Source organism: Nocardia sp. NPDC058658, assembly GCF_042716665.1.
Taxonomy (GTDB): Bacteria; Actinomycetota; Actinomycetes; order Mycobacteriales; family Mycobacteriaceae; genus Nocardia.
Genome location: NZ_JBHXRR010000016.1, coordinates 1 through 115,343, shown reverse-complemented (window position 1 = coordinate 115,343; position 115,343 = coordinate 1). Strand labels below are relative to the sequence as shown.

At 66.4% G+C, this 115,343-nt stretch carries 93 protein-coding genes, 1 tRNA gene and 1 pseudogene (1 of these 95 running past the window's edge); 37 read left to right on the top strand and 58 right to left on the bottom strand.

Features of this window, described 5'->3' with window-relative positions; translation table 11 throughout:
• Together ACFWUP_RS21595 and ACFWUP_RS21590 are read left to right on the top strand one after the other, a co-directional pair.
• Positions 1 to 687: the 3' portion of an alpha/beta hydrolase gene (locus tag ACFWUP_RS21595; RefSeq protein WP_379236942.1), read on the top strand. The gene continues 279 nt to the left of window position 1, outside the view; only the last 687 of its 966 coding nucleotides appear in the window; its start codon lies off the left edge, out of view; it ends in the stop codon at positions 685 to 687.
• A 33-nt stretch (positions 688 to 720) separates the two neighbouring features.
• Positions 721 to 1,053: a TfoX/Sxy family protein gene (locus ACFWUP_RS21590; protein WP_379236940.1), complete on the top strand. Its 333-nt coding sequence runs from the start codon at positions 721 to 723 to the stop codon at positions 1,051 to 1,053.
• Between the two features lie 76 nt (positions 1,054 to 1,129).
• Here ACFWUP_RS21590 and ACFWUP_RS21585 read toward each other — a convergent pair whose 3' ends face one another.
• A complete protein-coding gene (locus tag ACFWUP_RS21585; protein WP_379236938.1) occupies positions 1,130 to 1,564 on the bottom strand; it encodes an Ig-like domain-containing protein in 435 nt (144 codons plus the stop codon).
• Positions 1,565 to 1,740: 176 nt separating this feature from the next.
• On the opposite strand from ACFWUP_RS21585, the gene ACFWUP_RS21580 reads away from it, so the two are divergent.
• From ACFWUP_RS21580 to ACFWUP_RS21560, 5 genes are all read left to right on the top strand, one after another.
• Entirely contained in the window at positions 1,741 to 1,962 is a 222-nt protein-coding gene (locus tag ACFWUP_RS21580) for a hypothetical protein (protein WP_379236936.1), read from the top strand.
• A 199-nt stretch (positions 1,963 to 2,161) separates the two neighbouring features.
• Complete coding sequence (locus ACFWUP_RS21575) at positions 2,162 to 4,690, top strand: LuxR C-terminal-related transcriptional regulator (protein WP_379236934.1); 2,529 nt, start codon at positions 2,162 to 2,164, stop codon at positions 4,688 to 4,690.
• Between the two features lie 107 nt (positions 4,691 to 4,797).
• A complete protein-coding gene (locus ACFWUP_RS21570; RefSeq protein WP_379236932.1) occupies positions 4,798 to 6,441 on the top strand; it encodes a class I adenylate-forming enzyme family protein in 1,644 nt (547 codons plus the stop codon).
• Between the two features lie 12 nt (positions 6,442 to 6,453).
• Entirely contained in the window at positions 6,454 to 8,193 is a 1,740-nt protein-coding gene (locus ACFWUP_RS21565; protein ID WP_379236930.1) for an amidohydrolase family protein, read from the top strand.
• A 174-nt stretch (positions 8,194 to 8,367) separates the two neighbouring features.
• The gene (locus ACFWUP_RS21560) at positions 8,368 to 8,715 is read left to right on the top strand and encodes a hypothetical protein (RefSeq protein ID WP_379236928.1); all 348 of its coding nucleotides are present in this window, start codon (positions 8,368 to 8,370) and stop codon (positions 8,713 to 8,715) included.
• Positions 8,716 to 8,778: 63 nt separating this feature from the next.
• Here the strand turns inward: ACFWUP_RS21560 and ACFWUP_RS21555 are convergent, their stop codons facing one another.
• The 5 genes from ACFWUP_RS21555 to ACFWUP_RS21535 form a co-directional block, all read right to left on the bottom strand.
• On the bottom strand, positions 8,779 to 9,408 hold the full coding sequence (locus ACFWUP_RS21555) for a maleylpyruvate isomerase family mycothiol-dependent enzyme (RefSeq protein ID WP_379236926.1): 630 nt from the start codon (positions 9,406 to 9,408) through the stop codon (positions 8,779 to 8,781).
• 318 nt (positions 9,409 to 9,726) lie between these two features.
• Positions 9,727 to 10,482, bottom strand: coding sequence for a respiratory nitrate reductase subunit gamma (narI, locus tag ACFWUP_RS21550; protein WP_379236924.1), 756 nt, complete (start codon positions 10,480 to 10,482; stop codon positions 9,727 to 9,729).
• Positions 10,479 to 11,159, bottom strand: coding sequence for a nitrate reductase molybdenum cofactor assembly chaperone (gene narJ, locus ACFWUP_RS21545; protein WP_379236922.1), 681 nt, complete (start codon positions 11,157 to 11,159; stop codon positions 10,479 to 10,481). The genes narI and narJ overlap by 4 nt, the downstream gene beginning before the upstream one ends.
• The gene (narH, locus tag ACFWUP_RS21540) at positions 11,156 to 12,832 is read right to left on the bottom strand and encodes a nitrate reductase subunit beta (protein WP_379236920.1); all 1,677 of its coding nucleotides are present in this window, start codon (positions 12,830 to 12,832) and stop codon (positions 11,156 to 11,158) included. The genes narJ and narH overlap by 4 nt, the downstream gene beginning before the upstream one ends.
• Before the next feature lie 11 nt (positions 12,833 to 12,843).
• Complete coding sequence (locus ACFWUP_RS21535; protein WP_379236918.1) at positions 12,844 to 16,551, bottom strand: nitrate reductase subunit alpha; 3,708 nt, start codon at positions 16,549 to 16,551, stop codon at positions 12,844 to 12,846.
• A gap of 666 nt (positions 16,552 to 17,217) precedes the next feature.
• Here ACFWUP_RS21535 and ACFWUP_RS21530 point away from each other — a divergent pair.
• Positions 17,218 to 18,030 carry a helix-turn-helix transcriptional regulator gene (locus tag ACFWUP_RS21530; protein ID WP_379236916.1) on the top strand — a complete coding sequence of 271 codons (813 nt, stop codon included), beginning with the start codon at positions 17,218 to 17,220 and terminating at the stop codon, positions 18,028 to 18,030.
• Here the strand turns inward: ACFWUP_RS21530 and ACFWUP_RS21525 are convergent.
• The gene (locus ACFWUP_RS21525) at positions 18,027 to 18,860 is read right to left on the bottom strand and encodes an alpha/beta fold hydrolase (RefSeq protein ID WP_379236914.1); all 834 of its coding nucleotides are present in this window, start codon (positions 18,858 to 18,860) and stop codon (positions 18,027 to 18,029) included. The two genes, ACFWUP_RS21530 and ACFWUP_RS21525, sit on opposite strands and share 4 nt — an antisense overlap.
• A gap of 216 nt (positions 18,861 to 19,076) precedes the next feature.
• Between ACFWUP_RS21525 and ACFWUP_RS21520 the strand changes: the two genes are divergently transcribed.
• Entirely contained in the window at positions 19,077 to 19,961 is an 885-nt protein-coding gene (locus ACFWUP_RS21520; protein WP_379236912.1) for a hypothetical protein, read from the top strand.
• Positions 19,962 to 20,074: 113 nt separating this feature from the next.
• Positions 20,075 to 21,613: an alanine/glycine:cation symporter family protein gene (locus tag ACFWUP_RS21515; RefSeq protein ID WP_379236910.1), complete on the top strand. Its 1,539-nt coding sequence runs from the start codon at positions 20,075 to 20,077 to the stop codon at positions 21,611 to 21,613.
• 50 nt (positions 21,614 to 21,663) lie between these two features.
• Here ACFWUP_RS21515 and mtnC read toward each other — a convergent pair whose 3' ends face one another.
• The 4 genes from mtnC to ACFWUP_RS21495 form a co-directional block, all read right to left on the bottom strand.
• The gene (mtnC, locus tag ACFWUP_RS21510; protein ID WP_379236908.1) at positions 21,664 to 22,344 is read right to left on the bottom strand and encodes an acireductone synthase; all 681 of its coding nucleotides are present in this window, start codon (positions 22,342 to 22,344) and stop codon (positions 21,664 to 21,666) included.
• The gene (locus tag ACFWUP_RS21505; RefSeq protein WP_379236906.1) at positions 22,341 to 22,910 is read right to left on the bottom strand and encodes an acireductone dioxygenase; all 570 of its coding nucleotides are present in this window, start codon (positions 22,908 to 22,910) and stop codon (positions 22,341 to 22,343) included. The genes mtnC and ACFWUP_RS21505 overlap by 4 nt, the downstream gene beginning before the upstream one ends.
• Entirely contained in the window at positions 22,907 to 24,865 is a 1,959-nt protein-coding gene (mtnA, locus tag ACFWUP_RS21500; RefSeq protein WP_379236904.1) for an S-methyl-5-thioribose-1-phosphate isomerase, read from the bottom strand. Before mtnA ends, ACFWUP_RS21505 begins: the two co-directional genes overlap by 4 nt.
• Before the next feature lie 233 nt (positions 24,866 to 25,098).
• Positions 25,099 to 27,504: an arylsulfatase gene (locus tag ACFWUP_RS21495; RefSeq protein ID WP_379236902.1), complete on the bottom strand. Its 2,406-nt coding sequence runs from the start codon at positions 27,502 to 27,504 to the stop codon at positions 25,099 to 25,101.
• 241 nt (positions 27,505 to 27,745) lie between these two features.
• Here ACFWUP_RS21495 and ACFWUP_RS21490 point away from each other — a divergent pair, with 241 nt between their 5' ends.
• From ACFWUP_RS21490 to ACFWUP_RS21470, 5 genes and pseudogenes are all read left to right on the top strand, one after another.
• Positions 27,746 to 29,323 (top strand): ABC transporter substrate-binding protein, encoded by a 1,578-nt coding sequence (locus ACFWUP_RS21490; RefSeq protein ID WP_379236900.1) that lies wholly within the window; start codon positions 27,746 to 27,748, stop codon positions 29,321 to 29,323.
• The gene (locus tag ACFWUP_RS21485; RefSeq protein WP_379236898.1) at positions 29,320 to 30,279 is read left to right on the top strand and encodes an ABC transporter permease; all 960 of its coding nucleotides are present in this window, start codon (positions 29,320 to 29,322) and stop codon (positions 30,277 to 30,279) included. The genes ACFWUP_RS21490 and ACFWUP_RS21485 overlap by 4 nt, the downstream gene beginning before the upstream one ends.
• The gene (locus tag ACFWUP_RS21480) at positions 30,276 to 31,121 is read left to right on the top strand and encodes an ABC transporter permease (RefSeq protein WP_379236896.1); all 846 of its coding nucleotides are present in this window, start codon (positions 30,276 to 30,278) and stop codon (positions 31,119 to 31,121) included. Before ACFWUP_RS21485 ends, ACFWUP_RS21480 begins: the two co-directional genes overlap by 4 nt.
• A pseudogene (locus ACFWUP_RS21475) lies at positions 31,118 to 31,891 on the top strand (ATP-binding cassette domain-containing protein); the annotation flags it as partial. The gene ACFWUP_RS21480 and the pseudogene ACFWUP_RS21475, both read left to right, overlap by 4 nt.
• Entirely contained in the window at positions 31,886 to 32,833 is a 948-nt protein-coding gene (locus ACFWUP_RS21470) for an ABC transporter ATP-binding protein (RefSeq protein ID WP_379236988.1), read from the top strand. The pseudogene ACFWUP_RS21475 and the gene ACFWUP_RS21470, both read left to right, overlap by 6 nt.
• Positions 32,834 to 32,883: 50 nt before the next feature.
• On the opposite strand, the gene ACFWUP_RS21465 is transcribed toward ACFWUP_RS21470, so the two are convergent.
• The 5 genes from ACFWUP_RS21465 to ACFWUP_RS21445 form a co-directional block, all read right to left on the bottom strand.
• Entirely contained in the window at positions 32,884 to 33,045 is a 162-nt protein-coding gene (locus tag ACFWUP_RS21465; protein ID WP_379236894.1) for a hypothetical protein, read from the bottom strand.
• Between the two features lie 209 nt (positions 33,046 to 33,254).
• The gene (locus ACFWUP_RS21460) at positions 33,255 to 34,328 is read right to left on the bottom strand and encodes an ATP-binding protein (protein ID WP_379236892.1); all 1,074 of its coding nucleotides are present in this window, start codon (positions 34,326 to 34,328) and stop codon (positions 33,255 to 33,257) included.
• A gap of 209 nt (positions 34,329 to 34,537) precedes the next feature.
• Positions 34,538 to 36,280 (bottom strand): NTP transferase domain-containing protein, encoded by a 1,743-nt coding sequence (locus tag ACFWUP_RS21455; RefSeq protein ID WP_379236890.1) that lies wholly within the window; start codon positions 36,278 to 36,280, stop codon positions 34,538 to 34,540.
• A 362-nt stretch (positions 36,281 to 36,642) separates the two neighbouring features.
• Positions 36,643 to 36,933, bottom strand: coding sequence for an MGMT family protein (locus ACFWUP_RS21450; RefSeq protein ID WP_379236888.1), 291 nt, complete (start codon positions 36,931 to 36,933; stop codon positions 36,643 to 36,645).
• 4 nt (positions 36,934 to 36,937) lie between these two features.
• A complete protein-coding gene (locus ACFWUP_RS21445) occupies positions 36,938 to 37,726 on the bottom strand; it encodes an alpha/beta fold hydrolase (protein ID WP_379236886.1) in 789 nt (262 codons plus the stop codon).
• Between the two features lie 115 nt (positions 37,727 to 37,841).
• Here ACFWUP_RS21445 and ACFWUP_RS21440 point away from each other — a divergent pair, with 115 nt between their 5' ends.
• From ACFWUP_RS21440 to nudC, 4 genes are all read left to right on the top strand, one after another.
• Entirely contained in the window at positions 37,842 to 41,633 is a 3,792-nt protein-coding gene (locus tag ACFWUP_RS21440) for an ATP-dependent helicase (RefSeq protein ID WP_379236986.1), read from the top strand.
• Complete coding sequence (locus ACFWUP_RS21435; protein ID WP_379236884.1) at positions 41,630 to 45,457, top strand: ATP-dependent helicase; 3,828 nt, start codon at positions 41,630 to 41,632, stop codon at positions 45,455 to 45,457. The genes ACFWUP_RS21440 and ACFWUP_RS21435 overlap by 4 nt, the downstream gene beginning before the upstream one ends.
• Before the next feature lie 316 nt (positions 45,458 to 45,773).
• A complete protein-coding gene (locus ACFWUP_RS21430; RefSeq protein WP_379236882.1) occupies positions 45,774 to 46,832 on the top strand; it encodes a potassium channel family protein in 1,059 nt (352 codons plus the stop codon).
• 54 nt (positions 46,833 to 46,886) lie between these two features.
• Complete coding sequence (gene nudC, locus ACFWUP_RS21425; RefSeq protein WP_379236880.1) at positions 46,887 to 47,777, top strand: NAD(+) diphosphatase; 891 nt, start codon at positions 46,887 to 46,889, stop codon at positions 47,775 to 47,777.
• Position 47,778: 1 nt separating this feature from the next.
• Here the strand turns inward: nudC and ACFWUP_RS21420 are convergent, their stop codons facing one another.
• On the bottom strand, positions 47,779 to 48,012 hold the full coding sequence (locus ACFWUP_RS21420) for a mycoredoxin (protein ID WP_379236984.1): 234 nt from the start codon (positions 48,010 to 48,012) through the stop codon (positions 47,779 to 47,781).
• Between the two features lie 97 nt (positions 48,013 to 48,109).
• Between ACFWUP_RS21420 and ACFWUP_RS21415 the strand changes: the two genes are divergently transcribed.
• The 3 genes from ACFWUP_RS21415 to ACFWUP_RS21405 all read left to right on the top strand — a co-directional run bounded on the left by ACFWUP_RS21415 (position 48,110) and on the right by ACFWUP_RS21405 (position 51,185).
• The gene (locus ACFWUP_RS21415) at positions 48,110 to 50,257 is read left to right on the top strand and encodes an ATP-dependent DNA helicase UvrD2 (protein WP_379236982.1); all 2,148 of its coding nucleotides are present in this window, start codon (positions 48,110 to 48,112) and stop codon (positions 50,255 to 50,257) included.
• A gap of 118 nt (positions 50,258 to 50,375) precedes the next feature.
• Positions 50,376 to 50,723: a hypothetical protein gene (locus ACFWUP_RS21410; RefSeq protein WP_379236878.1), complete on the top strand. Its 348-nt coding sequence runs from the start codon at positions 50,376 to 50,378 to the stop codon at positions 50,721 to 50,723.
• A 138-nt stretch (positions 50,724 to 50,861) separates the two neighbouring features.
• Positions 50,862 to 51,185 (top strand): WhiB family transcriptional regulator, encoded by a 324-nt coding sequence (locus tag ACFWUP_RS21405; protein ID WP_379236876.1) that lies wholly within the window; start codon positions 50,862 to 50,864, stop codon positions 51,183 to 51,185.
• Positions 51,186 to 51,342: 157 nt separating this feature from the next.
• Here the strand turns inward: ACFWUP_RS21405 and ACFWUP_RS21400 are convergent, their stop codons facing one another.
• From ACFWUP_RS21400 to ACFWUP_RS21390, 3 genes are all read right to left on the bottom strand, one after another.
• Positions 51,343 to 52,695, bottom strand: coding sequence for an ABC1 kinase family protein (locus tag ACFWUP_RS21400; RefSeq protein WP_379236874.1), 1,353 nt, complete (start codon positions 52,693 to 52,695; stop codon positions 51,343 to 51,345).
• Between the two features lie 58 nt (positions 52,696 to 52,753).
• Entirely contained in the window at positions 52,754 to 53,629 is an 876-nt protein-coding gene (locus ACFWUP_RS21395; RefSeq protein ID WP_379236872.1) for a TOMM precursor leader peptide-binding protein, read from the bottom strand.
• A gap of 209 nt (positions 53,630 to 53,838) precedes the next feature.
• Positions 53,839 to 55,266, bottom strand: a complete 1,428-nt coding sequence (locus tag ACFWUP_RS21390; protein WP_379236870.1) for a zinc-dependent metalloprotease — start codon at positions 55,264 to 55,266, stop codon at positions 53,839 to 53,841.
• Between the two features lie 128 nt (positions 55,267 to 55,394).
• On the opposite strand from ACFWUP_RS21390, the gene ACFWUP_RS21385 reads away from it, so the two are divergent.
• Complete coding sequence (locus ACFWUP_RS21385; protein WP_379236868.1) at positions 55,395 to 56,420, top strand: PDZ domain-containing protein; 1,026 nt, start codon at positions 55,395 to 55,397, stop codon at positions 56,418 to 56,420.
• Here the strand turns inward: ACFWUP_RS21385 and ACFWUP_RS21380 are convergent, their stop codons facing one another.
• Complete coding sequence (locus tag ACFWUP_RS21380; protein ID WP_379236866.1) at positions 56,421 to 56,999, bottom strand: PPA1309 family protein; 579 nt, start codon at positions 56,997 to 56,999, stop codon at positions 56,421 to 56,423.
• A 190-nt stretch (positions 57,000 to 57,189) separates the two neighbouring features.
• Here ACFWUP_RS21380 and ACFWUP_RS21375 point away from each other — a divergent pair, with 190 nt between their 5' ends.
• Positions 57,190 to 60,174 (top strand): UPF0182 family protein, encoded by a 2,985-nt coding sequence (locus ACFWUP_RS21375; RefSeq protein WP_379236864.1) that lies wholly within the window; start codon positions 57,190 to 57,192, stop codon positions 60,172 to 60,174.
• 64 nt (positions 60,175 to 60,238) lie between these two features.
• Here the strand turns inward: ACFWUP_RS21375 and ACFWUP_RS21370 are convergent, their stop codons facing one another.
• A complete protein-coding gene (locus ACFWUP_RS21370) occupies positions 60,239 to 60,784 on the bottom strand; it encodes a transglycosylase family protein (RefSeq protein WP_379236862.1) in 546 nt (181 codons plus the stop codon).
• Between the two features lie 356 nt (positions 60,785 to 61,140).
• Here ACFWUP_RS21370 and ACFWUP_RS21365 point away from each other — a divergent pair.
• Positions 61,141 to 61,214: transfer RNA gene (locus ACFWUP_RS21365), tRNA-Met, on the top strand.
• Between the two features lie 52 nt (positions 61,215 to 61,266).
• Here ACFWUP_RS21365 and ACFWUP_RS21360 read toward each other — a convergent pair.
• The 4 genes from ACFWUP_RS21360 to ACFWUP_RS21345 form a co-directional block, all read right to left on the bottom strand.
• Positions 61,267 to 61,524 (bottom strand): HPr family phosphocarrier protein, encoded by a 258-nt coding sequence (locus ACFWUP_RS21360; protein ID WP_379236860.1) that lies wholly within the window; start codon positions 61,522 to 61,524, stop codon positions 61,267 to 61,269.
• A gap of 25 nt (positions 61,525 to 61,549) precedes the next feature.
• Positions 61,550 to 63,742, bottom strand: a complete 2,193-nt coding sequence (locus tag ACFWUP_RS21355; protein ID WP_379236858.1) for a fructose-specific PTS transporter subunit EIIC — start codon at positions 63,740 to 63,742, stop codon at positions 61,550 to 61,552.
• A 144-nt stretch (positions 63,743 to 63,886) separates the two neighbouring features.
• Positions 63,887 to 64,867, bottom strand: a complete 981-nt coding sequence (locus ACFWUP_RS21350; protein ID WP_379236856.1) for a 1-phosphofructokinase family hexose kinase — start codon at positions 64,865 to 64,867, stop codon at positions 63,887 to 63,889.
• Positions 64,864 to 65,631 (bottom strand): DeoR/GlpR family DNA-binding transcription regulator, encoded by a 768-nt coding sequence (locus ACFWUP_RS21345; protein ID WP_379236854.1) that lies wholly within the window; start codon positions 65,629 to 65,631, stop codon positions 64,864 to 64,866. The genes ACFWUP_RS21350 and ACFWUP_RS21345 overlap by 4 nt, the downstream gene beginning before the upstream one ends.
• Before the next feature lie 263 nt (positions 65,632 to 65,894).
• On the opposite strand from ACFWUP_RS21345, the gene ACFWUP_RS21340 reads away from it, so the two are divergent.
• A complete protein-coding gene (locus tag ACFWUP_RS21340; RefSeq protein WP_379236852.1) occupies positions 65,895 to 66,713 on the top strand; it encodes an amino acid-binding protein in 819 nt (272 codons plus the stop codon).
• Positions 66,714 to 66,716: 3 nt separating this feature from the next.
• Here the strand turns inward: ACFWUP_RS21340 and ACFWUP_RS21335 are convergent, their stop codons facing one another.
• Positions 66,717 to 66,941, bottom strand: a complete 225-nt coding sequence (locus ACFWUP_RS21335) for a hypothetical protein (RefSeq protein ID WP_379236850.1) — start codon at positions 66,939 to 66,941, stop codon at positions 66,717 to 66,719.
• Between the two features lie 80 nt (positions 66,942 to 67,021).
• Between ACFWUP_RS21335 and ACFWUP_RS21330 the strand changes: the two genes are divergently transcribed.
• Positions 67,022 to 68,197, top strand: a complete 1,176-nt coding sequence (locus ACFWUP_RS21330; RefSeq protein WP_379236848.1) for an alpha-hydroxy-acid oxidizing protein — start codon at positions 67,022 to 67,024, stop codon at positions 68,195 to 68,197.
• Positions 68,198 to 68,330: 133 nt separating this feature from the next.
• A complete protein-coding gene (locus ACFWUP_RS21325; protein ID WP_379236846.1) occupies positions 68,331 to 69,086 on the top strand; it encodes a DUF6319 family protein in 756 nt (251 codons plus the stop codon).
• A gap of 17 nt (positions 69,087 to 69,103) precedes the next feature.
• On the opposite strand, the gene ACFWUP_RS21320 is transcribed toward ACFWUP_RS21325, so the two are convergent.
• A complete protein-coding gene (locus ACFWUP_RS21320; protein ID WP_379236844.1) occupies positions 69,104 to 70,612 on the bottom strand; it encodes a diguanylate cyclase in 1,509 nt (502 codons plus the stop codon).
• A gap of 293 nt (positions 70,613 to 70,905) precedes the next feature.
• Between ACFWUP_RS21320 and galK the strand changes: the two genes are divergently transcribed.
• The 3 genes from galK to ACFWUP_RS21305 all read left to right on the top strand — a co-directional run bounded on the left by galK (position 70,906) and on the right by ACFWUP_RS21305 (position 74,120).
• A complete protein-coding gene (gene galK / locus ACFWUP_RS21315) occupies positions 70,906 to 72,012 on the top strand; it encodes a galactokinase (RefSeq protein ID WP_379236843.1) in 1,107 nt (368 codons plus the stop codon).
• Between the two features lie 153 nt (positions 72,013 to 72,165).
• A complete protein-coding gene (locus ACFWUP_RS21310; protein WP_379236841.1) occupies positions 72,166 to 73,860 on the top strand; it encodes a sodium:solute symporter family protein in 1,695 nt (564 codons plus the stop codon).
• Positions 73,861 to 73,871: 11 nt separating this feature from the next.
• The gene (locus ACFWUP_RS21305) at positions 73,872 to 74,120 is read left to right on the top strand and encodes a hypothetical protein (RefSeq protein ID WP_379236839.1); all 249 of its coding nucleotides are present in this window, start codon (positions 73,872 to 73,874) and stop codon (positions 74,118 to 74,120) included.
• A gap of 4 nt (positions 74,121 to 74,124) precedes the next feature.
• Here ACFWUP_RS21305 and ACFWUP_RS21300 read toward each other — a convergent pair whose 3' ends face one another.
• The 12 genes from ACFWUP_RS21300 to ACFWUP_RS21245 all read right to left on the bottom strand — a co-directional run bounded on the left by ACFWUP_RS21300 (position 74,125) and on the right by ACFWUP_RS21245 (position 86,142).
• Positions 74,125 to 75,708, bottom strand: a complete 1,584-nt coding sequence (locus ACFWUP_RS21300; RefSeq protein WP_379236837.1) for an alkaline phosphatase D family protein — start codon at positions 75,706 to 75,708, stop codon at positions 74,125 to 74,127.
• A 47-nt stretch (positions 75,709 to 75,755) separates the two neighbouring features.
• Positions 75,756 to 76,088 carry a hypothetical protein gene (locus tag ACFWUP_RS21295; protein ID WP_379236835.1) on the bottom strand — a complete coding sequence of 111 codons (333 nt, stop codon included), beginning with the start codon at positions 76,086 to 76,088 and terminating at the stop codon, positions 75,756 to 75,758.
• Positions 76,089 to 76,153: 65 nt separating this feature from the next.
• Positions 76,154 to 77,590: a PepSY-associated TM helix domain-containing protein gene (locus tag ACFWUP_RS21290; protein WP_379236833.1), complete on the bottom strand. Its 1,437-nt coding sequence runs from the start codon at positions 77,588 to 77,590 to the stop codon at positions 76,154 to 76,156.
• 179 nt (positions 77,591 to 77,769) lie between these two features.
• On the bottom strand, positions 77,770 to 78,330 hold the full coding sequence (locus tag ACFWUP_RS21285; RefSeq protein WP_379236831.1) for a hypothetical protein: 561 nt from the start codon (positions 78,328 to 78,330) through the stop codon (positions 77,770 to 77,772).
• A 55-nt stretch (positions 78,331 to 78,385) separates the two neighbouring features.
• A complete protein-coding gene (locus tag ACFWUP_RS21280) occupies positions 78,386 to 80,035 on the bottom strand; it encodes an acyl-CoA synthetase (RefSeq protein ID WP_379236829.1) in 1,650 nt (549 codons plus the stop codon).
• A gap of 126 nt (positions 80,036 to 80,161) precedes the next feature.
• Positions 80,162 to 81,790, bottom strand: coding sequence for an acyl-CoA synthetase (locus tag ACFWUP_RS21275; protein WP_379236827.1), 1,629 nt, complete (start codon positions 81,788 to 81,790; stop codon positions 80,162 to 80,164).
• 136 nt (positions 81,791 to 81,926) lie between these two features.
• A complete protein-coding gene (locus ACFWUP_RS21270) occupies positions 81,927 to 82,418 on the bottom strand; it encodes an ArsR/SmtB family transcription factor (RefSeq protein ID WP_379236825.1) in 492 nt (163 codons plus the stop codon).
• Positions 82,419 to 82,502: 84 nt separating this feature from the next.
• Positions 82,503 to 83,432 carry a sphingomyelin phosphodiesterase gene (sph, locus tag ACFWUP_RS21265; RefSeq protein ID WP_379236823.1) on the bottom strand — a complete coding sequence of 310 codons (930 nt, stop codon included), beginning with the start codon at positions 83,430 to 83,432 and terminating at the stop codon, positions 82,503 to 82,505.
• A 199-nt stretch (positions 83,433 to 83,631) separates the two neighbouring features.
• On the bottom strand, positions 83,632 to 84,264 hold the full coding sequence (locus ACFWUP_RS21260) for a hypothetical protein (protein WP_379236821.1): 633 nt from the start codon (positions 84,262 to 84,264) through the stop codon (positions 83,632 to 83,634).
• A gap of 176 nt (positions 84,265 to 84,440) precedes the next feature.
• Positions 84,441 to 84,818: a hypothetical protein gene (locus ACFWUP_RS21255; RefSeq protein WP_379236819.1), complete on the bottom strand. Its 378-nt coding sequence runs from the start codon at positions 84,816 to 84,818 to the stop codon at positions 84,441 to 84,443.
• A complete protein-coding gene (locus ACFWUP_RS21250) occupies positions 84,815 to 85,117 on the bottom strand; it encodes a type II toxin-antitoxin system Phd/YefM family antitoxin (RefSeq protein ID WP_379236817.1) in 303 nt (100 codons plus the stop codon). The genes ACFWUP_RS21255 and ACFWUP_RS21250 overlap by 4 nt, the downstream gene beginning before the upstream one ends.
• Positions 85,118 to 85,158: 41 nt before the next feature.
• A complete protein-coding gene (locus ACFWUP_RS21245; protein WP_379236815.1) occupies positions 85,159 to 86,142 on the bottom strand; it encodes a diiron oxygenase in 984 nt (327 codons plus the stop codon).
• A gap of 164 nt (positions 86,143 to 86,306) precedes the next feature.
• Here ACFWUP_RS21245 and ACFWUP_RS21240 point away from each other — a divergent pair, with 164 nt between their 5' ends.
• On the top strand, positions 86,307 to 87,269 hold the full coding sequence (locus tag ACFWUP_RS21240; protein ID WP_379236813.1) for a DUF5996 family protein: 963 nt from the start codon (positions 86,307 to 86,309) through the stop codon (positions 87,267 to 87,269).
• A gap of 30 nt (positions 87,270 to 87,299) precedes the next feature.
• Here the strand turns inward: ACFWUP_RS21240 and ACFWUP_RS21235 are convergent, their stop codons facing one another.
• The 7 genes from ACFWUP_RS21235 to ACFWUP_RS21205 form a co-directional block, all read right to left on the bottom strand.
• Positions 87,300 to 88,067 carry a protein NO VEIN domain-containing protein gene (locus ACFWUP_RS21235; protein WP_379236811.1) on the bottom strand — a complete coding sequence of 256 codons (768 nt, stop codon included), beginning with the start codon at positions 88,065 to 88,067 and terminating at the stop codon, positions 87,300 to 87,302.
• 1,090 nt (positions 88,068 to 89,157) lie between these two features.
• Positions 89,158 to 90,441: an asparagine synthase-related protein gene (locus ACFWUP_RS21230; RefSeq protein ID WP_379236809.1), complete on the bottom strand. Its 1,284-nt coding sequence runs from the start codon at positions 90,439 to 90,441 to the stop codon at positions 89,158 to 89,160.
• Positions 90,438 to 91,652 (bottom strand): MFS transporter, encoded by a 1,215-nt coding sequence (locus tag ACFWUP_RS21225; protein ID WP_379236807.1) that lies wholly within the window; start codon positions 91,650 to 91,652, stop codon positions 90,438 to 90,440. The genes ACFWUP_RS21230 and ACFWUP_RS21225 overlap by 4 nt, the downstream gene beginning before the upstream one ends.
• A gap of 1 nt (position 91,653) precedes the next feature.
• On the bottom strand, positions 91,654 to 92,400 hold the full coding sequence (locus ACFWUP_RS21220) for a phytanoyl-CoA dioxygenase family protein (RefSeq protein WP_379236805.1): 747 nt from the start codon (positions 92,398 to 92,400) through the stop codon (positions 91,654 to 91,656).
• Positions 92,401 to 92,612: 212 nt separating this feature from the next.
• Complete coding sequence (locus tag ACFWUP_RS21215) at positions 92,613 to 93,878, bottom strand: DUF692 family multinuclear iron-containing protein (RefSeq protein ID WP_379236980.1); 1,266 nt, start codon at positions 93,876 to 93,878, stop codon at positions 92,613 to 92,615.
• A 1-nt stretch (position 93,879) separates the two neighbouring features.
• Positions 93,880 to 95,475 carry a glycosyltransferase gene (locus tag ACFWUP_RS21210; protein WP_379236804.1) on the bottom strand — a complete coding sequence of 532 codons (1,596 nt, stop codon included), beginning with the start codon at positions 95,473 to 95,475 and terminating at the stop codon, positions 93,880 to 93,882.
• A gap of 153 nt (positions 95,476 to 95,628) precedes the next feature.
• On the bottom strand, positions 95,629 to 96,549 hold the full coding sequence (locus ACFWUP_RS21205) for a LysR family transcriptional regulator (protein ID WP_379236803.1): 921 nt from the start codon (positions 96,547 to 96,549) through the stop codon (positions 95,629 to 95,631).
• Positions 96,550 to 96,924: 375 nt separating this feature from the next.
• On the opposite strand from ACFWUP_RS21205, the gene ACFWUP_RS21200 reads away from it, so the two are divergent.
• The gene (locus ACFWUP_RS21200; protein ID WP_379236978.1) at positions 96,925 to 97,395 is read left to right on the top strand and encodes an LLM class flavin-dependent oxidoreductase; all 471 of its coding nucleotides are present in this window, start codon (positions 96,925 to 96,927) and stop codon (positions 97,393 to 97,395) included.
• Here the strand turns inward: ACFWUP_RS21200 and ACFWUP_RS21195 are convergent.
• The 3 genes from ACFWUP_RS21195 to ACFWUP_RS21185 form a co-directional block, all read right to left on the bottom strand.
• On the bottom strand, positions 97,392 to 97,517 hold the full coding sequence (locus ACFWUP_RS21195; protein WP_379236802.1) for a hypothetical protein: 126 nt from the start codon (positions 97,515 to 97,517) through the stop codon (positions 97,392 to 97,394). The two genes, ACFWUP_RS21200 and ACFWUP_RS21195, sit on opposite strands and share 4 nt — an antisense overlap.
• A 774-nt stretch (positions 97,518 to 98,291) precedes the next feature.
• A complete protein-coding gene (locus ACFWUP_RS21190; RefSeq protein ID WP_379236801.1) occupies positions 98,292 to 99,506 on the bottom strand; it encodes an acyl-CoA dehydrogenase family protein in 1,215 nt (404 codons plus the stop codon).
• A gap of 30 nt (positions 99,507 to 99,536) precedes the next feature.
• Entirely contained in the window at positions 99,537 to 100,934 is a 1,398-nt protein-coding gene (locus tag ACFWUP_RS21185; RefSeq protein ID WP_379236800.1) for an acyl-CoA dehydrogenase family protein, read from the bottom strand.
• 126 nt (positions 100,935 to 101,060) lie between these two features.
• On the opposite strand from ACFWUP_RS21185, the gene ACFWUP_RS21180 reads away from it, so the two are divergent.
• Positions 101,061 to 102,467 (top strand): glycosyltransferase family 39 protein, encoded by a 1,407-nt coding sequence (locus ACFWUP_RS21180; RefSeq protein ID WP_379236799.1) that lies wholly within the window; start codon positions 101,061 to 101,063, stop codon positions 102,465 to 102,467.
• On the opposite strand, the gene ACFWUP_RS21175 is transcribed toward ACFWUP_RS21180, so the two are convergent.
• Positions 102,464 to 103,225, bottom strand: a complete 762-nt coding sequence (locus ACFWUP_RS21175) for an alpha/beta fold hydrolase (protein ID WP_379236797.1) — start codon at positions 103,223 to 103,225, stop codon at positions 102,464 to 102,466. The two genes, ACFWUP_RS21180 and ACFWUP_RS21175, sit on opposite strands and share 4 nt — an antisense overlap.
• A gap of 60 nt (positions 103,226 to 103,285) precedes the next feature.
• Here ACFWUP_RS21175 and ACFWUP_RS21170 point away from each other — a divergent pair, with 60 nt between their 5' ends.
• Entirely contained in the window at positions 103,286 to 103,666 is a 381-nt protein-coding gene (locus tag ACFWUP_RS21170) for a MerR family transcriptional regulator (protein WP_379236795.1), read from the top strand.
• 53 nt (positions 103,667 to 103,719) lie between these two features.
• Here the strand turns inward: ACFWUP_RS21170 and ftsX are convergent, their stop codons facing one another.
• The 6 genes from ftsX to ACFWUP_RS21140 form a co-directional block, all read right to left on the bottom strand.
• Entirely contained in the window at positions 103,720 to 104,622 is a 903-nt protein-coding gene (gene ftsX, locus ACFWUP_RS21165; protein ID WP_379236793.1) for a permease-like cell division protein FtsX, read from the bottom strand.
• Entirely contained in the window at positions 104,622 to 105,311 is a 690-nt protein-coding gene (gene ftsE, locus ACFWUP_RS21160) for a cell division ATP-binding protein FtsE (protein ID WP_379236791.1), read from the bottom strand. The genes ftsX and ftsE overlap by 1 nt, the downstream gene beginning before the upstream one ends.
• 54 nt (positions 105,312 to 105,365) lie before the next feature.
• Positions 105,366 to 105,521, bottom strand: coding sequence for a hypothetical protein (locus ACFWUP_RS21155; protein ID WP_379236789.1), 156 nt, complete (start codon positions 105,519 to 105,521; stop codon positions 105,366 to 105,368).
• A complete protein-coding gene (locus tag ACFWUP_RS21150; protein WP_379236787.1) occupies positions 105,508 to 106,365 on the bottom strand; it encodes a mechanosensitive ion channel family protein in 858 nt (285 codons plus the stop codon). The genes ACFWUP_RS21155 and ACFWUP_RS21150 overlap by 14 nt, the downstream gene beginning before the upstream one ends.
• Positions 106,366 to 106,493: 128 nt before the next feature.
• Positions 106,494 to 107,612, bottom strand: a complete 1,119-nt coding sequence (prfB, locus tag ACFWUP_RS21145) for a peptide chain release factor 2 (RefSeq protein ID WP_379236785.1) — start codon at positions 107,610 to 107,612, stop codon at positions 106,494 to 106,496.
• 44 nt (positions 107,613 to 107,656) lie between these two features.
• Positions 107,657 to 108,403: a helix-turn-helix transcriptional regulator gene (locus ACFWUP_RS21140; protein ID WP_379236783.1), complete on the bottom strand. Its 747-nt coding sequence runs from the start codon at positions 108,401 to 108,403 to the stop codon at positions 107,657 to 107,659.
• Positions 108,404 to 108,424: 21 nt separating this feature from the next.
• Here ACFWUP_RS21140 and ACFWUP_RS21135 point away from each other — a divergent pair, with 21 nt between their 5' ends.
• Entirely contained in the window at positions 108,425 to 110,164 is a 1,740-nt protein-coding gene (locus ACFWUP_RS21135) for a recombinase family protein (protein WP_379236781.1), read from the top strand.
• Positions 110,165 to 110,170: 6 nt separating this feature from the next.
• Here the strand turns inward: ACFWUP_RS21135 and ACFWUP_RS21130 are convergent, their stop codons facing one another.
• Entirely contained in the window at positions 110,171 to 110,554 is a 384-nt protein-coding gene (locus tag ACFWUP_RS21130) for a hypothetical protein (RefSeq protein WP_379236779.1), read from the bottom strand.
• 459 nt (positions 110,555 to 111,013) lie between these two features.
• Between ACFWUP_RS21130 and mobF the strand changes: the two genes are divergently transcribed.
• Positions 111,014 to 115,141: a MobF family relaxase gene (gene mobF / locus ACFWUP_RS21125; RefSeq protein WP_379236777.1), complete on the top strand. Its 4,128-nt coding sequence runs from the start codon at positions 111,014 to 111,016 to the stop codon at positions 115,139 to 115,141.
• Positions 115,142 to 115,343 lie beyond the last annotated feature (202 nt).

Below are 115,343 nucleotides of genomic sequence, written 5' to 3'. Positions count from 1 at the left end.
AAGCCGGTGAACGTGATCGTCCCGATCGGCGGCCGGGCCAGCATGTACACCGACTGGCAGCGTGACGACGGCGCGCTCGGCCGCAACAAATGGACCACCTTCCTGACCAACGAACTGCCCCCGCTGCTCAACGACCGGTTCGGCATGACGGGCGCCAATGGCATTGCGGGCCTGTCGATGTCGGCCACCTCGGCCTTGAACCTGGCGATCGCCGCACCCGGCCTGTACCGCGCGGTCGGCGCGTTCAGTGGCTGCACCCAGACCAGCAACCCGCTGGCCGAAACCCTGGTCCGCTCCCAGCTCGCCACTTTCGGCGCCGACGCGACCAACATGTGGGGCGGCCCCGGCGACCCGGCCTGGGCGGCCAACGACCCGACCCTGCACGCCGAGCGACTGCGCGGCACCGCCGTCTACCTGTCCTCTGGCAACGGCGCACCCGGCCCGCACGAGGCGTTCAACGACCCGAGCATCGGCGGCAACGTCGGCGTCCTGCTCGACCGCCTACTGGTCGGCGGCACCATGGAAGCCGTGGTCGGCAGCTGCTCGAGCCCCCTCGCGGGCCGCCTTGCCCAACTCGGCATCCCCGCCGACGTCCGCTTCCGCGCCGCGGGCACCCACGCCTGGCCCTACTGGCAGGACGACATCCACGATTCCTGGCCGATGTTCGCCGCCGCCCTCGGCGTCTGAGTTCTTGTCGGTGGGTCGGCGCACACTGAGCCGATGGCATACGACGAGGAACTCGCCGAGCGGATCCGGGAGATCGTCTACCCCCGGCCCGACCTCGCCGAGAAGAAGATGTTCGGCGGTCTCGCCTTCCTGATCGGCGGGAACATGGCCGTCGCCGCCAGCGGCAAGGGCGGCTTACTGGTCCGGGTCGCCCCGGCCGAAGGCGATGCCCTCCTCGACGGCGAGGCGATCACCCCGATGGTGATGGGCGGCCGCGAACTGAGCGGCTGGCTACGAGTAGCCCCCGCAACCGTCGACGACGACACCACCCTGCGGGAATGGGTCGAACGCGGGGTCGCCTTCGCCGCCACCCTGCCGCGCAAATAGCCACCGAACGGGCGGACCCTGACACGCGAAACGGCCGCCGCGGGGAGAGGTTCGCGGCGGCCGTCGGGCGGGTGGACTAGCCGGCTGAGCCGGACAGCAGACCACCCAGATCGGCGGAGCCGGAGCCCGCACCGTCGCCGGGGGCGGGGTTGGTCGGCTTCGGGACGACATTGATCGTGACGGTCTTCGAGCTGATGAGCTCCTGCACCGCCTTGATCTCGTGTGCACCGGTGGTCTTCGGGGTCCAGGTGATGGTGGCCTTGCCGTCGGCCACCGAGACCGGCTCGCCGATCTTGGTGCCGTTGTCGGTGAAGGTCACCTTGAACAGGAACGAGGTGGCCGTGACATCGGCGGTGACGGTGTAGGCGGTGTCGACGTAGTGCGTGCTGCCGCTCACCGCGATCCCCTGCACGAGCGCCGATGCCTGCGGTGCCGCCAGCACCACGGCCGCGGCCACCGCGGTGAAAGCGGTAAGTCCGAAACCGGCACGCCGCGTTTGGTAGATCTTCATGATGTTCTCCTGTTCGCGCTGATGTCGGTCGTGACATTAGCCAGCAGATCAGTCCACGTCCCGAAAACTGAAATAGTGATGTTTAAAAGTGGAAAAACAGATTGCGCCGCAGGTGGCGAGCGAATTCACCCGGAGCGGATGAGGTAATCCCGGTGACCGGCCGCGACACTGGAACCATGTCGAGGTCCGGTCCGGTCCGCTACCAGTTCGTCATCGAGGGCGAGCTGTCCGAGCGTGTTCTCGCGGCCTTCCCCGAACTGCGCCCCAGTTCGCATTCGCCCACCGGAACCACCATGCTGTTCGGTCTCGTCGACGACAGCACCGCCATGCGCGGCGTGATGGCCCGCATCGACACCCTCGGCCTCACCCTGCTGAGCATGTCGCAGTTGCCCGACTGAGCGTTCGCCGACGAGTCGACGTCGATCTGATAACGAGCGGGCCTACATTTCCTCGCCAGCAACCGAACAGTCGCTGTTTCGCCTAGCGTCTGTGTCGGCGGAGGTCGGCCGCCCAGCAGTAAAAGGCGTGTTCAGGAGGGTTGAGATGGCTTTGTCGTCGGTTTCTCTTGACATTCACAGTGGCGGCTCGGTGATAGCTGTGGCGGGCCCCCCTGAGCTGTCGTTCGCGCCCGTTCGCTGCAACGAGGCATTCACCCGCTTGGATCGCGCCAGGGCCGCCGCTGGACACACGGTGCTGCTGTGCGGACCGGCGGGCAGTGGGAAGACCGTCGTGCTGGTCGACTGGGTGCGCCACAGGTGCTCGGCCCACCTCGCGTGGCTGACCGTCGCCGACCGGCCCGGCACCGACCTGGTGGCCGAGATCGCGCGAAGCCTTTATCCCGCAATGGATTCCGTGCCGACCGGGGTGCTGTGCACGCCGATGGACCGCGCCGCGAGCCTCGTCGCCGCCATGGCCGATATCGAACCGACCGTGCTGGTGATCGACAACGCCCACCTGCTCTCCGACCCGCTGCAACTCGCCGGCCTGGAGTACCTGCTCACGCACCTGCCCGACCAGGTCACCGCGCTGATCGCGAGTCGCTTCGACCCCCCGCTGCGCTGGCACGCCCTCGACCTCGCGGGCAGGCTCACCCGGATCGGCGCCCCCGAACTCGCGCTGTCGAGGGAGCGGGTCGCCCAGCTGTTCGCCCAGCACGGTTGCCGACTCGACGACGCCGACCTCGCCGCGGTGCAGAGCCTCACTCGTGGTTGGGCCGCGCTGGTCCGGATCTCGGCAATCAGCCTGTCCGCCAACGTCACCGACCGCGACACCGCCCTCGCCGCCCTGGCTCGCCCGGCCCACGCGGTCGCCGACTTCCTGGTCGCGGAGCTGCTCGCCTCGCTGCCGCAGGCCACCCTCGAATTCCTGCTCGCCACAGCTGTTCCCGCGCAATTCTGCTTGCCGATGGCCGAGGACTTGGTAGGCGAGGATGCCGCCCGCATCCTCGACGAACTGTTGCGTGCCAACTTCCCCCTGCACACCGTCGCCCACGCGGGCGAACTCTGGCACACCTACCACCCGCTGCTGCGCGCCTACCTGCTCGCCGAGGCCGCCCACACCAGGCCGGAGCGTCTGCCCGACTGTCATCGCCGGGTGGCGGCCTGGTTCACCGCCGCCGCGATGCCGGGGCCCGCGCTCGCGCACGTTCTGGCCGAACCCGGCGCCCCGGGTTCGGTGGCATTCCTGCGGGACTGGGGATTGCGCATGGTCCTGGAAGGAAACGGTCACGACCTACTCGCCGCCGTCGAAAACCGTAGTGAGCCAGACGCGTTCGTTCGTCTGCTGCGCGCCGCCGTCGCGGTGGAGGCAGGCGATATCGCCGCCGCGGAGGTCTATCTCGAAGCGGCCCATGTCGGCCCGGATTCGGCGGCGGTGGTGCCCGCCGCATGGGTGGCCGCGCTCGACCACGCTGTGAGTGCGGGAGTCGCTGTGCTGGTGGGTGATTCGTCCTCGATCCGCTGGCCGCTGCCCCCGGCGACCGGCCAGCCCGACCTCGACTGCTACGCCGCGCTGCACTGCGGTATCGCCGAGATCTACGGTGGCGACGTCGACAGTGGCGCGACATCGGTGCGTCACGCGATCGTGCACGGCGAGCAGGCCGGGCTCGGTCGCGTCGCGGTGCGCGCCAGAACCGCCGCGGCGGTGGCGGCCGGGCTGGCGGGCCGGATCGGCGAGCAACGCGCCCTGGCGAACCAGGCGCTCGACTGCGCGCACCGCTACGAGCTGACCGGATCCTCGGATGCGGTGCCCGCCAGGGTGATCGCCGCTTTCGCCGCCTACCAGCAGGGCCAGGATTTCGAGCGGCCGTTGCCGAGCCTGCACTCGGTCGCGGCCGACGAGACCATGGTGCCCGCGCCGGTGCGGCAGGCCGCGATCATGACCGGCGTGCTGATGTTCGACACCGCCGCCGACCGCTCGGCCGCCGCAGTCGCACTCGGCAAGCAACTCCAGCGCCTGCTCGACGATTCGCCCACGCTGCACGGCACCGGCGAGCTGGTCACCGATGTGCTGTGGCTGCTGCTGCGCGTGCAGGCCAGAGCGGACGCCCGGCAGTTGATCGACCACGCGACGCGGGTGCTCGGGCGGACCTCGGAGATCGCTGTCGCCGAAGCGGGCCTCGCCCTCTACACCCATCGCCCAGCCGTCGTGCTGACCCTGCTGGAACCGGTGCTCGCGACAGCGCGACTGTCGTCGCGCTCGCAGGTCGCGGCCGCGCTGCTGGTCGCGGTCGCCGCCGATCGTCTCGACCGGCCCCGCAAAGTCGACGAGGCCTGCGAACAAGCTCTCGCGGCCGCGGCGACCGAACAGCTGACGCGTCCGTTCCTCGACGTGCCTGCGGCCGCCGAACTCCTCACCCGGACCGGCGCACGCTTCGGCCAGTACGCGGCGCTGCTCGACCGCATCCGCGCCTACCGCGGCGCCACCGCGGGCGCCCCGCAGCTCACCGACACCGAACTCGTTGTCCTGCGCCAACTTCCGTCCGGCATGACCGCGGCCAGTATCGCCGCCGACCTCGGCGTCTCGGTGAACACCGTCAAGACCCACCTGCGCGGCATCTACCAGAAGCTCGCCGTGAACGCCCGCGCCGACGCCATCGCCCAGGCCCGCGCGTTCGGTCTGTTCTGACATCGGTGCGGCGGTGAACCCGACGCCGTCGAACCGGACAGCCGCTATCCTGTGGTCCACGTCACTCGGTCTGGTCGCCGATGGCCGAGGTCGCTCAGGAGTTGTGCATGGATGTCGTAGACCCGCAGGAGTTCGTCGCCAAGGTCGCCGCGGGGCTCACCGCGCCCGGCGCACCGTTCGAGATGACGGTCGAACCCGTTCTCGGCGTGCCGATTCCGGTCTTCGCGCGCCGTCGCGCCAACCTTCGTGAACTGCTCGAACATTCCTTGAACTGGGGTGAGCGCGACTATCTCGTCACCGAGGATCGCCGGATCTCCTTCGCCGAGCATGCCGCTGCCGCAGGTGCTCTGGCCGCCGCGTTGGCCGCCAGGTACGGCGTGGGCAAGGGGGACCGGGTCGGCATCCTGGCCGCCAACGGTCCGGACTGGGTGATCGCGTTCTGGGCTGCGCAATGTCTCGGTGCGATCCCGGTCGGTTACAACGCGTGGTGGGCGCCCCCGGAGATCGCCTACGGGCTGAGGCACACCACGCCTACTGTGGTCGTCGCGGACGCGAAAAGGGCTGCGCTGCTAAGTGAAACGGATGTTCCGGTGCTCACCATGGAGGAAGATCTGCCCGCCCTCATCGCCGAATTCGGTGGCGGCGAGATCCCCAGCACGCCGCTCGCCGAAGACGATCCGGCCGTCATCCTCTACACCAGCGGCACCAGCGGAAAGCCGAAGGGCGTGGTCCATTCGCAGCGAAACATAGTGGCGATCAGCGACTATCACCGTTTCACCGACGCCATGCTCGCCGTGTTCATGGGCCAGGAGCCCGGCGACGCACCCAGCGATCGCCGCTACCTCGTCACCGCGCCACTGTTCCACATCGCCAGCCTGCACAACCTCGTCATCCCGCGCCTGCTGACCGGAGCGGCGGCGGTGTTCCCGCACGGCGCCTTCGAAGTCGACCGGGTGCTGAGCCTGGTCGAGCGCGAGAAGGTCACCAACTGGGCCGCGGTACCGACCATGGCGTCGCGGCTACTGGAACACGATGTGGCCCAACATGATCTGTCCTCGCTGACCGCCCTGTCGCTGAACTCCGCGCCGTCCTCGCCCGCGCTGCTCGCCGCCCTGCGCGCGAAGATCCCTGCGCTGCAGTTCTCGCTGACCACCAGCTACGGCCTCACCGAGAGCGGCACCGCGGCCACCGTCGCCACCCCACTCGACCTGGCCGCCGCCGATGCCTCGGTCGGCAGGCCGATCATCGGGGTCGCGGTGGAGATCCGCGATGCCGACGGTCACGTCGTCCCCGATGGCGACGAAGGTGAGATCTGTATCCGCAGCCCGTATGTGATGCTCGGCTACTGGAACGACGAGGCGGCGACCGCGGCGTCGATCGATGAGCAAAGATGGTTGCGCTCCGGTGATTTCGGCACCGTGCGCGACGGCAGATTGACCGTGTCGGGCAGGCGAACCGACCTGATCCTGCGCGGCGGCGAGAATGTGTATCCCACCGAGATCGAGAACGTCCTGGTCGAACACCCGGCCGTGCGCGACTGCGCGGTCTTCGGCGTCGACCACCCCGATCTCGGCCAGGAGGTGGCGGCGATCGTCGTCGCCGAACCCGGCACGGCGGACCCGGCGGAGTTGCGCGTCTTCCTCGCCGACCGCCTCGCCCATTTCAAGGTGCCCGCCCGCTGGCGGATCACTTCCGAAGCGCTGCCACGCAACGCGACCGGTAAAGTCACCAGGCGCGAGCTCGCGATCTAGAGGGGTCAGAAAATGTTCGACAGCATTATCAAGGGTGGCCGTTGGTTCGACGGCACCGGCGCCCCGTCCGCGGTCCGCCACCTCGGCATCATCGACGGCAAGGTGGCCGAGATCTCGGAGACCCCGCTCGACGAAACCGGTTGTGCCAAAGTCGTCGACGCGACCGGCAAATGGGTCATGCCCGGCATGATCGACATCCACACCCACTACGACGTGGAGGTCCTGCTCGACCCGTCGCTGTCGGAGTCGGTGCGCCACGGCGTCACCACCGTGCTGCTCGGTTCGTGCTCGCTGTCGACTGTGCACGTCGACGGTGAGGTCGCCGGTGACCTGTTCGGCCGGGTCGAGGCCATCCCGCGCCAGTACGTGGTCGGCGCGCTGAACGAGGTCAAGACCTGGAGTACCGCGGGCGAATACATGGATGCGCTGGAGCAGTTGCCGCTCGGGCCGAACCTGGCGGGCTTCATCGGTCACTCCGATATCCGGGCCTCGGTCATGGGTCTGGACCGTGCGACCCGTAACGAGGTGAAGCCGTCCAAGGCCGAACTCGCCGAGATCGAGCGCATGCTCGTCGACGCCCTCGATGCCGGCTTCGTCGGAATGTCCTCGCAGCAACTGATGTTCGACAAACTCGACGGTGTCACCTGCCGTTCGCGGACCCTGCCGTCCACCTACGCCAAGAGCAAAGAGCGCCACAGGCTCAACACGATCCTGCGCAAGCGTGGTCGCGCGCTGCAGGGTGGGCCCGACATCGCCAACCCGAAAAGCCTGGTGTCGATGGCAGTTTCGAGCACCGGCGTCGGGCGCAAGCCGCTCAAGGTCAGCCTGCTTTCGGCCGCCGATGTGAAGGCGGTGCCGGGCGCGTCCAAGATGTTCCCCGCCGTCGGCAAGATCATCAACGGACTCAACGGCAACTTCCGCTGGCAGCATCTGCCCGTGCCGTTCGAGGTGTACTCCGACGGCATCTCGCTGCCCGTGTTCGAGGAATTCGGTTCCGGCGCAGCGGCTTTGCACCTGTCCGATCACATCGACGAGCAGCGCCACCTCATGCAGGACGAGGAGTACCGCCGCGCGTTCCGCAAGGACTACGACAACAAGTACGGCCCCCGCGCCTGGCACCGCGACTTCTTCGACGCCGATATCGTCGAATGCCCTGACGACACCGTCATCGGCAAGACCTTCGGCGAGGTAGGTGTCGACCGCGGTGGCCTGCACCCAGTCGACGCGTTCCTCGACCTCGTCGTCGAGCACGGCGACAAATTGCGTTGGCGCACCACCATTTCCAACCACCGCCCCGAGGTGGCCGACATCCTCGCCGCCGACCCGTCGGTCCAGCTCGGCTTCTCCGACGCGGGCGCACACCTGCGCAACATGGCCTTCTACAACTTCGGCCTGCGCCTGCTCCGCCGTGTCAACGACGCCGCCGCCAACGAAAAGTCGTTCATGACAGTCGAACACGCGATCCACCGCCTCACCGGCGAACTCGCCGACTGGTACGGCCTCGACACCGGCCACCTACGCGTCGGCGACCGCGCCGACGCCGTCGTCATCGACCCCGCCCACCTCGACGACACCCTCGACGCCTACGCCGAGTCCCCCCTCGCCGTCTTCGGCAACCTCGCACGCATGGTCAACCGCAACGACGAAACCGTCACCGCGGTCTTCGTCAACGGGCGCTATGTCTTCGGCGAAGGTGAAGCCGATCCGGCACTGGGTACCGAACGCGTGGGAGCCTTCCTGCGCGCCGAGTAGGCCGATTGCACCCGGCCGCGCCGTCGGGAGCCCGTGAATCGGGCCCCGGGTGCGCGGTCGGGTTTCGGGGCCGACACGCAGCCCGTGCGCGCTCACCCCGCGCCGGTCTGCAACCCTCACTCGAGACCGGGCGACTCTCGTCACGCCGCCCGCCCATCAGCGAGAGGACTCGACATGTCGGACGCCAAGAAGATCACCTGGGGCAAACCTCGCCACCCCACTGATGCCGACCGCGCCGCCCTGCGCGACGACCTGCTCACCAGGGCGCGCGCCGTGCGGGCCAACGGCTGGGCCGACTACCGCACCGAGTGGCCGGCAGGCCAGGTCGCCGTAGTCGCCTACGTGCTGGGCGACGCCGAAGTGCTGGCCGAGTTCGACGAGAGCGAGGGCACGGTCCTGAGCCGCTACGCCGCCGACCTGTTCGGATTCATCAAGGGCCGCAAAGATATCGAGGCCGGGCTCGTCGGTACCCAGGCGTGGTTCGACACTGTTCGCAAGGCGCTGGGCAACCCATCCGAGTGAGAGGGCGGATTCGTCCGGCTCGCGTCCCACGGCCATCCGTGCGCGACCGTGGGAGCCGGGCTGTCAGGCAGTGCCGCCGCCGCTCAGTGCGAGGATGCGGTCGCGCAGGGTAGACGCGCCCGGACCAGCGAGGTCATCGCAATAGGCCTCCCGCCCCGCCATCGCCATGGTCAGCGCGAGTGTCGTGCCACTGACCAGCGGCCCGGTTCCGGAGACGAACGGCCCGTCGGTCGCTTCGAGGCGGAGGCCGTTGATGAGGGTTTTGCCGGGGACGGTGAAGTCGCGGCTCGCGAAGAACTCGGCGACGGCGGTGGTGGCTTCGATCGACGGTGTGTAACTCAGGCCGAGTGGGCGGCGGATGTCCTGTGCGTGGACGATCACCTCGCCGAGCCAGGCCACGGTGGGACCGGGCGCTGAGGTCGTGCTGGGGATGATGGCCCGGAACAGCGCGAGCGTCTCGGTCGGCGTGGTCCCGAGATGCTCGGCTTTGCGCCGTTCGTTGTGCTTGTCGAAGTCGAAGCGGGCGCCGAGCACGCTGGTCACCCAGCGCACCCGGCCGACGCTCGCCGCCGCCGTGAGATGAGCGAGCACATCCTCGACGGTCCAGGATTCGCACAGCGACTGCCGACTCCACCCCTCGGCTTCCAGGACGGCGAGATCATCGGCGAGCGCGGCGCGTTCGGCATGCGCCATCGCCCACAACGTCGCACGGTCCGGACTTACAAGCTGATCCTTCACGAGAACCTCGATTCGGGCACCACCCGGCCACCGGAACGCGACGGTGCCGCCTCCACGCTCCGCAATGAAGACGAGTCGGCCGCCGCGAATTCATCGGTAGCCAGCCGCACCCACCTGGACGGCCGATGGTTTTTCCTTCTCGGGCGATGCCGCCACCATGGCCTGGTGATCAACTGTCCAGGTGGGTGCGGAGTACGCATTCCGTCCGTGAGTAGATGGTCGGGACGCCGACGAGATAGGCGGGCCGTCGAAACGGGCGAGCGGGCAGTGGCGCTACCACTTGTCCGGTGTGACCGGGGCGTCCCAGGCTTTGGCGAAGCGGGTCTTGTCCTTGGTGTCCACTTCCTTGCGGCGGTAGACGATGTAGGGGCGGGTGAGGTAGCCGATGGGGGCGCTGAACATGTGGACAAGGCGGGTGTAGGGCCAGGCGAAGACCAGGGCGAGGACGACGAGGCCGTGGAGTTGGAAGGTCCAGGGGACCCCGACCATCAGGCCGGGTTCGGGGTTGATGGAGAAGAGGCTGCGGAACCAGGGGGAGACCGTGGTGCGGTAGTTGTAGGTGCCCCACAGGAGGTTCGAGCCCCAGGTGTTGAGCAGGCCCGTGACCAGGGCCAGAGTGAGCAGCGTGTACATCATGATGTCGTTGCGGCTGGTGTTCTTGCGCACGGCGGGGATGACGATGCGGCGGTAGCACAGGATCGCCACGCCCGCGACGACCATCAGCCCGGCGATCGAGCCCGCGCCGACCGCGACGAGGTGGTAGGCGTGCTCGGAGATACCGATTGCGGCAGTCCAGGATTCGGGGATCAGCAGACCCATCACGTGACCGCCGAACACTCCGAGCATGCCGAAGTGGAACAGTGGGCTGCCCAGTTGCAGCAGCTTGGACTCGTAGATCTGTGAGGACCGGGTGGTCCAGCCGAACTGGTCGAAGCGGTAGCGCCAGACATGGCCCAGCACAAAGGAAGTCGCCGCGATGTAGGGCAGGATCAGCCACAGGCCTTCGGGCAGGGGGATGGTTGCGTTCATCTGCGGCCTTCTGTTGCTTCGAAGAGGGCGGGGTCCATGGCGTACGGCTCGAGGCCGACTTCTTCCTCGGGCGGACCCTGGGCGGCGAGTTCGGCGATGCGACGGCGATCGGCGGTGGTCACCGGCGGCAGCGTGGTGAGCACCGCGGCCAGCACGCCGCTGTAGGGAGAGTTGTTGTCGCCCAGCGACAGTCGCAGCAGCTCCATCACTGGAACGTGCTCGCCGAGCAGGCGTTCGCCGCCGATCGGGTCGATGGTGGCGGCGAATTCCAGCAGGACCGGGAGGTGGTCGGGCAGTTCCTCGTCGCCGAGTTCGACGCCGGCCTGGCGGTAGGCGTGCTTGAACCGCAGTAGCGCCATGCCGCGTTTGCGGGTGTCGCCGAAGGCGTAGAACGTGAGGTGCAGACTGGCGCGGCGGCGCATGTCGAAGGTTTCGACGTAGCTCTGCGCCACCTCGATCGCAGGCTTGTCGCGCAGGTAGGCGAGGATCTCGGCGAAATGCGCCTGCACTTCTTCGGGCAATTGTGCTGCGGCGTCGGACAATTGGCCGAGCATGGCCAGGGTCTGCTCGCCGGGGTAGTCGAGCAGCAACGCCGCCAGCCGCCACACGACCAGGCGATCGTGCTCGGGCATCGCCGTAACCGGTTGGGGCCGTTTACGAATGGAGAGCAGGCTCATGGTGCGACACCGCTCACGGGTGTGTCGGTAACGGCAGCGCCGTTGCTGCCGTTGCCGTTACCGGCGCCGTTGCCGGTCTTCTCGCCGTTCGCGCTCGGCAAGAGTCCACTGGTGCTTCGCCCGTCCCAGTTGAGCAGGTTGATCCGGCCCGACTTCTCCTCGGGCGCAGCCTGATTCACATCCGAAAGCGAGAACTTCTCGACGACCTGATCGAACGCGGTCATGCCGGGCCCGCCGTCGGTATCGAGACTGCACCCGGTGGCCAGCGAATCCAGTTCGTGCGCTTTGGAAGTCGCGCCCATCGGGATCACGTAGCGGTGCTCGTACTTGGCGATGGCGAGCAGCCGGTACATCGCCTCGATCTCTTCGGGCTCGAGCCCGATCGACGGCGCGATGTGCGGCTCCGGCTCCTCACCCAGGTTGACCGAGCGCATGAACGAGCGCATCCCGGCCAGCCGCTGCAGCGACGAGCGCACCGGCCCGATCTCACCCGCCGTGAACAGCTCGGCCAGATATTCCAATGGAATACGTAGCGCGTCGATGGCGCCGAACAGGTTGCGCACGTCCTCGCCGTCATGACCGGTCTCGGTCAGTACATCCACCACCGGCGACAGCGGCGGCACGTACCAAACCATCGGCATCGTGCGGTATTCCGGGTGCAGCGGCAGCGCCAACTGGTAGTCGACGATCAGCTTGTAGACCGGTGAATCCTGGGCGGCCTGAATCCAATCCGACGAGATGCCCGCCTTCTCGGCCTCGGCGATCACTCGCTCGTCGTGCGGGTTGAGGAACACGCCGAGCTGCGAGGTGTAGAGGTCCTGCGGGTCGGTGACCTGGGCGGCTTCCTGCACCGCGTCGGCGTCGTAGAGCATCACGCCGATGTAGCGCAGACGCCCGACGCAGGTCTCCGAGCACACGGTCGGGATGCCGACCTCCACGCGCGGGTAGCAGAAAGTGCATTTCTCCGCCTTGCCCGTCTTGTGGTTGAAGTAGATCTTCTTGTACGGGCAGCCGGTGATGCACTGGCGCCAACCACGGCATTTGTCCTGGTCGACGAGCACGATGCCGTCTTCCTCGCGCTTGTAGATCGCGCCGGAGGGGCACGACGCGGCGCACGAGGGGTTCAGGCAGTGCTCGCAGATGCGCGGCAGGTAGAACATGAAGGTCTCTTCGAACTCCAGTTTCACCTTGGTCTCGAGCTTGCCGAGGATCGGGTCCTTGCCGACCTGCTCGGGGCCGGAACCCAGGTCGTCGTCCCAGTTCGCGCCCCAGGTGACCTTGGTGTCCTCACCGGTGATGAGCGACTTGGGTCGCGCGACAGGGGTGGTGTCCATGGGCGGCGACGACAGCAGGTTGTCGTAGTCGTAGCTCCACGGCTCGTAGTAGTCGTCGACCGTGGGCAGGTCGGGGTTGGCGAAGATGTTCATCAGGCGCTTGAACCGCGAGCCCGACTTGAGGGTCAGCTTGCCGCGCTTGTTGAGCGTCCAGCCACCCTTCCACTTCTCCTGGTCCTCGTACTGGCGTGGATACCCTTGTCCCGGACGGGTTTCCACGTTGTTGAACCAGACGTACTCGGTGCCACCGCGGTTGGTCCAGGCCTGCTTGCAGGTGACCGAGCAGGTGTGGCAGCCGATGCACTTGTCCAGGTTCATGACCATCGCAAGTTGAGCCATTACGCGCATGGTTAGTACTCCACGTTCTGGTTGCGGCGGCGAATGGTGGTGACCTCGTCACGCTGGTTACCGGTCGGGCCGTGGTAGTTGAGGGCGAAGGACTGCTGGGCGTAGCCGCCGATCAGGTGCGAGGGCTTGATCAGCACCCGGGTGAGCGCGTTGTGGATACCGCCGCGCTTGCCCTTGGCTTCGGGGGTGGTGTCCTCGGCGCCTTCGATGCGCGGCACGTCGACCGCGCGGTCCTGGGCGTGGTACATGAAGACCGTGCCCTCGGGCATGCGGTGCGAGACGATGGCACGGGCCACGACGACACCGTTGCGGTTGATCGCTTCGATCCAATCGTTGTCCGCCACACCGATCTTCTTCGCGTCGACATCGGACATCCAGATCGTCTGACCGCCGCGCGAGAGCGTGAGCATGTGCAGGTTGTCCTGGTAGGCCGAGTGGATCGACCACTTGGAGTGCGGGGTCAGGTAGCGCACGGTGAGCCCGTTGCCGCTCACATTGCCGATGCTCGGTTCCGCGAACAGCGCCGACATGTCGAGGGGCGGACGGAAGATCGGCAACTGCTCGCCGAGTTCGATCATCCAGTCGTGGTCGAGGTAGAAGTGCTGGCGACCGGTGAGGGTGTGCCAGGGCTTGAGCCGCTCGACATTGATGGTGAACGGCGAGTACCGTCGACCACCGGATTCCGAGCCCGACCATTCCGCCGAGGTGATCACCGGGACCGGTCGGGCCTGGGTGTCGGCGAACGTGATCCGTTTGCCTTCAGCCTCTTTCGCGAGGTCGACCAGCTCGGTGCCCGTGCGCCGTTCCAGCGCCTCGAACCCCTCGACCGCGAGACGGCCGTTGGTGGTGCCCGACAGCGACAGGATGGCCTCGGCGGCGTGGGTGTCCTTGGCCAGCGACGGCCGACCCGCGGCGATACCGGAGACGATGGTGCCGTTCTGGCCGGCCAGGTACTCGACCTCGGCCTCGGGGAAGGTGGTCACGCCCTTGGTCGTCAGACCGAGCTTCTCGACCAGCGGCCCGAGCGCGGCCAGCTTCTCCGCGATCTTGGTGTAGTCGCGTTCGATCTCCACGATCTTGGGCATGGTCTTGCCCGGAATCGGTTCGCACTCACCGGCTTTCCAGTCCAGGACCTTGCCGCCTGCCTGGGCCAAGGCATCAGGGGAGTCGTGCTGCAACGGCACTGCGACGATGTCTTTGCGTGTGCCCAAGTGCTTTTCGGCCAACCAGGAGAAGCCGCGCGCGATCCGGTGGAACGCCTCGAAGTCGGTCTTGGCTTCCCACGGCGGGGAGATGGCGGGGGAGAAGGCGTGCACGAACGGATGCATGTCGGTGGAGGACAGGTCGTGCTTCTCGTACCAGGTGGCGGCGGGGAGCACGATGTCGGCGAACAGCGTGGTGCTGGTCATCCGGAAGTCCAGTGCGAGAAGCAGATCCAGCTTGCCCTCGGCGCCTTCCTCACGCCATTCCAGTTCCTGCGGGCGCACGCCGGTTGCGTCGGTGGTCTGCAGGTTGGAGCCGCAGCCCAGTAGGTGCTTCTGGAAGTACTCGTTGCCCTTGCCCGAGGAACCGAGCAGGTTCGCGCGCCAGACAGTGAGTACGCGCGGGAAGTTCTCGGGGGCGTCGGGGTCTTCGCAGGCGAACCGCAGGCCACCGGACTTCAAACCGTCGACGACGTGCTCGGCTGGGGTCTTTCCGGCTTCGGCGGCCTCGTCGGCGAGGTCGAGGGGGTTGCGGTTGAACGTCGGGTAGCTCGGCATCCAGCCCAGTCGGCTGGCCAGGGCGATGTTGTCGGCGGCGGTGCGCCCGGCGAACTTGCCCTTACCGAGGGGCGACGCGAACGAGTCCGAGGTGAAGGGGTCGTAGCGCCACTGGTCGTTGGTGAGGTACCAGAACACGGTGCCCTGCATCTGACGCGGCGGCCGCTGCCAATCCGAAGCGGAAGCCAGTGTGGCCCAACCGGTTACAGGACGGCACTTCTCCTGCCCGACGTAGTGGGCCCAGCCGCCGCCGTTCTTGCCCTGGCAGCCGGTGAGCAGCGTGAGGGTGAAGAAGGCGCGGTAGATCTGATCGGAGTGGAACCAGTGGTTGGTGCCCGCGCCCATCAGGATCATCGAGCGGCCGCCGGAACGTTCCGCATTGTCGGCGAATTCGCGTCCGATGCGCGCGGCCTGTACGGCGGGAACGCCGGTGATGGCCTCCTGCCAGGCCGGGGTGTACGGCGACTCGGCGTCGTCGTAACCCTTTGCCCACTCGCCCGGAAGACCGTCGCGGCCGACGCCGTACTGCGCGAGCAGCAGATCGAAGACCGTAGTAACCCGCTTGCCCGCAACAGTTTTCGTCGGCACGCCACGAATGATCGACCCGGCGACATCGGTGTCGAAGCGGGGCAGCGCGATGGTGGCGGGCGCCTCGTCGGTATGACCGAGCAGCGTGAGCAGCGGGTCGACACCCTCGAGGTCGAGGTTCCACTTGCCCGCGTCGGCCTCGTTGAAGCGGTGACCCAGAGAGCCGTTGGGCACCACCGCATTACCGTCCTGATCGAGCAGAACAGGCTTGTGCTCGGCGTTTTCGTCGGTGTGGCCCAGATCGGCCGCGGTGAGGAACTTGCCGGGCAGGGCGCCGTCCTGATCCGCCGCCTCGTCGAGGCAGATCAGGTACGGCAGGTCGGTGAAAGACTTGATGTAGTCGGTGAACATCGGAGTCTGCTTCTCGATGAAGAACTCCTTGAGCACCACGTGCCCCATCGACATCGCCAGTGCCGCATCGGTTCCCGGCCGCGCGGCCACCCACTCGTCGGCGAACTTGGTGTTGTCGGCGTAGTCGGGGGAGACCACCACGACCTTCTGGCCGCGGTAGCGCGCCTCGGTCATGTAGTGCGCGTCGGGGGTTCGGGTCACCGGGACATTCGAGCCCCACATGATGAGGTAACCGGCATCGAACCAGTCGGCCGATTCCGGCACGTCGGTCTGGTCGCCGAACACCTGCGGCGAGGCCACCGGCAGGTCGGCGTACCAGTCGTAGAACGAGAGCATGTAGCCGCCGATCAGCGACACGAAGCGCGCGCCGGTGGCATGGCTGACCATCGACATCGCGGGGATCGGCGAGAACCCGGCCACGCGGTCGGGCCCGTACTGCTTGATCGTGTAAACATGTGCGGCAGCGGCGATTTCGGCGGCTTCCCACCATTCGGCGCGGACGAACCCGCCCTTGCCGCGCGCCATCTTGTAGGCCTTGGCCTTGACCGGATCCTCGACGATGGACCCCCACGCCAGCACCGGATCCTTGAGCTCGGCCTTGGCCTTGCGGTACAGATCCAGCAGCGTGCCACGCACATACGGGTAGCGCACGCGGGCGGGCGAGTAGGTGTACCAGGAGAAGGAGGCGCCACGCGGGCAGCCGCGCGGCTCGTACTCGGGCTTGTCCGAACCCACCGACGGGTAGTCGGTCTGCTGCGACTCCCAGGTGATCACGCCGTCCTTGACGTAGATCTTCCATGAGCACGAACCGGTGCAGTTCACGCCGTGGGTCGAGCGAACCACCTTGTCGTGTGACCAGCGGTCGCGGTAGAACTCGTCGGCATCCCGACCACCGACCTTGTAGACCGACCGGTTGTCGGGCGAGACCTCGCCCCGCTGGAAATACTTACCGAGGTTCAGCAATGTGTCGCCGAAATCGGGCGACGGACCTTGCGTGCGCGAATTAACCACGACGCCCCCTTCGAGTGCGTGAAATCGGGCTGTTGGGGAAAACTGTAAGGAGGCGGGCTCTTTCGGCAAAACGAACTTTTCACATCCGGATTCGGGCCGCGGTGAGCTGTGAGGTCGGCGAAATGTTGTGGTCACGGGCGAGGTGCGCGCGGACCCTCGCGATCGGGGGCCCACCAGGGGTGAATGGGTCGCGAGCTGGCCGAATGGGGCGACCGGGGGGTGCGTCGGAACGTCGGCGGTGATACTTCGGAAACGACTGGTTCTCCCGCGGTTTACATTTGTTTACACACCTGGTTTCCCGGCCGAACAGCCGGAATGTGACGCCACGCACAACGGCGCTGGGTACTGTTGCAGTCGGTGCGGTGCGCGGGGTCGGCTGCGCGTTCACCCGGGTGGACGAGAGGTTGGCCGGGTCGATGCCCCGGTCTCCTGTGCTGCCACGGACGGCAGGTAGGCGGGGCGGAATGGGATGGGGCGGCCGCGGCCGGTGGCATCAAAGAATGAAATTCGAGATCTGTCGATATCGGTTCGTATCAGTGCCTTTCGTGACCGAACGCACGTTTGCCGAAAGGTAGCCATCTGAATGGCGAGGCGCCAGTATAAAGAAACGGCATCTTTTCCGTTCGGTTGTTGGATCGTGGTTGAAGCGTCATCCAGGATGAGCCCATGCAGACAGGGAGGGTTGGGGTGCTACCGAAAACTTCGTCCGACGGGCCTGACGGCCCGCCGCGACCGCCGACACTGGGCGGTTTGCTTCGGCGACTACGTGACGATCGGCGGATTTCCCGAGAGAAGTTGGCCTTTGCGGCCGGGGTGAGTTCGAGTTACATCACGCACTTGGAGAGCGGGGACCGTGAGCGGCCGACGCGTGCGGTGATCGACGCACTGGTCCGTTATCTCGACCGTATTGCACCGGTCACCGACATCGAACGCAGGCATCTGTTCGACCTGGCGGGTTTACCGCCGGTCGACAATCCGACGGTCGAGGACCTGCGCGCCGAAATCAGCGCCGAGATGCGCCGCACACTGGCGCTGCAGGAGCCCGACCTCGCGGCCTATGTGGACACACGCTGGAATGTGCTCGCCGGCAACGAATCCTACGATCGCGCGTTTCCCGGCCTGGTCGACGATGTCAATATCCTGCGCTGGTTCTTCGGCAACCCGCTCTCACGGAAAGTGATGGTGGAGTGGGAGAAGGAGTCCACGCTCACCGTGCACTGGTTGCGCGGGCTCATCGGCCAGCAGGGCGGCGGACAGTGGGCCGCCGAGTTGCTCGACGAACTGGCGCACTATCGCGACTTCCGCCGCATCTGGGACGACGGCGACACCGCCTACGGTCGCGAGCACCCCGCCATGCGGCTGTGCGACCTGCACACCGGCGAACATTTCACCGTCGACGTGCAGCTGTTCCGGCTCGACTCCGTCGCCTATCCCGGCCGCATCCAGTACTACCTGGGGGTTCGCGGCCCTGGCCGCTAGATCCCGGCCGCTGCCGTCGGCTCCACGGTGTAGCTGGTGCCGGCCGTGACCACTGCGGCCAGCGCCGTAGCGACCTGCACGGGATGGGTCAGCGCGCAGCCGTGGCCCGCACCCGCCACCGTGTGCACACCGCTCGCGCCCGCCAGTGCGTGCGCCAGTCGCGCGCTCTTGTCCGCGGTGCTGGTGTGGTCGTGTTCGCCGCGCAGGACCAGTGCAGGCACGCTGATCTCGCCGAGTCGTCCGAGCACACTGTCGCGGCCGATCAGGCAATCGGCGGCCGGTCGGATCGCGGTGCGGTCGGCGGCGAGCCAGCGGGTGATCCAGCTCTGCCAGATCTGCGGATCGGTGCCGCCGATCAGTCGCGGCGCGAGGTCTTGCGCAAGGGCGTGCAAGTCGGCGGTGCCGCACCATTCGTCGAAGAAATTCTCGTAATAGGTTTCCTCGGCCCTGGTGCATGCGTCGGCCTCGGTATCGAGCAGTGCCAATCCGGTGACACGTTCGGGGGCGAGCAAAGCCATTCGCAGCGCCGCGTAACCACCCTGGCTCACGCCGCCGACGACAGCGTGCTCGATGCCGAGCGCGTCGAGTACCCGCAGGCCGTCGGTGGCCAGATCCCAGTAGTCGAAGCGGGGGTCCGCGCCGTACCCGGTGCGGCCGTGTCCGCGGGCATCCCAGGTGACGACATTGATATCGGTGTGTGCCAGGACATTCCGGACCGGATCGAACATGGATGTGTCCATGAGAAATCCGTGGGCGAGTAACAGTGTCGGGCCGTGGCGGGCATCGGTGCGGAAATGGACGTTCACGGAATCGGAGTGCACGAAGGGCATGGTCGAAACATACAAGCGAATCAGTCGATTTCGATGGTTGCGGGCTGAATGCGGTACCGACTGTTGGGTGTACCGACGGTTCTGTGAATTCACTGGCGAGTGTTTGTCCCTTACCGGGCGCACAATGTTCGCGCTCCCGGTGGACATGTCTGTTCGTGACCGTTTGGATAGAAGACGTAGCAAAATTCGGCTCGAGTCGGAAACGTGGGGGTTTTGATGAAAGTGACCGAGCAGGGGTCCGATACCCAGATTTGTCTGGCCGCCGCCGGCGACAGCGTGTCTGCCACCTTCGCGGTCTGCGACGCGGAAGGCAGGGCGATTTGGTACGGCCCGTTCATCGACGCCGACGCGGACCATCCGCGCGGTGACCAGCTCGCCGCTGTGATGGGTGCCGCGAACCGCGCGATCTGGCTCGCAGGACGGGCTCGCGAGGACACCGGGGCACAGAATGTGACCTTGCGGCTGTCGGTCAGCGAGTCCGGGCTCGACGCCGTCACGCTGGCTTGCGCTGCGTCGATGGCAGGTCTTGCCCTCGACCTTGTTGTCACCGAAGACAATCCGGCCCTTGACTGGTGCCAGGCGTTCGGCAGGCTCGACCCGACGTCGGGACTGTTGACCGATCTCGTGGATCCACAGGTGCAGCCGGCGCTTCGTTCGATCACAGGCGGCCTCGGCCGGGAGTCCGAATCACAGGAAAGGCTCGTCATGCACGAACTGGCACTCGATCCCTCGATGGAACTGCGCTCGGCGCTGGAAAGTCTGTTGTTGCACGATGCCGTCGGGATGACCGCGACGATGCGCCACGCGGTCACGGCCGTCGTCCACCTGACCGTGGACACACCGCACGGACCGCCTGCGGACGCGGAGGAATTCCTCGGTCGATTCGATGCCTCGTGGTTGGTGGCGTCATGGCTGGGGCACGACACCGAGTTGTCGCTGATCGCCACGCTGTGCGCGGGCGACATTCCGGCGCTGTCGTGGTGCGAGCTGATGTTCACCACGACCTTGGCGCCGTGGTCGACCAGCCCGGTCGCAGTGCACGCCCGGCGGGTATTTCGCGAGAGTGCGGGCTCGGTGGAATTGCGGACCGTCGGGCGCTGAGTCGCCGGGAACAATAGTTTCGCTAACAAGAACGTAACCGGTTCAGTTACTCGCCCGTTACTGGACGTGCGATCATGTCTCCCGACCGCGACATCGTTAGGGAGCATAATCAAGTGTCCGAGTTCTTGGCCACGATCAACGAGTACATCTGGAGTGACTCGCTGATCTACCTGTGTCTGGCCGCAGGTTTGTACTTCTCGATCCGGACCAGGTTCGTGCAGATCCGGGAGATCCCGGAGATGATCCGACTGCTGGTGAAGGGCGAGAAATCCGCATCGGGTGTCTCCTCGTTCCAGGCGCTGGCGATGTCGCTGTCCGGGCGCATCGGAACCGGCAATATCGCCGGCGTCGCGACCGCGATCGCCTTCGGTGGCCCCGGCGCGCTGTTCTGGATGTGGGTCGTCGCGTTCCTCGGCGCCTCCACCTCCTACGTCGAGTGCACCCTCGGCCAGATCTACAAGACCCGCGACAAGCTCACCGGTGAGTACCGCGGCGGCCCCGCGTACTACTTCAGCACAGCGATGGCCCACACCAAGGCCGCACCACTGTTCAAGGTGTACGGCGTGCTCTTCGCCGCGGTGACCGTGCTGGCCTGTGGCCTGCTGATGCCGAGCGTGCAGGCCAACTCGATGACCGCGGCCATGCATCAGGCGTGGGGCATCTCGGAGTGGGCGCTGGCGGTCGGCACGGTGATCGTGCTCGCGTTCGTGATCATCGGCGGCGTCAAGCGCATCGCCGCGTTCGCGACGGTGGTCGTGCCGTTCATGGCGATCGGCTACATCCTGATCTCGCTGATCATCGTCTTCGTCAACGCCGACCAGATCCCCGAGATCCTGTCGCTGATCTTCCGCAGCGCGCTCGGCCTCGACTCCGCGTTCGGCGCGATCGTCGGCTCCGCGGTGATGTGGGGCGTCAAGCGCGGCGTCTACTCCAACGAGGCAGGCCAGGGCACCGGCCCGCACTCGGCCGCCGCCGCTGAGGTCTCCCACCCGGCCAAGCAGGGTCTCGTGCAGGCGTTCGCCGTGTACATCGACACCCTGTTCGTCTGCACCGCGACCGGCTTCCTGATCCTGTCGACCGGCGCCTACCGCGTCTTCGAAGGTGAGTCGGCCGACGGCGCCGTCCTGCACGACGACGGCGCATTGCCATCGGACATCGCCGTTGGCCCCGCTTACGCGCAGACCGCGGTTGACACCCTCTGGGGTGGTTTCGGCTCCACGTTCGTCGCGATCTCGCTGGCGTTCTTCTGCCTGACCACGATCATCGCCTACTACTACATGGCGGATACGAACGTTCGGTTCCTGCTCGGTGACAAGGCCGCCACGCCGGTTCCGTTCCTCCGCGGCACCATCGGCAGCAACACCACGCTGGTCCTGCAGGCGCTGATCCTGGTGTCGGTCGCGGCAGGCGCGGTGTCGACTGCGACCGACGCGTGGGCGCTGGGCGACATCGGTGTCGGGCTGATGGCCTGGCTCAACATCGTCGGCATCCTGATCATCCAGCAGCCGGCGTTCAAGGCGTTGCGTGATTTCGAGCGGCAGAAGAAGGCGGGCAAGGACCCGGTCTTCGACCCGAAGGAGCTCGATATCCCCAACGCCACGTTCTGGGAGACCTACGAGCCCGATCGTGACAAGGTGTCCGTCAGCTCCTGATCGTTCATTCGTCGAGGTCCCGGTCCGGTCGGATCGGGACCTCGACGTTTCTATGGATCTACTTCGGTGAACGAGCTCACCCAGCGGTGGGGCGGGCGTGGGGGATGGGGTTCGCCGGGGCGGTGGACACCGATCGCCTGCCAGCCCGCGGCTGTCGCGGCGTCGAGTTCGTCGGGGTGGTCGGAGAGGAACAGGATTTGTTCCGGTGCGGTGGCGATGCGGTCGGCGATGACGTCGTAGGACTCGGTGTCGCGTTTGGGGCCCGCGGTGACCAGGTCGAAGTGGTCGGTGATGAGGGGCGAGAGGTTGCCGGGGGTGGCGTAGGTGAACCAATCTCGTTGGTTGCGTTCGGATCCCGAGGAATAGATGTAGAGGTGAAAGCCTGCGGCATGCCAGGCATTCATGGCGGGGACCACGTCGTCGAAGAAGCGGCCGTGGAGTTCGCCCGCGCGGAAACCCTGGGCACAGATCGCGCCCTGAGCCGCCTTGAGGGGTTCGGCCTTCACATCGGAATGTAGCCAGCCCGTGAGGATTTCAGCGATCCTGGGCGTCTCGGCGGTCGGCTCACCGGCCAGTTCGCGGGTTGTTGCGATCACGGATTCCGCTGCACCGGAGGCATTGTCGGCCAACCACTGTGGCAGGTGTTTTTCGGTGTAGCCGTAGAGATCGGTGCGGACCGAGTCGGTGGGGCTGGTGGTGCCCTCGATGTCGAGGACGATCGCGCGGGTCATGCGAGCAGTTCGTCGAGGGTGGGGAAACCGGCGCTGATCTTGTCGCCGGTGAAGTCGCCGACCCAGCCGTCGGCCTCCTCGAAGAAGCGGATGGCGATGAAGTCGGGGGTGGCGCCCATGTCGAACCAGTGCAGGGTGCCCGCGGGGACCGAGAGCAGATCGCCCGCTTCGCAGACGGTGGCGAGGACGGCGTCGTCGACGTGCAGGTAGAAGCAGCCGCGACCGGCCGCGAAGAAGCGGACCTCGTCCTCGGCGTGGCGGTGCTCATCGAGGAACTTCGCGCGGGCGCCTGCGGCGATGGTGGGCCACTCCGGGTTGTCGGCGTCGGGGTGGATGCGCGCGACATCGATGTGCTCGTAGCGGCCCGAGGCGTTGAGTTCGGCGATCTGCGGGCCGTAGTGGGCGAGCAGGGTGTCGGAGTCGGTGGTGGTCGCGTCGGCCAGGGTGTCCCAGTGGGAGTAGGCGATGCCGTGTTTCGCCAGCTCGGCGCCGATCTCGGTGGGGTCGGTGGTGCGCACGCGCACGTCGGCGGCGTTGTCCGCGGCCATCACTTGCAGCAGGGTCATGTCGGTCCGATCTCGAGAGACGTGGCGTCGGTACGACCGGTGCGGGCGATCAACTCGCACAGGGCTTCCAGGCATTCGGCACGGTCACGCGCCTGGGCCAGAGTGTCACCCCAGGTGGTGATGCCGTGGCCGGTAATGAACAGAATCGGTGGGGCATCAGGGTTTTCGCGCAGGTAGGTCTCGATGTCGGTGCCGATGCGCCGGACCTCCGGCCAGTTCGGGAACACCGGGACCGCCACCGTCGACGGGTCGGGCAGGCCGAAGCCTTTCAGCAGCTCGAAACCGGTGATGGGCAATGTAACTACATGACCCCCGGGCTGTGCGGCGTTCGTGGTCGGGGCGCTGCTGGGCAATGTAACTACATGACCCCCGGGCTGTGCGGCGTTCGTGGTCGGGGCGCTGCTGGGCAATGTAGATACATGATCCCCGGGCTGTGCGGCGTTCGTGGTCGGGGCGCTGCTGGGCAATGTGGTGACGGCATCGCCGGGTTGCGCGGCGGTGGTGGCCAGGGCGGTGGCGAAGGGGGAGTGCACGTGGACGACGGCGCGGGCGGGTCGTGTGCGGTAGACGGCGGTGTGAATGCTGGTCTCCGCGGACGGTTTCCGGCTCTGGCCCGGTCGCGCGACGGTGTCGGCGATCGCGACGAGGACCGTATCGTGTTCGCTCAGTTCGCCTTTGGACAAACCGCTGGCGGTGATCAGCGCATCGTCGTCCTGCGCGGGTTCGGTCGACGCGATCCGCACCGAGATATTGCCCGCCGTGCCCGGCATCCACCCCCGCTCATAGAGCTGGCGTGCGGTCGCGGCGATAGCCAGACCTTGTTCGGCACGATCCTGAGCGAGGGGCCCGGGAGTATTTTCGGTGTACGCGGTGTCGGAATTCGCCCTGCCCTGCGCATTGAAAGCATCCGAATTGCGGTAGACCACACCGTTTTCCGTGACGACTGCGGTGACCAGATCGGTGGGAGTCACGTCGAAGGCCGGGTTGAACACCGCGGTGCCGAGAGGAGCGGTATCGACTCCGCCGAATCCGGTGACCTCGACGCCGGCCCGCTGTTCGACCACGATCTCGGCGCCGGACGCCATCGTGGTGTCGCGGGTCGATTCCGGGGCGACCACGACGAACGGGATGCCGTGGTGGCGGGCGGCCAGTGCGAGAGCGAAGGTGCCGATCTTGTTGGCGACGTCGCCGTTGGCGGTGATCCGGTCCGCGCCGACCAGAACCGCGTCCACCTGACCGGTCGCCATCGCCCAGGCGGCGGCGGAATCGATGGTGAGCCGGTGCGGGATGCCTGCCTCGGCCAGTTCCCATGCGGTGAGTCGGGCGCCCTGCAACAGCGGGCGGGTCTCGTCGACCAGCACGTCCGCGACGGCACCGCGATCGTGCAGTACCCGGATCGCGCCGATCGCGGTGCCGACCGCGCTGGTGGCGAGGCGGCCGGTGTTGCAATGGGTGAGCAGGCGCAGCGGGCGGTCGCCGCACAGCCGTTGCACCAGGTCGGCGGCGTGGGTGGCGGCGGCGAGGTTGACTCGGCCGTCCTCGGCGAGCATGTCCAGGGTCTCGGCCAGCACCGCGTCGGCACCCTCGGCGATCCGGCCACGAACCCGATCGACCGCCCACGCCAGGTTGACCGCCGTCGGCCGTGCCGCGGCGATCCGATCAGCCTCCGCCTGCACTGCGGCCACATCGACCACGCCACCAGTTCCGCCCGCACTGTCGAGCTGGTCGGCGACGATGCCGCCGCTGACTCCGAGCGTGTGTGCCCTGGTCGCGATGACCACGCCGAACGCACCCGCGATCCCGATGGCCGGGGCGCCGCGGATGGCGAGGCTGGTGATCGCGTCGATGATCTCTTCGACGGAGCGCAGCCGCAGTTCCCGCACCTCGTGCGGCAGTCCGCGCTGGTCGATGGTGACGAGCGCACCGTCGTCCCAGGTCAGGGAACTGTCGTCCATCGGGGTGGGTCCTGTCTGCGTGGTAGATCCGGCCGGTAAACGGTATCCGACCTGGTCGTGGCGCCGTGCCGGGGGCTGTGCTGAGCACACACTGTTCGCGAGACGAGACGATGTGCGCGAGTTGCGTGACAACCGGCGTAATCGCGCAATTCGCGTGTTTTCAATCAGTTTTCTGACCGAAAGTCGTGCGTTTGCGTGATTACGCCGGTCGATGGCGGCCACCTCGTCGTCCGTTACTCCGCCGCGTACTCGGCCTCCCGTTCCACAGCGTCGATCGTGCGCTGCGGAACCTGGATCGGGCCGGGCGTGTAGGTGATCGCCCGCAACGCACCCGTGTAGCGGAACGGCCCGCGGCGCTCGCGCAGGTCCCACGAGACCGGCCCGCGCGCGTCGATGCCCACCGAGATCCCGGTCCACGGCGCCATGCCGACGAGCTGCACCTGGTCGGTGAGTTCGGCCAGCGCGGTGCCGTCGACTTCGACGGTGAAGTCCCAGCGCAGGTGTGGACGGACCACAGCGCGCACCGTGACCTCCCGCGTTCCGATCGGCAGCGGCACTCCCACCGAGGCGTATCGGCCGTAACTGTTCACGCCGAGCACCAGTTCGCCGTCTTCGATGTAGAGCAGGTATCCGCCGAGCGGATCACCGTGGGCTACGAGCACGCCTTGGTCGCCGAGTTGATAGCCGCGTCCATCCGCGTGGCCGGTCCCTTCCGCGGCAACTGGGGCCGCGGTGAGCGGTGACGGCGCCACCCGACCGGTGTCGGGGGATGGCCGGGTGCCGGTGAGGTCAGCGGTGATGGTGAAGTCGCGGTAGGCGATGAGTCGTTGGGAGCGGTAACGCTCCAAGGTCGGGGTGCCGGGTAGCAGCCGGACAGGGGCGGCGAAGCGCGCTTCCTCCGGGCGGCGGCGGAACAGGTCGGCGCGAGTGAGCAGCGGGAAAACGGTATTGGCCCAGGCCGATTCGTCCCAGGCGGCGGCGAGCTCGGCGGCCTTTTCCGGGTATTGCGCCGAAAGGTCGTGGAGCTCTGTGGGATCGGCGCGCACGTCGAACAGCTGCCAGTTCGGTGCGTCGAGGTCTTCGCCGTCTTCGTGCAGTGACAGCAGTTTCCAGCCGTCACGGTAGAAGCCGCGGTGGCCCGTCATCTCCGAGTACTGCTCGGTGTGCAGGGTCGGCGCGGCAGGATCGCGCAGCAGATGGGCCGCCGAGACACCGTCGAAGTCCTTGGCGGGCAGACCATTACGCACGGTCGGGCGTGCCAGCCCCGCGAGCTCGAGCAATGTGGGCGCGAGATCGGTGACGTAGGCGTATTCGTGCCGGATACCGGCGTCGGACTCGGTGCGCGGCAACCCCTTCGGCCACGACACGACCAGCGGCACCCGGACACCACCGGCGAAGGTCTGCCCCTTGTAGAACCGGAACGGCGTGTTGGAGGCCTGGCCCCAACCGCGCGGGTAGTGCACGCCCAGCTTCGCGGTGCCGATCAGGTCCTCGTCGTGCGGCACATCACTCACCCAGTCGGGATCGTCGACGTGCGGGAACTCGGCGAAATAGGTGCGGGTGCCCTCCGGTCCGCCCTCGGCGGTGCCGCCGTTGTCGGAGGTGAACACGATGATGGTGTTGTCGAGTTCGCCGAGGTCCTCGAGCAGATCGACGATGCGGCCCAGGCTCTGGTCGATGCTGTCGACCATGCCCGCGTACACCTCCATGTACTTGGCGTAGCGCCGCTGTTCGTCGGCTGACAGCGAATCCCATTCCGCCGCTTCGTAACCCGGCTCGGTATTGCGCGGCTTCTGCTCGGTCCCCGGCGGGAACAACCCCTGGGCCAGCTGCTCGGCGAAGCGTCGCCTGCGCAGTTCGTCCCAGCCCTCGGCGTAACGACCGCGATACTTGGCCTGGTCCTCGGCCTTGGCCTGCAACGGCCCGTGCATCGCGACGTGCGCGAAGTACAGGAAGAACGGCTTCTCCGCGTCGTGCGCGCGCAGGTCCTTGATGTAGGACAGCGCCTTGTCGGTGAGATCGTCGGTGAGGTAGTAGCCCTCGGGGTATTCCTCGACATCGACCACCGAGCTGTCCGACACCAGCTGATTGGGGTAGTAGAAGGAGTTCAGCCCCTCCAAAGACCCGTAGTAGCGGTCGAATCCACGCTGCGTCGGCCAGGAGTCCCGATGCGCCGACGGGTTCATCGTGGCATCGCGCACCAGATGCCATTTTCCCACCGCATAGGTGGCATATCCGTTGTCGCGCAGGATCTCCGGGAGTGTGAGCACATCGTCGGCCAGCTCGAGGCGCAGGCCGGGATAGCCTGGATCGGCATTGGCGACGAAGCCGAAACCCGCACGGTGGGAATTGATTCCGGTCAGCAGTGCCGCGCGCGAGGGCGAGCACAGCGGTGTCGTGTGGTAGTTCGACAGTCGAACGCCCTGAGCCGCGAGGCGATCCAGGGTCGGGGTCTCGATCTCCGAACCGAACGGGCCGATATCGCTGTAACCCATGTCGTCGACGAGCACGACGACGATATTGGGCGCACCGGCGGGCGCGGTGGGCGGATAGGTCCAATCTGGGGTCGAACCCGCTGACGTGCGAGCGGCCGAGCCGCCGAAGGATTCGTAACCGCGAGCATGGGGTGGAACAGGCATTCCCGCAGTAAAGACGACATATTCGCTGGTCACCAGGGTTAAGTGCACGGTGCGTCGAATCGGTGACCGGTGCGCCGCAACTTGTTAGCGTCACTGCCATGCTCACGAATCAGCCCCGCTGCTGTTCGTGTCGCGTCCTGCGCGGCTGACGAACTCCTGCGCCCGATGTGTTCCCCTTCCTGCGGTGCTGTGCACCCTCCTCGGCCCAGTGCGGGCCGATGCGTCCTCGAGGATCTTCACGATGAGCTCTACCCCAGGCGGCTTCGACCGTCGTAACTTCCTGCGCACCAGCGGTATCGCCGCGGCGGCCATCTTCGGCGGTGCGGCGCTGGCCGCCTGCACCTCGGCGGTCTCGGAACAGAAGGCGGGCGGCGACGACGCGACACCGGTGCGCGGCGGCACACTGAAGGTCGGCATCCGCGAGGATCTGGTCCCGGCGAACCTGCTCACCAACACCGCCGCGACCCCGGTCGTGATCGGCCTGGTCTACGAGTCGCTGATCCGCTACCCCAACGACAGCCTGGAACCGCAACCGCTGCTGGCGAAGTCGTGGCAGCTCGCCGCCGACGGCCGATCACTGAGCCTCGACCTGCGCGACGACGTGAAGTTCCATTCCGGCCGCCTCTTCACCGCCAAGGACGTGGAGTTCTCGCTGCGCACCTACGCCGACGCCAAATGGTCGGCGCAGCTGCGGAGTACGGCGGCCGCGGTCACCGGGTTCGACATCGTCTCCCCGACGCGGATCGTGCTGCAGCTGGCCCACCCGCTGAACAACATCTACGACCTGCTCGACACCGTCCCGATCCTGGACAGCGAAACCGCCGACAAGCTCGGCACCGGCGACACCTACATCGGCACAGGACCGTTCAAATATGTTCAGCGCGTCCCGAATTCACAGTTGATCTTCGAGAAGAACCCGAACTACTGGGTCCCTGAGCGCCCCTACCTGGACCGGGTCGAGGTCTCGATCATCCCGGACACGAACGCACTGCTCAACGCGTTGAAGTCCGGACAGATCGCCGCGGCGCGCGAGCTCACCTTCCGCGATGCCGAAAACCTCGGCAAGAGTGGTGGTTTCACCGTGCACAATCTCGACGGAGCCGAGCTGCAATCCTATGTCGGCGTCAACGTCACCGAGCCCTCGCTGGCCGACGTGCGGGTCCGGCAGGCGATCGCCTACTCCCTCGACCGTGAACGCATCATCGACGAGGTGTACCGCGGCGCGGGGTACCCGCTGAACGTACCGTGGCCGAAGACCTCGCCTGCCTTCGACGAATCCCGCAACACCAAATACACCCGTGACATCGCCAAGGCGAAGCAGCTGCTCGGCCAGGTCGCCAAGCCGCCGAAGCTGCCGCTGACCTTCGCTCCCGGCTTCGGCGAGGTCGCCCAGATCGTGCAGGCCAACCTCGCGGACGCGGGCATCGAGGTCGAACTCGACCCGGTCGACGCCGCCACCTTCGTCAAACAGCTCACCGGCCAGCAGTTCCGTGGGCTGTGGGTCACCGACCACTCCTGGGCGCAGTTCGTCCCGTCGACACTGACCGTGAGCGCCTACCCGTTCAACGCCCGCCGCAACGCCTCGCGCTACGAATCGACCGCCTACACCGCTGCCGCCGACACCGCTTGGCGGCTGCCGCAAGGCACCGGACCCGAGGCGGTGCGTGCGTACCAGGCCGTCACCGACCAGCTCCTCGACGGTCTGTTCCTGATCGAGATCGGCGTGCGTTTCCAGCAGTACACCACCGTCGACAAGGTGCACGATTTCGCCTGGACCAAGCGGCGCGAACCCGTACTCACCGACACCTTCCTGTCATGACGCGCTATCTGCTGCACCGTCTGCCTTCGGCCCTGCTGGTGCTGTTCGGCGCGTCGGTGCTGATCTTCCTGGTGCTGCGCCTTGTCCCCGGCGACCCCGCCACGACGCTGGCGGGCAACGACGCGACACCGCAGTCCATCGAGGTGATCCGCCACCAGCTCGGTCTCGACCGGTCGATCCCGGTGCAGTATCTGCACTGGCTCGGCGACCTGTTCACCCTCGACCTCGGCCGCTCCTACATCATCGGCGGCGAGATCACCGACCTGGTCGGGCGCGGGCTCACCAACACCCTGGTGCTCACCGTGACCGCGATGTTGCTGGCCGTGCTGGTGAGTCTGGCGGTATCGGTGGCATCGGTGCTGTGGCCCAGCCGCTGGTTGAACATCGTTGTCTCGGGCGCGAATACGGTTGCGACCGCCTTGCCGACCTTCGTGGTCGGGCCGCTGCTGGTGCTGGTGTTCGCGGTGGTGATTCCGGTGCTGCCCGCCGGTGGCGTGCCGCCGGACGGATTCATCGCGCGCCCCGACATCGCGGTGCAGTACCTGCTGCTGCCCGCGATCTGCCTTGCTCTGCCGATGTCGGCCGCGCTCACCCGCTTCCTCACCGAGGCGTTGCGAACCGAACTCGCGAAACAGTATGTGCTGACGGCGCGTTCGCTCGGCATCTCCCATCGCGAGATCGTCACCCGTGGTGCGCTGCGCAACGCGTTGCCGACCATGCTCACCGTGCTCGGCTTGCAGACCGGGCACCTGCTCGGCGGCGCGCTGCTGGTGGAGGCGACGTTCGTGTGGCCCGGGATCGGTCTGCTCATCGAGCAGGGGATCGGCCGACGCGACTACCCGCTGGTCCAGGTGCTGCTGCTGTTGTCGGTGACAGTGTTCGTGGTGATCCAGCTGATCACCGACATCGCTCACGCGTGGCTCGACCCGCGGATCCGCATCGGAGGACGGGCATGACGGATACCGAAACATCCGTGGCCGTGCGTGATTCGCCGCTACGTGCACTGCGGGGTGGGCAGGGGCTGGTTGGCGCGCTGCTCATTGTGGTGGTAACGCTGGCCGGCCTGTTCGCGACGGTGCTCAGCTCGTACGACCCGCTCACCCAGGTCCCCGGCGCGAATCTGGTGGGCCCGAGCGCGCAACACTGGCTCGGAACCGACCACCTCAACCGCGACGTCGCCGCGCGCGTGCTGGCAGGCATCCGCATCGACCTGTTGATCGCGTTCCTCGCGGTGCCGGTGGGTGCGGTGATCGGCGCGCTCGTCGGGCTGGCCGCCACCGTGCACCCGGTCGCGGACGTGACCGTACAACGGCTCTTCGACCTGATCCTGGCGTTCCCGACCCTGATCTTCGGAATCGCACTCGCCGCGATCACCGGGCCCGGGTGGCACGCGGTGGTCATCGTGATCATCGCCGCCGAGATCCCGATCTTCGGACGTCAGATCCGTACCGCCGTGCTGGCCGTGCGCGAACAACCGTTCGTGGAAGCCTCGGAAGTGATCGGGGCCGACACCTGGTGGACACTGCGAAAGCATGTGCTGCCCAACGTGCTCGAACCGCTGGCTGTGCAGTTCGCGCTGTCGCTGTCGATGGCGGTGATCATCGAAGGCGCGATGAGCTTCATCGGGATCGGCGTGCTCCCGCCGCAACCATCGCTGGGTGGGCTGATCGCAGCCTCGATCAGCAACCTCGATGCCAACCCGTGGATGGCGATCGGGCCGCTGGTGGTGGTGGCGGCGTTGACCCTCGGATTCCTGTTGATCGCCCAGGCTTTGGGCCGGGCAAGGAGACTGGCATGAGTACACAGAACGATCCCGTGCTCGACATCGACGAATTGACAGTGCGATTCGGGGAGAAGTCCGTCGTCGACGGGGTGAGCTTGCGGGTGCACCGGGGCGAAGTCGTCGCTCTGGTCGGTGAATCAGGGTCGGGGAAATCGCTCACCGCACGATCGGTGCTCGGGCTGCTGCCGGAAACCGCGCGGGCGGCTGGATCGATCCGGCTCGCGGGTACGCAGGTCGTCGGTGCCGAGGAATCCGTGCTGCGGGATCTGCGCGGAACCAAGGCGGCCATGGTCTTTCAGGAGCCACAGACCGCGCTGAACCCGGTGCAGAAGATCGGCACCCAGATCGCCCAGGCCCTGCGCGCACACGGCGTGACCGACAAGAACGCAGCTCGGGCGCGTGCGGTGGAACTGCTTGCCGCCGTGGATATTCCGGAGCCGGAGAAGCGCCTGGACTGGTATCCGCACCAACTCTCCGGCGGGCAGAAGCAGCGGGTGGTGATCGCGCTGGCACTGTCCGGCGAACCCGACCTGCTCATCGCCGACGAACCGACCACCGCCCTCGACGTCACCGTGCAGGCCGAGATCCTCGACCTGCTGCGCTCCCTGCAACGTCAGCGTGGCACGGCGATCCTGTTCATCACCCACAACCTCGGGGTGGTCGCGGAGATCGCGGACCGGGTCGTGGTGATGCGCGAAGGCCGGGTGGTCGAAGAACAGGCGGTGTTCGGGTTGTTCGCCGAACCCGCGGCGGAATACACCCGCACGCTGCTCACGGCGGTGCCGCGGTTGCCCGCGGTGTCGTCGCGAGGCGGAGATCGTGAACCTGTCGCAGTCGGGCGTGAGCCGGTCGTCGTCGTCGAAAAGGGTGGCGCGCGAGAGGAATCCGGCTACGTCGATGTGCTGCGGATCGATGATCTTTCGGTGGTGTATCCGGGACGACATGGCGGTGCGGCGTTCCCCGCGCTGCGCGATATCTCGCTCACCCTCGGTCCGCGCGAAGTCCTCGGGATCGTCGGTGAATCAGGCTCGGGCAAGAGCACGCTCGGCCGCACCGCACTCGGACTCGTGCCCGCGACCGCGGGACGTGTCGAGCTGCAGGGTGTTGCGCTGGCGGGGATATCGCGACGCGAGCTGCGTGGACTGCGCAAGCACGTCGCGCTCGTGCATCAGGACGTGAGCGCTTCACTCGATCCACGGCGCACCATCGCCGACGCGATCAGCGAACCGCTACAGGTGCATCGGGCCGCGTCGGGCACGCTGTTGCGGGCCAAGGTCGCGAACCTGCTCGAATCGGTGCGGCTGCCAAGGGATTACGCGCAGCGCAGGCCGGGAGAGCTGTCCGGCGGGCAGCGTCAGCGGGTGGCGCTGGCTCGTGCGCTGGCCTTGGCACCGCGACTGCTGGTGGCCGACGAGCCGACCAGTGCGCTCGATGTGTCCGTGCAGGCCCAGGTGCTCGACCTGTTCGCCGACCTGCGCGCCGAATACGGCTTCGCCAGTCTGTTCATCAGTCACGATCTGGCCGTGGTGCACCAGGTCGCCGACCGGGTTGTGGTGCTGCGGCAGGGCCGGATCGTCGAAACCGGCGAGGTGCGCGCGGTATTCGCCGCACCGGCTCAGGAGTACACCCGCCGCCTGCTCGACGCGGTGCCCGTTCCCGATCCGTCGACGGCGCGGCGTGGGCGGGCCGAATCCTCGGCAGCCGCGCTACAGAGCGTCGGGGCCTGACGTGGACGAGCCGCCGGTACGAATACCGGCGGCTCGTCGACACACGTAATTCAGTGATGGCCGGGGCGGCGCTGCTGATCCCGCCGATCGTCCTGGCCTGCTCGCGTCATGCCTTGCGAGTCCTGCTGCCCCTGCTCCTGCCGCTGCTCCTGCTGCTGGCGCGGCATCTGCTTGGGCATCTTCTTCGGCGCTTTCCGAGACTTGTCAGCCATCTCCACACGGTCCTTTCCGAGGGATAAAGGATAAAGCCTTTCAACGCACTGTCCGACGCAATCCACCTCGCGTGCGGGGCGTCCCACGCCTGACCCGACCAACAATAAGCACCATTACGCCCCAGCGGTAGACCTGCACCAGAAATAGGGTCTCGACCAGCGTGAATGCGGCGTGTCAATTCTGTTCTCGAGCGCTCGAAAAACAATTGTCAACGTCGCCAGGCGGCGACCAATTCCTCAGGTCCCCACCAGGCTGAGACCGGGGCATCGGTGGTTGTTCCGGCGCGGGAAACCGCGACCAAGGGGGTATTCGGATCGGTGCCCGGGACGGCGAGCAGACAACGGCTGAGGGCGTCGTAGTCGTGTCGATCGAAGGGGTGATCGTCGAGCCATTTGATCGAGCCGACGAACTGGATGGACTTCGCGACGGGAGACCTGTCGGCGCCGATCAGATCTACTTCCGGATTATTGGCACGATTCCACCAACCACCGATTTCCTCTGTATCGGGCCAATTTTCGTCGGGAAGAAGGCGGAGCAAGGAAGCGCGGATAAGAGGTTCTACGGCGCGGCCTCGCCAAGACGTCCAGGATCGCTCGATGCGTGACAGGGCAATATCGCCGCGGCCGCGTTCTACGAGAGGTATGCCACGTTCGAGGAACGCCAGCCAGAATCGTAAGTAGGAGTCGGTGATTCGGTAGCGCTTGTTCTTGGTGTCGGCGACGGTGGAAAGTGGGCGATCCGCGGCCACAATTCGCTTGTCCTGCAAAGTTTTCAGAAGGGGATTGAGGGTTCCGGCCGCGAGGTCACCCTGTGAGCCCGCTTGGGCGGCAATGGTGCCGAATGTTCGTTCGCCACTGCCGATCGCTTGCAGGACAGCGCGTGAACGCGTGCCTTCGGGGAATTCGCCGAGTAGGGACAGTTCGCCGGCCACCAACAAAGGCGACAGCGGGTCGGTGGTGGATTCGCGCAGGAAATCCAGCCGGTCCATGCCGGGTCGCCACGCGGTGAGGATCTGGGGGAATCCGCCGGTGATGAGGCGGGCGTCGATGGCCGCGGCCGCGTCGAGACCGGTCATCGCCTGCACATCGGCGACGTCGAGTGGGTCGATCGTCATCTTGGTCGCACGGCCGAAGAAGGGGCGGTCGCAGGCGCCCAGCGCTTCCATGACCGAGATATCGCTACCGACCAGAATCAACAAGACGGGCTTGCCGGACAGATCGCGATCCCACACCGTCTGCAACGCGCCTTCGAACTCGCCGTCCTGCTCGACGAGCCAGGGCACCTCATCGATGACGGCGACCGTCGGGCGGTCGTCCGGTGTGGCGACCGCGAGCGCCCGCAGCGCTTGGTTCCAGTCGGTTGCCGATAGTCCGCGGAGCAGATCGGCGCCGGGGGAGCCGATGCGGCTCGCGGCCTCGATGAAGTCGGCGCGCTCGGCAGTGGGATTTCGTAACTAAGAGTGAATCTTACTGAGATGTCATCTTAGTTTATCTAACAGGGGAGCGGGAGGAATTCGACGGTTGATCCGTTGGGGGCGTTCGGGGGGACTATTACCAGGCCGTCTCGGTCGATGAGGCCGGCCAGGTGGGCGGTGCGGACTGTGGGGTCGCCGAGCCAGCCGCCGGTGGGGGTGTGGCGGGCGGGGGTGATGCGGGGGGCGGGGGCGGTGATTTCGGCGGCGTTGTGGAGGGGGCCGAGGATTTTTCGGGGGAGGGGGGAGGCGGTGCGGGCGGCGACGATGGTGGGGGTGAGGGCCAGTAGGACGGCGATGGCGGCGAAGGGGTTGCCGGGTAGGCCCAGAACTGTTGGGCCGGTGGGGAGTTCGGCGACGATGGTGGAACCGCCGGGGCGCAGGGCGAGTCGGGGGACGAGGGTGCGGGCCTCGGCTCGGGCCAGGGCGGTGCGGAGTTGGTCGGCCGCGCCGCCGCCGGTGGCGCCGACCACGACGAGGAGGTCGAAATCGGCGGTGTCGGTGAGCATGTCGTCGAAGCTGTGGGCGGTGTCGCGCAGGTGGACTCGGTCGATGACGCGAACGCCGCAGCCTGCCAGCAGATCTGGGAGGACGGGGCCGATCGAGTCGCGGGTCTGGCCGGTTTGGAGGGGGCCGGTGCTGCGAATTTCGTCGCCGGTCATGACAATTCGCGCGCGGACCGGGCCGCGCACTGTGCCGGTGGTGACCTCGACCGACGCGGCGGCTGAGCGGAGGGCAGCGGTGACTCGGGTGCCCGCAGGGGCTACCAGATCGCCGATGTTCCTGTCCTCGCCGCTCTTTCGGACATCGCCGCGGATCGGGGTGTCGGGCAGGCGAGTGAGTTCGTCGGCGGTGAGGGTGGCGAACTCGTCGCGCAGGACCGAGGTGGTGCCGTCTGGGAGGTGGGCGCCGGTGGCGATGCGCACCGCTTCGCCGGGGCGCAGACCTTCGGGCCTCGCGCCGCCGGCGAATCCGACGTCGCGACGCAGCTGCCATGGGCCGTCACCGCTGACGGCGTAACCGTCCATGGCGGAGACGTCGAAGCGCGGGAGCGGGCCCGCGGCTGTGATCGGTGCGGCTAGTGCGGCGCCGGGGACTTCGCTCAGCGCGGCCTCGTAGGCGACCAGGGGAGTGAGACCGGAGCCGAGGCGTGCGCGCGCTTCGTCGAGGTCGAGGCGGGCCGACGCGCGGTCGGTGGCCAGGGATTCGCGGGCGCGGCGGACTTCTTCCTCGGTGTCGCAGTCGGCGATGTCCGGTAGCTCGACCAGGGTGGTTTCGGTGGGCACGATGGCCTTCATCGGCTGATTCACCAATGAATCCAGTCCGGCCAATGCTGCCACCAGCGCACTGCGCCGCCACACTCCGACGAGATACTGGGGGCGGCCGGAATCGTCGATCGCGAAGACAGCGTCGGCGGTGGATTCAGCTGCGCGGGAGAGCAATTGACGCACGGTGTCGTCGGTGAGGAAAGGCATGTCGGCCGCGAGCACGACCACGAAGGGCGCGGTGGAGGTGAGTGCGGCGAGGCCGGTGCCGATCGCGGCGACCGGGCCCGAACCCGGCGGGACCTCACGAACCTGCCCGAACCGGGCATCGAGTTCGGGGCGCTGCGGCCCCACCACGACGACCTCGGCGCACTCGCGCACCGAAGCCAGCGCGGCGTCGAGCATCGACCGCCCACCGATCACGATCGCCGGTTTGTCGACCCCGCCCATCCGACTGGCTCGCCCACCCGCGAGCACAATGGCATCGGCGGCGGTCATCGGCTGATCCTGGATCGGGTACGCGGCACGAACGCCATGCTAGTAGGCCTCTTCACCGATACTGGAGCGCCCGCGCGGGCGAACTGTCGTGCGTTGCGACCGTGCGCAACTCGGCCGACGGCGCGGGCGGTTGCGAACCCGGCGCAACTCGAAGGCCGCCACAGCCGAAACAGGACTGGCCAATCGCGCATCGCATCCTTGTCGGGTATCGGCCTCGGTCCCCGCCGGAATACGTGGCGCGCGAATCCGATTCGCCACCCGCACCGCGCTCGACGAGGTTCCCGACAGCACCGCGTTCGATGCGCATCGGCGGCGCATCCGGTTCATCGATCGAACGGCGGCTGTCGAGACTTGCGGCGAGGTCAGAGCCTGGCCGCCCGAAGGTCGACCCGGCCGTCGACGATCGGCACACCTTCCTCGCCGAGCAGCCGGAGCTGACGAGCCGCCAGGTGCGCGGCGGGGCGACCGGACGCGCCGATGACGCGGTGCCAGGGGAGATCGGCGGTGTCGGTGCGCATGATCCAGCCGACCGTGCGAGGCGAGGACAGCCCGGCCGCGGCGGCGATATCGCCGTAGGTCGACACCCGGCCCGGCGGAATCGCGGCGACGAGTTCGCGGACCTTCTCCACCTGTTCCTCGGTCGTGACGGCCATCGGGCTACAGGACCGCGGCGATCAGCGCGGCCGTCTCGGCGGGGCGGGCCTGGGCGACCATGTGGTCGCAGTCCCAGACCTCGACGGTGAGGTGATCGAGGTGGTCGGTGAGGGCAGCCAGGAACTCCTCGGTGACGTAGGGCGGCTGCACTTTGGCGGCGCGGACCAGGACGGTCGGCAGGTCGGCGGGCGGCAGTACGAACGGGCGTGCCAGCTGACCCCAGTAGGAGGTGATCGCGGGCTGGAAGATGCGCCAGCCGACCCGTCCGCCTTCGGTGGGCACCAGGTGCTCGGCCAGCTCCCGTTCCAGGATCTCGGAGTCGACCTCGTCGGGTCCCCACGCACTGACCTGCTTGTCGGAGCGGGCTTCGGCCAGGTCGGTGTAATCGGGGGAGGTCAGATTGGCGGCGGCGACCTGTTCGATCAGCTTCGCATCGATGCCGATAGCCGGATCGAGCAGAACGAGCGCGCGGACGAGGTCGGGATGGGTTCGTGCCAGATGGATCGCGGTGGCGCCACCGAAGGAGTGGCCGACCACGACGACCGGGCCGTCGGTCTCGGCGTGCAGCAACGCCGCGAGATCGGCGACGATCGTCTCGAAATCCCACGGCGGCAGCGAGGTGGAGCGGCCGTGTCCGCGCAGGTCGGGGGCGATCACGCGGGCCTGGGGCAGGTGCTCGGTGGCGAGGGTTTCCCACCGGTTGCCGTGGCCGGTGAGGCCGTGCAGGGCGAGGACGACCGGGCCGTCGGCGGGACCGAAACGTTGCACATGTAGCGAGGACACGACTGCCATTCTGGCCGGTCGCGCACGGTCTCGCAGCGTGTCCCCCCGGCAGGGGTGCGCGGGTGTGTCGGACTGGTCTGTTGCAATAGCCGATGTGGTGCGATCGGATAGCTCGGTGCGACTTGTGCGCCGGACAACGCGGGCGCCCCGGCCGCGGGCCTGGGGTGCGTCCGTTCGCGCGCTCTTCGCCGAGCAGGCCGAGCCCGCACCGCCGCGTCCGGGGTGGCGGCCGTGGCAGGTGCTCGGCGGGCCGGGGACGGGTAAGACCGCGCTGCTCGTCGACCTGGTGACCGCGCGGATCGTCGATGGTGCCGACCCCGAGTCGGTGCTGGTCCTCACCCACACCAAGCATGCGGCCGCCGCGCTGCGCGATGCGATCACCCACCAGCTGGGGCCCGCCGCCGGTGGGATTCCGGGCGCGAGCCGCGAGCCGATGGTGCGAACACTGCACTCCTATGCGTTCTCGGTGCTGCGTCGCCACGCCGATCTGCACGGCAACCCGCCCCCTCGCCTGCTCACCGGCGCCGAGCAGGACGCGGTACTACGCGAGATGCTGCGTGGCGATCTCGAAGACATGGAAGCGGGCGCCGGACTGTGGCCGCCGCGGTTGCAGCCGGCGTTGGCCCTGGGTGGCTTCGCCGAGCAACTGCGCGACCTGATGCTGCGCGCGACCGAGCGCGGACTCGGGCCGGAAGACCTGATGGCGCTCGGTCGTGAACACGACAACGACGCGTGGGTGGCGGCCGGGCGATTCTTCCAGCGCTATGAACAGGCGTCGATGTTGCGCTGGTCGGTCGGTGTCGCCGCACCGGAAGCCACCGCGCCCGCCCTCGATGCCGCGGAACTGGTCGGTGCGGCTCTCGACGCCCTGGCGGGTGACCGGAATCTGCTTGCCGCCGAACGTGATCGGATCCGCTACCTGCTCGTCGACGACGCTCAGCACCTCGACCCACAGGCCGCGACGCTGGTGCGCGCGATCGGCAGCGGCAGCGCGAGCACGGTCGTCACCGGTGACCCCGACCAGGCGGTATTCACCTTCCGTGGCGCGGACTCGCACTTTCTCACCGAGCTCGACACCGTACCGCAACGGCGAATCATCCTGCGCCACAACCATCGCAGTGGTGCGCCGATTCGATTGGCGACCGCTCGTATCGCGGCGAGATTGCCGGGTAGCGCTCGGCACCGGGTACTACCCGGGCACGAGAACGAGCCGCCCGAAGCCGTTGGTGCGGAGCCGGGTCCGGTTTTCGCGGGAGATGTCGGCCTGTTCGACGATGCCGAACCGAGTGGGCCGCACGCGAGCGGATATCTGCCCGAGGGCGAACCGCCGCGCGAACCCGATCTGTGGGTGCCACCCGGCGACGAGTGGGTGCCGCCTGATGACGAGTGGGTGCCGCCCGAGGACGACTGGGTGCCGCCGGAGAACGTGCCGCCCGTCGACGAGTCGAGCGTGCGAGTGCGGGTGCTGTCGACTCCCGCGAAGGAGGCGGCGCTGATCGCTGATCATCTGCGGCGCGCACATCTCACCGATGGGGTGGCGTGGTCGGCGATGGCGGTGATCGTGCGGTCGGTGCCGTTGTCGTTGGCGCCGTTGCGGCGGGCCCTGCTGGCGGCGGGGGTGCCGGTGCGCAGGCCCGCGGTGGCCGAACCGTTGGCGCGGCGACGGGGGGCGGCGTGGATGGTGCTCGCGTTGCGGGTGCTGTTGGCGGGGGATTCGTCGCGGCCGGGTTCGCGGCGGGCGATCGATGCGATGTTCTCGCCCGACGATGCGATGGATCTGCTGTCCGGGCCGCTCGGTGGGGCCGATCAGATCGCGTTGCGCCGGTTGCGGCGCGGCGTGCGGCGCAGTGTGCTCGATCTGGAGCGAACCGGCGCGCTGGCCGAACCTTTCGTCGACGGTGCCGATCAGTTCCTGCTCTGGGACGAGGCCGTGCCGCCGCCGGAAATGCCTGAGCCGGAACCGGATCCGGTCGATGACTGGATGCCACCACCGGACTTCGAGGATCCGCTACGACCGGAACCCGAACCGGAATGGGACATCGCCGAGCGACTCCCGGACGACATCGACCTCCTCGATGCCGAGAAGCTTCCTGCCGCAACAACAATCGTCGAACCGGTGCGGCCGGAACCGGCGGTTGCCACGGTGCCGCTCATCGACCAGTCGTCTGCCGAGGTGCTGCGTGACCTGATCGTCGGTATCGGCGAACAGCGGCTGCTCGACGGGCTCACCGAAGTCGAAGCGGCACCGTTACGTCGCGTGCTGCGCGCCGTCGCGAAGGCGAAGGAGACCCAGGCCAGGGGACAGGGTCTCGAAGACGTGCTGTGGACATTGTGGACGAGTTCGCGGCTGGAGCGGCGCTGGTTCAAGCAGTCGCGGCGCGGTGGCGCCTCGGGGATGCAGGCCGACCGGGATCTCGACGCGGCCGTCGAATTGTTCGATGCCGCTGCGGCTTACGTCGACCGGCTGCCCAAGGCGAGCATCGACGGGTTCGTCGAATACCTGCTGCACCAGCAACTTCCGCAGCAGGGCAGGCCACTGACCGCCGAAGGCGACGCGGTGACCCTGCTCAGCGCACACGCCGCTGCGGGCCGGGAGTGGGAGGTTGTGGCGGTAGCCGCTGTGCAGGAAGGCATCTGGCCGAATCCGCGATCCAGGGGCACCCTGTTGCACACCGAGGATCTCGTCGATCTGGTCGGCGGGGTCGATCCGAGCGCGACCTTGAGCCGGGCCGCGCCGATCCTGGCCGAGGAACGCAGGTTGCTGCTTGTTGCGTGCAGTCGGGCCCGGCGATCGCTGCTGGTGACGGCCGTCGAATCCGCTGCGGGAGACCAGGATCTGGTGCCGTCGCGGTTTCTCGCCGAACTGGTCGGCGACGACGACAGCGGCGAACCGGGCGCGCTGCCGGTCGCCGATCCAGGGCGCGCGCTGGTGATGCACGCGCTGGTCGCCGAACTACGCGGGGTGGTGTGTGATCCAGGGGCCGACCCCGAGCGTCGCGACCGGGCCGCACGTCAGCTGGCCCGGCTGGCCGACGCGGGCGTGCCCGGCACCGACCCCGGCGACTGGTACGGCACCGCCGAACTCAGCTCGCAGCGCGAACTCTGGGACGACGACGATTCGCCGATCGGGCTCTCACCGTCGACGGTCGAACTGCTGCGTACCTGCCCGCTGCGGTGGGCGCTGGAACGGCACGGCGGCACCGACGGCGACAACCCGCACGCCGTGAAGGGCAACCTGGTGCACACGCTCGTGCAGGCGCTGGCGGGCGATGTCCCCGAGGCGCAGGTGCGGGCGGCGCTGGACCAGGCCTGGAAAACGGTCGATCCGGCCGACGGTTGGCATTCGCGATCGGAACTGCGCCGTACCGAGACCATGCTCGAAACCTTCCTCTCTTGGGTGCGCACCACCCGGGGCGAACTCACGCAGGCCGGGGTAGAGGTGCCGGTGGACTGCGTGTTGCCCGCGCGCACGGAAGGCGCACGGGCCGTGCGGATTCGGGGACGGATCGATCGGCTCGAACGAGATGCGCAGGGGCGCTTCGTGATTGTCGATGTGAAGACCGGGAAGACACCGGTCAGCGCGAAGTCCGTCGCCGATCACGCGCAGCTGGCGACCTACCAGGTGGCGGCCGCGCACGGTGCGCTCGACGAGGACGAGTCCGCGTCCGCTGTCGAACCCGGCGGTGCGCGACTGGTGTACGTCGCCAAGCCGAGCACGAAAACCGGTGCCACGGAGCGCACTCAGAGCCCCCTCGACAATGCCGGACTCGACCAGTGGCGCACCACCATCCACGATGCGGCCGATGCCACGCGCGGGCCCGGCTACCTGGCGGTGCGCAACGACGGGTGCAGGCACTGCCCGGTCGCGGGCAGTTGCCCGGTGCAGGACACCGGACGGCAGGTGACCGACGAGTGAGCGGCGTGCGCGTCACCCCGCAGCGGTTGGCCGACGCGCTCGGCCTGCCGCCCCCGACCGAGGAACAGTCGGCGGTCATCGCCGCACCGCCGGGGCCCACGTTGGTCGTCGCGGGTGCGGGCGCGGGCAAAACCGAGACCATGGCTTCGCGGGTGGTGTGGATGGTCGCCAACCAACTGGTCGCCCCCGACGAGGTACTGGGCCTGACCTTCACCCGAAAAGCCGCACAGCAGTTGACCTCTCGTATCCGGACGCGGCTGGCCCGGTTGGCCGGTGCGCCGCTGCTGCGCGAGATCGACCCCAGCGGTGCCTTGCGTACGATCGTCGCCGGGGCAGAGCCGGAGATCAGCACCTATCACTCGTACGCGGGCAGGCTGCTCACCGCGCACGGGCTGCTGCTGCCGGTGGAGCCCTCGGCGGCGCTGCTCACCCAGACCCAGCTGTGGCAGCTCGCGCACGAGGTGGTGCGGTCATGGGACGGCGACCTCGACACCGACCGCACCCCGGTCTCGGTGACCGAGGCGGTCCTGGCCCTGTCCGGGCAGCTCGCCGAACACCTGGTGGAACCCGAGCGGTTGGCCGAGGCGCACGCGGAGCTGGAAAAACTCGTCTACACGCTGCCCGCCGGTCCCCGTCAACGCGGCGGGCCGAGCCAGGCGCTGCTCGGCGTGCTGAACGCGCAACGTGAGCGCGTCGCCCTGTTGCCGCTGGTCCACCAGCTCGCCGACGCCCTGAACCGGCGTGGCGCACTGGATTTCGGCTCACAGATGTCCCTGGCAGCGCAGCTCGCCGTCGACCACCCCGAGGTGGCCGCCGCCGAACGTGCGCGCTTCAAACTGGTCCTGCTCGACGAATACCAGGACACCGGGCACGCCCAACGGGTACTGCTCTCGGCACTGTTCGGCAATGCCGAAGCGGTGCAACAGGATCGACCGAGGCAGCCGGTGCGAATTCGAGGCGAAACGCAGCCCGCCCGAGCCCATGAGGCCGACTCCCTGTTCGCGGTGGACGACCAGGATTCGGCGCAGTCTCGTGACGACGGACATGCGGGCATAGGTACGGCGGAGCGGTCGCCCGGTGTCGGTGGAAGTGATCGCGGCGAGCCGGGCGGCACACATGGCAGCGGTGCGTCAGACGGTGGTCGTGGTGGTGCAGGCGGGCGCGCAACCGACGGACCAGCGCGGACGGAGCCGCAGCCGAACAGGGTGTCGCCGAAGGTTGCGGCGACCGCCGGGTCGACCTTGCACAACAGTGCACCGCGAGCCGATGATGCGCATGTAAACCGCAGTGCAACTGAGGAATGCGCGATGTCCGCGCGCGCTTTCGCGGTGACGGCGGTGGGTGACCCGATGCAGTCCATCTACGGGTGGCGCGGTGCCTCGGCGGCCAACCTGCCGAGATTCGCCACCGATTTCCCCGCTGCGCCAGGGGTTCCCGCGCCGGTGCTGCCTCTGCTGACCAGCTGGCGCAATCCACCCGAGGCGCTGGCGTTGGCGAACCTCGTAGCGGATCCATTGCGCGCGGTGGCAAGGGCGGGCGGTGGCGCGACCGTGGACGCGCTGCGGGCGAAGCCGGCGGCAGAGGCCGGGGTGGTCGAGTTCGCGCTCACCGAAACCATTGCGCAGGAACGAGACTGGATCGCCGAGCGGATCGCGCGGGAGTGGGCGACGGCACGGGAGAATCAGGAGCCGCCGCCCACTTCGGCCGTGTTGATCAGGCGGAACGCCGATGCGGCGCCGCTGGCCGAGGCGTTGCGTGAGCAGGGGTTGCCGGTGGAGATCGTCGGGCTCGGCGGCTTGCTGGCGACACCGGAGGTCGCCGATATCGTCGCGACGCTGCGGTTGATCGCCGAACCCGGCACCGGGAGCGCGGCGGTCCGGATTCTCACCGGCGCCCGGTGGCGGATCGGGGTGGCGGATCTGGCCGCGCTGGCGCAACGTGCGCGGATGTTGTCCATCGGCAGCGGGTCGGGCAACGCCGACGCCATCACCGACGCGGCAGGCCTCGCGACAGCGCTGCGCGAGGTGGCACCCGAACCGACCGAGAAGGCCGGACTCGCCGACGCCATCGCCGATCCCGGTGCGCCGGACCAGTATTCGGAGGCCGGGTTCGCGCGGATCGTCGCCTTGAGCGAGGAGCTGGCGGCTCTGCGCGAGCGCAGCGGACAGCCGCTGGTCGAGCTCGTCGCCGACGTCGAACGCACCATCGGCGTCGGCGTCGAGACCCAGGCAAGGCGCGCGATCGCCGGTGGCGGTGCCGGTCGCGAACACCTCGACGCCTTCGCCGAGGTGGTAGCCGGATACGCCGCCGACTCCCGAGCCTCGCTGAGCGGCCTCCTCGCGTTCTTCACTGCGGCGGAATCGGTCGAAAACGGCTTGGAGCCAGGCGAAGTGGAGGTCGCTCGCGACCGTGTGCAGGTCCTCACCGTGCACGCCGCGAAAGGCCTCGAATGGGAGGTCGTCGCGGTCCCGCACGTGAGCTCCACGGTGTTCCCGTCGACGACCGCGCTGAGCACCTGGCTCGGCGCACTCACCGAGCTCCCCACCACGCTGCGCGGCGACCGCGCCCAACCGGACGCATCCGAGGGCGTGCCCGTCCTCGACTTGAGTTCCGTCGGCGACCGTTCCGAACTCGAACACGCGCTCGACGACCACAAGAACGCGCTCAAGAGCCGTCGACTCGACGAAGAACGCCGCCTGTTCTACGTCGCCCTCACCAGAACCGAACGGGTACTGCTGGTTTCGGCCTACTACTGGCCCGAGACCGGCACCAAGCAGAAAGGCCCGTCGGACTTCCTGCTCGAACTCAGGGAAGCGAACGAGAACCCCGACAGCCCGGCCTACGGCGTCGCGACCGTCGCCCGCTGGGACGACAAACCACCACCGGACGCGGTGAACCCCTTCGCCGACAACCCACCCACCGCCCAGTGGCCACGCGACCCCCTCGGCAACCGCCGCGACCCGATCGAACAGGGCGCCGCGCTGGTCCGCGAGGCACTCGACCGGTTACGCGGCGGGCCAACGGATCCCGACGACGCGAGCGGCGACGATCGAATCGCCGACGACATCGAAGGTATGGACGACGACCCGGAGGGATGGGCCAACGACGTCGACGCCCTCCTCGCCGAATTCACCGCCGCCGAGCTCGCCGAACAACAGGTGGAACTCCCCGGCCAGCTCCCCGCCACCGCCCTCGTCGAACTCCGCGCCGACCCCGCCCGCCTCGCCGCCCGCCTGCGCCGCCCCCTGCCGTACCCCCCGAACCCGATGGCCCGGCGCGGCACCGCCTTTCACGCGTGGGTGCAATCCTGGTTCGGCACCGAACAGCTGCTCGGCCTCGACGAACTCCCCGGCGCCGCCGACAGCACCGGCGAACTCGGCCGCGCCGACCAGGAACTCGCCGCCATGCAGGCCGCCTTCCGTCGCTCACCCTGGGCGCACCGCAACCCCGTCGACGTGGAAGTGCCGTTCGAAACCAGCATCGCGGGCACCGTGATTCGCGGCCGCATGGACGCGGTCTTCGCCGAACCCGGTGGCCGCTGGATCGTGGTCGACTGGAAGACCGGCGCCGAACCCGGCCCCGCCGACGAACCCGCCGTCGCCATGCAGCTCGCCGTCTACCGCCTCGCCTGGGCCCGCCTGATGGCCGCCCGCACCGGCGACACCGAGGACCGGATGCTCCAACGCGTCGGCGCCGCATTCCATTACATCCGCTCCGGCCGCACCATCGCCCCCAACCGACTGGCGGGCCCGGCCGAACTCGAACGCCTCATCCGCGACGCCGCACCCGAAAACATAGACACCGATCCACAAGACAACGCCTGAGCCGATAGTGTTGCGATCGCCGACGGATGACCTCCGACGGCACAGGCCGAGAACGCCACCGTTCTCTGCCACCTCGATCCGACCGACCGAGGGTCTCCCGGTCGCCTGACCACGGTCAGCGCGACATGGATGGCCCGAGCAAAGGAAGTTTCGAGGTAATCAAGGCCGGTCACTCGGCGGCGCAGCCGCCGGTTTTCGGCCGCCTTGATCTGGACTGACCGAAGGGTGCGACGAAGGAGTACCCGTAGGGAGGGAAGATCAAGGTACCCAGGCCGAAAACCCAGCGGCGCCAGCCGCCAAAAATACAGGAGCAGGCATGTTCGGTGACACGCGCAACCCGGTCGGGTTGAGCAGCAGTCCCGACTACGCCCTGGTCGGTCTGTTGCGTATCCCGGCGGCACAGTCGAGCCCGTGGGTTTCCCTCACCCGTCGCGTGTTGTTCGCGATCGCGCTGCTGTTCACCGCCGCGACGGTGGTGTACGTCGGCCGCGCGGGCTACAGCGACAACACCGGTGACGAGCTGTCGTTCCTGGACGCGATGTACTACGCGACGGTGTCACTGTCGACCACCGGTTACGGCGACATCGCCCCGGTGACCCCGTCGGCCCGCCTGGTCAACATCATCGTCATCACCCCACTGCGCGTTCTCTTCCTCATCGTGTTGGTCGGTACCACTCTCGGCGTGCTGACCGAACGGTCACGGCAGGCATTCAAGATTCAGCGATGGAGGCACACCGTGCGTAATCACACCGTCGTCGTCGGTTACGGCACCAAGGGCCGGACCGCGATCGATGCGATGGTCGGTGACGGGGTGAAGTTGTCCGACATCGTGGTGGTCGATACCGACCCCATCGCGCTCGAGGCCGCCGCGGCAGCCGGTCTGGTGACCGTGCACGGCTCGGCCACCAAATCCGATGTGCTGCGGCTGACCGGCGTGCAGCGCGCGTCCGCGGTCGTCGTCGCCACCAATCGCGACGACACCGCCGTGCTGGTGACGCTCACCGCGCGCGAGCTGAACAAGACGGCCAAGATCTCCGTGGCGATCCGCGAGGCGGAGAACACCCACCTGGTCCGCCAGTCCGGCGCCGACTCGGTGGTGGTGTCCTCGGAGACCGCGGGCAGGCTGCTCGGCATCGCCACCACCACGCCGACGGTCGTGGAGATGATGGAGGACCTGCTCACCCCCGAGGAGGGCTTCGCCGTCGCCGAACGCGAGGTGGAGCCGGGCGAAGTGGGTGGCTCGCCACGCCATCTCAGCGACATCGTGCTCGGTGTGGTTCGCAACGGCGCGCTGATCCGGGTCGGCGAACCCGAGTCCGACGCCCTCGAAGCCGGGGACAAACTGCTCTACATCCGCCGCGCCGGAAGTAAGTAGAGCGCGTGCACGGCTGAGGAACGCCGACGCGTCGGTGCCCACTATGCTCGGCATGTGTCGTTCCGGCTGAAAGACGTTCCGCTGCTGTCACGTTCCACCATCGACCGGGCTGAGAATGCCCGGCTCGATCCCGGCGCGCTGCGCGAAGGGTGGGGGAAGGCGAAGATTCTGCGAATCGACCCGCGCGGAAAAGTACGGGTGGAGGACGGCAGGATCATCCTCGACCCGGCCGCCGCGGTGGCCGACGGCCCCGGCGAGGGCACGGTGTTCCTCGGCGTCGTCGACGGCCGCCACCTGTGGGCCACGCGAGCGCCCGAACTCGACGGCACCTTGAAGGATCTGCGCACGCTCGGCGCCGTCGACGACTTCACCGCCGAACTGCTGTCCACCGCGTACGCGCTGCTCAACTGGCACGACCGCGCCGGGTACCACGGTGGTGACGGCACGGCGACCACGTCGGCGCGCGGTGGTTGGTCGCGGCTGACCGCCACCGGCGAGGAAGAATTTCCACGCATCGACCCCGCCGTGATCTGCCTGGTCCACGACGGTGCCGATCGCGTGCTGCTCGCCCGGCAGCAGAGCTGGCCCGAGACGATGTTCTCGCTGCTGGCCGGCTTCGTCGAGGTGGGCGAATCGCTGGAACACTGCGTGGAACGCGAGGTCCGCGAAGAGGTCGGCGTCGACCTGCGCGATATCCACTACCTCGGCAGCCAACCGTGGCCGTTCCCGCGTTCGCTGATGGTCGGCTTCGCCGCGGTCGGCGACCCCGATCAGGAACTCGTGTTCTCCGATGGCGAGATCGCCGAAGCGCACTGGTTCACCCGCGACGAGGTCCGGGCCGCGCTGCAGGTCGGCGACTGGTCGGCGAGGGAACCCGGCGCACGACTGCTCGTGCCCGGATCCATCTCGATCGCCCGATCGATCATCGAGTCCTGGGCGGACTGAATCAGGCCTGCTGGGCGGCCAACGCCTGCTTGACCGCGGCCAGCGACGGGTTGGTAGCAGTGGAGCCGTCGCGGTACCTGATGGTCGGCACCACGTGGTTGCCGTTGTTGACGCTGCCGACGAACTCGGCCGAAGCGGGGTCGTCCTCGATGTCGATCACCGTGTAGGTGATGCCCGCCTCGTCGAGCTGGGTTCGCAGGCGTCGGCAGTAGCCGCACCACGTGGTCGAGTACATCGTCAGATCTGGGGTTGGTTCAGTCACGGAATGTGCAACGTCGCAGGGTGACGCTGTGTTCCTTGCCCGTCGCGGCAAGTTGTCGGTGGGCGCTGTCATGATGGTGCGCGTGCCAGCACTCGATCTCACCGCCCTCGACCCGGAACAGGCCGCCGCGGTGCGGGCACCACGGGGGCCGGTGTGCGTTCTCGCCGGTGCGGGCACGGGCAAGACCAGGACGATCACGCATCGGATCGCGCATCTGATCGCGGGCGGACATGTGAAGGCCGACCAAGTGCTCGCGGTGACTTTTACCGCGCGGGCGGCGGGGGAGATGCGCAATCGGTTGCGCACGATGGGGCTCGGCGGCGACGCCGGACAGGTCCAGGCGCGCACCTTCCACGCCGCGGCGCTGCGGCAACTGCGGTACTTCTGGCCGCAGGTGGTGGGAGATGTGCCGTGGCGGCTGATCGACAGCAAATTCCCGATCGTCTCGCAGGCCGCGCAACGAGCGGGGCTGCGCGCCTCCACCGAAATGGTGCGTGACCTGCTCAGCGAGATCGAATGGGCCAAGGCCTCGCTGATCGCGCCCGAGGACTATCCGGCCGCCGCCGCCCGACATCACCGGGACGCGCCGGTCGATGTGGACAAGGTCGCGCAGGTGTACCAGGGCTACGAATCCGCGAAAGCCTCCGCCGACGGCCTGCTGCTCGACTTCGACGACCTGCTCCTGCACACCGCGGCCGCGTTGGAGGACTACCCGGCCGTCGCCGACGAATTCCGCGGGCGCTACCGCAGTTTCGTCGTCGACGAATACCAGGACGTCACGCCGCTGCAGCAGCGAGTGCTCGACGCCTGGCTCGGTGAACGCGACGACCTCACCGTCGTCGGTGACGCGAACCAGACCATCTACTCGTTCACCGGCGCCACCCCCTCCTACCTGCTCGACTTCTCCCGGCGCTTCCCCGACGCCACCGTGGTCCGGCTCGAACGCGACTACCGGTCGACGCCGCAGGTCGTGGCGCTGGCGAACCAGGTCATCGGGGCCGCGCGGGGACGCATCGCGGGAACTCGTCTAGCTCTGATCGGCCAGCGGCCGGACGGTCCCGAACCGGAATTCGCCGAATACGCCGACGCCCACGCCGAAGCCGAGGCCGTCGCCGGGCAGATCCAGAAGCTGATCGCCAACGGGACACCCGCCGCCGAAATCGCGGTGCTGTACCGGACCAACGCCCTGTCGGAACCGTTCGAACAGGTGCTGACCGCACGCGAGATTCCGTTCCAGGTGCGTGGTGGTGAGGGGTTCTTCCATCGGCAAGAGGTGCGGCAGGCGGTGCTGGCGCTGCGTCAGGTCGACTCGCGCGACGACCTGCCCGACGAGGCTCGCAGTGGATCGTCGCTGATCACGTTGGTGCGGGCCGCGCTTGCGCCGGTCGGGCTCACCGCCGAGGAACCGGCCGGTGCGCAGGCCAAGGAGCGGTGGTCCTCGCTGCTGGCGCTGGTGCAGCTCACCGAGGAACTGGTCAGCCACGACGACGAACTGGACCTCACCGCGCTGCTGCGCGAACTCGCGACCCGCGCCGAGGCCAAACACCCACCCACCGTCGACGGCGTCACCCTGGCCTCGCTGCACGCGGCGAAGGGCCTGGAATGGGACGCGGTGTTCCTGGCCGGGCTCACCGACGGCACGCTGCCGATCTTCCACGTGCTCGGCAAGAAGAACGGGCCCGTCGACGAGGCGGGCTTGGAAGAGGAACGGCGGCTGCTCTACGTCGGTGTCACGCGGGCCCGCGAACACCTGAACCTGTCGTGGACCCAGCGGCGCATGCAAGCCAGCGGCGACTCCCGTCCGGTCACCCGCTCGCGGTTCCTCACCGGGCTGATTCCGGACAGTTCGCCTGCCACCCGGATCGCGGTCGAGGTCCCGAGTTCGGCCGAGTCCAAACGGCCGCTGTGCCGCGTGTGCCTCAAGCCGTTGCTCGGTACCTACGCCACCATGCTCGGCCGCTGCAAGCGGTGCCCCGGTGAGGTCGACCCGCTCTTGCTGGAGGCGCTCACCGAGTGGCGTGCGGAGAAGGCCGAAGCCCTGCGCAGGCGCGACTTCGTGATCTTCACCGACACCACACTCACCGCGATCGCCGAACAGCTACCCACCGACGATGCGGCGCTGGCGGCCATCGCGGGGATCGGCCCGCAGAAGATCAAAGACTACGGTGCCGACGTGCTCGCCATCGTTGCTTCACGTTTGCGAGCGAAGAGCACATAACCCCAGGTAGAAAATAAGTTGTTAGGTTCTCGATCATTGCCTATGGTGGAGAACACGCACCGAGAGATGTCGGTGCGCGGTAATTGTTCACACACGAGTTCAGGAGGGAGGCAGACACATGAACACGAACACGAACACCACGTTCGAGACGTTCGCCGATCAAGTCTCGGTGAATCGCGTCCTGGTGAACGAATTTGTCATGTCCGCCTCCCGGGGGGTCCTCGCTCTGCAGGGGACCGGCCTGTCCGGCGGCGATGCCAAAGCCGTGCCGATGACTGTCGTGCATCAGCACACTCCGATTCGTCTCCAGGACAAGCCCAGCGTGGGTTGGCAGCCGACCGCCGTTGCGGCACCGGCAGCACCCGCCGATGAAGCCGGTTACGCGCCGGAGTTCATCGGCGCAATCCGCGTCCGCGTCCACCCAGCTTCCGTGATCAGGAATCGACAGAAATGTCGAACTAGGTAGGGAACACCTCCCAGACCTCCTGGCCACGGATCGCGACAAGCGAAATCCGTGGCCATATTTATTTCGGCTCCTCAGCCGTAGGCACCGGGTTCGCACACCGAACATTCCACCGCTGCAAACGAGCTGAAGGAGAACGACGTGTTCACCGCCCAGGACTGGCCGACGGCCACTACTGACGTGACATGCCGCACCGAGGCGCAGACCTCTCGTGTCCGTGAGGGCACCAAGACTCTGCCGTGCCGGGGGGCAAACCCCGATCTGTGGTTCGCTGAGAGCCCGACCGACCTGGAGCAGGCCAAGCAGCTGTGCGCGGCCTGCCCCATCCGCAAGACCTGCCTGACCGCGGCCATCGACCGCGCCGAGCCGTGGGGCGTCTGGGGCGGTGAGATCTTCGACCAGGGTGTCGTGATCGCCCGCAAGCGCCCCCGCGGCCGCCCGCGCAAGGTCGCGATCATGGCATGAGCGGTCAGCGGTCGGAGGCGGCAGCGGAGCGTAACCACGTAGGCCGCCCGAGCATGCCGAATAAACACAGCATGAACCGGGAAAAGGGTTGTACCGCAAGCGAACCGCTCACCTCGTCATGGTGAGCGGTTCGTTTTGCGTTGGAGGCTGGGCGCTTTCAGGAGGCTTGTTCGGTGCGGAAGCCCGGGACCCAGGTGCGGACCAGGTTCATGAAACCGAGTTCGGCGTCGAGCTGAGCCAGGATGCCGACCGAACCGCCCAGCACCCGGAAGACGGTGAGGTATTCGGCCGGAAGTTGTAGGGCGCGAGCGGTTTTCATCTCCGGGCTGGAGAACTCCGAGGCCTTGCCCGCTACCCGCTGCATCCACGCGCGGGTGAAGTGGAACGTGTCGGTGCGGATCGGATCGCTGAACGGGCGCAGGTACGCCTCGATTTCCTCGTGGGTCACCTTCCGTCCCGGAATGACCCAGCCGTGCCCGTAGAGCAGTTCGGTGAGCGCGGCGTGCTCGTCGGCGACGGCCAGGGCCAGCATCCGGCCGAGGATCTCCGGGAAGCCGCCGGGCATCGGCGCGCAGGCGCCGAAGTCGAGGACGGCCAGAGTGCCGTCGGGTCGGATCAGGAAATTGCCGGGGTGTGGGTCGCCGTGCAGCAGGCCGACCAGCTCGGGTGAGCTGAAATGGAAGGTCCCCATCAGCTCGGCGATCCGGTTGCGCTGGGCGAGGGTGCCCGCTGGGTCCTCGGCGCCTGCCTTGATCAGCGCCGATACCGGGGTGCCGTCGAGCCATTCGGTGACGATCACCTTCGGCGAACCGGCGACCACCTTCGGCACCGTAATGGTGGGGTGCCCCTCGAACGCGGCGGCGAAGCGGCGCTGGTTGGCGGCCTCGATGCGGTAGTCGAGCTCTTCCTCGGTGCGCTCGGTGATCTCGGCGAGCAGTGGCTTCACATCGGCGCCGGGGATCACCGAGGAGAGCAGCCCGGTCATCCGGGACAGCGTTTTCAGGTCGGCGCGCAACGCGTCGTCGGCGCCGGGATACTGCACCTTCACCGCCACCGCGCGCCCGTCGGACCACACCGCACGGTGCACCTGGCCGATGCTGGCCGAGGCGGCGGGGGAGTCGTCGAAGGAGGTGAAGCGGTCCCGCCACTTGGTGCCCAGCTGCTGGTCGAGCACCCGATGGACCGTCGCGGCGGGCATCGGCGGTGCCGCGGCCTGCAGTTTGGTCAGCGCCTCGCGGTAGTGCTCGCCGAACTCCTCAGGGACGGCGGCCTCCATCACGCTCAGCGCCTGCCCGAACTTCATCGCGCCACCCTTGAGCTCGCCGAGCACGGTGAACAGCTGCTCGGCGGCCTTCTGGTTCAGGTTGGCGTTGATCTGCTTCTTGTCACCGCCGACGAGCTTCTTGCCGAACCCCACGGCGGCTCGTCCGGCGATGCCGAGAGGAATCTTGGCCATCTTGGCATTGCGGCTGGAACTGCGGCGCACGATCTCGGACACGGTACCCATCATGGCCGAACCTGCGGGGTGTGTGCCATAAGAATGCTCACACCGGCCGCTGCGATGCCCGTCACCGCGACGTTCCCGGTGCGCGCGCGGTCATGTTCCGGCAGCCGCAGTCCTGGTGTGGCAGCCACGGTCGGCGCTGGATCTCGTGGGTGTCGAGGTCCAATTCCACGGTGGCATCGAGGGTGCGTGGTGCCCGCCGGGGCGAGCAGGCGATGATTGCCTCGAGTTCGCCGAGCGCCAGCGCTGTCGTCGCGGCGATGCCGGCCGGGGAGGCGTGCCCGGTGCGGCCGAGGAGCTGGGCGGCCAGATGCGGCCAGTCGGTATCGAATCCGGCTCGGGTCAGGTCGGCGCAGCGCAGGCAGCTGGTCTCGCCGGGCAGCACCAGCGGGCCGACCACGCCGACCCCGTCGCGGACCCGTACCTGCAGATGTGGCACGCGGCGCAACACCAGATCCACCGCCAATCCGGGATCGATCATCAACGCGTCGGTGAGCACCACCAGCTCGCCCGCAGCAGCGCCGACCGCCGTGCCGGGCCGATACTCGCGCGAGCGGGTGGGCCGAATGCCCATGCGCCGCAACCCGATCGCCACGGCATCGGAGAGCGGGCCCAACCCGTGCACCGTGATGCTGCGAATCTTGCCCAGCTTCGGTTCGGGTTCCAGCAGCAACCCCGCTCGCTCGATCGCGGTGAGCATACCCATCGTGCGATCGGGACTGATGCCGAATTCGCCTGCGCGCCAGATGATCTGGGGTCTCGATTGCAGGCCGTCGAGCAGTCGCAGGAAGGCGAGCACGGTGCCGGTGTCGTGGTCGGTGGTTTCCAGCAGCAGCGCGCGTTCGGGGTCCCAGCCGAGCTGGACCGTGCCGGACGGGCGAACCAGGGTGGTCACTCGCGGATGGAGCATCGGGCCGCGCAGTGGAGAGGTGGTCGTCATGTCAGAAGTATCGGCACCCGGCGATACCGCAACTCGTGCCGAAAGCGTAGTTATCCACAGGCTTTCGGCGTGTCGGCAGGGCGACTTCGAACTGTGAACAACCTGTGTACGGCGGGTCAGCGCACCGATTTCCGACGACCGTTAGCCGTGGAACCGTGTTGCGCCACCGAGATCGAAAGTTTTCTCATCGACCTCGGTGGCGGTACGGATCAGGACTTGCCGGTATCGGAATCGCCTTCGTCACGCGGGGTTTCGTCGGCATCCTTGGCCTTGGCCGCGTCGCGTTCGCGCGCCTCGGTCTCGGCCAGCTGGGCCAGCGGATCGTCGAAAGCGCCGGTGCCGCCGCCGATCACCGAGTCGATGAACCCGGCGGGGGAGTCGAGATCGGTGGAATCGGGCAGCAGATCGGGGTGCTCCCACACCTTGTCGCGGCGCTCCATTCCCGCATCGGTGGTCAGCCGCCGCCACAGTGCCGACGCCTCACGGACCTTGCGCGGCCGCAATTCCAGTCCGACGAGGGTGGCGAAGGTCTGCTCGGCGGGTCCACCGGACGCTCGACGGCGCCGCAGCGTCTCCGACAGCGCGCCCGCGCCCGGCAGGCGCTCACCCACCGCATCGGTGACCACGACATCGACCCAGCCCTCGATCAGGGCCAGGAGGGTTTCCAGGCGCTCGAGCGCCTGCTTCTGCTCGGGTGTGGTCTGCGGCTCGAACGTGCCCTGCGACAGCAGTTCCTCCAGCTTGGACGGGTCGCTCAGCGACATCGGGTCGATGCCCTGCGCGGCTTCCTCGATCGCGGAGAAGTCCATCTTGATACCGCGCGCGTAACCCTCGACGGCGCCGAGCACCTGCTGGCGCAGCCACGGCACATGCGCGAAAAGCCGCTGGTGGGCGGCCTCACGGGCGGCCAGGAAGACCATGATCTCGCTCTCGGGCTGCTCGAGCCCTTCGCTGAACGCCGAGATCGCGGTCGGCAGCAGCGCCGCGGTACCGGCAGGCCCCAACGGCAGGCCGATATCGGTGGAGGTCAGTACCTCCTTGGCCAGCTGGCCGAGCGCCTGACCGAGCTGGGAACCGAACGCCAGTCCGCCCATCTGGCCGAGCATGCCGACCATCGGCCCCGCGAACTGCTTGGCCTCCTCCGGCAGCTGCGCGGTCCACATGCCCGAGATCTGCTCGGCCACCGGATCGCACAGGCGCTTCCAGGTGGGTAGCGTCTCCTCGATCCAGTCGTTCGGCGTCCACGCGACCGTCTTGGTGGCGCCCGCGGGCAGCACGGTGGCGCCGTCGAGCCACAGCTCGGCCAGGTGCGCCGCGTCGGTCACCGCGGTGGTGGTGCCCGCAGCGATCGGGGCGATGGTGGAGCCGAGCTGCTGGCGGGCCAACCGCTTGGCGACGTCGTAGTTGACCGGACCGGACTGGGTGCCGCCGGGGGCCATGCCCTGGCCCATGCCGCTGATCATCTGCCCGAGCTGGCTCAGCATCTGGCCCAGCTGCGACGGATCGAACCCACCCGCACCGGCGGCGCCCGCTCCGAAGCCGAACGGATCGTTTCCGCCGGGTCCGTTGCCCTCGTCGCGACGCTTGCCGGACTCGTCGTCGTCGCCGGTCGAGAAGCCGAAGGGGAGATCGCTCATACCTCTTACGTTACGCGGGACCCCTGGGGCTTCGGTGTTCGCGCTTCGCGAAATCGCCCGACATGACCCGCACCGCAATTGCGTGCCACTGCCGTCGGTCACGGCCGTCGATCACTACTGTGGTCGGAGTGAATCGTCGGATCCTCACCCTGATCGTCGCCCTCGTTCCCGTTCTCGTGCTCGGTGTGGCAGGCAGCGTGGTCACCGTGCCGTTCGTCGCCCTCGGGCCCGGGCCGACCTTCGACACCCTCGGCCAGGTGGAGGGCAAGCCGGTGGTCGATGTCACCGGCGCACCGCTGGATCCCACGACCGGGCACCTCAATATGACGACCGTGTCGGTGCGTGACGGGCTGAACCTGTTCGAGGCGTTCGGGTTCTGGGTCAGCGGTGAGCACGGCCTCGTACCGCGCGCCGAGGTGTACCCGCCCGGCGTGTCGCGCGAGGAAGTCGACAAGTCCAACCAGCAGGACTTCAAGGATTCCGAGAGCGATGCCGAGGTCGCCGCGCTGCACTACCTGAAGATGCCGACGGTCGTGCTGGTGCGCGGACTCGGTGAGGAAGGCCCGGCCAACGGGGTGCTCGAGGTCGGCGACCAGCTGATCAGTATCGACGGCACCCCGATCACCGCGCCCAAGGATGTGATCGACATCGTCGGCACCAAAGGCCCCGGCACCGCCATCACCGTCGTCTACCGACGCGGCGACGCCGAGCAGACCAGCCAGATCACCCTGGCGCCGCGTCCCGGCGACGAGGCCAAGGGCTACCTCGGCATCACCCCCGGCGAAGGCGGACGGCCGCCGCTCGAGGTCGAGTTCAACCTCGCCGATATCGGCGGACCGTCGGCGGGCCTGATGTTCAGCCTCTCGCTGATCGACAAGCTTTCTCCCGGCGAACTCAACGGCGGCAAGTTCGTCGCGGGCACCGGCACCATCGATCAGGAGGGCAAGGTCGGCCCGATCGGTGGCATCCAGTACAAGATGATCGCCGCGCGCGAGGCGGGCGCGGAAACCTTCCTCGTCCCCGCCGACAACTGCAACGAGGCAGTTCAGCGCTTTCCCGAGGGCCTGCGCCTGGTGAAGGTCGACACCCTCGACAGCGCGATCACATCACTGACCGCCATCAACGAGGGTCGCGAACCTATTAGCTGCGGGTAGTCACTCCAACGTGTGGTGCAGGGCCTCGACCAGGCCCGGTGCCAGGTCGGGGTAGGTGCGCAGGTCGAGGTCGCCGAAGCCGTCGTCGTCTTCGGGGCGGATCTGCAGCAGGCACAGGGTCGCGCCCTGGCGCAGCACGCCCGCGATGAGCCGGGCGTCGCGGCGACCCGGGTGCGCGTGCGCGGCGGCGCGCCCGGCCGCGTCCGCGGCTTCGTCGTCGGCCAGCAGCGGCACCAGGGCCTCGTCGAGATCGCTCTCGGCGTCGGGTGGCAGCACCACGATCTCCTGCACCAGCACGCAGCCCTCGACCGCGGGCGGCCAGGTGGTGGTGGCCAGGAATTCGTCGAGCGCCATCGACCCGCCGGTGATGTCGTCGGGAAAGGCTTCCTGGGCAACGGGGGTCAGTTCGCTGCCGTCGTCGAGCTGGTCCTGCAGGTCGGGTTCAGCCGCGGCCAGGTCGGCGGTCGGCACCAACGCGAACATCTGCGGCGGGTTTCCCCAGCCCTCGGCGTCGGCGAACTCGACGACCTCGCGCACACAGCGGGCGAGGAGAACTTCGGCGTGCTCGTCTTCGGTCACCCGCACATCCAATCATTTTCGGCCCACGCGCTTGCACGGTGTCCGATTTCCGTAGAGTGGGCGCCAACGGTCCGGCAAGCAATGCTCCTCGCGCGAGCGGGGATGACCCCCCGGATCACCCGCAACATTCGGACTGCGGTGACTACACCGATTCACGGTGTGGAACCGCCGGAGCATGGAGAGTGGCACCGTGGGCATGCGGCCCCCCACCGGCTTACCTTCGTTGTCCCGACGCAGCCGTGTGCTGCTTGTGACAGCAGTCGTCCTCGCGGCGCTGCTGCTGCTCGGGCCCCGCTTCACCGACGCCTATACCAATTGGTTGTGGTTCGGCGAGGTCGGTTATCGCAGTGTGTATCTCGGCGTGTTGGTCACGCGACTGATCTTGTTCGTGACCGTCGCGCTGTTCGTCGGCCTGGTGGTCTGGGCGGCGCTGTTGCTGGCCTACCGGTCGCGGCCGGTGTTCGTGCCGGTCGCCGGGCCCAACGATCCGATCGCGCGCTACCGCACGACCGTGATGAGCAAGCTGCGCCTGTTCGGCATCGGTATCCCGGTGCTGCTCGGCGTGCTGTCGGGGCTGGTGGCGCAGTCGAATTGGGCGACGGTGCAGCTGTTCCTGCACGGTGGCGAGTTCGGTCAGCAGGACCCGCAGTTCGGCCTCGACATCGGTTTCTACACCTTCGATCTGCCGTTCTACCGGATGGTGCTGAACTGGCTGTTCGTCGCCGTGGTGATCGCGTTCTTCGCGAACCTGGTGACCCACTACGTGTTCGGCGGCCTGCGGCTGGCCGGGCGCGAAGGCACCCTCACCAGGGCCGCGCGCGTGCAGCTCGCGGTGATCGCCGGAATCTTCGTGCTGCTCAAGGCGGTGGCGTACTGGTTCGACCGGTACGACCTGTTGTCGAGTACGCGCAAAGAACCAACGTTCGGTGGGCCGTCGTACACCGATATCATGGCGGTGCTGCCCGCCAAACTGATCCTGCTGTCGATCGCGGTGATCTGCGCGCTGGCGTTCTTCACCGGAATCGTGTTGCGCGACCTGCGCGTTCCCGCGATGGCGGCGGCGCTGCTCGTGCTGTCGTCGATCCTGGTCGGTGCGGTGTGGCCGATGGTGGTCGAGCAGTTCTCGGTGCGCCCCAACGCCGCCGAGAAGGAAAGTCCGTATATCGAGCGCAATATCCAAGCCACGCGCGAGGCGTACGGGATCACCGACGACAAGGTCGAGTACCAGAACTATCGAGGCAGTTCCGCGAAGAGCCCGCTGGAGGTGCCCGCCGACGCGGCGACCATCGGCAACGCCCGGCTGCTCGACCCGAACATCCTCTCGCCCACCTTCACCCAGCTGCAGCAGCGCAAGAACTTCTACGGCTTCCCCGAGTCCCTCGACATCGACCGCTACAACCTCAACGGCGATCTGCAGGACTACATCGTCGCCGCGCGCGAGCTGCACCCGGCCGCGCTGTCGGGTAACCAGAAGGACTGGATCAACCAGCACACCGTCTACACCCACGGCAACGGCTTCGTCGCCGCTCCAGCCAATCGGGTGAACAAGCCGCAGTCCGAGGCGCAGAGTGCCGCGGGCGGCAGCGATTCGGGTTATCCGCTGTTCATGGTGAGCGACCTGTTCACCAAGGTCGAGGACCAGCAGATCAAGGTCGACCAGCCGCGCATCTACTACGGCGAGCTGATCGCTCAGACCGATCCCGACTACGCCATCGTCGGCACCGCCGAGGGCCAGGCCCCGCGCGAATACGACTCCGACGAAGCGCAATTCACCTATGACGGCAGCGGTGGTGTGCCGATCGGGAACTGGTTCAACCGGCTCGCTTTCGCGGCCAAGTACGCCGAGCGCAACATCTTGTTCTCCTCCGCGATCAGCGAGGACTCCAAGATCCTGTTCAACCGTGGTCCGCGCGACCGGGTGCAGAAGGTCGCACCGTGGCTCACCACCGACGGCAACGCCTACCCGGCGGTGATCGACGGCCGCGTCAAGTGGATCGTCGACGCCTACACCACCCTCGACAAGTACCCCTACGCCCAGCCGACCTCGCTCGACGGCGCGGTCGAGGACAGCATCGACAAGAAGACCGGGCGTGTGATCCCGCGCAAGGAAGTGAGCTACATCCGTAACTCGGTGAAGGCCACTGTCGACGCCTACGACGGCACCGTCACCCTGTACGAGACCGATACCGTCGACCCGGTCCTCAAGGCCTGGCGCGGGGTGTTCCCGGACGCGGTGAAGCCGCAGAGCGAGATCTCGCCCGAGTTGCGCGCGCACTTCCGCTACCCGGAGGACCTGTTCAAGGTCCAGCGCGACATGCTCACGAAGTACCACGTGGACAACCCGCGAGAGTTCTTCACCAACAACGCGTTCTGGTCGGTGCCCAGCGATCCGACGATCGAGGGCGGCACGTTCAACCAGCCGCCGTACTACGTGCTGCTGGGTGATCCGAAGACCAACAAGCCGGCGTTCAACCTGACCTCGGCGATGGTCGGCTACAACCGGCAGTTCCTCTCGGCTTACATCTCGGTGCGCTCCGATCCCGAGAACTACGGCAAGTTCACCGTCTTGCAGTTGCCGACCGACTCCCAGACCCAGGGTCCGCAACAGACACAGAACTCGATGACCACCGCTGACGCGGTCTCGCGCGAGAAAACCCTGCTGTCGAACTCGAACAAGATCCGCTACGGCAACCTGCTCACCTTGCCGGTGGCCGACGGCGGCATCCTCTACGTCGAACCGTTCTACAACGAACGCAACACCGGTTCGTCGACGTTCCCGCAGCTGCTGCGCGTGCTCGTGAGCTATCGCGACGCGGCGGGCAGCGTGAAGGTCGGCTACGACTCGACCTTGGCCGGGGCACTGAATCAGGTGATGCCGGGTGCGGGTTCGCTGGCGACACCGTTCGGTGGCGATCCCGCGGTGAAGCCGAAGCCGGGAGCGACCCCACCGGTCGACCAGGGCACCGTGACGCCGCCCGTCGGCGGGACGACACCGCAGCCGGGGACAACGCCGCCCGCGAGTTCGCCGACCCAGGAGGCCGCGGCCGCCGAGGTCAGCCGCAAGATCGAGGCGGTGCGCACGGCGATGCGGTCGGGCAACTTCACCGATTACGGCAAGGCACTGGAAGAACTGGACGTCGCGATGAAGGCGTACCAGGACGCTGCAGGCCGGTAACCGACCAGCAAGAAGGGCCCCGTCACGATGACGGGGCCCTTCTTGTGCAGGGGGAACGGTTGGATCAGCCGCCGATCGAGGCGATCAGCGGAGCATGGGCGCTGAGCAGGTCCTGGTACTGAACCGCGACACCGTACTGGTCGGCCAGCGCCTGACCGGCGGCCTTGGCCTGCTCGACGGCGAGCTGGGCCTCGGTCTCGGCCTGGGCGGGCAGTTCGACGGGCAGTTCGACGGCAGGCTCTTCAACAGCGGGCTCTGGGGTGGACGCGCCCGACTGCAGGTACTGGCCGCAGTGCGGCCACGCGCCGACACCCTGGCTGGCGAGCACGTTCTCCGCCACGCGGATCTGCTCTTCCTTGCTGGCGTTGTGCGCCGAACCCTGGCCGCCGTTGGCTGCCCAGGTGCTCTGCGAGAACTGCAGGCCGCCGTAGTAGCCGTTGCCGGTGTTGATGCCCCAGTTGCCGCCGCTCTCGCACTGGGCGACGCCGTCCCAGTTGTAGGCGGCGGCGGAGGCGGTGCCGGTGGCGAGGCCGAACGGAACGGCAACAAGGGCGCCGGTGATGGCGGCGACGCCAAGGGCGCGGGTGCTGAATTTCCGGGTCTCAGTCATGAGGGAGACGCTAACCAAAGAATCGATGACGATCACATCTTGATAACGAGGCAATTCTATGAATGGAATAGACGTCTTATCGATGTTTACGGTGCATAGCCAGTGGGAATACCTAGATTCCGAGCGGTCTGTTATTGGGTCGTTATGTGTTCGGGATCACGAGGTAATAGTGACGCCACTCACCGGAACTCGACCCCGCCGCGAGTAGTTGCTGAAATGTGTGACTGCTGTCACATTCGAACCCCCCGAAGCGCTGCGTTGCCCGGCGAGGATTGCGCATATCGGCCAGAAAACCCCCACTGACCTTGCGATTTGGCACCCGCGCGCACCTGTGTGTAATGTTGTGTTCACACCGACGCGGGGTGGAGCAGCTCGGTAGCTCGCTGGGCTCATAACCCAGAGGTCGCAGGTTCAAATCCTGTCCCCGCTACAAAACGAAAGGCCCGGAACCACTGGTTCCGGGCCTTTCGCGTTATCCGGGGTTATGCGTCCAGGTCGCTGGCGACGAGTTCGGCGATCTTGTCCAGGGTCGGCTGGTCGTCGCTGCTGATCACGACTTCCGCGCCCTGGCCCGCGCCGAGGGTCATGATCAGCAGCGCCGAGCCCGCATCGACCGGGTCGCCGCCGGTGACCGCGATGGTGACCGGGACGCCTGCCGCGGCGACAGCTTCGGCGATCAGGGCCGCGGGGCGGGCGTGCAGGCCGACCGAGGAGCCGACGGTGACGGTGGTGCTTGCCATGGGATATCTCCTTGTGTGGATGGATTTACGCGGTGGTGAGAACGGGCGATGCAGGCTGTTGCTTGCGGGTGAACTCCTTGGCGACGGTCACGCACAGAGCCGCGACGACGGTGCCTGCCAGCAGCGAGACCACGAACCAGGCGATGTGCCCGATCGCGAAGAACACGAAGATGCCGCCGTGCGGTGCGCTGAGGGTGACCTGGGTGGCCATGATCAAACCGCCGGTCACCGCCCCGCCGACCATCATCGACGGCAGTACGCGCAGCGGGTCGGCGGCGGCGAACGGGATGGCGCCCTCGGAGATGAACGAGGCGCCGAGCAGCCAGGCAGCCTTGCCGTTCTCGCGTTCGGCCTCGGTGTAGAGACGCGGACGGACCAGCGTCGACAGTGCCATCGCCAGCGGCGGCACCATGCCGGCGGCCATCACCGCGGCCATGATCCGCAGGGTCGCGGGATCGTTCACCGACAGGCCCGCGGCGGCGAACGAGTACGCGGCCTTGTTGACCGGCCCGCCGAGGTCGAAGCACATCATCACGCCCAGGATGACACCCAGCGCGACCGCGGAGGTGCCGGACAGGCCCGACAGCCAATCCTGGAGCCCGTTGGTCACCGCGGCCAGCGGCTTGCCGAGCAGCACGAACATCAACAGGCCGACGATCGCCGAGGCGAGCAGCGGAATGACCACCACCGGCATCAGCCCACGCGCCCAGACCGGCACCGGCAGCTTGCTCACATACAGTGCCGCGAACCCGGCCACCAGACCACCGACGAGACCGCCGAGGAAGCCCGCGCCGACGAACACCGCGATCGCGCCCGCCGTGAAACCCGGTGCGAGACCGGGGCGGTCGGCGATCGCGAAGGCGATGTATCCGGCCAGTGCGGGGACGAGGAAACTGAACGCGAGCGAGCCGATCTGGAACAGCACCGCGCCGAAGTAGATGGCCAGGCCGCCGTCGGGCAGGTCGGTGATCGAATTGTCCAGCACGATCGTCTTCGCGCTGTCGGAGATCTCGTAGCCGCCGAGCAGGAAGCTCAACGCGATCAGCAGACCGCCTGCGGCGACGAACGGGATCATGTAACTGACGCCGGTGAGCAGGATCTGGCGCAGGCGCGTACCCCAGCCGATGCCCTTGGCCGCCGAGTCCGAGGGTGTGGGCGTGGTGCCGCCGACCGTGGCGGCACCCGGAGTATCGCTGGCCGCAACGGCTTCCGCGATCATCTTGTCGGGCTCGTTGATGGCGCGTTTGACGCCGGACTCGATCACCGGCTTGCCCGCGAATCGGCTGCGGTCCTTCACTCCGACATCGGTGGCGAAGATGACGGCGTCGGCCTCGGCGATGGTCGACGGAGCGAGTTTGTCGCCGCCGCTGGAGCCCTGGGTTTCCACTGCGATGTCCACACCTGCGCGTTCGCCCGCCGCGGTCAGGGAGTCGGCGGCCATATAGGTGTGGGCGATGCCGGTGGGGCACGCGGTCACGGCGACGATCTTCTTGGGTGCTCCGGCCTTCGCGGTGCTGACCGTAGCGCCGTCGGTTCCCGCACCGGACGCAGCCGCGCCGGAGGCGGCGACACCGGCGGTGACTGCGGCCGCGCCGACACCGGTGGCCGACGAGCCGGAGGCCGCAGTCGTGCCGGGCTCGCCGCCGGCGGAGGTCGAACCTGTTGCGCCGTCGACGGAGGACCCGGTTGCATCCGTCGATCCGGTCGCCGCTGTGCCTGCCGCAGCGGTGGAAGATGTTGTCGCGGTGGTGGATCCGGTCGGCGCGGGATTGATGACGCCGTCGACGAGGGTGACCACATCCGCCGGGGTCGCGGCGGCGCGTAGATCGGCGACGAAGGCCGGACGAACCAGTGCGCGAGCCAGCGACGACAACAGCTTCATGTGCTCGGCCCCCGCGCCTTCCGGAGCCGCGATCAGGAAGACCAGGTCGGCAGGCCCGTCGGGCGCGCCGAAGTCGACGGCGGGGGACAGGCGGGCGAACCCCAGCGACGCGGTGGTGACGGCGGCTGATCGGCAGTGCGGGATCGCGATGCCGCCGGGTAGGCCGGTCGCCGATTGCGCCTCCCTGGCCAGCGCGGCCATGCTCACCGAGGCGGCATCGGTCGTGCGGCCCGCGGCGGCGAGCTTGTTCGCGAGCGCGGTGATCACGGCGCTCTTGTCGGCGCCGAGGTCGGCGTCGAGCGTGATCAGGTCTGGAGTGATGATCGAATCGGCCATCGTCGTGTTCTTTCCGGAGTGGGGGTAGAGCAGGGGGGCGATGCGGTCGGCCGGGCTATCGGCGCCGACCGGTTGCGGTCGAGCACGCGGGGTGATGGTCCGCGCACGCGGTCGGGTCGCGAATCAGCGACCGAGTAGCGGTGCTCATGCCGGAGCCTGCGGCCGGTTGGCAGTGAGCGGGTGGGCCGTGACTGCCTCGAGAAGGATGTCGGCAGGGCCGGGTAGCCCGGTGCCGGGCAGGGCGGTGGCTGCGCTGCCGTAGGCGACGGCGGTGCGCAGGCGGTCGGCGGGGGAGGCGCCCGCGAGGTCGGCGAGTAGGTAGCCTGCCAGGGCCGAGTCGCCCGCGCCGACGGTGCTGCGTGGGACGATCGGCGGGGCAGCGGCGAACCACGCGTCGTCGGCGGTGACCAGGACCGCGCCTGCCGCGCCGAGGGTGGCCAGCACCGTGCCGACGCCGCGGTCGATCAAGGATGCGGCGGCTTCGGCTGCGGCCGTGGGGTTTTCGAGGTCGACGGGATCGAGACCGGTGAGCTGGGCCAGTTCGTCGGAGTTCGGTTTGACGAGATCCGGCACGGGGCCGACCGATTCGGCGAACAGGGCGAGCAGGGGTGCGTCGGAGGTATCGACGGCGACGCGGGTGCGTCGAGTTCCGTTGGGTAACAGCGACAATGTGGCGACGAGCCGCGCGTACCAGTCGACGGGAACTCCCGGCGGCAGTGATCCGGACAGCACGATCCACTCGGCCCCTGCCGTCAATTCGACGAGCAGTGCGGTGATTTCGGCCAGATCCCGAGCGTCGAGGGGATGGCCGGGCTCGTTGATTTTGGTTGTGGTGCCGTCGGTTTCGGCAATGGTCAGGTTGACCCGCGGCCCTCCCGAGATCGGCACCGTACGGAATTCGATTCCGGCAGTGCGCAATCCGTGCACCACCGGATCGTCTTCGGCCCCGGGCAACACCGCGAGCACCGGCGCCCCACCCTCGGACACCACCCGCGCGACATTCACCCCCTTGCCACCGGGATGCGACGTGACGCTCGCCGCGCGATGCACCTGTCCGCGCCGCAACGGCTCGGTGAGCGTGACCGTGCGGTCCAGACTCGGGTTCGCGGTCAGGGTGACGATCATGCGGACACCACCTCGATTCCTTCGGTGACCAGTTCCGCGTGCGCGGTGGCCGGGATGTCGGTATCGGTGACCAGGACGTCGATGTCGGCGGTATCGCCGAATCGCACGAAGTCCTCGCGCCCGATCTTGCTCGCGTCGGCGACCACCACGACCCGATCGGCGGCGGCGATCATCGCGCGTTTCACGGCCGCCTCCTCGGGGTCGGGGGTGGACAGCCCGTGCCGCACGGTGAGTGCGTTGGTACCGAGGAACGCCACGTCGACCCGCAGTTCGCCGAGCAGTCGCAGGGTCTCGGCGCCGACGGCGGCCTGGGTGACCCCGCGAACCCGCCCGCCGAGCAGGTGCAAGCGCACCCCGGCGAATCCGGTGAGGCGCGCGGCGACCGGCAGCGAGTTGGTGACGGTGACCAGGTCGACGTCGATCGGCATGGCCGCGGCCACCCGCACGGTCGTCGTGCCCGCGTCGAACAGCACGCTGCCACCGGCGCGCGGGAGGTATCGCTGGGCGAGTTCGGCGATCCGGTCCTTCTCCGCGGCGCGGGTGCTGTCGCGCTCGGCGGTGCCCGGTTCGAAGGTGGTGAGCGCACCGGATCCGACCGCGCCGCCGTGCACTCGCCGGATCACGCCGAGCCGGTCGAGTACCGCGAGGTCGCGGCGCACGGTCTCGGTGGTGACCCCGTACTGGTCGGCGAGTTCGGCGACGGAGACACGCCCGCGATGCCCGATGAGGGTCGCGATCGCCTGCTGCCGTTCCTCGGCGTACATGGGTTCCTCCGGTCTGGCGTGAATCTGTACTCATGTTGTTTTATGCCCGCTTCTGTGGGTTTGTCAATGATTTTCGGTGAGACGAGTCACAATTGTTGCCGTCGCCTATCGCGATGGAAGGTGTCGGCAGTCACAGAGAAGCCGGGTGCGTGTTCGGTATCACGGGGGAAGTTCTTGCAGGTCAACGGTTTTCGCGTCGCCTTTCACCTCGCCGTTACGCACCTCGTCCAAGATCGACACGAAGGCCACCGATCCTGACTTCCATGTGGCGATTCGCAGTGCGACCCCGTGTCAACGCCCTGGCCTGCGAGGTCTGCGGCCGACTCCCGCATCCGGGCCGGACCAGGCTCACCCTGGCGAAACTCGCCGCGGTGTTCCCGGTGGAGCTGGCGCTGCACGCGCTGGTCGTGCACCTGCACCCGCCGTACCTGCTCACCGTCGCCCTGCTCACGATCACCACCACGATCCTGGTGATCTGGGTGGTGGAACCGTCGGCGATGCGCGTGCTCGGCGGCTGGCTGCACAGCCCTGAACTGCGCACTCGCGAGCGCATCGACGCCGCGCCAGCGCTCTGGCGGATCCGCGTGCGCCTGGCGGACAGACCCGGCGCGCTCGAGACCCTGGCCAAACATCTCGCGCACCGCGACGCCAACATTCTCACCGTGCATGTGCACCAACTAGAGGACGCGGTACTCGACGAACTCGTCGTCGCCGCCCCCGTCGAGGTCACGGCGCCCACGATCACCGCGGCCGTGGAACACGCGGGAGGTTCGCAGGTGCGGGTCTGGCCGGCGACCGTGCTGTCGCTGATCGACGGGCAGACCAAAGCGCTGGCTATCGCCGCCCGCATCGTCGGCGATCCGGACGAATTGCCGTTGGCGGTAGCCGAACTGCTCGGCGCGCGCTATCTCGCGCCCGGCACGCCGGAGGTGCCCGAACCAGGGGAGGGCACGCTGTTGGAATTGGACAGCGACGATCGGCGCTGGGGTTTCGTGCGTCCGGACGAACCGTTCACACCCGCCGAGATCGCCCGCGCGCATCGGCTCGCCGATCTCGCGGCGCTCACCGTGCGGCGGCGGTAAGGGTCAGTCGAAGCCGAGGTCGGCGGTGAGCGGATCGCGCAGGGCGCCCTCGGCGGCGCGTAGTCGGTCGGTGACCGAGGTCAGCAGATCCATCGAGTCCTGGGAGAGCCCGAGCGCGAGGCGAGTCAGGTGACGGATGGCATCGCAATGGAAGCGATCGGCGAGTAGGGCGTCCGGATCGGCGGGCGCAGCCGAGTGTTCGACGACGGTCACGGCAGGGGCACTCACAATCTCGTATTTTCGAGTATGACGCACCTTACATCCCCCCTGCGGTCCGTGACCCCGGGTCGGCGTGCGAAAGTGCAGCAATGAGTCAGTTCGCCGACTACCAGAACGAGATCTACCTGGCCGCGCTCGGTGGGATCCAGCCCGAGTTTCCCATGGATTACGCGACGCTGGAGCGTAAAGCCACTGCGGCACTGCCGGATTCGTTGCTGAACTACATCGCGGGCGGTGCGGGCGACGAGCTCACGCAGCGCCGCAATGCCGAGGCCTTCGCGGACTGGGGTCTGATGCCGCGGATGCTGGTCGGTGCCACCGAGCGCGACCTCACCGTCACGGCGTTCGGCCATACCTTCGCCAGCCCGCTGTTCCTCGCGCCCGTCGGGGTGATCGGGCTGGTCGGCGAGCAGGGCCACGGGGATATCGCGGTGGCGAAGGCGTCGGCGCAGACCGGGGTGCCCGCGATGTACTCCACGTTGATGGAGGATCCGCTCGAAGAGGTACGCCCGCACGCAGGCGATACGCCCTCGTTCTTCCAGCTCTACACGCCGAAGAACCGTGAGCTCGCCGAGAGTCTGGTGCGCCGTGCCGAAGCCGCCGGTTATGCCGGCATCACCGTCACCCTCGACACTTGGGTGCCCGGCTGGCGGCCGCGCGACCTGGCCAGCGGCAACTTCCCCCAGTTGCGTGGGCATGTCCTGAAGAACTACACCAGCGACCCGGTCTTCCAGCAGATGGTCGGCTCCGACGACCCGAAAATGATTGTCCTGCACTGGATTGCGACCTTCGGCAACTCGCTGACCTGGGACGACCTCACCTGGTTGCGTTCGCTCACCGACCTGCCGCTGATCCTCAAGGGCATCTCCCATCCCGAGGACGCGCGCAAGGCGATCGACTTCGGCGCCGACGGCATCTACTGCTCCAATCACGGTGGGCGCCAGGCCAATGGCGGTCTGAGTGCGCTCGAGACCCTGCCCGCGGTGGTGGCCGCGTGTAATGACCGGGTGCCGGTGCTGTTCGACTCCGGGGTGCGTTCGGGTGCCGATGTGGTGAAGGCGCTCGGACTCGGCGCGACGATGGTCGGGCTCGGCAGGCCGTATGTGTACGCGCTCGCGCTCGGTGGCGTGCGCGGGCTGGTGCATATGCTGCGCAGTTACGCCGCCGAAGCGGACCTGTTGATGGCGGTCAACGGCTATCGCGATGTGGCCGCCGTGCGCGAGAACATCCGTCCGACGACGCGCGGAAACGCCATTCCCGTCTGATCGCGCAGCGGCGGGAAACCTGTCACGAGAGGCGTTTTGGGGCCGCGATGTCGGCTCGGGGAAGAACTTGTCGGTGCCGTGGTGCATCATCGGTGCTCAGACCACGCTGTAGCACCAACCCCCGGAGTCCACGATGTCCTCGCCGAGCACCAAGTCCGCATCCCGCCGATCAGCACCGCCGGTCCTTTCCGACGCCGAGCTCGCGCGAATCGCAGGCGAGCTCGCCGAGGGCAAACCGCCGATGGTGTGGTTCACCTCCGCCGCTGTCGGTGTCGCCGAGGGGAAGTCGGGCAAGGTCGTCGCGCTCGACGACCCGTCCGCGGGCGACTTCCTGCAGGTGCGGCCCACCGGTTCCAAAGATGTGCTCTCGTTCGGCCCGAGCGAGGTGACGCTGACCAAGCCGGCCCGCGGGACTACGGTAGCGCCGGGCGGTTCCACCCGGACCCGCCAGGAGATTGTCCCCGCGCCGAGCAATCGAAAGGACAACACTGTGACCCAGCCGTCGACCCTGCCGAGCACCGCCACGCCCGCGCCGAGGTCGCTCGCCCCGGTACCTGACGACGCCCCCAAGCCCGCTCCGGCCGCGCCCCGTCCGGCGAAAGCTCCCGCGGCGCGCAAGACCAAGCCTGCCGAGGTGACCGTCACGCTCACCGGGACGGCCGACGGTGAGTGGACTGTCGATGTGGTGAACGGGAAGAAGCGCAGTGTGAAGGGGATGGCTGTGAGCAGTGCGGCTGTCGCCCAGGCTGCGAAGATCTTGCATCCTGAGGTGGAGGAAGTGGTGGCGGGGATTCTCGAGGCTGCTCGGGAGGTTCAGCAGGCGAAGGTGGCGCAGTTGCAGGCTGAGCTGGAGGCTGCGCGGAAGTTGTTGGAGGAGTTGGGGGACTGAGTGATTCGGAGCTGAGTTCAGACCGCTGTCGTGGTGGGGTTCGCTGCGCGCAGCTGGTGGGGGCGGTGGGGGGCTGACTTTCGGATCTCTTCGTGGAAGGTCAGGCCTAGGCGGTATTCCTTGGCGTGGTACATGGCGGCGTCTGCGGTGCGGATGAGGTCGTAGATGGTTTTTTCGGTGGGGCGGGTGGTTATGCAGGCGACGCCGATGCTGGCGGTGATGGGGATTTCGCCGCAGCTGAGTTCGAAGGGGCGGATGAAGGCGCCGAGGAGGTGTTCGGCGAGGATGGCGGCTTCGGCGCGGGTGCGGGGGGACAGGATGACGAATTCGTCGCCACCGTAGCGGGCGGTGAGGTCGCCTGCGGTGGTGGTGCGGCGGATGCGGGAGGCGGCGTTGGCGATGAGTTCGTCGCCGACGGCGTGGCCGTAGCTGTCGTTGACCATTTTGAAGCCGTCGAGGTCGATGAACAGCAGGCACAGCGGTTTTCCGGCCCATTGGTCGCGGTAGCGGTGGGGTGCGCGCAGCAGGGCGGCGCGGTTGAACAGGCCGGTGAGCAGGTCGTGGTCGGCTTGATACTGCGCCCGGCGTTCGCTGCGCATACTGCGGCCGATGGCGCGTTCGCTGCGCACCAGCACACCCACCAGCAGCAGGGTGAGCAGCGAACAGATCACCACGCGATCGCCGACGCCGAGATCGGCGCCGACCACGCTGATCAGCGAGGCCGCCACCAACGCCACCGCGATCATTCCGGCGCGCTGGCGTGATCGGTGCGGGTGTACGTCCTCGGTGTCGCGGAGCGCGCCCATCGTCGGCTGCACCGCGGCCAGCCCGGCCAGCAGATACGCCCACTGCTGTGGCACCAGCGCGAACTCGGGATCGACCGCGATCGTGCCTGCGGCAGTGAGGCTTTCGAGCACACCGCCGACGAGCACCGCGATCAGCGCAGCCTGCAACAACCGCAGTGACGTCTCCGAACGAACCACCGTCGCCAGCGAATGCGCGAGCACCGTGGCCAGCAGGGCGTGGATCACCGGATAGCTCGCGGCGAGCGCGGTATCGACGAGACCGGTGCCGTGGCGCAGAATCGGCGAGATCAGGAAGGTCCACGAGGCCAGCAGCGTGCTGAGTCCGATGAGCGCCGAATCCAGCCACAGGTCACGGGCATTGCGGAGGGTGCGCGGCTGCAACCAGCCCACGGCGGCGAACCCGAGACACAGCGAGGCGGCCAGGGTGCACAGATCGTCGACGGGGTGCCAACCCTGGTGCAGCCCCAGCGCGCGTATCGCGGTACCGGCGGCGAACAGCGGCACCGAGGCGGCCAGCAGATACCAGGGCAGCCGATGGGCGGGTCGATGGCGGTACATGCCGTACCCGATCATCGCCAGCGACCCCGCCACGATCACGATGAGCAGCAGAAACGGCAGCGCGCGCCCACCCGTCAGCGGCGCGATCAGCACCGCCCCCGCCGCGCCGAGCAACACCACGCACCACCGTCGGCTGCCGCTCGGTGTTTCGCTGATGGTCATCAGCCCCCCTCGATCTTGCTGCGCACGCGACGAGCGCCGATCGAACGGAAGGCCGGTGAATCACTCGAAGTATCGGCCGAGAGCACCGAGTGTTGTTGTTCGAGCACTATCCCCAGCCGGCAGGCGCCGACGCTCAAAACCTTTACAACTCAGTCGATCATGACACGTCCACGTCCTCGCTGTCGATGTGTTGGGAGCATTACCGGATACCGATTCGGCACCCGGTGCCGGACGGTTGCCCGCCGCGGTGTTCGGTGGGGGCATCGTCGCAGGGAGCGGAAGGGGAAGTACGCGTGCAGAAGTGGATCGCGCCGGGCCGGGTCAACATCATCGGCGAGCACACCGACTACAACGACGGCTTCGTGCTGCCCATCGCGCTGTCACTCGGTGTCGTGTGCGCGGCCGAACCACGCGATGACGGGCTGGTGCGGCTCACCTCGGCGCAACGGCCCGGTGACACCGTCGAAGTGCAGCTGAACGCCCTCGTGGCACAGCGGAATCGGTTGCCCGGCTGGGCGCGCTATCCGCTCGGCGTCGTCGACGAGTTCGTTCGCGGTGGTCATCGCGTCCGCGGGGTCGACCTCGAACTCGACGGCGCGGTGCCGATAGGTGCGGGCCTGTCCTCGTCGGCGGCCCTGTGCTGCGCGGTGACGATCGCGCTGCGCGATCTGTTCGCTCCCGAAATCACCGATCGGCAGATGGTCAAGGTCGCCAGGGCGGCGGAGAACGATTTCGCCGGTGTGCCGACCGGCCTGCTCGACCAGTCAGCCTCGATCCTGTGTGCCGCAGGTCATGCGCTGTTTCTCGATGTCCGCGCGTTCACGGCGGCGGAACTCGGTGCCACCGAACAGATACCGTTCGACCTGGAAGCAGCGGGCTTGACGCTGCTCGTCGTCGACACCGGCCAACCGCACGACCTGTCCGACGGCGGATACGCCGAACGTCGAGCCCAATGCGAAGCTGCCGCAGACGCACTGAACCTGCCCGCTCTGCGCGACGCCACCTCAGAAGACCTTCCGCGCCTGGGTGATTCAGTGCTACGGCGTCGCGCCACCCACGTGGTCACCGAGAACGCGCGGGTCCTCGCAGTCGCCGACAAGCTGCGGACCAGCACGGACCCACGCGAGATCGGTGAGCTGCTCACCGCTTCGCACCGATCCCTGCGCGATGACTTCGAAGTCTCCGCGCCCACACTGGATCTCGCGGTCGAAGAAGCACTCGACGCGGGCGCCCATGGCGCGCGCATGGTCGGCGGCGGCTTCGGCGGCAGCATCATCGCCCTGGTCGACCACGCCGACCGCGTCGCCGAACACATCGTGAACCGCTTCGCCGCAACAGGTTTCGCCCCACCGCGCGTCTTCACCGTCGAACCCGCCGCGGGTGCCCACAAACTGAATTGAACAGTTGTCCTTTTTGTTCAGCCCGATTTCGCTGTGACGCACAGCACAAACCCTCACAGTGGAGGCATCCGAAACAGTTCGACGGGCGACGCAGCCCGCGCTGTGTGAACGACGCTCGTGTGCCGCCCGGCTCCAGGCCAGGAGGAATACGCTGTGCTAGAGGCATCTTCGACACTGAGACTCGACGCCGCCCCCGTCGACTACGCGCTGGTCGCCCTGTATTTCGTCTTCGTCCTCGGCATCGGCCTGATCGCCAGGCGGCGGGTGTCGAACAGTGTCGACTTCTTCCTGTCCGGCCGCTCACTACCCGCCTGGGTGACGGGTCTGGCGTTCATCTCCGCCAATCTGGGCGCGGTGGAGATCATGGGTATGTCCGCGAACGGCGCCCAATACGGTTTCCCCACGTTCAACTACTTCTGGATCGGCGCGGTCCCGGCCATGCTGTTTCTCGGCGTGGTGATGATGCCGTTCTACTACGGCTCCAAGGTGCGATCGGTGCCGGAATTCATGCGAAGGCGCTTCGGTACCGGCGCGCATCTGGTGAACGCCTTGAGTTTCGCCCTCGCCCAGGTGCTGATCGCGGGCGTGAACCTCTACCTGCTCGGCACCATCGTGAACGTGCTGCTCGGCTGGCCGCTGTGGATCTCGGTGGTCGCGGCCGCGGCGATCGTGCTGTCGTATGTCACCCTCGGTGGGCTGTCGGCCGCGATCTACAACGAGGTGCTGCAATTCTTCGTGATCGTCGCCGCGCTGCTGCCGCTGACACTGGTGGGTCTGCACCGCGTCGGTGGCTGGGATGGATTGCAGGCCAAGGTAACCAGCTCGCCGGGCGGTGCCGAACAGCTGCAGACTTGGCCGGGCAATGCGATGAGCGGGTTCACCGACAACTTCGCCTCGATCATGGGCATCGTGTTCGGTCTCGGTTTCGTGCTCTCCTTCGGCTATTGGACAACGAACTTCGTAGAAGTGCAGCGCGCGTTGGCAACTCACTCGATCTCGGCCGCACAGCGCACGCCCATCATCGGCGCCTACCCGAAGATGTTCATTCCGCTGATCGTGGTGATTCCCGGCATGATCAGCGCGGTCCTGGTGCCACAGATGATCGAGTACAAGCAGCAGGTGGCCGCGAATCCCGACTTCGAGGGCGATGTCACCTATAACCAAGCGCTGTTGTTCTTGATGAAAGAGGTTCTGCCCAACGGACTTCTGGGCGTCGGGCTCGCAGGTCTGCTCGCGGCGTTCATGGCGGGCATGGCGGCGAACGTCTCCGCGTTCAACACCGTGTTCAGCTTCGATCTGTGGCAGCAGTATGTCCGCAAGGATCGTCCCGACGGGTACTACCTGAAGGTCGGCAGGCTCGCCACGGTCGGCGCGACGGTGGCGGCGATCTTCACCGCGTTCATCGCGGGCGGGTTCAGCAACATGATGGACTACCTGCAAACCCTCTTCAGCTTCTTCAACGCGCCGCTGTTCGCGACCTTCATCCTCGGCATGCTGTGGAAGCGGATGACACCGACAGCGGGCTGGGTCGGCCTGGTCAGCGGCACCCTCGCCGCCGTGTTCGTGTTCCTGCTCAACGAGACCGGGGTGACGAACCTGTCCGGGCAGGGCGCCAGCTTCGTCGCCGCGGGCGCGGCCTTCGTGGTCGATATCGCCGTCAGCGTCGCGGTGACCATGGTGACCCAGCCGAAACCGGCTGCCGAGCTCGTCGGCCTGGTGTATTCCGAGACGCCGAAGGCGATGCGCGAAGACGCCGACGCCGACTCGCTGCCCTGGTACCAGCGCCCCGTCCTGCTCGCCGGGATCGCGCTCGTGCTGGTGATCGCGCTCAACATCATCATCGGATAAGGAGTCCCGCAATGCTTTTCGATATCCGCACCATGATCGGTGCGCTGCTCGGCAGCTACGGCGTGATCCTGGTGATCACCTCGTTGCTGCAGGACAGTGCGACCCAAGACGTCAAAACCGGTGGCGTCGATGTGAATCTGTGGGCGGGCCTCGGCATGTTCGGGTTCGCGGTCGTGTTCATCGGCTGGGCGCTGCTGCGTCCCGTGCAGGTCCCCGAGACCACGACGATGACGATGGAGGAATTCACCCCGGATCCGTGACACCTCACGCCGGGGTGGCGCCGGGGATCCCGTCCTGCACAACGAAACTCGCACGGGTGCTGATCGGCGCTCCGGGGCTGCTGACATAGGGAACCACGCGGAAGTCGTTGCGCCACTGTCGATGATCGAGATCGACTCGTACGTAGCCGCGCTGCCGGTTGTGGAACTTGATGTCGGGGTTCGCGGCCAGCAGGGCGCGGCCGCCGTCGGTCTCATCGGCACCGTCGCTGCCGGTGCTGATCGAGGTGCCGGTGATTTCGGTTGCCACGACTGGTGATTCGGGATCGGCGTAGTCGCGGCGGAGGTCGGCGACGTAGTTCTCGTGCCGGTCGCCGGTGATCACCACCAGGTTGTCGACCTCGTAATCGGTCGCCGCGCCGAGAACCGTATTGCGGTCGGCGACATAGCCATCCCAGGCGTCGGTTCCGAGCAGCAGATCGGGGCCGGGGGCGTAGTCCGACTGGGCCATGGCGACCTGGTTGCCGAGTACCTGCCAGCGCGCGGTCGAGGTGGCGAAGCCGTCGACGAGCCAGTCCCGTTGGGCCGCACCGAGAATGGTGCGATCAGTGGCGAAGCGGTCGGCGCAGCCGAGCACCGCGGAGCCGTCGCCGCAGGCCTGGGGGGTGCGGTATTGGCGGGTGTCGATCATGGTGAACTCGGCCAGATCGCCGAACCGATAGCGGCGGTGCAGGTGCGCCGACGGGCCGGCGGGGAGCTGGGCAAGGCGCATCGGCTGGTGTTCGTACATGGCCTGGAAGGCGGCGGCTTTGCGGCGACGGTACAGCGGCGGCAGGCGATACACGTCGAGGCCGAGACCGGGACTCTCACCGGCCCAGTTGTTGTCGAGTTCGTGGTCGTCGAGGGTGACCAGCCACGGGAACGCGGCGTGCGCGGCCTGCAGTGGTGCTTCGCCTTTGGCCTGGGCGTAGCGCAAACGGTAGCCGGTGAGGTCCACGGCCTCGCCGTGGAGTTGCGGCGGCGGCTCGGCCGCGCCGCGGCGGGCCAGGATCCAGGAGGTTTCGTAGATGTAGTCGCCGAGGTGCACGACCAGGTCGAGGTCTTCGGCGCTGAGATGTTCATAGGCGGTGTAGTAGCCCGAACTCCACGATTGGCAGGACGCGAAGGCGAACCGCAGCCGCTCGGTCGGGCTGTCGAGCGCGGGCGCGGTGCGGGTGCGGCCCACCGGCGAGATCGCCGAGCCCGCCCGGAACCGGTAGTAATACCAGCGGTCCGGTGCGAGCCCGGCGACCTCGGGATGCACACTGTGCCCGAACTCGCGGGTGGCCACCGCCGAGCCCCTGACCACGACTTTCGTGAAGCGTTCGTCCTCGGCGACCTCGTAGTCGACGGTCACCGGGGCGATCGTCATCCCGCCGTAGCCGTCGGGTGCGAGCGGATCGGGGGCCAGTCGCGTCCACAGCACCACCCCGTCCGGGGTCGGTTCGCCGGAGGCGACCCCGAGCGAGAACGGTTCGCCGAGCGTGCGCGGCGCGGGAAACCTCGCACTGCTCACCGCCGACACCCCGACCAGGGCGGCGATCGAACCTGTCACGCTGCCGCGCAGGAGTTTTCGACGAGACAGGGTCATCCTCGGATCCTTTCACCGCGGCGGCGAACCTGCCCACCGATGCGGTGTCAGAGTCGGAAGATCCGCGAACCCGAGGCCCAGCCCGCGCTCGACCAGTTCGGTCCGAAGCACGACACCGTGCCCGCCTGGCCGACGGGCAGATCCTGGCGGATCGTGAACGGGCCGACGGCCAGCGGTGCGATGTTGTATCCGAGGCAGTCGACCTCGAGCCGATAGGTCCCCTCGCCGCCGTAGCACCCACCGTTGAACGCCCACGGACCGTTCATCGAGCCCTGACAGCCGGCATCAGCGGCGGCTGTGCCCGCACTGATCCCGGTCAACGCGACCGCGACGATCGGGGCGGCCAGGGCCATCGCTACTGCGCGAGCTGAGGTTCTCATGGGGGAGCTCCGATCATCGAGTGGCATGGGTTACATGGGATGTTTCCTCGATAGTTAGCTTTGCGTTACACCTTGTCGGTCCGCGCGGCGAGTCCCAAGGCCACGTCGATGAGCAGGAACACGACCAGGCTCACCCCGATCAGCGGAACGAACCAGCCGACCGCGACCGCCGCGGCCACCATCGGCACGGTGATCCACAGCGAGGTGCGGCGCAGCACGCCACGGCGCGGCGGGACGGGCAGCGCCGACTTCCGTACCGGCCGACGCTGCCACCACATGCGGTAGCCGAGCACGATCACGGTGACCAGCCCGAGCATGATCGCGAGCAGCAGCAACTGGTTGATCAGGCCGAACAGCAGGCCCATATGGAACGCGATGCCCCAGCTGGTGAGCTTGGCCATCAGCGGCCAGTCGGCGAACGCCAGTCGGTCGGTGACCGTGCCGGTCTCGCCGTCCACGGCCAGCGCATCGATGGTGAAGGTGCCGGGCAGGCGCAGTTCCTTGATCGCGAAGGCCTCGTCCGGTGTCGCCGGAACCGCGATCTCCGCGCCCTGGGTGATGCCGTTGGCGCGGGCCACCTCGTACACGCGATCGAGTTGCGCGATCCGGGCCGCCGGGTCGACGGGCGCGGGTGCGGTGTGGCCCGCGCTGCGATGATCGCTCGGGGCAGCAGCGTCACCCGACTTGGCGACGGTGACGGCGGGCGTGGTCCAGCTCAGTTCCTCGCGCAGCTTCGTGACGTTCTCGCCCGCATAGGTCGACCACGTCATGCCGGTGGCCGAGAGCAACAGCACCACGGGCAGAATCCAGACACCGATTGCCCCGTGCCAGTTCATCTTTCGACGCCGGGTCTGCGACAGATCAGGCTTGACCAACCACTGTGCGGACCGGCGGCTCTTCCGTTTACGTACCCGATGCACCCACAGCACCAGCCCGAACAGCGCGATCACCCACAACCACGACGCCGCCAGTTCGCTGTAGAGCCTGCCGGGCTCGCCCAGATGCAGGCTGCGATGCAACTCGCTGAGCCAGGTCCGCAGCGGTAACGCCCCACCACTGCCGTACACCACGGATTCGCCGACCGGCTGCGCGGTGTGCGGGTCGACGAACACCGACAGCCGCTCCGAATCGCCGAGGGTCGGATCGTTGAACAGCACGCGTGTGGTCTCGCCGTCGCTCGGTGCCGGGGCGACAGCGACGAGCGTCAGGTCAGGACGCGTCGCGACAGCCGCACCCACCTGCGCGGACAGGCCTTGATCAGGGCCGGTGGTGTCGACCCGCAGCAGATCGCGCGAGACGAACCCTTCGATCGTCGGCGCGATCGCGTACAGCGCGCCGGTGAGCGCGGCGATCAGGATGAACGGGGCAACGAAGATCCCCGCGTAGAAATGCAGGCGCACGGCCAGCGGATAGAGGCGGCGGCCCCGGCGCGAACGGGCGCCGGCGATCGGGGGTGCCGAGGGTGAGTTCTCCTCGACCGGACGAGTGTCCGTGATGCTCATAGCGATTCATTTCTCGAGTTCTGGAAACCCCAGTGCGCGCGGAAATGCCCGGCCGTCCTCGCACGTCGACCACCACGCTCACTGGAGACATGGCTCATCGAGCGATCGGCATCGAGCCGTGTGCGCGAATGCGAGAACAGCGCAGGACGACAGGTCCGTGCACTGGGGTGAGGGAGAGTTCAGAAACCGATCGCGAGTGGGGGAGCGCGGGTGCGTAGCGACTGCGTGGCGAAGATTCGCAGGATGACGCGGTCGCGGTGGGTCAGGCGCAACGGCGCCCGGTCGGGGATGCGGGGAGTGCGGTAGCGCAGCGGCAGGATGCGTGCCAGGACGGCGCTGCCGATCCGGTACGCGGCCTCGGCGCCGATGATGACGACGGCCGCGAGCAGTGCGGCGACGGTGTGGGCGGTGAGCATGCCGAGTCCGAGGGAGTCCTCAGTCGAGTGCGCGTGCCCGGACCAGCTCATCGTGGTGTGCCCGATCAGCTGGCCACCCAGCAGCACCGCAGCCAGCCCGACCGCGCCCTCGCGCAACGGACCGATCCCGGCGACGAGCGCCCCGACCACCGCCGAAGCCGCCGCCAGCAACACGATCGCCGTGCTCCCCGGCAACGCCCCACCGGCAGCCGTCCCGTGCGCGGCCAACGCCAACGCCCCTGACATCGAGCCCGCGCAGGCACCACGCAGCCGCGCGCCGACAGCACGCGACGGCGCGGACGCCTGCTCGAACCCGATGATCACGCGCTGATGATAGACGACCGGCGTCGCCCGCCCAGGTCAGACGGTCGAACCGAACTCAGTCCGACTCGACCGCCAGCTCGATCAACGGCTTGCGCAGCAGCTTGCCCGTCGCGTTGCGTGGCAGCTCGTCGACGAAGATCACCTCGCGCGGCACCTTGTACCGGGCCAGGTTCTCGCGGACGTACTCCTTGATCTCCTTGGCGTCGCGCTTGGACTCCGGCCCCGGCACCACGATCGCGCGCAGCCGTTTGCCGTAGTCGTGGTCGTCGACGCCCACGACCGCGGCTTCGAACACGTCGGCGCGCCCGGCGATGAGGTTCTCCACCTCGAGGGGGAAGACGTTCTCGCCGCCGGAGACGATCATGTCGTCGTCGCGGCCGTCGATGAACAGCAGCCCGTCGGCATCGAAATGCCCGACGTCACCGCTCGACATCATCCCGTCGACCATCTCCTTGTTCCGGCCGTCGGTGTACCCGGTGAACGCGAAACCGTTGTCCACGAAGATCGTTCCGGTGACATTCGGCTTCGTGATCGGCTTGCGGTTCTCGTCGAGCAGCACGATCCGGATACCGACCGGCGCCTTGCCCGCGGTGGTCGGCGCCTTGCGCAGATCCTCCGGCGTTGCCACGGTCATCACCGCGCATTCGGTGGAGCCGTAGAGGTTGTAGAGCGAATCACCGAAGTAGTCGAGGGTGCGGGTCACCACGTCCGGCGGGATCGCCGAGCCCGCGGCGAAGACCACCTTCATCGTCGACGGGTCGTACTTCGCCAGGATCTGCTCGTCCAGATCCATGATGCGCTGCAACATCGTCGGCACCACGATCAGCGAATCCGCCTGGTACTTCGACACATTGGCGAGCGTCTGCTCCGGATCGAACTTGCGCTGCTGGAAGACCACCCGGTTACCGAGGGCCAGGCCAAGGGTGAACTGCGACAGCCCGGTGCCGTGGAAGATCGGCGCCGCCATGATCATGGTGCCGTTGTTGGGCAGCGGCACCCGGTCCACGAACTGCGCTGAGACGAACGGGCTCACCTTGTCGCGTGGGGCGCCCTTGGGGGTGCCGGTGGTGCCGCTGGTCAGGATCACCATGCCGCCGGGCTTGCTCGGCGCGGTGAGCGGCGTGGTCGAACGATCCGCCGACAGCGACGCCACGGTCGGGATCGACGGGTCAACCCCGTGCGCCTCGTCGACCCAGGTGAGCACCCGCGGGATCTCGGCGGGAATCGCGCTCATCAGGTCCATGAACTCGCTGTCGTGCAGCACCGCCTTGACCTTCTCGCGGGCGGCCACGTCGGCGAACTGCGGTTTGGCGAAGCCGGTGTTCATCAGCACCGCGCGCACGCCCAGCTTGCCCGCCGCGAGCAGGCTCAACACCATGCCGCGGTGGTCGCGGGCCAGCACGGCGATCACATCGCCCTCGGTGATCCCGCTGGCGCGCAGGCCGCGAGCGAACGCGCTGGACTGCGCGTCGAGTTCGCCGAAGGTGATCTCACCCAGCTCGTCGACGATCGCGCCCGCCTGCGGCCTGCTCTGCGCGGCGTGCATGACCACGCCGGCGAACGGGCCGAATTTCGTGACGTTGCGAACCGATCGGGCCGCGTGGTCGAGACGCAGCGGGTTGAACAGCTTGCGATCCACCATGACCTTGACGCTGAGCGCGAAGTCCCCGGCACGCCGGGCGGTGGTTCCAAGAGACAGAGACATCGAACAGCCTTCCGGCAGACCGAGCCCGCGCGACACCGCAGGCCGGACCGCTTCTTCGAGATCCAGTGCTGGAACTCACAGTAGCAAGCGATCCGCCCGCGTTGTCTACTCGGCGGTAAGTTCGGATTATCCCTGTGAGACCTCATAATCGACGAGGGTGCGGCGCACGATCTTGCCGGTGGCGTTGCGGGGCAGTTCGTCGAGGAAGATCACCTCGCGTGGCACCTTGAACCTGGCCAGATTCGCCTTGACGTGCGCCTGGAGTTCGGCGGCCTCGACCGTGTGACCCTCTTCGAGAACGACGAAGGCGCGCAAGCGTTTTCCGAATTCCGGATCGTCCACGCCGACGACCGCGACGTCGGAGATCTCGGGCCGCTCGACCAGCAGGTTCTCGACTTCCTGCGGGTAGACGTTCTCGCCGCCGGAGACGATCATGTCGTCGTCGCGGCCGTCGACCATCAGCAGGCCCGATTCGGTGAAGTGGCCCATGTCGCCGCTGGACATGAACCCGTCGATGATCTGCTTGTGCCTGCCGTCGGTGTAGCCCTCGAACGGCGCGCCACTGCGCACGAAGATCCGGCCCCGGGCGCCCGGCGTCGTCACCGGCTGGTCGTTCTCGTCGAAGAGGCGGACCTCGCAGGTGATCGGCGAACGGCCAACTGTCCCAGGCGCTTCCGCGAGTTCGGCCGGGGTCGCGATGGTCGCGATGGCCACTTCGGTCGAGCCGTACAGGTTGTAGAGCACCGGCCCGAACGCCTCGGTGGCGCGGATGCACAGCTCCGGCGTGAGCGCGGAACCGGCGAACAGGATCACCTTCAGCGAGGACAGGTCGTACTTCGCGCGGACCTCGGCGGGCAGGTCGGTCATCCGGTGCAGCATCGTCGGCACGCAGACCAGCATCTCGACCTTGTGCTCGGCGATGGCGGCGAGGGTGGCCTCGGCGTCGAAACGACGCCGCATGACGATCTTGTTCGACAGGATCGAATTGACCAGCCAGGTGCCGACGCCGGTGCTGTGGAAGATCGGCGACACGATCATCGTCGTACCCTGCTTGGGGAACGGGACGCGGTCGACGAACTGCGCGGTGGCCATCGGCGTGACCTTGGTGCGAGGGGCGCCCTTGGGCAGGCCGGTGGTGCCGCTGGTGAGGATGATGAAGCCGCCGGGCTTGCTCGGGGCGGGTAGGTCATCGGTGGTGTTGCTCGCGATGAGATCGTCGAAAGTCGTGGCGCCGGTGGGGAGTTCGACACCCTCGTCGACCCAGGTGAGGTAACGCGGCAGGTCGGCGGGCAGTGCGTCGAGCAGGCCGAGGAACTCGCTGTCGTGCAGGACCGCGACCACCTTCTCGCGCTCGCACACCTCGGCGAACTGCGGTTTGGCGAAGCCGGTGTTCATCAGCGCGATCCGCGCACCCAGCTTGCCCGCCGCGACCATCGACATGATCAGGCCGCGGTGGTCACGCGCGAGGACCGCGATCACCGTGCCCTCGCCGATGCCTGCCTCGCGCAGGCCGCGGGCGATGGCGGTGGACTGCTGGTCCAGTTCGCGGTAGGTGAGTTCGCCGCGCTCGTCGGCGAGCGCGATCTGATCGGGAAAGACACGGGCCGAATGGCGCACCAGGGCAGCCTGCGGGCCGTAGACCCTCGACTCCTTGATCGTCTTCAGTGTCTCCAGGGGCGTCTTCGGGTTCGACACACCGCGCGCACGCAGCACGCCGATCGCTTTCACGCTTTCGAGCAGATGTGACACGTTCACTCGACTACCTCCACTGCATTGATCACTCGACGCTCACCGTAGCAGTCGATGTGTCCTGCATCACAGTAGTCTAGTCGGGCATTTGGGATATTTCCCGAGGACCGGCCCTGTAGCTATCGACAACGCGCATTGCTTGTCAACGTTGGGCGGCGGCCAACACCGCGAGCAACGGCACGAGCCTGCCCTCGGGTACCTCGAAACGACCGAGGCCCGCGGTCTGCAACCAGCCCACCGCGGCCAGCTGGCGCAGATGCTGATAGATCTCGGGCGAGGTGCCCAGTTCTTCGATAGCGGCGAGGTCGGCGGCGGTGCGGCGACCGTAGACGATCTCCTGCAGCAGTCGTAGCCGCACCGGATCAGCAAGGGCAGCAAGGCAATTGGCGGCCTCGATGGTCCAGACGTCGCCGACGATGTCATCGGTGGGGTACTGGGCCTGCCAATCGAACCGCTCGCCGGTCGGCAGCTGCAGCGCCCCGGCCAGCAGCACGCCACCGGTGCGTTTGCCCGCGTCGGCGAATTCCTGCCGCAATCGCGCCACCGCCCACGGCAGCTGCGCGTCCTCGGGATGCGCGTGCTCCAAGGCGGCTACGCGCCGTTCCAATTCTTCGAGTCGGTCGACCAGATCCACGCCGCCAACCTACTGCGTCCGGTCGCGGTGTGGCGGCGCAAACCGTAGGTGAGTCGGGCGAACTCACCTACGGCCCACTGTGGTTCAGCCCGCGTAACCGAAGACTGGGTAGTGGTCGCTGTAGTCGGTATAGGTGTGGGTTTCGCCCCCGGCGGTGACGCTCCACGCGGGGCTCTTCACGCGCCGGGTCTCGTTGACGAATCGCGCGGGCGCGCCGTTGCCCGCGATCGGCAGCACGTAGTCGAGGTGCTCGGAGGCGTATTCGGGACCGTACTGATCCACGCAGACCGTGTTGTCGGCGCAGTCCCAGGAGTGCCGGTGACCGGTGTGCGCGGGCGCGGCCGCGCGGAGTTCGGCGAGCATGGCCGGGTACTCGGCGCTCGACTCGATGACGTTCATATCGCCTGCCACGTACACCGGCTGATCGGCGGGGATCTTGCGGCCGTCGAGGAACTTGCGGATCTCCGCGCGCTGCTGGGCCCGCTTCTGGCCCGGCTGACCGGAGCTACAGCCGTCGTCCTCGGACTGCATGTGGGTGCCGATCACGTGCACCGGACCGCCGGGCGAGGCCAGTTCGACGTAGACGAAGCCCTTGTTGGAGAACCAGTCGCTGCCGCACGCATCGGCGTAGACGTACTGGATCTTGCGGCTGATCGGCCAGCGGCTGGCGACGGCAACGCCACCGTCTTCGGGCGTGGTCGAGGAGTACGAACCCTGGGTGGCGTCCCAGCCGCTGCGGGACCGGCCGAGCACTGGGGTCTGGTGCGGGTAGGTCTGGCGCAGGTTGCCCAGCATTCGATCGGCGGCGGAGTTGTGGAACAGCTCCTGTAGCACCACCACATCCTGGTTGGCGAGGACGTTCTGGGCGGCGATCAAGTCGGCTCGCTGTTCCTGTCCCCAGTTGGGATACAGCGTGCCAGCCAGCATGAACACGTTGTACGACGCGATCCGCGGTGTGACCTGGGGTGCTGCCGAAGCGGGGGTGACGGGCAGAACCGCTGCCGCAATACACAAGGCGGACAAGACTATTCGTTTGAACATGACCAATTTTGATCATGCGTCCAGTTCGATGGCGAGAGATGGACGAGAAGTTCATCGGGCCGCCCGTCTCTCGACGTCGGCCGGTCGTCCAGGTTACAGCGCGGGATCATTTGTAACGCGAACCGATTCGGCCGCGCGCAGCTGGGTGAGCTGTGCGCGGCCGAAGGCTGAACTACCTGGTCACAGCGCCGAACGACGGCTGCTGGATCGTGCCGAGCTTGTAGGCGAACCCGTCCGGGTGCGCGTCCGAAACCGGTACCGACCAGCGGTGCCACAGGGTGCCGTACACCGCGGCCACGATCAGGCCGCCGCCGGTGTTCACCGGTGCGGTGCGGATGGTGGTGTCGACCGGAACGTCCATGTGCTCGGTCAGCACGGCGGTCCCACTCTGGAACGTGTTCAGGTTCAGCCACATGACCTCGAGCTTGGCTCCGGTCTGGTTGGGCGAGATGGTGCCCGGCCCGCCGAAGAAGCCGAAGCGGAAACCGTCGATATCGAGGGCGATACCGGAGCCGTACACGCCCGGTCCGCCGCCGTTCTGGCCGATATCGGAGGTCGCCGGGATCTGGAACGGCTGCGCGGGCAGCGCGACGTCGACCGTGCCGTTGGCGGCGAGCTGGTCGAGGGCGGCGAGTGCGCCCGGGTTGTCCGCCACCGACGTCCGCAGCTGCGATACGGCCGAGGCCACATCGACAGTCTGTGGGGTCGGGTCCGCGACGGCGGGACCGGCGAAGGTGATGGCGACGGCAGCCGACGTGGCGGCTACCGCGGTGGTGATGCGACGCATGAAACTCAGATGATGCATAACCAGCTCTCCTAGAGTGTTCCTGGTAGCGCTTTCCCTGGTGATTCGTCCGCTCTGTGTGTCGGTCGGGGACCGTGTGGTGTTAGCCGCCGACTACTTGTGCACCGTACCCACCGCAGATGTGGCGATGATCACTACCCCTGGGAAAAGCCGTGTTCAGGACCTCGTGGGGTCGGTTACGGCATGTTCGCGATCTCTACTTTGTAGCCGCGATACAGCTCGGGCTTGGCGGTGAGTACCGGCATGTCGAGGTGCTGCGCGGTGAACACCACGGGCGCGATCAGCGGCCAGTCGAGGTGATCGTCGACGATCGGCACGGTGGTGCCGATGCGGATCGCGGTGGGCGCGTCGAGTTCGGCCCAGCGCACGGCGACGCGATTGTCGAGCAGACGCCCGAGTTCATCGATGTTGTCCACGGCGCGCATCGCGGCCATCAGACTCACGGTGGGCACCACCAGGATTCGGCGCTGCTGGGTGAACTGGCGCATGATCACCTGCCCGAACAGCGGCGACAAGGCCAGCGAGGTGAGCGCGGTGTGATCGGCGACGCTCACTGGCGACTGTCCAGCGCGCCCATCAGCTTGCTCAGTTTGGCTTCGGCCTCGGCGATGTCTTCCGCGGAATGCTGGGTGATTCTGGCGTCGAGTTTGCCCAGAATCTGTTCGCGCAGGTCATCATTGAAGTACGCGGGCGGTAATGCCGCGTGCCGCAACACTTCTGCTGGTACCACCGCGACCAATTCTTTCCCCTCCCGAGTCACGATCACCGGCCGTCCGCTCGCGGACACCCCGTCCAAAACACTACCCAGCTGACCACGTAACTCGGTCAGCGGCACACTGTCGTAATCGGCCATACCCCACTGTACAGTCCTGTGTACAGTGGGGAAACCCCTGATCAGGCGACTTTACGGGCAGGTTCGCTGCGGTAACGGGTAACCGGACCGTCGATGCCGAGCAAGCGCCACACCCGCTTGGCGACCGGGTTCATCAGGCCGCTGTTGGTGGCCAGCGCGCGCACATCACCGAAGATGTTGCGCATCGAGGCCTGGGATTCGTTGTTACCCCAGTATGCGTCACGCATGACCTCGGCCGGAATGTCGAACTTCTCGACGAATTCCTTGGGTGGGGTCATGATCATGTCGAGCATGATGCGCATCGCGATCGGAAACAGTACCGACAGTGCGGATTTCGTGACGATGTTCATGCCGGGCACATTGCGGCGCAGATACTCGTGCGCGAACGAGATGTGCCGGGCCTCTTCGGCCACATGGATCTGCATCACCCGGTGCACCATCGGGTGCAGGTCGACGCCGCCACGCAGCAACGACTTCTGCAGGTGATCGATCGGTTCCTCGCCGCCGAGAACCATCGTGAAGAACAGCTCGGGGAAGTACTTCACCGCAGGCCAGATGATCATCGTGAGCTTACGATCGATGGTGCCCATACCGACCACATCGCGATAGCCGATGCGGTTGATCATCTCCTGGAACATCATCGTGTGGTTGCACTCTTCGGCGGCCTCGTGCGTGATGTACCGGAATTCGGGGTCGCCGTTGGGAACCGAGATCAGGTATTGCATCAGCCCGCGGATCAGCAGCTGCTCGAAATCCAGGCCCACCTTGGCGATGCCGGCCTGACGCCACATGCCGATGGCGATCTGCTTGTCGATCGGCTGGGCCTTGTACCAGGGGTGACGGCCCAGCGGGTCCTCGTCGGGCATGATCCAGCGCGGATCGTCGCTGTGCACGGCGAATTCCGGTGCGTCCCAGTCGATGTCGACGTAGGGGTCGAAGTGTCGGTTGACCGAGCCTTCGGACAGGCCGCGAAGGATCTCGTGGTACTCGGGATCGGTAGCGGTGTTCTTGACTGTCGACAGCATCAGCGATGTCTCCTTCGGTATGACGCAGGTCCTACGTTATATGAGACTCAGGGTCTCACACAACCCCTCCGGGGGTAGCATTCGTCGTTGCCGCGCGATCTACCAGCATCAACGTAGGATTGGACACCGCAGGACCCGCCTAACGGTTGACCAGGAGGAATCCGATGGTTCGTTCAACTCCCGCGAAGGCCGTCTGGCCGACTCTGCGCGTCGACTCCTGGTCCGAGACCCGCGACACCCTGCACATGTGGTCGCAGATCATCGGCAAGCTGAAACTGGCCGGGACACCGCTGGTCAACCACTGGTGGAATGTCACCTTCGCGGTCAGCGCGCGCGGGCTGGCGACCGGCGCCATCCCCGTCGACTGCCGCCTGCTCGACATCGAATTCGACTTCGTCGATCACGAGCTCGTCCTGCGTTGCAGCGACGGCCGCCACGCCACGATCGCCCTTCGCCCACGCACGGTCGCCGACTTCTACGCCGAACTCGGCCACGTGCTCGGCCGCCTCGACATTGTGGTCGACATCGAGGCCTCGCCCAACGAGGTCGACCCGGCCATCCCCTTCGCCGAGGACACCACCCACCACTCCTACGACGCTGACGCGGTCCACCTCTTCTGGCAACAGCTCGTCCAGATCGAGCGAGTCTTCCAGCTCTGGCGCGCCGGTTTCGCCGGAAAATCCAGCCCCGTGCAATTCTTCTGGGGCTCCTTCGACCTGGCCTGCACCCGCTTCTCCGGCCGCCCCGCACCCCTGCACCCCGGCGGCGCCCCCAACTGCGCCGACTGGGTCATGGAAGAGGCCTACTCCCGCGAATGCGCCAGCGCCGGCTTCTGGCCCGGCGGCACCGAAGGCACCTTCTACGCCTATTCCTATCCCGCCCCCGACGGCTACTCCGCCCGCCCCGCGGGCCCCCACGGCGCCGAATGGGACTCAACCCTCGGCGAATTCGTCCTCCCCTACGAAGCGGTCCGCGATTCCCCCGACCCCGACACAACCCTCCTGAGCTTCCTCGACACCACCTACGCCTCCGCCGCTGACCTGGCCCACTGGGACCGCCCCCTCCTCGACATCAACCCCGACCGCCTCGCCCGCCAACTCCGCACCGACGACACGACCGCCCTCTGACATTGTCGGACAACGAAATCCGGTCGAACCTCACTCCGAGGCGACCGGAAGCTCAGCCCCGCGGCTCGGGTCTCCATGGCTATCCGTCCACGAACCGACGCTGACGACGCTGGAGGGTGCGATGGTGAGGGCAGCGTCGAACTGCATCTCCCGGAGGTCTTCGTCAGCCGGGATGTAGTCCCGATAATGCGCGAGCCGACCACCGCTCGCGATGTACCCCCCGTCGTTAGCGCGGGTGAGCTGGATTCCTGAGACAACAACCAAGTCGATCGGCTGGCCGGAATCGTTTTCGCGGGCATGATCGACTTCATTCGCCATGAGAAAGACGGACAATCCAGCGCCGGTCGTGCCCTTTACCTCGACACGCTTCTCGGCTCCGGCACAGTTGAATTTCAGGTCGTAGGGCTTCCCTACGCGTATGGCGTCGGTCCAGCCCTCCACCGTCTCGAGGTAGCGGATCGCAGTATCCTCGGCGTGCAACTCGACGGCCTTCCGCTTGCGCGGACCATTGATGTAGCCCTGACCTCGGGCGCCGCGTTGCGGGACCGAGGGTATCGAGTCCTGTCCCAGCGGGACCGAGGAGAGTTCACCGGCTTCCCAGCCCGCGCGCTCGAGGAGGCGGAGAAAGTCATCGTCGGCCAGCTCCAGATGCCGGGGCTTGGCATGGGCGACGCTGACTGCCCGGAGTAGATCCTCGGGCAACTCCGCCGCCCTGATCTGCACGATCTCGGCATACGAGGAGATCGCGAACCGGTGGGTATATCGCACCTCGCCGGCGTCCACCTCGTCGGGCCACAACGGTTGCAGTCCCTCGGTGATGACACCCGAGTCGCGACGTGCGATGTTCTACGTCACGGAGGCGCATTCCCTCCACAGGTCGGTCAGCGCCCGCGGACCGTGCGGCAAGCCGTTTACCTCGGAGCAGATCACCAGCCACTCGAAGTCCGCACCGATGCTCTTGCCATGTCGCTCCGGCAGGCCCCCAGAACTGTTCGCGCAGACCCCACGCGACATTCGACGTGAGCTTCTTCGGTACGAACGTCACCACCACTCTGACAGGCATGCAGCACAGCCTACGAAGATGCCTCGGCGGCGGCAATGGACTGCGCGCGGTGCTGGCGTGCCGGCAGGACAGCCGATGATTCTGTTTCCCACCAACGTCTCCTACTGGCTTGAGCAGCTGTCATGTCGACGTACGCTGACCCCTGAGACGTCGGCATTCGACGCCGAATCAGGCCTGTTCAATGGCGGTACCGGAGCATGAAATTGAACCTGACTGAGCTCTCGTCGGCTACGAATGGAGGAACGTCGTGCCACACAGCGGGTCCAAGAAACCGCAACTGCCCCACAACGTCCTCCTTCACCTCCAGCAAACCGGTGTCCTCGTTGAGGATTCGAATGCATGACCGACACCCCAACGGAATTGGAATCTGCACATTTATTCGATTGCCAGTCTGTTTGTCATCGTGCGCCGATATGTAGTCACCGGGACGGTATGCCAGAAAATAGCAGCGACTGAATTCGGCCTGTACGCCGATCACACCACCGACAATGGGAGCCAATTCATTCGCTAGGCGATCAGCAAAGCTTTTCAGACCCGAATTTCTCATCAATTCCGCCTGGACCCGGCTCACAAACGGGTCGACTTGGGGATGTCCGGGATCGAATCGTAGATAGCGACTCCCACCACTTATTCGATGAGATTCCTTATTTAACTCATGCCCGACAACAATCTCCTCGGACTGATCCAGGAGGCGAGACATTATATCCGTCAACGATAATATATCGGACTCACTCACCATGCCGGGAATCTGCGTAAAACGTCGCATCCGATATTCGTCGACGTATGGTCGCAGTATGTTCTCGATAGATCCACCAGCTACGAATATCATCGCCGATGCAATTCCTTGACATAGGCGATAGAGTCCTCCACCGATATTTCACTCGGGCTTGATCCATGGACGAAGATCTGCTCGAAGATATTGACACCAAGGCTAAGCATAGGTTTCATATCTCCTGGATCGCCACTTAGCTCTGCTTGGAGCGTTCTCCAGTGCGAGATCGCGGACGAGGGTAATCCTCGCTTGGTCCGCCTGGCAATTCGACGCAGCTCCGAACTCGGAAGTAGGGTGGCGGACGAGGTCTGAAGTATTTTGTAGCCAGGCCCACCGAGTTCCCCGGTTGTCGCATGGATGGCATTTTCAGGATCGAGCAGAGCGGACCAGGGTGTAGACAACGCATCCGCCGCCAGCATGTGATGAGCGTACGGGCAATACCCATTCGCGCCGATCGTACTGGCACTCTGCTCCAGGATCGCGATGTCACGTGGGATCTGCGTCCGCAACGCTTGAGCCCGAATAGACCCCCGCGATGCATCATTCAGGGCGTTAACCTGTGTTCGCAGCCCGCCCAGTAGAGCGTCCGCCGGTTCCCCTCCGATCACAGTCTCGTACTTATCCGGACCAATTTTCGACAGACAGTCGACAAGGCCGGATGCGAGGAATAGGTCCGGCCGTGGGTCACTGAACGCCGCAATCGCGCTCGGCAGTCCGTACAGAAAGGAGTCATAGCCGAACTCGTAAACGGAGAATGGCACGCCCAGCTCGGTCGCGAGTGCAGTCGCGTACTCGACGTCGTCCGCATTGTGTCCATCATAGACGCATACCGAATCGAAGGTTATGCCGCAGTCCACCATCACAACTGCCAACAACGCGCTGTCGAGTCCGCCCGACAGGAAGAGCAACGGCGGTTCTTGAATATCCGCCTCAACGAGTGCGGCGTGCAGGTGCTCAATTAGCGAAGTAGGCGTCAAAGGTCGGCTGTCGGGCCATTCTTGGCGGTCACGTTCGACGCGGAACCGCGAATCATGTTCGTCGAAATGATATGTCGAGTTCGGGTCAAGTACGACAACATCGCGTATGAACGACATGAGTCCGTCCGGCCAGGAAGATAAAGGCTCTGACTGTAGTCGCGCTACCAGATCATCATCGATTGTGCAGCCTGCGGCCTCCATGGAGACAGCGCGGAGTGAATCCGAGATCGTCCATCCGCCCGTATCACGAAACTTTGCGTAGAGCGGGCTTCCACCGAGTATCCCGGTCTGCACGGTAGTTGTCCCTGGTCTGCGATAAATGGTCGCAGCTCCCATGACCGAATCGCCGGTTGTTGTCATCGTTGTGCCTCCTGCGTACTTTGAATAGTTTCCAGCGGCCTACGCGTAGCCATGAACCCTGCGCAGCCCACGGCCGCAGCAGCTGCAGTCACGCCCACCAAAACCGTCGAGACACTGACGAGCACGCCGCCGACTGCACTGCCCGCTGGGCGCAGGCTGCCAAAGATCGAGTTTGCCAAAGAGAAGACTCGGCCTTGCATCTCCTCCGGGACGCTGACCAAGAACTTCGTATCGGCGAATAGCGATGTCGCGCTGAGCCCTGCGCCAACAAGAAATACCGACGCACCCAACAATCTCAAATCATCAACCAATACGGCAACGACAAATCCTACCCCGAACACCGTGAGCGACAGCGCGACAGCAAGCGAATCATTGCCGACCGACAATCGAGAAATTCGATCGCTGCTGAGCGCGGCAGCAATCAACAACATACCTGCCTGATACGTAGAAAACAGGATTCCGTAGCTCACCCCAGAGTCCGAGTTTCCCGCTGCCAACGCAGGTAACAGGATACTGAATCCGGATGTAAGCATATTTACAGTTGCGCCGATAAGAAGTACAGAGCGAACAACCCTATCGCGGATCATAAATCGCAAACATTCGATGAAACGGACAGGTCGGACATTTTTCTTTGGGCGCATTTTCTCGCTGGCAGCCGGGCGCATCAAGACTAATGTGATTATCACACCCGAAATCAAGAACGTGGCGGCGTCGAAGATCAGGAGTCCACGCTGACCGGCAACTGACACAACTGCCCCACCGATGAGAGGACCGCCTATCAAGGCGATACGACTCGCCGTATGGATTCTGGCGTTCGCGTTACGACGCCCGTCGTCCGGAACGGTACGCCCAATCATCATCTGTACCCCGGGCCCGTAGGCCACACCCCCGAGGGCAGTCGTCAGCATTGCGACCCACAGGACGGTGGAGGCCGAGCTCTCCCCCCGAAGTGCGAGTGCGGCGAGGACGACGAACGCGCCATAATCGGCAAGTAGCACGAGCCGTATCCCGTGGCGTCGGTCCAGCAATGCTCCTACCAGGGGCGACAGCACCACCGTCACTCCGCCGCAAACTGCCAGCATGAAGCCCGCGGTTCGAGCATCCCCATGTCCGTGCACGACAATCCAAATAACACCGGTGAACAGCGCCGTATTGCCAAGCGTGGATACGCCGTTGGCGCCGGCGATCAGCCAAACGGTCAGACTGCCCATCTCAACGAACCGAACCAAGTGCGGGCAAGCCGGCCAACGATGCAGCCAGCTTCGCCACATAGTTTTCGCCCCTGGTTTCCGTCAAAAACTCCTTGCTGCGGTAGTGCACGTATATCGTGCGGCGCTGACCGTCGGTCCTGTTTGGCGGCGACCCATGAAGGATTCCCCGTTCGTGCAGGCAGATCGTTCCTGCAGGGCAGCTCAACTCGACCGCCTCCGCAGCTGGATCGCTAGCTATCTGAGGGTGCTCCCGCAACCAGCCGATCCGCCTTTTGAAGCTCCACCGATGCGATCCAGGTACAACTTGGATAGCTCCGTTGCGAGAGCTCGAGTCCTCCAGGTAAACCGCCAGAACATAGTCATCCGCGGGTCGAGGTTTTCCCACCGGATCTGGGTCGAAGTGCCAGTTCAGCGATCCGCTCTCCCGCGCGCCCTTTATTATCAATTGAGCATTGACGGGCATGGCTCGAGCACCGATCGCCGCCTCAGCTGTCTCAATGATCGGCCTGTGAACCAACAGTGAAGCGAACGCCGGATCAAGAGTCCAGAGGTTCTCGATTCGGCGAACATATCCGAAACCACGATCTCCGTCTCCGTGCCGGTAGTTGTTCTCGGCCGGCGACATGACGACGGCGCGCACAGCATTATCGCTGGCCACCCTCAGGATATCGATCAAGTCATCATCGACTCGTATTGGAGAGACGTAGTATCCCGATTGCCGTAATGTCGCGACGCCAGTCACGATCATCCTCTCTTCGTTGGTTAGAGCTACTGGAGCGAGGTCCACCTCGCTCCAGTAGCTCTGCTACGCGGTGCTTAGACCGGAGTAATGATGACCTGGTCGCAGATGCCGCCGTCGGCTTCCATCTCGATTTCGAACTGGACATCGGTGATCATTTCGCGTTGCGTGTTCATGTGTGTCACCTCCCCTCCGCCTGTGGTAATTTAACACGCACGTGGTTAGCAAACCGCGTGGCGCTTGACTGTTATAGTCAAGTCCGAGTTCCGGCGGAGAACGTAATACTCATTCTCGACGGAAAATTCAACGACAATTGGGTCTTCTGAGTCTTCGGCAAAAATTAACCGTGACAGCTGCGCGTCTATATCTGCGCGCCAGCGGTGCTGCGCAGGCAAAGTCTCGGCGACGAGCGACAGCGCCGCACTCGCCTTATCAGCGGCGGAAGCATACCGTTCGCCTGCCTTTTCGAACACTCTCCAATTGTTCACTATTTGATTCTCGATGATCTCCCACGAGAACGGATACGCCCTTCGGATTGTAGCGCAGGTCCGAGACTTTCGAGAATGCTCGCAAGAATTTCCGATATCGTGAAGGGTGGTTTTGGACTCATGTCGGATGGTTTTTGCGGGCATGGGTCGCGCAGTTGAATTACGCATATGAGCCGGTGATCCACGCAGCGCATCCTTGGCGATATGAGTCGCTTTTTCGAGATCGGCAATTATTTCTGCCGTGCATGCCGCAGGGTCATCACGCTCCAGAGTTATTGCTGTCGAACCGGTTCTAGCTATCGATTCGGATAGCAATCCCCATACTACGTCGGGCACGCCCGAGTTATGTGAATCGAAATAGAAGCCATTGGCAGTTTCTCCACCCGCAATATGTATCTGCGTAACTCGATCCATGGGAAGCTCCGCCAGGAAGGCAAAGGGGTCGAATCCGAAGTTCATAGAGTTGGCGTAAATATTGTGGAGGTCAAGGAGGAGCCCGCACTCAGTTTCGCGCATCACCGATCTTATGAACTCTGATTCTGTCAGTGGCCCCCCAGGGTCGAAAGCGTGTGCGATATACTCAAGAACCACTGGCACCCCGACCGCACGTCGAAAGGAATTCGCGCGCCCTGCCACTTCTTTTGCCATCTCTTCGGAACGTTCAACTGGCAGAAGTTGCCGACTATCACCCCCTTGGTGGAGAGATGTCGAAATGTGGTCACCCACCCATGCTGGCCGTAACAATTCCACGGCCTGTTGCGTGATGCGAACCGAGTCCGATCGAGATGGAAACGACTCGGACCCGAAGGATTGACTTACACCGTGCAGTATGACTGGATACTGTCTGGACAAACGCATGGCCGAGGCGCTCACAGTGCCGTACCCAGTAATGTTCTCTATAGGCATCTCCAAGTGGCCGATCAGTCTGCGCCCGTCTTCAGAGAGGCAGAATTCCCGAAAATTTGGCCGGTATGAGATCCCCACGCTAATTGCATCCATTTCAACCACGCGAGGACTCAATTCTTGACAAGGATGGCAATTCGTCTTGCGATGGCAGCAGGTCGGCATCGCATAGAGCAATTAATCCGCGGTCCGATAGCGCCTGCAAAAGCATGATCTCTCCTGGTTCGAGTTCAACCCGATTCTTGGTTCCGTCGGCAGATCGCAAAAGGGCGAATGCGGTTTCAGGCAATATGTGCTCATGCGGATGACTTCCGGCAGAATGTGCAATAACATAATACTGCTGGTCGGGGAGCTCCGTGTACCGTATTGGTACACGTCGCACAATCCGCGCATTACACGACATCCGATCCGTGTAGTGTAATGCCGCTCTGACTGGTTGATAGGCATCACGTCGCTCACTGCGAAGTACCTGTCGGTCGATACCTCCCTGGATGGGCGCATTCAGCAGTCGGGACACTCGATCTGTCACGACACTCTCATCCGCGGGTTCATCGGGAACAGTCAAGACACGTTCGATGCGATCTACGTACGATGCAAACAGCACCAAGCCGCTCGCGCCAGAAGACAACTGGCCCTGCAGCCAGTCGAAGCACGATTTCCCGAGACCGGCCAACTCGTTGCCGGCGTCACGTCCGCCGAGCAAACTCATCATCTCGCTGTGCGAGGTGGGTAGTCCAAGGCCGGTCATGTGGAAATTTGCTGCGTCGCTCGAATGCAGTGCGACCGGCCGTCCCATTGCTGCCGCTTCGACCGCCGTTAGCCCGTGGTGGTGGGGGACCTCAACGGTTCCGCTGCTACGCAACGCGGCGACCAGCGAAGACCCGGAAATCAAGTCCGGCACTTTCCATGGCCACACAAAGGGCAACGTCCGTAAAGTATTCCCGGACTGAACACCGCTCGACGCTGGCCACGCAGCGTGTCCAACGACCTTGGTTCGGACATCGATCTGCGCGCAGTCATCGACAACTTTTCGAAGGTAACTGTCATCGGCTGGAAGTTTGCCGTAGATCAACACAGTTGGCGGTTCGTCGGGGAGTGGCGCCGGTTCACTCGGCGCCCATGCGGGCGCAGGCGCCGGCAGCGCGTGCAGTCGTCGAGGCGATATACCCATCAACACGAAATAGGCCGAATGTCGAGGCGTTGTCAGTATCGCGGACGAGTCGAGAAGTATCCGATGATACAGAAACTGGCTGTCCCTAGCGCGCATCAATCGTCCGATATCACTACCAGCGTGAGCAGTGACGAGCCGCACACCGATGGTCTTACTGACGAGGTGCGCAGCGACGCCGAACGGTTCCATAAAGGATCCCATAATGACATCTGGTCTATTCCGCTCGGCTGCGGACAGCGCGAGTGAGGCAAGCTGCGAAACTGCTGGCCGCCCCCCAGGATGGCGGCGATAGAATGTATGTTCGGCAGCCTCCGTCCAGTGAATGCTTACCCGATCGCCAACAACATTCAACAGCTCTCGAAGCGGCGCATTGTTCACCCGCTCGTGAGGCTCGGCTGCGAGCGAGTCGGAGAAGATGTGGACTTCGTGACCGCGACGTCCAAGCTCCTTTGCGATGAACAGACCGCGAGCACTCATTCCACCTTGCAGTGGAGGGAACTTAGTGAAGTAGAAGATACGCACGCAACCCCCAGATACCTCCGGGCTCCCGGTCAATTATCAACCGGTTGCTCCGCCTGAAATTGCTCCCTGCTTGTCGGTACCCATTTCATCGGAGAAGGCGGTCACTATCAAGAGCCGTTCAGTGAACCCAGCGATAAGGTCCGCTTATCGAAACTACATGATCGGATACTCTGCTATTATTTCCCGCGCGCAATCCACAAACGCGCGGGCAGCCGGTGTGATCTCGATAGATGACCAGACAAGACCGCTTCGGCTCGGCGTGGGACTCGAGAGGGGGATGGTCGTGACCTGGGGGTGCTGGTGGTACTGATCAAAAGACCTGACTGTGGGGTGTACCACATCGCCCCGCGCCACTTGGAGAAGCAGTTCACTGAATGTACGTACTGCGGGGCCGCGCCGGATCACGCAACCTGATGGCGAGCTCTCAGGGACGAGATCCCGAAGTGCCTCGATCGGAAAGGCTGGAGCACTCGGGACCATATAGTCGGCCACCGCATCCCAGCTTACGGTGTCATGTTTCGCGAGGGGATGGTCTACGGAAACCGCGAGAACGCGGGCTTCGGAGGACAGTAGCGGACCGACTTCTATACCCTCTCGATCGATCGGAAGCCGGGTGGCCAAGAGATCGATCTCCTTGCGGTGCAGGCATGCGATCGGATCTCGGTCCAGCCCCAGATCGAGTTCCTCGACACAGGCGCCTGGATACTTTTGACAGAAGGATCGCACTATTTTCACCATCAACGGTCCACCCGCGACGGGTGTTGTATACCCCAATGTCACTCGTCCAGAGATGCCGCCCGCTATCTCCTCCGCAGCCTCCAATGCGGCGCGTAGATCTCGAAGGGGGCATGCAATACTTTCCTGCAATCTCTTCCCGAGGCTGGTGAGCTCCACTCTGCGGCTAGTCCTCACAAAAAGCGGTCCCCCGACAGCGCGCTCTAGCTCACGTACTATCTGACTAACCCGTGCTTGGGAGAAGCCGAGATCTCGTGCGGCCCTGCCAAAGTGCAGTGACTCTGCGACAGCCAAGAAGATTCGCAAATCCCTGAGTTCTACGTGCTCCCCCGTACTCATATTGACGACCCTACAAGCGGGCCGCTTCTGGAGACTGGCTCGTGTGACCGACATCGCTCAGGCCCACGGACCCCTGCCGAACTGAACACCTTTTGGTCTCATCGCTGCGGTTTCGATCACTAGAAATAGAGCGATGAATTGTGTACCGCAACAGTGGCGTTCGATCATGCTGTCCACTATGGCTAGCTGAGCCCCGGACGCTCGGAAACTACCGACTGGCATCATTAGGCGGTCGGTTCGCCGTCAGCATCAGTGGTGACAGCGGCCTCCGGCGGGGAGCACGTGGTCGCCACCGCCGCCGTCGACACCTTCTTGCGCGCCTACGCGGCACCGGAGAATCCGTGAGCTACCACCCTTTTCGCTTCGGCCTCGTCACTGTTCTCCGCCGACCCGAAGTCGTGGATATCGACCGCGCGATGGGCTGAGGACGCCGGGATCTCCGCGTTGCTTCTGTCCGACCTGCCCGCGCCGGTGTCCGCGCCCCTGACGGCGTTGAGCTACGCCGCCACGACGACAACCACGCTCGAAGATCGGAACATGGTTGCTGGGCAACGACTTCCGCAATCCGTTCGTTCTCGCGCGGAGGCCGCGACCCTGGACCTGGTGTCCGACGGCCGCTTGCAGCTCCGCCTCGGAGCCGGTCAGGCCGCCATCGGCTACGGCGAACTCGGGATAGCCGGCGGGTCCGACCGGGTTCGATTCGAGCGCTGGCCCGCGACGTCGCCACCGTCGACCGGTACTCGGACGGCGGGGTCGAGCTCGGGCTCGGTGCCGACTACGACCGCGCGCAGTTCGACGCGGCCGGGATCCCGTTTCCCTCTGCGGGCGAGCGGGTTTCGCAGCTAGAGCGCATGGTCGCGGAGTTCCGCGAGCCGACGTCCGAGCTCGACCAGTACGCCTGGCTCGAACAGCCCGCCGATCCTGATCGCCGGTCGCGGCGCACGGGTGCTGCGGCTGGCGGATGTCAACGCCGACACCCTGCGCGAAGGGCGAAAGACCCCCGGCCTGACCTACTACACCGTCGAAGTGATGGGCGCTCACCAACTCGGGGACGTTCAACGACAGTGCCTTGGTCCGTGATTGCGGTTCGTTGACTGGAGCCGGCCGTCCAGATGGTGCTTGTGCTGGGTGGTGATTATGCGGGAGCTGCGGACATCGGGCCAGGTGTGTGCGATCGCGGTAGCTCAACGATTCGTTCGCCCGTTGAAAACATGGTTTGGGTGCCGGAAATGATTGGGGTGCAAACGGTTCCGGTCGGGGTTGCCTCGAGGATGCTGGGGTCACCTCCAGCTCAGGGGCGGTGTGGCAGCTGGTCCAGGCCGCATCGCGCCGAGGAAGGAGGTGGTGGGAGATGGCACAACATCGCCGGTGCAAGACAAAGGCCCCGGTCGACTACGGCATTGTCCTTGCAATGACTGCCGTGATCGCCGGGGCGCTCTTGTTGGTCCGCCGAGTCTGGCTGGCTAGGTAACCCACCAGGGTAGGGCGTCGTGTCCGCGGCGTCCTACCCGCTCAGCATCACTCACGTGATGGTTTCGATCATACTTGACGATGCCCCGGGTGTGTAGCTGTCGGAGTGTCTGGCCGACTGGCAGTAGTCGGCCCACATCTGGGAGCTTCCCACCGCGAACTGCCTGGATGCGGCCTGAGTGACCATGAGTCCGAGTCGGACGGCTTCCGGAAACAAGAAATCCGGTGCGAGTCAGGACGTCGACTCGCACCGGATTTCGTTGTCTACCAGGTCACTTGAGCTCGGAGCTGGTCTTTCCGAGGACGCGGCGAGCCACAATCAGCTGCTGGATCTGCTGGGTGCCTTCGAAGATGTCGAGAATCTTCGAGTCGCGGGCCCACTTCTCGAGCAGGGTGCGCTGGGAGTAGCCGATGGCGCCGGCCAGTTCCACGGCCTTGAGGGTGACGTCGGTGCCGGTGCGGCCTGCCTTGGCCTTCGACATCGAGGCCTCGAGGGAGTTCGGCTTCTTGTTGTCGGCCATCCAGGCGGCGCGCAGGGAGAGCAGGTAGGCCGCTTCGTAGTCGGCTTCCATGCGCAGGAATTCGGCGGCCGCGGCGGACTGGTTCATCGCGGGGGTGTCGTAGGAGATCTCGACACCCGCCTCGGTGAGGACGGCGCGCAGTTCCTCGAGCGCGGCGCGGGTGACGCCGACCGACATGGCCGCCACCAGCGGGCGGGTGTTGTCGAAGGTCTGCATGACCCCGGCAAAACCCTTCTCCACGTTCACTTCCGCCGAGCCGAGGATGTTGTCGGCCGGGATCCGGCAGTCCTGCAGCAGCAGCACCGCGGTGTCGGAGGCCTTGATGCCGAGCTTGTGCTCGAGCCGCGCCACCGACAGACCCGGAGCGTCACGCGGGACGACGAAGGACTTGATCGCGGCACGACCGAGGCTCTTGTCGACCGACGCCCACACCACGATGTGGGTGGCGCGCTCACCGGCGGTGACGAAGATCTTCTCGCCGTTGAGCACCCACTCGTCGCCGTCGAGCACGGCGGTGGTGGTGACGGCGGCGGAGTCGGAACCGAAGGACGGCTCGGTGATCGCCATCGCGGCCCACACCTTGCCGAAGCGCTCGAGCTGCTCGTCGGTCGCCACCGCGGCGATCGCGGCGTTGCCGAGGCCCTGGTAGGGGATGGTGAGCAGCAGGCCCACATCGCCCCACGCGGTTTCGAGGGTGTTCATCAGCGAGGACATGTTGCCGCCGTTGGCATTCGCCGACGGAATGACCGACACCTCGTCGCCACGACCGCCGGACGCGCCACCGATCTGCTGGGTGCCGGAGTCGGCGAGGCCTTCGATCATGGCCGACATGGTGTCGAGCTCGACCGGGTACTCGTGCTCGGCGAGGTCGTACTTACGGGAGATGGGGCGGAAGATCTGCGCGGCGACCTGGTGGGCCTGGTTGGCGCTCGCCTTCAGCTTCTTGGGGAGTTCGAGATTGATCATGAGGGGGCTCCTGGAAGGTGAGAAACGGGCCTAGACCAGCACGATGCCTTCGGCGACACCGACGGAACGAAGGTCGCGGTACCACCGCTCGACCGGGTGTTCCTTGGTGAAGCCGTGACCGCCGAGCAACTGCACGCCGTCCAGACCGATCTGCATGCCCTTGTCGGTGGCCAGCTTGCGCGCCAGCGCCGCCTCACGGGCGAACGACAGACCCTGCTCGGCACGCGAAGCGCCACGCAGCGTGACCAGGCGCAGGCCGTCGAGCTCGATCGCCATGTTGGCGACCATGAAGGCCACCGCCTGACGGTGCGAGATCGGCTCGCCGAACGCCTCACGCTCGTTCACGTACGGGATCACGTAGTCGAGCACGGCCTGACCGGTGCCGATGGCGAGCGAGGCCCAGCCGAGGCGGGCCAGCTGCACCGCGTCACCGTATTCGGCGGCACGGACCTTGGCATCGCCGTCGCCGAGGATGGCATCGGCGCTGACGGCCACGTTGTCCAGGATCAGTCGACCCAGACCGGCGGCGCGCAGACCCATGCTCGGATCGGCTTCCACCGACAGCCCGGCGGTGTCGGACTCGACGATGAACAGCGCGGGGCGCCCGTCGAGTTCGGCTGCCACGATGAACAACTCGGCATCGGCGGCGGCGGGGACCAGGCTCTTCACACCGTTGAGCTTGTAGCCGCTGGGGGAGCGAACGGCCTTGGTCTGCAGCGCGAACGGATCGAACAGAGCACGCGGCTCGTTGATCACGACCGAGGCCTGCGGAACGGCGTCGCCGGTGAAGGCGGGCAGGTAGGTCTGCTGCTGGGCGTCGGTGCCCCACTGCGACAGCGCGACGGTGACCCCGCTGGGGGCGAGGATCGGCAGCGCCAGACCCATGTCGCCGTGCGAAAGAGCCTCGGCCACCAGCGAATTGGTGACGGCGCCGCGCTCGGAAGCCGCGCCTTCGAGCTCCTCTGGCACGTTGATCAGAGTGATGCCGAGTTCGGCGGCGCGCTCGAGCAGATCGCGCGGGGCCTTGGCGGCATTGTCGGCGTCGTAGGCCGCGGGGCGAAGGATCTCGCTCGCGAAGTCACGCACCGTCTCGACGATCATCTGCTGCTCGTCGGTCGGGGTCAGGTCGAAGTAGCCCTTGGTCTTGGACTCGTTGTCGACCAGACGCTTGGGTTCACCGCCGCCCGCCACCTTCGCGAAGGTACGAGTGGCCGCGCCCAGGGTGCGGAACCCGGTCTTGGTGCCCTCGTAGGTGACTCGCTCGATCGGCTTGCGCAGGTTGTACTTGCCCGCGAGCTCCGACCCGGTAATGGTCGTCAAAGCGCGCATCGCGGCGCCCATCCAGTCCCGCTTGGGCTGGCTGAGGCCGACCGCGGACGTGTCGTTCGGACGTCGCTTCGTCGCGCTGTCTCGAGTGCTCATCATCACCTGATTTCCTCGGCTGTCGGGGTGCCTTCGACCCCACCATCTTACTCTTCGGTAAGTCTATCTTACTCCGGAGTAAGAAGCGTTGTGACCCGTCGGAGAATCGGCGGTTTCTGTCACGCTGGTCGGGTGCCCGTCATCGCGTCCGTTTTCGCGCTCGTTCTGCTGATGAGCGCGGGACGCTACGGCTATCACCGCGACGAGCTGTACTTCATGGCCGCAGGTCAGCGGTTGGACTGGTCTTACCCTGATCAGCCGCCGTTGTCGCCGTTTCTGGCCAGACTCATGGCTGCGATCGACCCCGATTCGTTATGTGTCATGAGATTGCCCGCCATCGCGGCGGCCACGTTTGTGGTGGTGTGCGCCGGGTTGATCGCGGGGGAGTTGGGCGGTGGGCGCGGGGCGCGGGCGTTGGCGGCCGGTGCGGTGGCGAGTTCGGCCCTGATGATGGGCGTGGGGCACATGCTGGGGACGACGGTGTTCGACCTGGCGGCCTGGGTGCTGATCTGCCTGCTGGTGTTGAAGCTCGGGCGGGATCGGCGATGGTGGCTGGTGATCGGGCTCGTCGTCGGCATCGGATTGCAGAACAAGGTGCTGTTGATCGTGCCGGTCCTCGTGCTGGCCGGGGCCCTCGCGGTGACCGGTCATCGAAAGCTGTTCGTCACCACATACTTCGGGCTCGCTGCCGGTCTGGCGCTGGTGTTGCAGCTGCCGTATCTGTGGTGGCAGGCAAGCAACGGGTGGCCGCAGTGGGAGCTGAGCCGGGCGATCGCCGGTGGTTCGTCGGGGACCTCGGATTCGCCGGTCATGTTCGTGCTCTTGCAGTTCGGGTTGTTCGGGGTGGTGCTGGTTCCGCTGTGGGCGTATGGGCTGTGGCGGCTGTGGAACTCGCCGTGGCGAGCGTTTCCGCTGACCTTCGCGGTGCTGTTCGTGGTGTTTCTCACGACCGGCGGCAAGGCCTATTACCTCGGTGGGATGTATCCGGTGCTGCTCGCGGCGGGGGCTGTCGGATTGTGCCGGTGGCTGGGTTCGGACCGGAAACGCTGGGCGGCAGTCACTTCCGTGCTCGTGATCAACGCGATGATGTCGGCGTTGCTGTTCCTGCCCGTGCTGCCGGTCGCGTGGCTGCGCGACTCGCCCATCCTCGCGATCAACTACGACGCGGGTGAAACCATCGCCTGGCCCCGCTACGTCGAACAGATCGCCGCCGCCCACCCGCCCGGCGCCTCCATCCTCACCGCCAACTACGGCGAGGCAGGCGCGATCGAGCGCTACGGCGACTCCCTACCCACGCCACACTCCGGCCACAACGCGTACTGGTGGTGGGGACCCCCGCCGGACTCGGCGACAGAGGTCCTCACCGTCGGCATCGACCACGAACGACTCACCGAACTCTGCTCGACCGTCGAGCCCGCAGGCGTACTCGACAACGGCCTCGGCATCGACAACGACGAACAGGGCGCGCCGATGTTCATCTGCCGCAATCCGATTCGGCCCTGGTCGCAAGTGTGGCCGCAGCTACGCACGCTCGGTTAGAGCCCGTGCCGGTCGAGGAAACCGGTCAGCAGCTTCTGCCACTCGTCAGGACGCTCGACCATGACCACGTGCCCGGCCTCGATTTCGGCGTACTCGGCACCGGGTATGCCCGCGGCGAGTGCCCGCGAATTGACCGGGTCTACGAGGAGGTCGGCGGTAGTGGCGACGACGAGGGTCGGGACCGAGAGGCCGGCGAGGTCGGCGGTGGTGTCGACGGTTTCGATCAGGGCAGCCTGTTGGCGCGTGCCGCCGGGGATCGAGTCGGCGGTCTGCCGGACCATCGTGTGGACGGTCGCGGCCGGGAGGCCGTTGACGAAATCGGTGGAGAACCCGGTCAGCAGGACCAGACGGGCGAAGGATTCGTGCGCGCCCTGGTCGAGAAGGTCCTGCCAGGCCTGCACGGCCAATCGTGCTCGATTGTCGGGTGCGGCCAGCCCGGCGGTGAGCAGGAGACCGGTGACGCGTTCGGGATGACGTGCGGCAGCGCGCACAGCCACCGCGGTACCGAGCGAGAAACCGACGATGGTGAAGGTCTCGACACCGGCGTCGACGGCGGCCGCGACCAGGGCGTCGGCGAGGTCATCGAGGGTCAACGGGGTGTCGTCGCCCGGATAGTCCGGGGCGACCACGGTGTGCCGGGCCGCGAGGGCGGGGATCACGGCGCCGAAATTGCTTTCGATCGAGCCACCCCCGCCGTGCGCGAGAAGGATGCCGGGGCCGGAGCCGTGGACGGTGGTTTGGAGCGGAATTGTTGTCATACCGGCGACGTTAGGGATTGACATGGGTGTGAAGGTCAAGCCGAACGTGCCGGTGATCACATGCTGATCGGCGAACTGGCGCAACGTACCGGGGTCGCCACGCGGCTGCTGCGCTACTACGAGGAGCAGGGATTACTCCATCCGCACCGCGACAGCAACGGCTATCGCAGCTATCCCGAGTCGGCGCCCGAGACGGTCGCCCGGATCAGGGAACTGTTGGCAGGCGGTCTGAATACCGACGATATCGCCTTGCTCATGCCGTGCGCGCAGGACGACGGGCCGGTGCAGGCCTGCGAGATGTCGGTGCGGGTCATGGCTGATCGGAGCGCCGAATTGGACCGGCGGATCGCTGATCTGGACCGTCAGCGCGCTCATCTCGCCGCGCAACTCGATGCGAGCCTGACTCACACGGGGTCGCGCGGGAATTACGCCCGTGAGTGACGCGCGCCCGTGAGTGGAGTCCACTCACGGGCGTCGGACAGGAACGGGCCGTTTTATTCGCGCACGTAGTAGCGCAGGGTGAGATAGGCCGTGACAGCGGCGAAGACGATGCCGACGGGCGCGATCGTCAGGGCCACCACCGCGATGTCGTCGCCGGTGATGCGCGGGAAGACATTGCTGTCGAACAGCGGACCGAGGGCCCGGTCGATCACCAGCGGGCGGGCGATCACCAGGCCGAGTACCGCGAGAACCGAGCCGACGAACGCGGCCGCGACCGCTTCGAGGAGGAACGGTAGCTGGGTGTACCAGCGGGTCGCGCCGACCAGGCGCATGATGCCGACTTCCGTGCGCCGGGTGAACGCGGCGATCTGCACCATGTTCAACACCAGCAGCATCGCGGCCAACGCCATCACCAGCGCCAAGCCGAACGCCGCATTGCGTAGCCCGTCGAACAGACTGGTCAGCCGGTCGACGAACTCCTTGTCGTTTGCCACGATCCGCACACCCGGCCTGGTCGCGAAACTGTCGTAGATGTGCTGATACTGATCGGCATCGGTCATCTTCACCCGCAACGAAGCAGGCAGCGGCGAATCGGCGATGTACTGCACCATCTCCGGCTGATCCGCGAACAGCTTCTTCGCCTCTTCCAGCGCGTCGGCGCGGTTGAGGAACTGCACGCTCTCCACGCCCGAGGTCTGCTTGAGGTCGGCGAGCAGCACCTTGCAGGGGTCGGCGGCGCAGTCGGGATCGGTGTCGGAGACCGCGTCGTCGAGGTAGAAACGCACCTCGAGGCGGCCGATGAAGAAGTTCTCGGTCTTGTCGGCCATCCGCACCGACAGCAGGCCGCCGCCGAGCATCATCAGCGACACCGCCGTGGTCAGGATCATCGCGATGGTCATCGTGAGATTGCGGCGCAGGCCGTCGATAACCTCGGTGAACAGGAAACTCAGTCGCATTATCGACCCACCCCGTAGACGCCGGTCGCTTCGTCGCGCACGACTCTGCCCTGGTCGAGCTCGACCACCCGCCTTCGCATGGCGTCGACAATGTGGTTGTCGTGGGTCGACATCAGCACCGTGGTGCCGACGCGGTTGATCCGTTCCAGCAGCGCCATGATGTCGGCGCTGGTGTCGGGGTCGAGGTTGCCGGTCGGCTCGTCGGCGAGCAGCACCAGCGGGCGGTTCACGAACGCGCGCGCGATGGCCACCCGCTGCTGCTCACCACCGGAGAGCTCCGAGGGCAACCGCTGCCCCTTCCCGCCGAGCCCGACCATGTCGAGCACCTCGGGGACCGTCCGTTCGATGAACTGACGCCGCTTGCCGATCACCTCCAGCGCGAAGGCCACGTTCTGCTCCACGGTCTTCTGCTGCAACAGCCGGAAGTCCTGGAACACGCAGCCGATCCGCTGCCGCAACTTGGGCACCTTGCGCCCCGGCAGCCGGTCGACGCGGAAGTCCGCGACCCGGATCTCGCCCGACGTCGGCGCCTCTTCCTTGAGCAGCAGCCGCAGGAAAGTCGACTTGCCCGAACCGGACGGGCCGATGATGAAGACGAACTCGCCTTTTTCCACATCGACGGAAACATTGTCCAGCGCGGGCCGTGTCGAGGTCGGATACGACTTGCTCACGTTGCGCATGCTGATCACGAGGGGTCAGTGTAATCAGCTACGGGGCCGCTTCCGCCGGACCCGACGCGCCGATCAGCGCTCGGGTTCGGCATTCACCCAGGTCGGAACGGCATTGAGGAACGATGTGGAGCCATCCGGCGTCGTCTCCGTCGGTTTGACGAACACATAGACGACGAACGTCGACAGCCACGCCGCCATCAGGATCGCTGTGGACTTACGTGGTTTCACTGATTCCCTCCTTACGCAGGGCCGCGGCGACGCGCACGCGCAGTTCGCGGCCCACTTCGAATTGTTTGCCTGGCAATGTGCGGGCAACCATCCGGATGTTCATCACATCCATCGACAGATCCTCGACGCCCATCACCGACGGCTCGTCGAGCAGCAGCGGCTTGAGCCGCCGGTCCTCGTAGGCCTTGGTGCAGACCGCGTGCAGGATCTCGTTGATCTTGGTGATATCGGCCTGCGCCGACACCGGCACGTCGATCGCGGCGCGCGCCCAGTCCTTGGACAGGTTGGTGACCTTCACGATCTGCCCGTTGGGGACGATGATCACCTCGCCGTCGGAGTTGCGCAGCGTGGTGATGCGCAGGGTCACGTCCTCGACGGTGCCCTCGGCCGGATCGGCGGAACCGGTGACCGCGATCTGCACCACGTCACCGAAGCCGTACTGGCGTTCGGTGATCAGGAAGAACCCGGCCAGGATGTCCTGGACGATGCGCTGGGCACCGAAACCGAGCGCGGCACCGAGCACCGCGGCGGGGGCGACCAGACCTGTCACCGAAAACCCGAGCCTGCGCAGCACTTCCATGCCGACCAGCACATACACAATGGTCAGCACCACCCACGTGACCACCTGGGCCAGCGCGTGGCGGTGCTTGGCCGCTTCGGTGCGGACCAGGGCATCGCTGGTCTGGAAGGTCGAGTCGATCTTGGTGGTCACCCGGTCGCGCAGGAACGCCGCGAACCGGCCGAACAGCATCGCGCCGACGATCAACAGGACGATCTCGAGCCCACTGGAACGCATCCAGTCGGCGATCTCGGGTCCGCTGTCGGCCGCGAGGACGTGGGTCATCGCGTCTCCTTCATGGACCTGCACAGGCACAGTTTCGGTTCGGTCGAACACACACAAGAAAGGTTACAGGTCGGTCACGGCTTGTCGTCAAACGTGCTCTGGCGCACCATTTGTGAGCGAACAGCTGGCTACGCGTCGGCCTGATCGCGCATGCGCCAGCGGATACCGGACTCGATGAACCCGTCGATGTCACCGTCGAGGACGGCGGTCGGGTTGTTGACCTCGTGGTTGGTGCGCAGATCCTTGACCATCTGGTACGGGTGCAGCACGTAAGAGCGCATCTGGTTGCCCCACGAGGCGCCCTCGTTGGTCTTGAGCGCGTCCATCGTGGCGCGCTCCTCCTGGCGCTTGCGTTCGAGCAGCTTGGCCTGCAGCACACGCATGGCCGAGATCTTGTTCTGCAGCTGCGACTTCTCGTTCTGGCAGGTCACGACGATGCCGGTGGGAATGTGGGTCAGGCGCACCGCGGAGTCGGTGGTGTTGACCGACTGGCCGCCGGGGCCCGAGGAGCGGTACACATCGACCCGGATCTCGCCCTCGGGGATCTCGATGTGGTCGGTGGTCTCCACCACGGGCAGCACCTCGACCTCTGCGAAGGAGGTCTGGCGGCGGCCCTGGTTGTCGAACGGGCTGATCCGGACCAGGCGGTGCGTGCCCATCTCGATCGAGAGCGTGCCGTAGGCGTAGGGCGCCTTCACCGCGAAGGTGGCGCTCTTGAGGCCGGCTTCTTCGGCGTAGGAGGTGTCGTAGACCTCGACGGTGAACTTGTGCCGCTCGGCCCAGCGGATGTACATGCGCATCAGCATCATCGCCCAGTCGGCGGCGTCGACGCCACCGGCGCCGGAACGGATGTTGACCAGCGCGTCACGCTTGTCGTACTCGCCCGAGAGCAGGGTGCGCACCTCCATCGCCTCGATGTCGACGCGCAGTGCGACGCGCTCGGTATCGGCGTCGGCGGTGGCTTCGGCGGCCGCGGCGTCTTCCTCGGCTTCGGCCAGCTCGTAGAGCACCGGCAGGTCCTCGAGGCGCTGGCGCAGCTCTTCGACGCGGCGCAGTTCGCTCTGGGCGTGTGAGAGCTCGCTGGTCACCTGCTGGGCGTGGTCCTGGTTGTTCCACAGCTCCGGATCGGCGGCCTGATGCTCGAGTTCGTCGATGCGGCGGCGTAGCTCCTCGACATCGAGGACCGACTCGACCGTCTTGAGCGTGGTGTCGAGTTCGGCGAGGTCGGCGATAACGTCAGGATGCACGATTTCCTAGGCTACCGGTCGGGTCCGACACTGCGAAGCCTTGGTCAGCTTGCGATGGCGCGCAGGCCGCCGGGGCGGCGTCCGAGCAACTGGTCCAGGGCGTTCGCGCTGGCTTCGTCGGCGGGGAGCAGGACGTAGAGGGACTGGTCGTCGTCGATGGACAGATCCAGTGATTCGTAGGCCAGGCGCAGTATGCCCGCTTCGGGGTGGCTGAGAGGGTTGATCCCGCCCGACGGTGGCAGTCCGGGCAGCGTCGCGAGCCGGTCGGTGAAGGCGCTACCTGCGGTGACGGTGAGTTCGTCGATCAGGGTGGCGACCATCGGGTCGGCACGGAACGGGCCCTGTTTCAGCGCGGCGACCAGCTTGTCGGCGGCCGCGTCCCAGTCCGCGTACAGCTCGCGGGCACCGGGATGGGTGAAGACGAACCGGGCCAGGTTGGCGGGTTCGCCCTGCTCGAACAGACCGCTGGGCGTCATCAGTTTCCGATAACCCTCGGTGCAGGCCAGGACTTCGGTGAAGCGGTTGGTGATCGCGGCGGGTGCGGGTTCGAGTTGGGCGAGAATGGCGAGGATCGTCGGGCGCACCGTGCGGTTGGGGCCGTTCTCGGCGGCACCGCAACTGAAACCGGACACGCCCTTGCTGAGTTGATGCAGGTGCACGCGTTCTCGCGGACTCAGCCGCAAGGTCTCGGCGAGTGCGGAGAGCACCTGAGAAGAGGGGTGGCTGTCGCGGCCCTGTTCCAGGCGGATCAGGTATTCGACGCTGACGCCGGAAAGGTACCCGTTATGCACTCCTTCTCATAAAATTTGTACATGACGCGATCGAAGACAAAGACCCAGGTCGAGCCCGCTTGGCTCACCGAGATCAACACCGGTTTGGCGGCTGCTGTGGCCGATGTCGACCCCGCTCAGTGGGTGTACGGCTACGTCCGTATCTCGCGCGATGAGAAGGACCGCGCCGAGGGTGTTCACCTGCAAGCCAAGAACCAGGTCAAACGGGCCAAGCGCAAGAATCTGGCGTTGGCGCGGATCTGGTGTGACAACGACATGTCCGGGGCCGACACTGACCGGCCCGCGTTGCGGGAAGTGCTGGGGTTGGTGACCGGTGGTCCGGCCAAAGTCGTGCTTACTCGTGACGTGGCTCGGTTGACCCGTGACTACGACCTGGGCAACGAGTTAATGAAGCTGGGCCGTGATGAGGGTGTGCGGTACTGCTTCGTCAACGCCACCGACTACGACCTGACCACCGGCGCGGGTCGCAAGAATTTCATGGTCGCGGTGGCGGAGGCGGTCGAGTACCGCGAAGTCAACACCGAGAACCTTTTGGAGCGGATGAGCGAAGAAGCCGCGAAAGGAGTCATGCAAGGAGGCTCGCGCCGCTTCGGATACGGGAAGGTGGCCGGGACCCATCCGATCACCGGTGCCGAGATCCTGGACCGGTGCGCGTTGCGTGACGAGGAAGTGGAGGTATTGCGGGAGGGCCGTGATCGGCTCATCAACGGTGAGACTCAGACCTCGATTGTGACCGACTGGAACGCGCGGGGTGTGACCACTGCCGAGGGCGAACTGTGGGGTGTGGGCAGGCTCGCCAGGCAACTGCTGTTGGAAGCGTATGTGGCGTACGACCAGGGTGAGCACACCGACGCCAACGGCGACCGCTGCGAATGCCTGAACAACCCCGAAGGCAACGGCACTCGCGTCCACGAGCGCAGCGGTACCCGTCATCGCGGGCAGTGGCCCGCGATCTTCACTCGTGCCGAACACGACGCCATGCGTGCGGCGGTAACCGCGCACCGCCGGTCCAAGAACCCCGAGCGACCACGCCAGCGCAACGCCTTCTACTGGTTGACCGGGTTGGCCGAGTGCGGCGGCACCTGGAGAGAGAACACCGACCGCGCTGGGCAGTACTGCGGGGGTTGGTTGGTCGGTTCGGCACTGGAACGCACGCGCAAGAGTGGGCCCCCGGTGATTCAGCGCCGCTACGGTTGCCGGTCCAAGGACGCGCGCAAAGTCGTGTGTGCGTGCGGGCGGGTCTTCCGCGACGCGGACGCGTTGGAGACGTTCGTCGGGCAAGCGGTGATCGCCGAGTACGAGAACCCTGACATCCTCGCGCGTCTGGATCGCGGAAACGACAACGCCGAACAGATCGCGGCACTACAGAAACGGATCGAGACCACCGCAGGCAACCTCGACGCCGAGGCCGACCGCCGCACCGAGGTGTTGAGCGGTGCGGGGGACGAGTTCGACTTGCGGGTTATCGACCGCACCATCACCGGACTCAAAGCCAGCTTGAAGACCATGCGTGCCGAACAGGATTCGTTGCGCTCGAGTCAGGCGCTGGCGGTGTTGGCCGACATCGGCTCCACACCTGGGGAGTTGCGCAAGGCATGGGCCACCAAGGGTTCGCGGTGGCGGCACGAGGCCGCCGCCCGCGTGATCGAGAAAGTGATCGTGCGGCCCGCGAACATCTACGCCGCGAAGTGGGAAGACCAGAACGGGCGCGTGTGGCGGTTCGACAAGTCCTCAGTCGAAATCGTCTGGCGGCAGTTGTGACCGGACTCAGATGTCGTCGCGGCGGCGGCGATCGCGGTCGAGGGAGTCGATCGCGTTGCGCAAGAACAGCGCCAGTGAATCGAGCACGACGGGATCGGTGATGCGAGGCGATAGCCCCTGCCGCATCCTGCTTTCAGCGACCCAACGGCGTGTGGCTTCGCTGGTCGGTCCGATCAGCGCGAGCCCGTGCCCATCGGTGTTGTCCTGCGTTGCGGGTCGCTGTTGCGTCGCTGCGGTATCGGAGTCCGCGCCATCGGTGGCCGCACTGTCGGCCGGTGCCGAGGCTGCCGGGGAGTCGGTGACCGGCAGAGCCTGCTCGTCAGGTCGGCCCGACTGAGAGACACCGGACCGGCCTGTGTGTGGACGAACTTTTCTGTTGTGAAGGGACATTTGTGTTCCTTTTCAGTAGATCGACGTGTCCCCTGATCTCGCGGCTCTTCCGCGTCCCAGTGTGCCATTGGTCGAAAGTCGGCCAAGTATGCAAATTTCGGTACCGGGAGGGGCGCCCGGTCGGTGCCGCCGCCCCCGCGCGCGCGCCCGTCCGCCCGGCGCGCCGGATTCATCACCTCAGACCTACCGACCCCATCCCACCGGTACCCAACACATCGCACTCACACCCAAACCCACGCAACACATCCCACCCCACCCCACCCCATCAATGCCCCACCCTCGCAACTAAACTCACCCTCATTTCTACATACCCCCTACCCCTATTTTTCGCTCCTTCACATTCAGACATCTTTCATCTCAGGATCACTGTTTGGTAACGTCCTGCGGAAACGCTGTCTGCGCAAGGATTCACAGACTAGGTCGCCTTGAATTCGCCCGTTTTGGGTGTCTCATGGAGGCATGGTCGCGACCATGCACAAGGTCGCCGCAGGCAACGGCTACGAGTACTACCTGCGCAACACCGCCGCCAACGACACCACAGCGCGCGGGCGCGCCTCGCTGTCCGACTATTACAACGAACACGGCGAAGCCCCCGGAACCTGGCACGGCAGCGGACTTTCCGACCTCGACATCACCCCCGGCGACGAAGTCACCGAAGACCAGATGAAGTTTCTGTTCGGTGCCGGGATGCACCCGAACGCCGACCAAGTCCGCGAACGCGTCCACGCGCACCACCTCGCGGCCGGAGTACGCCCCGCCTACGCCGCCCGATTGGCCGACAAAGCAACCAAACTCGGCAACAAGTTCGCCGTCTATTCGACTACTTCGGACTTCCCCGCCGCCACCGCGCAGGCATACCGCGACTACAACACCGCCCAGGGCGAGTGCGTCACCGCCCATATTCCCGACCCGATCCGCGCGCAGATCCGCACTGATATCGCGACCGAAATGTTCACCACCGAGTACGAGCGTGCCCCGTTGGACCCGCGTGAACTGTCGGGATGGGTCGCGAAGAACTCGCGCCCGGACCGCACAGCGGTCGCCGGGTTCGACTTCACGTTCAGCCCCGTCAAGAGCGTGTCAGGGTTGTGGGCAGTCGCGACACCGCAGCTGGCGCACACCATCGAGACCGCTCACCGTGCCGCGATCACCGACGCGTTGGCGTGGTTGGAGAACAATGCGCTGTTCACCCGGTTGGGGCGCAACGGGGTTCGACACGTCGACGTGCAAGGAGCGGTCGCCGCGACATTCGACCACCGCGATTCCCGCGCGGGTGACCCGGACCTACACACCCATGTTCTAGTCGCCAATCGGGTCCGCACACCGGATGGCAAATGGCGCACCGTCAACGGCACCGTGATTCACGAAGCGGTGGTCACGGTGTCCGAAATCTATGACACCCGCCTCGAACACCACCTAGAAACCGCGCTGAACGTGCAGTTCGAAACCCGCACCGACCGAACCCCCGACCAAGTCAGAGTCCGCGAAATCGTCGGCTTCCCACTGCCATTGATCCACCACTGGTCCCGGCGTACCGCCGTGATCGCCGACCGCCTCGACACCCTCACCGCCGCATTCCAAACCACGTTCGGGCGCGAACCAACCCCCAGCGAAGTCCACGACCTCGGCCAACGCGCCACCCTGGAAACCCGCCCCCGCAAGCACGCTCCGGGCTCACGCACCGAACAACGGGCGAGCTGGCGCGCCGATGCCGCCGCAGTGCTCGGCGGGATCGATGTTGTGGACAACATCGAAGCCCGTGTCGTAGGTGTTTCGCGCGTGCCGCGTCCGGCACCGGATCGCGCGTTCATCACCCACCTCGCCGACCAAGCCCTAGCCGCAGTGTCGGACAAGCGCGCGACCTGGCGGGTGTTCAACCTCCGTACGGAGGTTGAACGACAAATCCGCGGGAACATCGCCCCCACCGAATGGGCCGACGCCACCGAAAAAGTCCTGGCACAAGCGCTGTCACCGTCATCAACGGTCGCGCGCGGTGACCCCGACCTCACCGAACAACCCGACCTCCGCGCGGTCCCGGCGTGGTTACGTCGCCGCGACGGCACCCCGATCCACACCCGCGCGAACTCCCAGATCTACACCACCGAATCTACCTTGGCCGCCGAAGCCGAACTGATCGCGCTGTCGGTCGAGCCCGGTGGAGTCATCCTGAACCCCGGATTGGTCTCGCGCGCGGTCTACGAATACAACACCGCCCACCCCGACCGACCCTTGAACCCCGGCCAGATTCGGGTGATCGAATCGTTCGCCAGCGCCGGAATGCGTGTCCACACCGCCAACGCCCCCGCCGGAACCGGCAAAACCACCGCCATGCAAGTCCTGGCCACCGCGTGGGAATCCGGTGGTGGAACCGTACTCGGAATGGCACCCACAGCCGCCGCCGCGTCCGTGCTGGGCGACTCGATCGGCACCCGCGCCGAAACCGTGGACAAACTGTTGCACGTCATCGACGCCCACCGCCCCGACAACGCCAGCGAGAACCTGCCGTTTCTGCCGCAATGGGTCCTCGACATCGACGCGACAACGCTGGTCATCGTCGATGAACACGTCACCCTGCCGACCACCAAACGCCTGCAATTGCTGCGGTATCTGGCCGGACGCGGTGCCACTGTGCGCTGTATCGGTGACGACCGACAGCTCTCGGCAATCGATGCCGGGGGCGTCCACACCGACATGACCCACGCCGCACCCGAGCAAGCACCCACGCTCACCGAGGTTGTGCGGTTCGCCCAACGCGGCGAAGCATTGGCCTCGACCGGCTTACGCGAGGGTGACCCGCTCGCATTGGCGTGGTACCTGGACAACGGCCGCATCCACGCCGGACACCTCGGCACCGTCTACGCCGACGCCTACCGAGCGTGGGCCGCCGACATCGCCCACGGATGGGATGCGGTGATGTTGGCACCGACTCACGACATCGTGTCCGCGTTGAACGTGCGCGCCCGCGCGGACAGGATCGCGCGCACCGCTCCCGCGATCACCGCTGCCGGTGTACCCGACCCGCATGTGTTCCTTGCTGACAGGTTGGTGGCCTCAGCCGGTGACATCGTGCGTACCCGCCGCAACGACCCCCGCTTGCGGGTCGGTGCCCGTGATTGGGTGCGCAACGGCTACTCCTGGACCATCCGGCAAGTGCATTCCGACGGCGCGGTCACCGTCGCACGGCGCGTGCAGGGTCGCGATACCGACGCGGTGGTGCGGTTGCCGGGGGAGTACGTGCACGAACATTTGCACTTGGGCTATGCCGCGACCATCGATTCCGCGCAAGGTATCACCGCGGATTCCTGCCACGTCGCGCTGTCCGGGCGGGAGTCGCGCCAACAGTTCTATGTCGCGATGACGCGCGGACGCCAGGCCAACCACGCCTACATCGCGACCGCGCTCGACGGCGACGAGGGCGATATCTACACCGTGCCCGCGCACTACCCGCGTACCGCCGTCGAACACCTGCACCACGTCTTGGACCGAGACGGCGCACGCACGTCCGCTCACACCGAACTCCGTGACGCGCTCGACCCCGCACGCCGGATCGGCCGCGCGGTAGACATCTATCTCGACACACTCGGCATGACCGCCGAAAACGTTATCGGCACAACACGACTCGACGCCATCGACCGCATCGCCGAACGACTCGTACCGGGACTGACCGGCAGCCCCGCCTACTCGGTCCTACGCCAACACCTCGCCATGCTCGCCCTGTCCGGGGCAGACCCCGTCACCGAACTGCGCACCGCCATCGCTGCGCGTGAACTCGACACCGTGACAGATCCCGCCGCCGTACTGGACTGGCGACTGGACCCCACCGGTAACCATTCCGCCGGACCCGGACCGTTGGCGTGGACACCAGGACTACCTACCGAGGCCCCAACCTCCGACGCAGAGACCGCCCCCGTGCAGGCCCGCGAACGGATTGTCGCCGAACTCGCCCGACAGGTCAGCGACACCGCCCGCGCCTGGACCACCGCTACCGCCCCGAAATGGGCGCGACCACTGCTCGGTACCGATCCCGAACTCATTGCCGACCTTGCCATTTGGCGTGCGGGATTACACGTCCCGGAGTCCGACCCCCGCCCGACCGGACCCGCCCGATACATCGCGATCGAACGCGCGCACCAACAACAGTTGCACCGCCGCATCCTCGAAGTCGACGGCAACACCCGCCTACCGCAGCACCGATGGGCCGCCACCGTCGACCGCATCGACCCCCGCATCAGCACCGACCCCACATGGCCGATCATCGCCACCAACATCGACGCCGCCGCCCGCGCCGGCCTCGACATAGAAAACCAGCTCACCAATGCCGCCGGCGCCCGCTCGCTACCCGACGAAATGCCCGCCGCCGCACTCTGGGCACGCCTGGAAATCGCCGACACCGACCTGGCCGCCGCCACACCCGACCCGACCAAGCACACCCACGAACCGGACCTACAAGCGCGAACCATCACCAACGCCGTAGACGCCGCACTAGGTGACACGCATGCAGACTGGTCCGAGACTGACACCACCGCCGACGAGTTCGAATCCACCGGTCGGAAACCTGACTCCGGCTACGAAGTCGACTGGTTGTAGCGCCGACAAACCACCAGTTCCAGCTGTCCGAACATGGAGGCGGCGGTCGACCTCCACAGTTGACCCGAGTTGGCTCATTTGCTTAGTGCCTGAGTTTTCCCGTGCTCGAGCGCAGCCAACAGCGCCTGCTGTTGCGGGTTCACCGCGGGCGGGAAGGTTTGCTGGGTCCCGTTGATCGCGATCGTCGCTGAACGCAGCACAC

Coding starts and splice junctions, on each gene's coding strand:
- ACFWUP_RS21590 (WP_379236940.1), top strand. CDS start 721: ATGGCATACGACGAGGAACTCGCCGAGCGGATCCGGGAGATCGTCTAC.
- ACFWUP_RS21585 (WP_379236938.1), bottom strand. CDS start 1,564: ATGAAGATCTACCAAACGCGGCGTGCCGGTTTCGGACTTACCGCTTTC.
- ACFWUP_RS21580 (WP_379236936.1), top strand. CDS start 1,741: ATGTCGAGGTCCGGTCCGGTCCGCTACCAGTTCGTCATCGAGGGCGAG.
- ACFWUP_RS21570 (WP_379236932.1), top strand. CDS start 4,798: ATGGATGTCGTAGACCCGCAGGAGTTCGTCGCCAAGGTCGCCGCGGGG.
- ACFWUP_RS21565 (WP_379236930.1), top strand. CDS start 6,454: ATGTTCGACAGCATTATCAAGGGTGGCCGTTGGTTCGACGGCACCGGC.
- ACFWUP_RS21560 (WP_379236928.1), top strand. CDS start 8,368: ATGTCGGACGCCAAGAAGATCACCTGGGGCAAACCTCGCCACCCCACT.
- ACFWUP_RS21555 (WP_379236926.1), bottom strand. CDS start 9,408: ATGGCGCATGCCGAACGCGCCGCGCTCGCCGATGATCTCGCCGTCCTG.
- narI (WP_379236924.1), bottom strand. CDS start 10,482: ATGAACGCAACCATCCCCCTGCCCGAAGGCCTGTGGCTGATCCTGCCC.
- narJ (WP_379236922.1), bottom strand. CDS start 11,159: ATGAGCCTGCTCTCCATTCGTAAACGGCCCCAACCGGTTACGGCGATG.
- narH (WP_379236920.1), bottom strand. CDS start 12,832: ATGGCTCAACTTGCGATGGTCATGAACCTGGACAAGTGCATCGGCTGC.
- ACFWUP_RS21530 (WP_379236916.1), top strand. CDS start 17,218: ATGCAGACAGGGAGGGTTGGGGTGCTACCGAAAACTTCGTCCGACGGG.
- ACFWUP_RS21525 (WP_379236914.1), bottom strand. CDS start 18,860: ATGCCCTTCGTGCACTCCGATTCCGTGAACGTCCATTTCCGCACCGAT.
- ACFWUP_RS21520 (WP_379236912.1), top strand. CDS start 19,077: ATGAAAGTGACCGAGCAGGGGTCCGATACCCAGATTTGTCTGGCCGCC.
- mtnC (WP_379236908.1), bottom strand. CDS start 22,344: ATGACCCGCGCGATCGTCCTCGACATCGAGGGCACCACCAGCCCCACC.
- ACFWUP_RS21505 (WP_379236906.1), bottom strand. CDS start 22,910: ATGACCCTGCTGCAAGTGATGGCCGCGGACAACGCCGCCGACGTGCGC.
- mtnA (WP_379236904.1), bottom strand. CDS start 24,865: ATGGACGACAGTTCCCTGACCTGGGACGACGGTGCGCTCGTCACCATC.
- ACFWUP_RS21495 (WP_379236902.1), bottom strand. CDS start 27,504: ATGCCTGTTCCACCCCATGCTCGCGGTTACGAATCCTTCGGCGGCTCG.
- ACFWUP_RS21490 (WP_379236900.1), top strand. CDS start 27,746: ATGAGCTCTACCCCAGGCGGCTTCGACCGTCGTAACTTCCTGCGCACC.
- ACFWUP_RS21485 (WP_379236898.1), top strand. CDS start 29,320: ATGACGCGCTATCTGCTGCACCGTCTGCCTTCGGCCCTGCTGGTGCTG.
- ACFWUP_RS21480 (WP_379236896.1), top strand. CDS start 30,276: ATGACGGATACCGAAACATCCGTGGCCGTGCGTGATTCGCCGCTACGT.
- ACFWUP_RS21465 (WP_379236894.1), bottom strand. CDS start 33,045: ATGGCTGACAAGTCTCGGAAAGCGCCGAAGAAGATGCCCAAGCAGATG.
- ACFWUP_RS21455 (WP_379236890.1), bottom strand. CDS start 36,280: ATGACCGCCGCCGATGCCATTGTGCTCGCGGGTGGGCGAGCCAGTCGG.
- ACFWUP_RS21450 (WP_379236888.1), bottom strand. CDS start 36,933: ATGGCCGTCACGACCGAGGAACAGGTGGAGAAGGTCCGCGAACTCGTC.
- ACFWUP_RS21445 (WP_379236886.1), bottom strand. CDS start 37,726: ATGGCAGTCGTGTCCTCGCTACATGTGCAACGTTTCGGTCCCGCCGAC.
- ACFWUP_RS21430 (WP_379236882.1), top strand. CDS start 45,774: ATGTTCGGTGACACGCGCAACCCGGTCGGGTTGAGCAGCAGTCCCGAC.
- ACFWUP_RS21420 (WP_379236984.1), bottom strand. CDS start 48,012: ATGTACTCGACCACGTGGTGCGGCTACTGCCGACGCCTGCGAACCCAG.
- ACFWUP_RS21415 (WP_379236982.1), top strand. CDS start 48,110: ATGATGGTGCGCGTGCCAGCACTCGATCTCACCGCCCTCGACCCGGAA.
- ACFWUP_RS21410 (WP_379236878.1), top strand. CDS start 50,376: ATGAACACGAACACGAACACCACGTTCGAGACGTTCGCCGATCAAGTC.
- ACFWUP_RS21400 (WP_379236874.1), bottom strand. CDS start 52,695: ATGATGGGTACCGTGTCCGAGATCGTGCGCCGCAGTTCCAGCCGCAAT.
- ACFWUP_RS21395 (WP_379236872.1), bottom strand. CDS start 53,629: ATGACGACCACCTCTCCACTGCGCGGCCCGATGCTCCATCCGCGAGTG.
- ACFWUP_RS21390 (WP_379236870.1), bottom strand. CDS start 55,266: ATGAGCGATCTCCCCTTCGGCTTCTCGACCGGCGACGACGACGAGTCC.
- ACFWUP_RS21370 (WP_379236862.1), bottom strand. CDS start 60,784: ATGACTGAGACCCGGAAATTCAGCACCCGCGCCCTTGGCGTCGCCGCC.
- ACFWUP_RS21360 (WP_379236860.1), bottom strand. CDS start 61,524: ATGGCAAGCACCACCGTCACCGTCGGCTCCTCGGTCGGCCTGCACGCC.
- ACFWUP_RS21355 (WP_379236858.1), bottom strand. CDS start 63,742: ATGGCCGATTCGATCATCACTCCAGACCTGATCACGCTCGACGCCGAC.
- ACFWUP_RS21350 (WP_379236856.1), bottom strand. CDS start 64,867: ATGATCGTCACCCTGACCGCGAACCCGAGTCTGGACCGCACGGTCACG.
- ACFWUP_RS21345 (WP_379236854.1), bottom strand. CDS start 65,631: ATGTACGCCGAGGAACGGCAGCAGGCGATCGCGACCCTCATCGGGCAT.
- ACFWUP_RS21340 (WP_379236852.1), top strand. CDS start 65,895: ATGTGGCGATTCGCAGTGCGACCCCGTGTCAACGCCCTGGCCTGCGAG.
- ACFWUP_RS21330 (WP_379236848.1), top strand. CDS start 67,022: ATGAGTCAGTTCGCCGACTACCAGAACGAGATCTACCTGGCCGCGCTC.
- ACFWUP_RS21325 (WP_379236846.1), top strand. CDS start 68,331: ATGTCCTCGCCGAGCACCAAGTCCGCATCCCGCCGATCAGCACCGCCG.
- ACFWUP_RS21320 (WP_379236844.1), bottom strand. CDS start 70,612: ATGACCATCAGCGAAACACCGAGCGGCAGCCGACGGTGGTGCGTGGTG.
- ACFWUP_RS21305 (WP_379236839.1), top strand. CDS start 73,872: ATGCTTTTCGATATCCGCACCATGATCGGTGCGCTGCTCGGCAGCTAC.
- ACFWUP_RS21300 (WP_379236837.1), bottom strand. CDS start 75,708: ATGACCCTGTCTCGTCGAAAACTCCTGCGCGGCAGCGTGACAGGTTCG.
- ACFWUP_RS21295 (WP_379236835.1), bottom strand. CDS start 76,088: ATGAGAACCTCAGCTCGCGCAGTAGCGATGGCCCTGGCCGCCCCGATC.
- ACFWUP_RS21290 (WP_379236833.1), bottom strand. CDS start 77,590: ATGAGCATCACGGACACTCGTCCGGTCGAGGAGAACTCACCCTCGGCA.
- ACFWUP_RS21280 (WP_379236829.1), bottom strand. CDS start 80,035: ATGTCTCTGTCTCTTGGAACCACCGCCCGGCGTGCCGGGGACTTCGCG.
- ACFWUP_RS21260 (WP_379236821.1), bottom strand. CDS start 84,264: ATGCATCATCTGAGTTTCATGCGTCGCATCACCACCGCGGTAGCCGCC.
- ACFWUP_RS21250 (WP_379236817.1), bottom strand. CDS start 85,117: ATGGCCGATTACGACAGTGTGCCGCTGACCGAGTTACGTGGTCAGCTG.
- ACFWUP_RS21245 (WP_379236815.1), bottom strand. CDS start 86,142: ATGCTGTCGACAGTCAAGAACACCGCTACCGATCCCGAGTACCACGAG.
- ACFWUP_RS21240 (WP_379236813.1), top strand. CDS start 86,307: ATGGTTCGTTCAACTCCCGCGAAGGCCGTCTGGCCGACTCTGCGCGTC.
- ACFWUP_RS21230 (WP_379236809.1), bottom strand. CDS start 90,441: ATGACAACAACCGGCGATTCGGTCATGGGAGCTGCGACCATTTATCGC.
- ACFWUP_RS21225 (WP_379236807.1), bottom strand. CDS start 91,652: ATGGGCAGTCTGACCGTTTGGCTGATCGCCGGCGCCAACGGCGTATCC.
- ACFWUP_RS21220 (WP_379236805.1), bottom strand. CDS start 92,400: ATGATCGTGACTGGCGTCGCGACATTACGGCAATCGGGATACTACGTC.
- ACFWUP_RS21215 (WP_379236980.1), bottom strand. CDS start 93,878: ATGGATGCAATTAGCGTGGGGATCTCATACCGGCCAAATTTTCGGGAA.
- ACFWUP_RS21205 (WP_379236803.1), bottom strand. CDS start 96,549: ATGAGTACGGGGGAGCACGTAGAACTCAGGGATTTGCGAATCTTCTTG.
- ACFWUP_RS21190 (WP_379236801.1), bottom strand. CDS start 99,506: ATGATCAATCTCGAACTCCCCAAGAAGCTGAAGGCGAGCGCCAACCAG.
- ACFWUP_RS21175 (WP_379236797.1), bottom strand. CDS start 103,225: ATGACAACAATTCCGCTCCAAACCACCGTCCACGGCTCCGGCCCCGGC.
- ACFWUP_RS21170 (WP_379236795.1), top strand. CDS start 103,286: ATGCTGATCGGCGAACTGGCGCAACGTACCGGGGTCGCCACGCGGCTG.
- ftsX (WP_379236793.1), bottom strand. CDS start 104,622: ATGCGACTGAGTTTCCTGTTCACCGAGGTTATCGACGGCCTGCGCCGC.
- ACFWUP_RS21150 (WP_379236787.1), bottom strand. CDS start 106,365: ATGACCCACGTCCTCGCGGCCGACAGCGGACCCGAGATCGCCGACTGG.
- ACFWUP_RS21135 (WP_379236781.1), top strand. CDS start 108,425: ATGACGCGATCGAAGACAAAGACCCAGGTCGAGCCCGCTTGGCTCACC.
- ACFWUP_RS21130 (WP_379236779.1), bottom strand. CDS start 110,554: ATGTCCCTTCACAACAGAAAAGTTCGTCCACACACAGGCCGGTCCGGT.
- mobF (WP_379236777.1), top strand. CDS start 111,014: ATGGTCGCGACCATGCACAAGGTCGCCGCAGGCAACGGCTACGAGTAC.